Origin of the sequence: Agarivorans sp. OAG1 (genome assembly GCF_037076485.1) — a bacterium.
Lineage (GTDB): Bacteria > Pseudomonadota > Gammaproteobacteria > Enterobacterales > Celerinatantimonadaceae > Agarivorans > Agarivorans albus.
The window spans coordinates 1,519,170-1,634,512 of the sequence record NZ_AP028990.1 but is presented as its reverse complement, the minus strand read 5'-3'; the positions used below and the strand labels follow the sequence as shown (position 1 = coordinate 1,634,512).

Sequence of the window (115,343 nt, the reverse complement as noted above, 5' to 3'; positions counted from 1 at the left end):
ACGCCAACAATTACTTGACTACTACGAGCAAAACATCTGCCAAGGCACCGACTTTTTCCCCGGTATTAAACAAGCTTTACAATGGCTTAACCAACACCAGATTCCTTGGGGGGTAATTACCAATAAGCCCGAGGGCTTAAGTAAGCAGTTACTTCGCTTCTTCCCTGAGTTTGAACAGTCGGGCGTATTGGTTGGCGGTGATACACTGCCACTGCGCAAGCCCGACCCGGCACCCATGCTTTTGGCTTGCCAAATCATAAAGGTTAAGCCTGAGAACTGCTTATATGTGGGCGATGCTGAGCGCGATATTCAGGCGGGTAACAATACCAATATGACTACCCTACTGGCCCTGTGGGGTTATCTCTCTGAAGAAGACGAAGTTGAGCAATGGGCTGCAAATATTCACTGCCAAAAAAGTGAACAGCTCGAACAAACAATAATCGACTGGCTGGGCGATTTGTAAGCAAGTTCAAGTTTTATAAAAATAAATTTTTTGAGTAAAATTTTACGAAAAAAAACTTGCATTAATGCAAGCTTAGTCAGCTTATATAGATAGCTAGTTAGTAACTACTAACATAGCCGAGTTATTTGCAAGTTATACACAATATCTTCAACTTTGCCAAGACTTGCGAAAAAGCCAAAACCTCATTATCTTGTATCCATAAAATTTGAAAACACTATATCTAGTGGCTAAGGAAAAATAGCAGTACTAGATCAGCAGTAGCGAAATTAGGATAACAGGGCCTCCCCTTCATGAATAAAGATCTTCTGATAACCAAACGCAGCGGTAAACAAGAAGCGATCAACTTAGACAAGATTCACCGAGTGATAACTTGGGCCGCTAAAGGCCTTAAAAATGTCTCGGTATCGCAGGTAGAACTTAAGTCTCATATCCAGTTCTACGATGGCATGGCCACTAAAGATATTCATGAAACCATTATTAAGGCTGCGGCAGATTTAATTTCTCAAGAAACGCCAGATTACCAATTTTTGGCCGCTCGCTTAGCAGTATTCCATTTACGCAAAAAAGCCTATGGTCAATTTGAACCACCTAAGCTTTACGACCACGTAGTAAAACAGTGTGAAGCTGGCCGCTACGACATGCATTTGCTTAAAGACTACAGCCCTGAAGAATTTGCCCAAATGGACGACTTTATCGACCATTGGCGAGACATGGACTTCTCATACGGCGCAGTAAAACAACTTGAAGGTAAATACCTAGTACAAAACCGCGTAACTGGTGAGATTTTCGAGAGTGCCCAGTTCTTGTATATTTTGGTAGCAGCATGTTTATTTGCTCACTACGACAAGTCGGTTCGCCTTGATTACATTCGTCGCTTCTATGATGCGACGTCTAAATTTAAGATTTCTTTACCTACACCAATCATGTCGGGCGTACGTACCCCAACCCGCCAATTTAGCTCTTGTGTATTGATTGAGTGTGGCGACAGCTTAGAATCAATTAATGCCACCGCTTCTTCAATCGTAACTTACGTTTCACAACGTGCGGGCATTGGTATTAATGCTGGCCGTATTCGCGCCCTAGGCAGTGAAATTCGCGGTGGTGAAGCCTTCCATACTGGTTGTATTCCGTTTTATAAGTATTTCCAAACAGCAGTTAAATGTTGCTCGCAAGGCGGCGTTCGCGGTGGTGCAGCCACAATTTTCTACCCGTTTTGGCACCTAGAAGTAGAATCACTTTTAGTACTTAAAAACAACCGTGGTGTAGACGATAACCGAGTTCGTCACATGGACTACGGTGTGCAGCTTAACAAACTGATGTACCAACGCTTGGTAAAAGGTGAAAACATCACCCTATTCTCGCCAAGTGATGCTCCTGGGCTTTACGATGCCTTCTTTGAAGACCAAGACAAGTTTGAAAGCTTGTATGTAAAATACGAGCAAGACCCAAGCATCCGTAAAGAGCAAATTAAGGCTGTAGACTTGTTCTCGTTGCTAATGCAAGAGCGCGCCTCAACGGGTCGGATCTACATTCAAAACGTAGACCACTGTAATACTCACAGCCCATTTGACCCAGCACAAGCACCGGTTCGCCAATCTAACCTTTGCTTAGAAATTGCCTTACCAACTAAGCCGCTACAACACGTACATGATGAAAATGGCGAAATTGCCCTTTGTACGCTTTCAGCCTTTAACTTAGGCGCTATTGAAGACTTAAATGAATTAGAAGAGCTGTCTGACCTTGCTGTTCGTGCTCTAGATAGCCTGCTAGATTATCAAGACTATCCAATCAAAGCCGCTAAGAAGGGCTCTGATGGCCGTCGTACCTTAGGGATAGGTGTTATCAACTACGCCTACTACCTAGCTAAAAATGGCACTAAGTACAGCGATGGCAGTGCCAACAACCTGACTCACCGCACCTTTGAAGCGATTCAATACTGGTTGCTTAAGGCATCTATGCGCTTAGCCAAAGAGCAAGGCGCTTGCCCTATGTTTAACGAGACGACCTACTCGAAAGGTGTATTGCCTATCGATACCTATAAGCAATCGTTAGACAAGCTTAGCGATGAGCCTTTGCATTACGACTGGGAAGAGCTTCGCGAAGAGATTACAACCCACGGTTTACGTAACTCAACGCTGTCTGCCTTAATGCCGTCAGAGACTTCTAGTCAAATTTCAAATGCAACTAACGGTATTGAGCCACCTCGCGGTTTTATTAGCGTAAAAGCCAGTAAAGACGGTATTTTGAAACAAGTTGTGCCAGAGTTTGAAGCACTTAAAGACAACTACGAATTGCTATGGGACATTCCTAGTAACGAAGGTTACTTGCAGCTAGTTGGCCTAATGCAGAAGTTTGTTGACCAAAGTATCTCGGCCAACACTAACTACGACCCAAGCCGTTATGAAGGTAACCGCGTTCCAATGAAAGCATTGATTGCTGACTTGCTAACCGCCTACAAATATGGGGTTAAAACGCTGTACTACCATAACACCCGCGACGGTGCTAGCGACCAACAAGACGACCTGAAGCCAGAGCCAGAAGATGATGATTGCGCTGGCGGAGCATGTAAGATTTAAGCCAAGTTTACGCGCTAAAGCGCATTAAGAAATTTTTAGGAAAAATGTAGATGAGCTACTCAATTTTTACTCAAAATGCCAACGATGCTACCAAAGAACCAATGTTCTTTGGTCAGCCTGTAAACGTGGCCCGTTATGACCAACAGCGTCATGAGATTTTTGAAAAACTAATCGAAAAACAACTGTCTTTCTTCTGGCGACCTGAGGAAGTAGACGTAAGCCGTGACCGTATTGACTACAACAAACTGCCGGCTCACGAACAGCATATTTTTATTAGTAACCTAAAGTACCAAACACTGCTTGATAGTATTCAAGGCCGCTCGCCTAACGTGGCGTTGTTACCACTAGTTAGTTTGCCAGAGTTAGAAACCTGGATTGAAACTTGGGCCTTTAGTGAAACCATTCACTCTCGCTCATACACCCACATTATTCGTAATGTAATGGGCAATCCTGGTGAAGTATTTGATGACATCATGGAAAATGAAGAGATCATCAAGCGCGCTAACGACATTGCCGGCTACTACGACGATCTGATTCAAGCCACCTCTATTTACCACCTGCATGGTGAAGGAGAGCATGAGGTTGATGGTGTTGTTCATAACATCACTGTGCGAGAGCTTAAGAAAAAACTATATCTTTGCTTAATGTCGGTAAACGTGCTTGAAGCGATTCGTTTCTACGTAAGCTTTGCCTGTTCATTTGCCTTTGCAGAGCGCGAGTTAATGGAAGGTAACGCCAAAATCATTAAGCTAATTGCCCGTGATGAAGCACTGCATTTAACCGGTACTCAGCACATGATTAACCTAATGCGCGAAGGCAAAGACGATCCAGAAATGGCTGAAATTGCTGCCGAGTGTGAAGTAGACGCATGGCGCATGTTTACCGATGCCGCAGAGCAAGAAAAAGAATGGGCAAAATACCTCTTCAAAGATGGTTCGATGATTGGGTTAAATGAAGACATTCTTTGCCAATACGTTGAATACATTACCAATACCCGCATGCAAGCAGTTGGTTTGTTACCTTGCTTTGAAGATCGCAGCAATCCTATCCCTTGGATTAACTCTTGGTTGGTATCAGACAACGTACAAGTGGCACCACAAGAAGCGGAGATCAGCTCTTACTTAGTAGGGCAAATTGACTCTAGTATTGATATCGACGACTTCGAGGACTTTGAGCTGTAATGTCTCAGAAAGAAGGCCGCGTTATTGCGGGCGGAATAGAAGTGGTGGTTGATAGCCACCACAAAAGCATCTTAGAAGCGTATGAACAAGCTGGCTTTACGCCGGAGTATCATTGCCGCGAAGGTGTATGCGGCGCCTGCAGAACCACACTAGTAAAAGGCGAAGTGGAATATAGCCACACGCCTTTAGCTAACATTCCTAAGGGGCAAATTCTTAGCTGTTGTAGCAAGCCCAAAGGCACTGTTGAGCTGGCCGAACAACCTCCTTTCAAGCGCCAAATCGCCTAACACCTTTTTATTAAACCATTAGTGCTAATTCTGCAGCCACTCATCTTAAGGCCGCTAGCCACACATGGCTAATCGTCAAACCGTACCGTTAAAATGAGAATCAACACAAACACAACAAAAAGATAAAACGGATACAGAGGACTTATCGGCGTAAAATAATATTCTTTGACTAAGGATTTGTTTAGTAACTCTTTACCATCAAAAAGAATATTAACAACAAATTTGTTACTTCGAGAGCTATATTGAATCGGTATATATTCAATACATATCTGCGAATCAATATGCTCACTAAAATCAGGGATATATGGCTGTATAAAAGGGCGATCCACATTAAATTCAAACCTACCTTTGTCATTATCAACAATAAGATACCAAGCAGAAATTGCTTTCCCCGTACTGTGCCCTTCACCAGTGTTAATATATGACGTCACAGTTCCACAAATTTCACTAGTATCCTCAAATGAGTAATCACTTCTAAAAAAGCCACTATTCTTTGGCAGTATTCCCAAAAGAAGCATACAAACCAATACCAAAAGAGCCTTTCTTTGCCAATTTTGATGAGGTAGTCCCAAACGCATAATAAACCCAATCGCTATAAGCCATTTTAGATCAGAGATTTTAAGTGGAATGCTATACTAGAGCACCGAGCAAAACGTTCAATAGCCCAATTGAGTGAAACTCTACTTTACTGATAAGCAACTAAGATTCAGGCTGTTTTCAAAATCCGTCAGTAAATGCGTTTGCATTCCCCCAGGTATGACTAATTGTCCGAGGTGTACTCAAACAAACATTATCGCTTTCGTTAATACTTGTCCCTGCGGTCCGCTTTTGGTGGACTATACTTTCAATAATCTCTTTAGTTTTTCGGCAAGTAACAGATAACTTAACTATCTGTGTTTTTCTTTGTCTTGTGAGGCCAACATGATCATTCGGCGTCAACCCTTAATAGCAATTAGTAGCAGCTTGTTGCTGCTTACCGCTGTGTTGATTGGCTGGAAGGTATTGAATCCGCCTGCGATTGGTGAAAACGCGATATGTCGCGCAGCTATCGCAACTCACTTTATGCAGCGCCAACTAGGACAAATTCAAGCACTACCCGACTACCCGCATCAATACGTAAGTGCCAGCCATTTAGGAGATGTCCCTAAATCTGTGGGCTGCCAAATTAGCGGCCAGCTCATCAGCATTAGTGAGCAACAACATGCGATAGCCAATTTGTACTTTGAACAAAAACGTAATCAAATTGCGATTATTGTGCCGCGACCAGCAGCACCTAGCCGAGTTAGGTTATTTACCCGCGAGCAGCTCACCTTTCACAAAGTACGTTTAGCTAAGCACGATTTAGCCACTGGCATTCATGAGATGTATGGCGAAGGTTTTGATACCAACCAAATTATTCAGCAAACTGTGGCGTTGCTTAAAGCCAACCATATTTGCGGCCAGTTGGAGCGCCAACAAAACTTAAGGTTATCACCGGTACCAGTGAACGATAGCTACATGAAGCAAGCGAGTATACTTACGCCTTATCTGATAAATATGGTGCAACGCTCGCCGCTTAATGTTGAAGAAATGCTTAAAACCAAACAACAAATTGCTGGCTTAGAACAGGGCTTCCAACAAAATACTCAAAGCTTGGTACAGTGGTTACAACAAACCGAAAGCAATACACCAATAGATAAACGCCTATTAGATTATCATTTGCGCGACTTACGCCGTGCCAATCCACGCTTATATTTGCCAAGTAACTGCTTGCAGGCTTACATTCACTCAGCGGAGCTAACCCAAACCTTATAAGTGTTAACAAATGTGTCTTAGCGCATGTTGTATTCGAGCATATTCGTTATACACTAGGGCTAATACTTTTGAGAGAGGATACATGCACGATGGTAACTGATAGTGAAGGTTACATTCAGTTAATTGGATTTTTAACAGATAACCTAGCGCTGTTTGAGCATACTCAAGCTCAGCAAAATCCCTTAACTATTTGCGACTATGTCTCTGAGCAACTATCAGAAAGCGTGATGTTGGTTTGTCGTCAACATGAGCATTTAGACAGTGAACACCGCTTTACCGTGATTCGCGAGATAGACGCAATCGTTAACGACTTAGAACAAGTTCTCTCTGGCGTGTGGATGTCTAGTCCTACCCAACAGCAACAGCAATTCATTGATGAGTTTGTTGGCTTAATCAAAAACATGTTTGATAACCAACTAATCGCAGTCGACCCTATTTAGTCATCGATTATTTATCACCGATAGCTTTAATACCATCGAGATGACTAAAGCAATGCTCCCGGGCAATATCTAAAAACGCTTCGATATAGGCGCTGTCTTGATGGCTTTCATGACGCGCCGCATACAAGTTTTGCCACAGTTTCCCATCCCCTAGCTCTCGCGTCACAATGTAGCCTTTGTTTACATATTCAGTTAATGCCCAATTTGGCAATACAGCTACCCCGCGGCCACTGGCTACCAGCTGCATCATCATAATGGTCATATCCACTTTACGCACCGCTAAGGGTTCAACGCCGGCTGGGTCTAAAAACAGATTAAACAGATCTAAACGATGAGTATCTACTGGATAAGAAATGAGCACTTGATTGGCAAAATCTTCTGCCTCTATTACCGGCTTGTCTACCAAAGGATGATTAGGGCTTAAAGCAAGGGTCGGCTGATAAGAGAACAGTGGCGAAAATACAATGCCTTCACTGGGCTGAGGGTCTGAAGTAATAACTAAATCCAGTTGCCCTTGGGCGAGCTCTGGTAAGGGTTCAAAACTAAAGCCGCTGCTAAAATCTAACTCAACATCTGGCCACAAACCTCGGTAATTATCGATCGCAGGCATCAACCAGTTAAAGCAACTATGGCACTCAATGGCTAGGTGCAAACGCCCCGCTTGACCACCAACTAAACGGGCCAGTTCGCGCTCGGTATGTTGAACTTGCTCTAGCACACTATCTGCTAACTCTAACACCCGTAAGCCTGCCATAGTAAAACGCAAAGGCTTGGTTTTACGCACAAACAGCTTCGCACCAATGCGCGATTCTAACTCTTTGAGCTGATGCGAAAGAGCCGATTGGGTTAAGCATAAACGCTGCGCAGCTACCACCAAAGAGCCGGTTTCTCTTAAGGCTTGTAAGGTTTTTAAGTGTTTGAGTTCTAACATAGTCTCGCAGTAGTCAATTATGTTGCGCCGTCAGTTTATCACCATCTAACGCGGTTCTGCGCTTTCATAATAAAAAATCCTGAAAAAGCGCAATTAGCTTGCCTAAACACTTGCATGCTACCGCAAAAAATAAGTTAATACGTTTATTGTAAAGGGACCCATAATCATCATGTATCAAATAGAGAAGTCACATAAGCTAGACAACGTATGTTACGACATTCGTGGTCCAGTGCTGAAACAAGCAAAACGCCTCGAAGAAGACGGCCACCGCGTTATCAAATTAAATATTGGCAACACTGCCGAATTTAATTTTGAAGCCCCTGAAGAAATTCTGGTAGATGTTATTCATAACCTACCTACCGCCCAAGGCTACTGTGACTCAAAAGGTTTATTCTCTGCCCGCAAAGCGGTGATGCATCATTATCAATTGCAAGGCTTACGCACTACTACCCTAGAAGATATCTATTTAGGTAACGGTGTGAGTGAGCTAATCGTAATGGCCATGCAAGCGCTACTTAATAATGGCGATGAAATGTTAGTGCCAGCTCCCGACTACCCATTGTGGACAGCCGCTGTAACACTATCTGGCGGTAACCCAGTACATTACGAATGTGATGAACAAGCAGGCTGGTTCCCAGACATTGAAGATATTCGCAGCAAAATTACTCCTCGCACCAAAGGCTTAGTGGTAATTAACCCTAACAACCCTACTGGTGCAGTATATAGTAAAGAGTTGCTTCTAGAGTTAGTGGAATTAGCGCGTCAGCATAATCTGATTTTATTTGCCGACGAGATCTATTCGAAAGTCATTTATGATGAAGCCCTGCACGTACCTCTATCTACTTTGTCAGACGACGTATTAACCCTCACCTTTAACGGTTTATCTAAGGCTTATCGAGTCTGTGGTTTCCGCTCGGGTTGGATGCTGGTGAGCGGCCCTAAACATCGCGCTAAAGATTACATAGATGGTTTAGACATGTTGGCCTCAATGCGCTTGTGTGCCAATGTGCCAGTTCAGCATGCCATTCAAACCGCCTTAGGTGGTTACCAAAGTATTAATGAGTTAATCGTACCAGGCGGTCGCTTGTATGAGCAGCGCAACTTAGCTTGGCAACTACTCAATGATATTCCCGGTGTAAGTTGTGTAAAACCGCAAGGCGCAATGTACTTGTTCCCTAAGCTTGATGTGAAAAAATTCAACATTAAAGACGACCAACAATTCGCCTTAGACTTACTGCAACAAGAGAAAATTTTGGTGGTGCAAGGTACTGGCTTCAACTGGACCAAACCAGATCACTTCCGCATTGTATTTTTGCCTCGCGAAGAAGAATTACGTGAAGCGATTGGCCGCATCGCCACTTTCTTAGATGGTTATCGCCAAGCCGACTAATGGCAACTCACTTGCAAAAACTCAACAAGGGTGCGTTAAGCACCCTTTTTTATTGTGTTTAATTCAGCCAGATGCATTAGCTTAAGGTCATGTTATTTTTAGAAAATCTGTTGTAGTGTAGAGCTTGTACCAATCACATTAAGTAAGTGATCAGAAATAACGCAGGAAAAATACTCGAGAATAAGGCAGAACTTTTCGATAAGTAGCTATTCTACGATCAAAAATTCTAACGCAGTTATCGAGCATTTTAACCAGATAGAATGAACGGTTACTTAGTACGATTGGTATTAAGCAACTTGGGAGCGTGCAATGAGTGAACTAAGCCAACAAGCTGGAACAGCAAGATACGCCGAAGAGCAAAATCAACGACGTAACGATCATCGCAGCGTTTGGCAGCGAGACAGAGCGCGAATTTTGCATTCTGCAGCCTTTCGTCGCCTGCAAAACAAAACCCAAGTCCTCAGCATAGGCAACAACGATTTCTACCGTACTCGCCTCACCCACTCACTTGAAGTGGCACAAATTGGTACTGGTATTGTTGGCCACATTAGCGCTAACAATCAGCCACAAAATTGCGTATTGCCCGAGCTTAATCTTATCGAGAGCCTTTGCTTAGCTCACGACATAGGTCATCCGCCCTTTGGCCACGGCGGTGAAGTAGCGCTCAACTACATGATGCGTGACGACGGCGGTTTTGAGGGAAATGCACAAACTTTTCGTATTCTCACCAAGCTTGAACCGTATACTCGCGCAAATGGTATGAACCTTACCCGGCGAACCCTGTTAGGCATAATGAAGTACCCCTGCCTGCTCAGCCAATTGCAACGAAACCCGCTACCACCAGTAGCTAAGAGCTTTCGTCAGTTAAAAGTAGCGGACTGGGCGCCAGCTAAAGGTATTTATGATGATGACAAGCACCTTTACAACTGGGTGCTTGAAAGCTTAAGCCAAGCTGATAGAGCTACCTTTGTTGACAGTCGCAGCCTAGGCGACGCACATCACCGTAAAAGTAACTACAAATCCCTAGATTGCTCGATAATGGAGCTGGCTGATGACATTGCTTATGGCGTGCATGATTTAGAAGACGCTATAGTGATGGGCATAGTTAGCCGACACGACTGGCAAGAACAGGTAGCCTCAGCCATTGCAGATATAAAAGATTGCTGGCTAGCAGATGAAATAGGCGGGCTGTCGGTTAAGTTATTTAGCCGGCATCACTACGATCAAAAAGATGCTATTGGCAGCCTTGTGAACGGCTTTATCACCGCTATAAGCTTACAAGCGCAAACAAAATTTGAGGAACCTCAGCTGGACTATCAGGCTAAAATGGATCCTCCCATGGCGCAAGCCCTAGATGTATTAAAACGCTTTGTATTGCACTATGTGATTCAAACACCTGAGATAGAAATGGTTCGCTTTAAAGGCCAGCAAGTAGTTATGGAGTTATTTCAAGCTTTTGCCAGCGATCCAGAGCGTTTACTGCCCATCAATACTCGCAGCCGTTGGTTGCAAGCAGGTGAAGACAACGAAAGCCAAGCCAGAGTGATTGCAGACTACATCGCGGGTATGACAGACGACTATGCAAACCGTTTATTTCAAACACTTTTTTAGCAATAAACCACACAAGTTGAAATAGCACTATCGGTCCTAGTATATCTAGCATGTAACTAGTAACACTTGCAGCAGAAGATCGCTTATTTTGCAAAAAATACAGCGATTTTTTGTTAGTTTTTCTAGCTAGACAACAACTTTAATAAACCGTTTACAAAGCCGTTTATTAGCTTGATTTCCATCAAGCTCTTTTCTGGATAACACACTAAATTTAAAGGAGAGAAAACAACAAGAGGTATCGTTATGATTAAAGTAGCCGACATCATGACCACTAACCCGCATACTGCTTTTGAGCAGACCACGCTTGAAGAAGCTATTAGCCTATGTAACGAACACAAAATTCGCCATCTCCCTATAGTGGATAGTCAGCAACACCTTATTGGTTTAGTGAGTGAGCGAACCTTGCTAGCTGCACAAGAATCAAACCTTAGCAAAACTTCGGAAGCTCAGCGCCGCGCACATGAACAACAAATTATGCTCAAACACATTATGTTGACCAAGTTGCATACCGTAGATGCAGCGGCAGGGGTTGGACAAGCCGCTAAGCACATCGAACGGCATCGCATTGGCTGCCTGCCAGTGGTAGAAGGTAAGAAGCTGATCGGAATAATTACCGATACTGACTTTGTAGGTGTTGCAATATCATTGCTAGAAATGCTGGCAGAACAAGAGCCTTTAAGCCCTGACGCATAAGGTAATATTACAACAGTATTTCAGTATTAGCGTGACACACAGCTAAGTAAATTAGAAAAAACCTGTATATTTTAGTAAAAAATTTACAAAAACAGGTTGTTTTGTGAGCTTTGTCACGCTAAGATTAATCCATAAATTGCTTGGCGCTCTCATCCTATGGCGTCGCATTCAGCCGATACTGAATTTGTCGATTTATGGGGCCACTAATCGCCCCTGCTATTGTGCTCTTAGCGATAGCACGTATTAGTCATTCCTTATGTTTTTTGTCCAGCCTTGAGCTGGATTTTTTTTGTCTGCAATTCTTCCCACAGTCAATTTCACTTCACTTTTTTAACTAAAGCCAAACTAAGCCCACCGCAGCAGTGGTAAGCTATAGATTGCTACTATTCTCATCTATCAAGCTTGTTAAGGATTTAAAGCTATGATACTTCGCTTCACCCCGCTGTTACTCTCCTTGTTAGCAACTATCGCCCAAGCTTTCGATCAGGGAGAAACCATAAACATACCAATGACCGAACAAGGTCTGCTGTGGAATAAGCAAATACAATTAGAAGCAACTTTATATAAACCCGCAGGCGAAGGCCCTTTTCCATTGGTCATTTTTAACCATGGTTCAACTGGTCCCGGCGTAATACCCGACACACTAACCATTAAGCCATGGGGATTTGGCGCTTACTTAAACAAACACAACATTGCTTTGCTAATACCAATGCGACGAGGCAGAGGCGCATCACAAGGCCGGTATAAAGAATCTTACAATTGCAGTGTAAACAGCGTTGAATCCGGTATTAACTACGCGTCCCAAAGCCTAGATGCCACCATGCAATACCTGCAGCAACAAACTTGGCTAGACCAAGAAAAAATTGTCATTAGTGGGCATTCCCGAGGAGGATTGTTGTCGGTAGTTTACGCAGCTAAACACCCTCAGAAGTTTAAAGGCGTAGTTAATTTTTCCGGCGGTTGGATGGGTGGCCAATGCCAAATCAAAACCCCACTTGCCAGTAATCAAGGCCTGTTTAGCCAGGCTGCGAACAACAACCCCTTGCCACACCTATTTATGTATGGCCGAAACGATCCTTATTACTCAGATAGTGAAATTGAAAGCTATGCTCAAGCTTTTGAGGAAGCCGGCGGGCAGATCGATTTTCAGGTTTATTCTCTGGGCTCATCAGCAAACGGCCACGCGCTATTTTATGAACATAGTGACTTCTGGATCGAAGGTTTTAAGCAATACATGCAGCAACTGGATTTAATGTAGCTAAAGCTGCCTAAGTGCCGCTGCCTAATATATGCTTAGTGAATGAACTATTTAGCTCACTTTCAGATTGCACAGCATACTAACACGTCTATTGTGGGCGCTTTTCTGGGCGACTTTGTAAAAGGACAAAATTGGCAAAGTTACCACAGCGAGGTACAACTTGGCGTAAAGCTACACCGAAAAATAGATAGCTTTACCGATCAGCAAGTCAATCAACTGGGTTTAGCTCACTGTTTTCAAACCAGTTTAAGACGCTACTCTGGTATAGCCCTAGACGTGTATTTCGACTATTTGCTGAGTTTGCACTGGCAACGTTTTTCTACCAACTCACGTTCTGAGTTTATAAGCCAGTGTTATGCAGAACTCCAGCATTTCCCACTAACAGACAAAGCCAAACATACCGCCAGCCATATGCGTGAATATGATTGGTTAGAACAATACCAGCATCAAGACAGTGTTGCCGGCACCTTACGCGCTATTAGCCGGCGACTGCGCCGCCCGGCAAAGCTAGAGCTGTTGTACGAGGATATTCTTTGTCACTCTGCAGAACTTGATGCAGCATTTTTAGCGCTTTACCCTAAGGTGCTTCTTCACGCTCAAGAATTTGTGAGCAACTATCAGACTAATTAAATAGAAAAAGAGCAGCCCTTAGGCTGCTCAAATAGGTGTTACATAGCGTTTTTATTATTAGTGTCTAAATAGTAAATCTTAGCTAAATTGCTCTTCTTCGGTAGAACCGGTTAACGCGGTTACTGAAGATTGACCACCTTGAATCACGTTGGTTACTTGGTCAAAGTAGCCCGTACCCACTTCTTGTTGGTGAGCTACGAAAGTGTAGCCTCGGTCAGCAGCTTGGAACTCTTTCTCTTGAACCATGTTCACGTAGTGCTTCATGCCCTCGCCCTGCGCATAGTTATGGGCAAGATCAAACATGTTGTACCACATGTTATGAATACCGGCTAAGGTGATGAACTGGTACTTATAACCCATGTCGCTAAGCTCTTGCTGGAACTTAGCAATGGTTTCATCATCTAGATTCTTACGCCAGTTAAATGATGGTGAACAGTTGTAAGCTAACAGCTGACCTGGGTGCTTAGCATGAATAGCTTCGGCAAATTTACGAGCTTCTTCCAAGCAAGGTGTTGCAGTTTCACACCAGATTAAATCGGCGTACTCTGCATAAGCTAGGCCTCGGCTAATCGCTTGGTCGATACCCGCACGTACTTTGTAGAAGCCTTCAGCTGTGCGTTCACCTTCTACGAACTCGGCATCGTAAGGGTCTACATCTGAGGTTAGCAAGTCTGCAGCGTTAGCATCTGTACGAGCAATCACCAAAGTAGGGACACCGGCAACGTCAGCCGCAAAGCGTGCTGCAACCAGTTTTTGCACCGCTTCTTGGGTTGGAACCAATACTTTTCCGCCCATGTGGCCACATTTTTTAACTGAAGCAAGTTGATCTTCAAAGTGAACACCAGCAGCACCCGCTTTGATCATGTTCTTCATTAGCTCAAAGGCGTTTAACACCCCGCCAAAACCCGCTTCTGCGTCGGCAACAATTGGCAAGAAGTAGTCTAAACCACCATTGGCAGGAGACAGACCATTGGCCCATTGAATTTGGTCGGCACGTTGGAAAGAGTTGTTAATGCGCTCAACCACTTTAGGCACAGAGTCTACCGGGTATAGCGATTGATCAGGGTACATACTAGAGGCAGAGTTATTATCGGCGGCAACCTGCCAACCTGATAAGTAGATAGCTTCGATGCCCGCTTTAGCTTGTTGAACGGCTTGGCCACCGGTTAAAGCGCCTAAACAGTTAACATAACCTTTTTTGGCTTGGCCGTTTACTAAGGTCCATAGCTTCTCGGCGCCACGTCGAGCAATGGTGTTTTCAGGGATAATAGAACCACGCAGTTTCACTACTTCTTCAGCAGTGTAAGGACGCTTAACGCCTTTCCAGCGAGGGTTCTCTGCCCAGTCTTTTTCTAATGCTTGAATTTGCTGTTCTCTTGTTAATGTCATGTTCAATCCCTCTTAGACTCTATTCCTCGATACAAGTAGCTTGTATCACTCATTCACGTAGTTTTTTGGTACCGCTATTTGTGCGGTTACTCTTTAATTAATGCCAAGCAACACAGGCTTGGAAAATACAACTCGATACTTTTAACTTTTGCTTTTTTTGTCTAAAAGTACCGAGCTAAGTTTGGAGCGCCGTATCAGCATAATTGTTGCTTTTGACTGTGGCTTTTGCTCCTTATCTAGCCTTGTTATTAAGCTCGTTGGCCACTGCTTATTAACCTGGTCGGCTTTATTTAGCTAAGTGTTCACCTGTTTGTAAATTGCCACTGTATCTAACGTAAATTGCGACCCAAACATGTAGCTTTTACGTAGTTGTAATTACAGTTACAAAAATAAAACAGCCTCAATGATAAACACCAAACCTTGTCTTAAACCGGAAAAATAATTAAACAACCGTTTAAAAACCTCCCCAAGACCCTGTTTTTTATAACACCCAGAAAAACAAAAGCAAAGCTTTATTTAAAGTATTAACTCTATTTCATTAACAAATAGTCAACCTTCCGTTTACTACCTTTGTCGAAAAAAGAAATTTAATTACGTAACATAATAACAAGTTGACGAACAAGTAACCCAAAACCCCGACTTAATTGACGCTTACGTAAAGGTAAATTAGTTGACTGGGTCTCATAGAAGGACAATTAGACGAAAGTTACATTATATTTAATAAGCACTTACAGGCTGTTTTAAACAACAGTTTAAAATCGTATTAACGGTGTTGATTTCGCCAACTAAGCAACTAAAGATACATAAGCGGGAAAAGTTGTTATTAAACAGAAATGGATTTTTGAAGAGATCAGACCAGAGAAATGAAAAAAATTTAAATATTTTTCTCTAAAAACTAAAAAAGCTGGCCAATCGCCAGCTTTTTTATCACTTAAACCTTAGCCTTAAAGCAGCTTTTCCACTTCATCTCCGGCTAAATGGCGAATATCTTTACCTCTTACGAAGTAGATAATGTACTCAGCAATGTTTTGACAACGGTCACCTACTCGCTCAATAGCACGTGCAGCGTTTAAGGCATCTAGCACTTGAGGAATAGAACGAGGGTCTTCCATCATATAAGTCATCAACTCACGAATAAGGCGCTCGTATTCTTTATCCACCTTTTTGTCTTCTTGGTGAACACTCCACGCCATTTCTACATCCATACGTGCGAAGCCATCTAACACGTCATGCAGCATTTTGGCGGTGTGCTGGCCCAAGTGCTCTAAGCTACTTAGAGACGCCTTAAGCGGTTTATCCATGTTTCGCTCAACCATACGGGCAATGCTTTCTGCTGCATCACCAATACGCTCTAAATCAGCAATGGTTTTAATAATCGCCATTACAATACGTAAGTCACTAGCTGCAGGTTGGCGCTTAGCAATAATGCGAGTGCACTCTTCATCAATAGCAACTTCAAAAGAGTTTACTTTGCTGTCGGTGCTAATTACCTTGCTCACTAACTCTGCGTCAGGTCGGCTTAACAGGCTAAGGGCGTCAATCAGTTGCTGTTCAACTAAGCCACCCATTGCCATAATTTGATTGCGCACATGATCCAGTTCAGCATTAAACTGACCAGATATGTGTTTGTTCATGTTTAACTTATCCATATCTTTTCCTCAGCGACGGTTTGGTTAACCGTAACGGCCTGTAATGTAATCTTCGGTTTGCTTCTTCGCTGGTGTTGTAAACAAGGTATTGGTATCAGCATATTCCACCATGTCGCCCATATACATAAAGGCTGTTTGGTCTGATACTCGCGCAGCTTGTTGCATGTTGTGAGTTACAATCACCACGGTGTAACGACTCTTAAGGTCGTTAATCAACTCTTCAATCGTCAATGTAGAAATTGGGTCAAGTGCTGATGTAGGTTCATCCAATAATAGCACTTCAGGCTCAATCGCAATGGCGCGGGCAATTACCAAACGCTGTTGCTGACCACCAGATAAACCAAAAGCATTCTCGTGTAAGCGGTCTTTTACCTCTTCCCACAAGGCTGCACCACGTAGTGAGCGTTCTACTGCTTCATCTAATACGCGACGATCTTTAATACCTTGCAGGCGTAAACCATATACTACATTTTCGTAAATAGACTTTGGGAATGGGTTTGGACGCTGAAACACCATACCAACGTTACGACGTAGCGCGGCTACGTCTACGCTTTTATCGTAAATGTTCTGCCCGTGTAGCAAGATCTCTCCGCTAATTTTACAAATATCAACCAAGTCATTCATACGGTTAATACAGCGCAATAAGGTTGATTTACCGCAGCCCGATGGGCCAATAAAGGCGGTAACTTGCCCTTTAGGGATCTTCATCGACACATCGAACAAAGCTTGTTTGTTGCCGTAGTAAAGATCCAGGTTCTTTACTTCCAATGCAGTTTGCTCTGCAGTTAAGTTAGCCAAATCTAATTTAGTATCTCGACTATTTTCTGTATTCAAAGAAATCATTTTTTTTCCTACAAATTGCCGTTAGCTTATTGGTCTAACGTTTTAAACTTTTCGCGTAAACGGTTACGGATTTGGATGGCTGCTAAGTTTAAGCCAATAATAACCGTTACCAATAAAAATGCCGTGGCGTACACCAAAGGTCGAGCTGCTTCTACGTTCGGGCTTTGGAAACCCACATCATAAATGTGGAAGCCTAAGTGCATGAACTTGCGCTCTAGGTGAATGAACGGGAAGTTGCCATCAAGCGGTAATGTTGGTGCTAGTTTCACTACACCAACTAGCATCAATGGTGCAACTTCACCGGCTGCACGGGCTACCGCCAAAATAAGGCCAGTCATAATCGCCGGGCTCGCCATAGGAATAACAATACGCCACAGCGTTTCTGCTTTAGTAGCACCTAAAGCTAGTGAGCCTTGACGCACCGCACTAGGAATACGCGACAAACCTTCTTCGGTAGATACAATCACCACTGGTAAGGTAAGAATAGCCAAGGTTAGGGCTGCCCAAATTACACCAGGTGAGCCAAAAGTTGGCGTAGGTAGTGACTCTTGATAGAACAAGGAGTCAATACTGCCACCTAGCATGTATACAAAGAAACCTAAGCCAAATACACCGTAAACAATAGAAGGTACACCAGCTAAGTTAATTACCGCGATTCGTATTAAGCGAGTAAAACTGTTATTGCCGGCATACTCGTGCAAGTAAATCGCAGCTACAACCCCTAGAGGCGTAACAATAACGGCCATCAACATCACCATGAATACCGTACCAAAGATAGCTGGGAATACCCCGCCTTCGGTATTAGCTTCACGTGGCTCAGACACAATAAATTTAACCGCTTGATGCCCCCAATGTGCTAGTTTTTGGAACCAGTTCATCTCATTTGGGAAGAACACATCCAATACATTATCCATTGGAATTGTCACCAACTCACCGCGCATATCACGGATAATCAGTTGGTCACGGCGTGCATCATCACGGTAAGCAAATAGTTGCTTCTCAAGTACCAAGTAGTCTTGGTGCAATTGCTCGGCGTCGGCTTCAATACCAGCTAAGCGTTCAGGCGTTAGCTCATCTGCCAGCTCATACTTACGCTGCTTTAAACGTAAACGCTCTAGGCTGTAGTTAATGCCACCAATATCATGACGCTGCAGCGAGTCGGCTTGATCAATAATGCCATTAGAGCGTTCTAACAACTCAAACAGCTTTTCGTGATCAGCATCATCAGCAGCATTAATGGTGGTGTCACCTTTAACAATACCTTCAACGTAACCGTAAAAGTTACCATTGGTGCGACGCTCAACTACCGCAATGCCTTCAGGCTGCTTTTTCGATAAGATTTCATTCTCGGTTAACCAACGAAAATCTAAGTTTACGTATTCACGGTTACCGGTCTTAATCAAAAAGCGCTCTACAAAGTCGCCATCTAAGCCTTCTAAATTTGCACCAGAGGCTTTTAAGCGCTCAATAGGCACAAGCTCGGTGTCATACAACTCGCCAATCACAGTTTGAGTTTCACCAAACTGTTTAACTTCCATTTCAAGTACAGGACTTGGCCAGAAATAGACCAGACCGCGTGCGGCAATTAACAGCAGCAATCCAATCACTGCTACTAAGCTTATGCTTACCGCACCCGCTGTCATCCAAATCCACGGGTTACCTGATTTAAACCACTTATTCATCGGTTAGTTCCCATATCCCTATTTACAGCGAGCTGTATTTGTCGCGCAGACGTTGGCGCACAAATTCAGCAATGGTGTTAAATGCAAAGGTAAATACAAACAATACAAAGGCTGCTAAGAACAGCACTCGGTAGTGAGAGCTTCCCACTTCAGACTCTGGCATCTCTACCGCAATGTTTGCCGACAAAGTACGCATGCCTTGGAAGATACTCCAATCCATTACTGGCGTATTACCGGTAGCCATAAGTACAATCATGGTTTCACCTACTGCGCGACCAAGGCCCATCATTACTGCCGAGAAAATACCCGGGCTAGCAGTTAAAATCACCACTTTAGTAAGGGTTTGCCAAGGCGTGGCACCCAATGCTAAAGAGCCATTACTCAAATGCTTTGGCACCGAGAAAATCGCATCTTCTGCAATAGAGAAAATCGTAGGAATAACCGCAAAGCCCATGGCTAAACCCACCACCATAGAGTTACGTTGGTCGAAGTTAATGCCTAGCTCGTTGGTTAGGTATAAACGTGCATCGCCGTCGAACATCCATTGCTCAAGCGCTGGACTAATTTGGATACAGCCCCAGCCAATAAACAAAACAACTGGAATAAGTACGATTGCATCCCAACCTTCAGGCAGCAATTGGCGTACTTTCTTCGGCATTTTTGACCAAGCAAAAGCAGTGAGCAAAAAGCCTACCGGTAGCAACAACATAATGGCAATTACGCCAGGTAAGTTGTCTTCAATTAATGGCGCTAACCATAAACCCGCCAAAAAGCCCAAAATTACCGTGGGTAAAGCTTCCATAATTTCTACGGTAGGCTTAACCACTTTGCGCAGTGGCGCTGACATAAAGTAAGCAGTGTAGATAGCCCCAGCTAAAGCAATAGGCGCTGCAAACAACATCGCGTAAAAAGCGGCTTTAATGGTACCAAAAGAAATTGGCACTAAGCTGAGCTTAGGCTCAAAGTCATCACTGGCTGAAGTTGATTGCCAGACATATTGCGGCTCAGGGTAACCTTCGTACCAAATTTTGCTCCACAAGGCACGCCACGTTACTTCTGGGTGCTCGTTGTCTACGTGATAAAACTCAAGACCGTTTTCAGTCTCAGTAAGTAGACCACTGGCTCGCGGAGAGAAGGCTAAGCTAAAGGCTTTAGCATCGGTCATTTCGCGAACTAAACGGCCACCGCCGGTTGTGTGGAATAAGGTAATAGAACCATCTTCCCCACTTACAGCAAAGCCCTTACGGAAGTACTCAACGCCAATTTCGTTTACTTTAGCGCCTGCATCAAATTCACGAATTTGCGTAAGCTTACGTACCCCATCTTTTGCAACATCAAACCACTGGCTTACTTTGCCATTGTCGTTTGCAACAATTAATGAACTAGCACCGGTTAGTAAGGCAATATCAGTGACATTGCTGTCGGTGCTATTAATAAAGTCCACTGAATTTAAGCGCACATTATCAATATCGGAGATATTGTAGTTAGCCAGCTGATTGCCGTTACGAATGTATAAACGGCGTAAGTCTGGCGTTACCAAAATTTGATCGATGTTGCTTGGCAAGCTAGGGATGTCGGCCGTTTCGGGCAGCCATTCCAAAGACTCACTAAACATGTCTTCTTCGGCTTCGTAACGAACCAACAAGCCTCGGCCATCGGCGGTAACTGCTGCCACCACTGCCGACTCTTCTTGACGCTCAAAAGCCAACTGCTCAATGGCTTGGCCTTGTGGGTCAATAACTAGCGCTTGCTCACCCATCGGGTAAGCAATGCTTGGCGTAATTAAACGCTTGTCGTTAGGGTAACTAATACCAAATTTAGGTGAAACTATGTAAGCCAAGCCATCACTGGTACCGTAAGCCACCAAACCTTGGTTTGGCACTGTGCGGTCTGACGCAGTAATGTCTGCTTCAACTTGATAGTCTTGAAACTCGCGCTGGCTATCGATTAGGTTAAAAAAGCTTAACTGCCCGTCTTCATTAAAGCGGTAGGCAATTTCGTTTTGCTCTTCAACACCAATAGCCACTGTGGCACTGCTATCTTGTAACGGAATCGTTTTAGATTTTTCTAAACTCGCGCCGTAGAAGATAGGTGCAACTACATATAATAAATAGAAGAAAATTAAGATCAGTGCTAATAGAACAACAATCCCGCCAGCACTTACGCTGTAGCGGGTTAGTCGGTCCTTAATTAGCCGCTGAGCACTACTATTAAATGACACTGACTGCGTCATATATCCCTCACAATTTAATAGGTCTGGCGAAAGTATATGGCAGTTTTATGACAGTATTGTTACAGGGTGAAATACTAAAAAAAAAGTCACAATTGAGTGGGATAAAAAACGTTCACCAACTATGATTAACAAGTGTATGTTACATTTGTATGTACCTAATATTACAAAGAAATTATATTGCATGCTTGGCTGGCTTTTTACCCAAGCGCAGCTTTTAGTAGCTTCCTAATTACTTAAAAGCTATGCATACTTTAAACCCTCGGAAACATCGCTAATAGTTTGCTGTCATAAAACTATTGTGCGCTAGGCTATGGAGCAACAAGATGAAACAACTCGTGGTAAGTGTAATTGGCAAAGACCGACCTGGTATCGTTGATCAATTATCCTCATTAGTCGTTGAACACCAAGGTAACTGGCTAGCCAGCAGCCTAACCGAACTTGCTGGTCAATTTGCCGGAATATTGCACTTAGAAGTTGATGAACAGCACCTCGACGCACTTAGTCATGATCTACTTAACCAAGAAAACCTTTTGGTGAATATTGCAGAGGGCGATAGCAGTAATAGTGAAGAACAACAGCAAGTAGCAATAACCGTTACCGCGAATGACCGTGTGGGCATTGTGCAAGAGGTGACTCAAGCGCTAAATACACTGGGCGTAAGCTTAAGCGAGATTAATACTCACGTTGCCAGTGCTCCCAACTGGGGAGGCCTAATATTTACCGCTAATCTCACAGTGCCATGCGCCGACGATGAACAACTGGGAGCAATTCAAGAGTCTTTAGAGTCACTAGCCGATGACCTGATGGTAGATATTGAACAAGACTAATCCCTTTTTAAGAAGTAAGAACTAAAGGTGAACAATGAGCGACAGTCTATATATAGAAAAAGAGTTAAGTTGGCTTTCGTTTAACCAACGGGTCTTGCAAGAAGCCCAAGACCATTCAGTACCAATTATCGAACGTGTTCGATTTCTAGGTATTTTTTCCAACAACCAAGATGAGTTTTATAAAGTAAGGGTTGCCGCCTTAAAGCGCCGTATCATCCTTAACGAACTTAAATCTAAAGATGATGGTTCAATCCAGCTACTCAATGACGTGCAGGCCAAGCTGGCAGAATTACAGCAAGATTTTGACGATACCTATCGCGAAATCATTCTCACTCTTGCTCGTCGAAACATCTTCTTAATTAATGAAGACCAGCTTAGCGACAACCACCAAAACTGGGTAAGAAAATACTTTAAAGACAAGGTACTGCGTCATATTACACCGATCGTATTGACCAAACGTACCGACTTGGTTCGCTTTTTAAAAGACGAATATACCTACCTCGCGGTTGAAGTGAAAAAGGCAGATAAAGAAAGCCACCTATTGATTGAGATCCCAACCGACAGCCTACCGCGTTTTGTGGTACTGCCGCCCGATGGCTCAAAAACCCGTAAAACCTTAATCATTTTGGATAACATCATCCGCTTCTGTTTAGATGATTTGTTACGAGGGTTTTACGAATACGATTCTGTTGCGGCTTACTCAATCAAAATGACTCGAGATGCCGAGTACGATCTTACAGACGAAGTAGACCAAGGCCTGCTAGAAAAAATGTCTGAGGGTATTAAGCAGCGTTTAACCGCCGAACCAGTGCGCTTTGTTTACGATAGAGAAATGCCCAACAGCATGGTGAAGCGTTTAAGTAAAATGCTGCACATTTCTAAACTTGACCACAGCGTAAGTGGTAGCCGCTACCATAACTTTAAAGACTTCATTGGTTTCCCCAATGTGGGCAGAAAGTACTTAGAAAACCCTAAGCTGCCTGCTCTGAACTGCCGTGACTTCGACAGCTTTGATACGGTATTTAATGCCATTAGCGCGCGAGATATTCTACTCTACTACCCGTATCATAAATTCCGTTATATTTCTGAGTTTGTACGCCAAGCGTCTTTTGATCCCAAAGTCACCAGCATCAAAATCAATATCTACCGCGTGGCGAAAAAGTCTCACTTAATGAACTCACTAATTGATGCCGCTAACAACGGCAAGCGAGTTACCGTGGTTATTGAACTACGCGCTCGCTTTGACGAGGGGGCTAATATTGGCTGGGCACAAATGCTCACCGATGCTGGTGTAAAAGTTGTCTTTGGTGTTCCTTCGCTAAAAGTACATTCAAAGTTATTACTGGTAACCCGCAAAGAAGACGACCAACGGGTGTATTACAGCCATATTGGTACCGGAAACTTTCACGAAAAAACGGCCAAAATTTACACCGACTTTGCACTGTTCACCAAAAACCAAGAAATTGGCCAAGAGGTGGAAAACGTATTTCGCTTTATCCAACAGCCCTATCGTCGTTTTAAGTTCCAGCACCTTATTGTATCGCCCAACGATACACGCCGACGCTTGTTTAGCTTAATAGATTACGAAATCAATCAAGCTAACGCCGGCAACCCTGCGGCAATCACGATTAAAGTGAACAACTTAGTCGACAAAGGCGTGGTCACTCGCTTGTATGCGGCCAGTAAAGCTGGGGTTAAAATCCGCATGATTATTCGGGGTATGTGTTCATTAGTACCTGGGCTTGAAGGCAACAATGACAACATAAAAATCATCAGTATTGTTGACCGCTTCCTTGAACATCCGCGAGTATTCCACTTCCATCATAGCGGTGAAGATCAGGTTTATATTGCCTCTTTTGACTGGATGACCCGTAACATTGAAGAGCGTGTTGAAGTTGGCGTGCCAATCTACAACGATGAGCTAAAACAGCGGGTGATTGACCTGTTAGACCTACAGTTTGCTGACACCACCAAAGCGCGCATTATCGATGCCAAGCAGCAAAACCAATATGTGCAACGTGGTAACCGCCGTAAGATCCGCTCCCAAGTTTGGACTCACGATTACTTAAAGGCGATTGAATCTAAACCTCGCCGTAAAGTTGTTGAAGAAGACAATACATAAGCTTCTCACTAAACAAAAGGCCGCTAATTAGCGGCCTTTTTTATTTAGGAGGATCATGCAAGCTTAGCGAGTTGGTTCTAATTCGTGGCTCAATTGGGCTAAATACGCCTTCATAAACTGGCTGCGTTGCTCCGCTTCACGTTTAGCCGCGCCGGTATGCACTGTATCCGCAATGTTTAGCAACTTTGTAAAAAAATGGTCAATGGTATATTGGCTGTCATCTGGCGGCCGTGCCTCACACATTGGGTCTACATCACAATAAAGTGTACGTTGCAGGCTAGCACCTACTTGAATACAGCGACTAATACCTATGGCGCCTAGCGCGTCTATACGATCTGCATCTTGGACAATCTTTGCTTCAAGGCTCGTCGGCTTAATACCTGCGCTGTAACTATGGGCTTCTATTGCATGATGGATTTCACTTAAGTAATGAGTTGGGTAAGCAATTGACTTAAGAAAACCAATTGCCTTATTTGCCGCTAAACTAGAAGCCTGCCTGCGCCGAGGGTGATTTTTAGGCAGTGATACACAATCGTGTAACCAAGCGGCAGGAACCACTACTTCAAGCTTGCCCTCCTCTTGTTTACACAAGTAGGTAGCCAATTTAACGACTCGCTCAATATGGTCGATATCGTGGGCAGTATCACTGGTCTGCAGCCCCTTTAAAAACTGTCTGCAATGAGTCTCTAATTGCTTAATCATAAAGCTCAAAATAAGAGGTTAGTTAATGAGCGTAAACTACCCAAAAGCCCATTTCGAGTCAAAAGCTACTAGATCAATTCATCTCGGTTCCATCATAACTAAAGCAAGTAAAAGTCCGCTCAACTTTACGTGATTAAAGCAAGAAAAAGTGTTTACACAAATAATTATATCATTCATTATTTAATGATAATCGATAAATAAATATCTTTTATCAGGAAAACTGCCTATATGGAGAAGCAAGGGTATGCAATCACTTGAAGCAATTAGTATCGTTGGTAAACGGATGCGACTAATGCTATGGGGCTTAGTTGCCTTAATTTTAATTTGTTTGGTGGGCTTCCCTAGTGAACTGGGCTTAGATATTGAACCAATGAAACACAGCCCTTGGGTATTTAGTTTTCACACGGTTATGGAAATGCTGTTTGGTTATCCCGAACTTATCTTTGAGAACGGTCAAATCATCGACAATGACCTGCATTTTGCTCCCCCTGAACCACTGTCACTCACTATGCGCCTTGTTGCAGTGGCTATATTTTTCACCACTAGCCTCATTATGGCTTGTTTGATTTGGCAAATTGACCGTTTGTTCTTAGCCTACAGCAAAGGCAAGGTTTTCACTCAAGAAACCACTCGCAGTTTTCAATATATTGGCTGGGCATTAGTTGCGCTGTTTACAGTAAACAGTATTGCGAGCTATCTCATCGAGCAATTAGTATTTCCTATGGAAATGCCGATTGGCTTGCCTTTCCCACCACCTCCAGAAGATTTATTTGGCTTTATGCCACCGCCGCCTCCAGAACACCTATTTGGCCTTATTCCACCGCCTCATGAATGGGTAAGCTTGGAGTATATACAGTTAGACTTCCCATTACTTCTAGCAGGCTTGTTTATGATTATGGTCGCCCACGTGATGAAGTTGGGCATGCAAATTCAAGCCGATGTTGACGCAACCATTTAGCAGGAGCGAGCAATGACGATAGTGATTAATCTAGACGTAATGCTAGCCAAAAGAAAAATGCGTTTGAACGATCTGTCAGACGCTGTGGGCATATCCGTTCAAAACTTATCGATTTTGAAAACAGGCCGCGCCAAAGCCATTAGGTTTTCAACACTAAGCGCAATTTGTCAGGTTTTAGAATGCCAACCTGGCGATTTACTCGAGTATCAGCCGGAGCAAGATGCTCGCTAATTCGATAAGACCAAACAGCAGAATTCAATAATGTCACAAGGAACTAAACATGAACTACCGACTTAAACAAAACCTAAGACTGTTCGCACCTGTTCTTGCTTTTGCATTCTATTTTTCGGGTTTGCACGCAGAAGAAGTTCGCAATCTAGAAAACTTAAGCGACCCGTTTGTAGTAGTAGATTATGATGCTTCGATCGCTAACTTACCGAGCGATAAACAAGCTCTTGCAAGAGACTGGCGAAAGCAAATGCTCGCGTTAGAACAGCAATTAGAAAACGCTGAAAACAGCGATAAACTCAAAGTAAACGTCACCTTCAATACACTTTATCAGCAGTTAGATCAGCTATTCGCTGACAACCAAACTGATTTGATAAAGGTAAATGTCCTAGCAAACTTAAGTAACGAAGAACAATTACAAGCTTTGGAGCTATGGCGAGATATCCAACTTAAAGAGATAGATCTGCTAAGTCACAATTATAGTGAAACCGAAGAACAAGAATTGTACAAAAAATACGCGAAGCTAGACGCAATTTTGGCTTCTATTGATTAGTTAAACTATTATATTGCAATTGAAGGAATGTTCGATTAAACATCTTCTATTAGCCTCTAGCCAGCGTGAAATATAGCGATTGCTAAGATACCCAAGCAATCGCTTATAAAGCTGCATGTCATTGTCCAAGCCCTCTTTTCACAAAGTTTTTACACTTTCTCACATGTCAATTTCGTTATCTCACAAGGCATTGAATTTCTTCGCTTAGTTTGACCAATTCTTGAGTTTTTACTATTCGATTTGACCTAAAAATCATATCAACCCAATACTAAGGCGTAACAAAAAATACACATTAGAATCACGTTGATAAACGTGCTCTTTAACGAGTGGTATGGTCACGCTACAGGAAACCATGTGTGACTAGTTCGTTGGTAACTTTAACGGAATAGGGACACCTAAATGAAAACTCCAATGTTAGCGCTAACATTAACCCTTAGCTCTTTACTCTTAGCCGCTCCAAGCACGGTAAGTGCGGCAAGCATAGGCAAAACCATCTGCGATCCAGCAGCAGATTCCGGCAACGGGTATGGCTCTGGTTACTACGGCGGCCACTTTTATTCATGGTTTGAATTAAGCCAAAACAACATTAAAACCTGTGATGTAAAAATTGGTTTTTATAACGATGCCGGCCGCCACTATCGCGCTGAATGGAATATGGCAAAATCTTGGGGTGAAGATGCCATTGGCGGACTTGGCTGGGATAAAGGGGCGAGATATCGCAAGATTGGTTACAACGTTGGCGAGCTAACCAGTAACTCCAATATTCAAAAAGCCTTAGTAGCCCTATATGGTTGGTCATGTAGTGGCAGTACCTCGCAAGAATACTATGTTGTAGATACTTGGAAGGGGCCTGGGCAATTTGTACCTTGGGATGAGAACGCTGGCGCGCCGGCAAAAAGTAAAGGCACCGTTTACGCCAATAACGCCACTTACGATGTATACCTTGTAGACCGAAACGGCGCACAATATTGTGGCAGTGGAGAAAACCGAAGCTTCAAACAGTTTTGGAGCGTACGCCGTTCACCCACTGCCCACGGAAACAACCAAGAGCTAAATTTTGGCCCACATGCCAACCGCTGGGATAATTCCGATCTAGGCTTTAAAACAGATGGATTAGCCAATGGTTACCAAATCTTAGCCATTGAAGTGTTTGGCGATGCAAACATCAATCACAAAGGAGCTGTAGACCTATCGCTTTGGTTGCGATAGTGCCTAACTAAACCTAATACGAAGCTAAGTGTTGTGTAACGCTTAGCTTCGAAACACATGGCAGGAAGCAATTATGAAGACTTATGGATGGGTACTCTCTTTAGCTGGCACCTTTATCGCGGGCTACCTCGTTGCTGTTATCTACCATCCAAAGCCTAGCACTGGGGCTTTCTATCATGAAAACTCACAAACAGATTTAGCAACACTGAAAAACCCTGTAAATAGCAGTGCTAAAAATACAGATTTATTATTTAGAAATAGTAACTTAGAAGATAATTTCGCCAATCAGCCTGTTAGCAAACCAGCGCAGGTTCACGTTAAACACACTCCAGATAACATAGAGCTAAGCAACAAAGAACATAATGAAGCTAAACCAAATAAAGCAGCGCAGTTTGATGCACTAAAGCACGCTATACAAAATAATCCTGCAAGCTTAGCGAACTCAATTGAGCAACTAGCAGCGCTTAACGTAGACAACCCTGACTTTGATTTACTACTCTCAGCTATTCAAAGCAGCACTAACTCAGACAGTAAGCAAGCCTTGTTGGGCTTAGCAGAGCAGTACGCCTTGCTAAGTGATGCCCAGTCTCAGCAGAAGTTTCTTTCGCTGCTAAGCAGCGCTTCAGACATTCAGTCTCCGCTGCTGGTACAAGGCTTGGTAGACCTAGCAACACTAGAACAAACCGATACCAATACACGTTTAGAAGCCTTAAGTTTGTTAAAGCCTTATCAAATCTCAGATCCAGAACGACAAGTAATTAAGAGTGAATTGGAACAGCAAGTATTAACATCCAATGCTGATGAAGCAGAAATGTTGCTATCTCAGCTGATGCGCTTTAGCCGCAATCAACAGCGCACTGTTATTGCTAGCGATATGCTTTATAACAGTTCACAACCAGTCCAACTTGCAGTGCTAAACAACATTAATAGCGGCAGCATTCCTGCAGCGAATGACTTGAAAACCAAGCTATTAGATATGGCAAGCGATCAACAAGATTCCTTGTGGTTTGAAGCACAACAAACCCTACTCACCTCTTTTGATTTAAGCCAACAAGAATACGCACGTCTTAGCGCTAACTAACTTAGCTTAAGCTTGGCGCGTTACTTTAATCAACATCGCGGTTTCTGGATCCATAATGGGTAATTGTAAGCCTAAGTTCATTAAACTCTCACCGCTAAGCAGACATGTTTTCTCAAGCCAGTTAGGAAACTTTTTCATAATGTGTTTAAAGTCTGGTTTATCCAATACTTCAACTTTATAAAGGGCTTGAGGCTGTAAGTTGATTAGCTTTAGTCTGCCCGACAAAGTGTAAGCTGGCATAGACAACTGCACCGCCCAGTAAACGCCTTCGCCTTTATCTTGGTCTAACACGCCATAAGCTTGCCAGCTATTATCACTAGCACTTAACTGATGGAAAGTGCCGGAATGCAGTAAGGGCCTCAGTGATTTATGTAAGGCAATATAGTGCGCAAACTGCTCTCGCTCTTTGGCATCAACTGCTACTGGGTCTAGCTCTACGCCCATATGGCCAACCAATGCGGTTAACCCCCTAAAGCCAATGCTATGTTGTCGATAGGTGGTGTGGCTATGGGCAGGGCCAATGTGTGAGCCCATCACTTCTGGTGGGAAAAAGTACAACATCGCTGGCTGCATAATTTGCCGCTCTAGCGCGTCATTGCTATCCGAAAGCCAGAATCGATGACTGCGTTTTAGTACTTCATAGTCAATGCGACCGCCGCCCGAAGAGCAGCTTTCGATTTCCAGCTCGGGGTGGCGTTTAGCCAGTTCGTCCACCAAAGCATAAAAGGCTTGAGTTTGACCATGCACCGCCGCTTCACCTAGGTGGCTTGGTTGAACTAGCTCGCGGTTCATGTCCCACTTAATATAGGCAATAGCATACTCACTTAACAGGCTATCTAAGCGCTCAAGCAAATAGGCAAACACCTGGGGATTTTGTAAATCGAGTACATATTGATAACGACCCGTTTTTTGTTGATAACCGGCCTGCCCCAATACCCATTCAGGGTGTTTACGGTACAAATTTGAGTCGGGGTTAACCATCTCTGGTTCAAACCATAAACCAAACTCCATGCCTAATGCATGCAAATGGTTTATCACTTCTTCTAAGCCTTGCGGATACTTTTGGTTATCTAAAAACCAATCTCCCAAACCTGCTTTATCGTGCTCTCGACCAATAAACCAGCCATCATCAATAATAAAGCGCTCTACACCAATATCTGCCGCTAAGCTGGCCATTTGCTTAATGTAAGCGGGATCGTGGTCAAAATAGATCCCTTCCCAGGTGTTAAGGTGCACCGGTCTCGCTTTATCTGCTTCAGGAAAGCGAAGAATGTGACTACGCACATAATGGTGAAAGTTAGCGCTCATCGAGTTTAAGCCAGTGCTGGCATAAGTCGCCATCAACTCTGGAGTTTGGTAACTTTCGCCTTTAGCCAAGCGAACTTCACCACTAAGCAATAACTCTTCGGCTTGTAACCAACGTCGCCCATCGGTTTTTACACCGCTTTGAATACGGTGATTACCACTCCAAGCGAAATGAAAGCCAAACACTTCTCCCACTTGGTGAGAAAAACCTTTGCTGCCGATAATCGCTCCCGGAAAATACTGGTGTGAAGTACGCCCACGACGGTTTTCTTGACTAATTATTCCCCGCTCCAAGGGCTGACGGTGTTGCTGAAACTCTTTAGTCCAGCGGCCATGTAATGATAACAGTTCATCACAATAGGCTGGCAAAGGCAGGGTCAGCGCCAAGCGCTGCAAATTATAATCTTGTTCGCCAAGGTTAGTTACCTTACTTTGCAAGGTAAGCACATCACTCACATCATCAATGCTTACGCTCAAGCTAAGCGCTAATTCTGCACGGCTATCAACGGCTTCTACAGTTAACTTGCTATGACCTTCAAGGGTGGCGTTAGTGGTAAAGCTTGGGCACCAATCTTTACCGGCGCGGTTTCCCTCAAGGCCAGGGCTAGAGAACCACCCTTCACTGGCCTCTGGGCAAAGGGTTAACGGCACGTCTTCATCTAAGCTTGCTTCAGGCACCGGTCGGCTAATGGCATCCAGCAAGGCTTCATCGATTGGGCCATTAAGCTTTGCGCCCCAATAAATGATTTCTGGTAGGCTGTTGGTTTGCTTTAACAGCAAGCTACTGCTTCGCCCGAATAAATGAAACAAGCTCATAGCAACTATCCTTGTGCGGTAAAATCAATGTGGTAGCTAAAGTAGTTCTCTAGTACCTGATGTTTAGGGTGTACCGAAGGACTCCAAGAGTCATCTCCCCCTACTCCTTGGTGGGCAACATCTAAATGTATAAACACACTGCCACTGTCTTTAAGCTGATAATTATGTGTTGCGTCGCTTAAGTCTTGCTGGCTAAAACGACTCGCTGTCATTTGCAAACTCGGTTGGCAGTGCAGCTCTAGATTCAACTGCTGTTCATGCTTAATAGACAACTGCCTGACCTCTCCCCTCCCGCCATTTTCACTAGGGAAAATATAGGGGGTATGCAAGTTATCGACAGTTTCACTATAGCGGCTGACGGTAGCAGCGGCTAAACGGTCTCGGTAATTTTCATGTGGACCCAAACCAAACCACGACAGCTCACTAAATTGTTTGTCTAGGCTTAAGCTCAGCCCAACCCTTGGCAGAGGCGGCAAGTAAGCAGCGGCGTTCACCTCACAATCAAAAGCCACCTTGTCGGCACTAATCACATAACGGTGTAACACCTTAAAAGCGGTTTTCTGCTGATGGCGATACTCGCTACTGCATTCCACAAGCCAGCATCCGTTGCTAAGTTGAGAGAAATTAAAATCTAAAGCTTCACGTTTTAATTGATGAAGACCAGCACTTTGCCAACGGGCAATCCACGAGTTGGGATCCATTTGGCTAGCTTCACTTACTCCAATATCATTATCGAGCGGAGCACGGTAAAAATTATCAACCGGTGCGGCGGTAAACAACTGCTTTTCATTTACTGTCCAAGCTAGCCATTGCGCGCTAACACAATCAAATTCAAGCAGCTGCTTTGAGCTCTCAAAGCGTATTCTGCGATCTTGCTGAGTGCATTTAACTTCAGCTTTATTTAATGGTTTAGGGCTATTTAAACCGCCAAAGACTAACTTAAATTGTTGTTTTGCCAAACTATGGCCAGCCAGTGCCCAAGCAGTAGCCTGTTTCAATTTAATGTTTATAGTTAGCCAAAACTCACCACTAGTTTGAGTCGCTAAATCTTGCATGGCTGCCTTTGGCAAACACATTACTTGCTGCTCACCAGCTTGCAAACTTAAGCTAAATTCTCCTTGGCTAAATAGCTCGCCATTGCGCTCTATTCGCCACTCCCCTGCGGTGTTACGACTGTCATTTACTAAGTGTTCATTGCTGATTAACACCTCGCCTTTGGCTAGGTTTTCTGCACTTATCTGCCAGTATTGCTGTAAATACTTAATTTCATGCAAACTAGGGTGTGGGCTGCGATCTGGGAAAATCAAGCCGTTAATACAAAACTGGCGATCATTAGGTTGGTCGCCAAAATCGCCCCCATAGGCCCAGTAAGTTTCTCCAGAATCGCTTTGCTTGGTAATACCTTGGTCAACCCAGTCCCAAATAAAACCGCCCTGCAAGCGAGGATGCAAACGAAATGCGCGCCAGTACTCTTCAATACTTCCCAGGCTGTTGCCCATTGCATGGGCATACTCACACAAAATAAGCGGACGCTGTTCGTTAGGATCGGCAATATGTGCGGTAATCGCTCGCTTGGGGATCCCCTCTCCTGCGGTATCCCAATCTACCCGGGCATACATTGGGCACAAAATATCAGTAGCGTGAGTATCGGCCCCACCCCCTTCGTATTGAATCGGGCGGCTTGGATCAGCTTGTTTCAACCAGCCATACATAGCATCGTGATTGCTACCGTAACCAGACTCATTACCTAAAGACCAAATAATGATAGACGGATGGTTTTTGTCACGCGCTACCATGCGGGTTACTCGCTGCATATACGCATGCATCCACTGCGGATCGTCCGACAAACGTTTCATCGGAAACATGCCATGGGTTTCTAGGTTAGTTTCATCAACTAACAATAATCCGTATTCATCACAGAGCTCATACCACCGAGGGTGATTAGGATAATGCGCGGTGCGAACAGCATTAAAGTTGTTTTGCTTAAGCAACTTTATGTCTTGCATCATGCTGGCTTCGGTCATTACGTGGCCAAGCTCTGGGTCATGTTCGTGGCGGTTTACCCCACGAATTAACACCGGTTTGCCGTTGAGCTTTAATAAACCATCGCTAATTTCTACGCAGCGAAAGCCCACCGAACTTTGTTCCACTTCCAGTAAGTTTCCTTTAGCATCCAATAAACTTAAGACCGCTCGGTACAAATTAGGCTGTTCGTCACTCCACAGCTTAGGTTCAACAACAGTGCAGCTTAAAAAGATACGATCGGCAAAGCCGCCTTTTTCATCCACCGACAAATTGTTGGTGGACTCTCGCACTGGATTAGCGAATACCGCGCCATCACCGTCATAGAGCTGCAACTCAATTTGGTAGCCGTCTAACTGCGCTAAACTAGCCCCAGCCAGTTGAATCTCTACTTGCAACTGCGCATCTCGATAACAAGCATCTAGTTGGGTATTGATGCTAAAGTCTGCAATATGAACTTGCGGCTTAGCGTAAATGCTCACGTCACGAAAAATGCCGCTTAACCACCACATGTCTTGATCTTCTAGGTAGCTTCCGTCACTCCAGCGATAAACAATCACACACAGTTGGTTGGTCCCCTCTTGTAAAAAAGGCCCAATATCAAATTCGCTGGCTAAACGGCTATCTTGTCCGTAACCCACTTGTTGGCCATTTATAACTACGTGAAAAGCAGAGTTAACCCCTTCAAAACGCAAACGCACTTGTTTATTAGCCCAAGCAGCTTGGTAGTTAAACTCTGTACGATAAACCCCCGTAGGGTTATCACTAGGCACATAGGGAGGATTTACTTCGAATGGGTAAATTACATTGGTATAAATGGCTTTATCAAAGCCCTGTAACTGCCAATTACCAGGCACAGCTATACTTTTCCAACTACCCTTGCTGCCAGCAATTAGCGCATCACTCAATTGCTCAGGCTGTTTTAGCAAACAAAAATTCCACTGCCCATTTAAACTGAGCTGATGCTCTGCCTGTTGCAGATTTAAGGCTGCATCTAAGCTGCTATATGAGGCTAAAGGTACATGTGAGGGTAAGCGATTACGCTCAGTAACAGAGGGATTTTCCCAGTCTTTTTGGGCTAACAGTGTGGCGCTTACTCGCGTCATTCTTATCTCCATAAACCAAGTAGTACAATGTAGGCGCTTGTTATCTAACTGCTAAGCTCTAACAGGCGGATATACCAGTTACAGTGATAACAAGTTTATTGGCTGATTTTAGTTGGCCTACCTCAGCAAAAATGAGAGCGTACTCACGAAAGCAGGAAAACGTTTACACAAAAGTAAATGAAATGTAACTACTAGCGAGTAGTTACATTTGGTTTACTAGAAAAACAAAGCGTAAAGCGCTTAGGAAATTTGGGGATTTTTGCGTGCTAGTCGCGCACTAATCACCCCAAGAACAGCCAGTATGAATATGCCAAAGGTACTTGGTTCATTGATACGCGTAATAGAAGGATCGGAAGGGTCTCGCGCCCAAACGTTTAAGTGCGATATAGCCTGGGCGCTATTCGCATTCGGATTAAGAAAATCGCCGGTGTTTAAACTACCAGATAGCTTATACGGGGTATTAAAGTTTAAACTTGAAGCGGGGTAGTCACTTAGCTCCTGAGCAAAAATATCGATAAAGTCGAAGTCGTAAAGTATAAAACCATTACCCGCTTTTATAGAGAACACAAGATGGTCGAAAGTCGCCTCACCTAACAACTGAGATACTTGGTCGATAATACTTGGATCGGTTTCTATAACCCAATCTACTGCCTTGCACTCGCCGTTATCATCATCCACACAAGTAAACGTCATGTTTAGCAGAGCGTCGATATCAAGGAATAATCCACCACTAGCAATTGGCCCTGCCTGATCATAGTTCACTGCTAATTGGTCATTCTGCCCTATCGCGCCACCTACACTAGCCAAGTGAATCCAGCCGGGGTCATCGGCAATGCCTGCAGGAAAGTCATCCAAATTTTGCAGCTCTTCTGGTTCAATAAAAAACAAAGAATCATCAGGCCCATACTTAGTATTGAGCAAACCATCGTCTTTTTGACCAATATTCACCTGAGGGTCGTTCGCGTTGCCGTCATCATTTCCATCAAACACCAAACAAGCACTGGCAGAATAAGACGGATTGGCACCTCCCAACAATTCACTTGCCTCTCCTGATTCCATAATAGAATTTAAGGTAGCACGAGAGGGGTCACACACTCCGCCCACCACGAAGCTTGTTACTGGTGTAGCCCAAAGGCTGAAGGAGGATAGAATGGCAAAGAAGCCGGCCACAATAGGCAAAGTTTTCATAAAACTAACGCTCTTTCTGGTATAGCCGATACTGATAACGATACCAATAAAGTCCCATTATTAGTGATATCTAAGTAAAAGCATAAACTAAGCCACCAGTTATAAGTAACCTCATTTCAATAACTTGAATTGTCTAATAGAAAATCAAATTATCAGCATGTAAAAAACTTGGACAGTTGTAACAACTATTTTACACTGATAATTTTATCTAATAATCAGTTACTTACTAATAAGATTTAGATAGAGCGAACACACTTCAATTGCTACACTGCGGCAAAGAATTGCAATAGGAAAAACAATGATCACCGTATACTACCTACAACAAACTCAACTTGAGCAACTCAACGCTAAGCCCCTTCCAGAACATGTAAGAATTGAAGAAGTAAAAACCAATCAGGCTGAGCTAAGTCGCCAGTTTTATAGCGAAGTAGGAAAACACTGGCAATGGAACGATAAGCTTGTGTGGACAGATCAACAGTGGGCCGACTATACCCAGCCAGCAAACCTACGAACCTTTGGCGCCTATTCAGGTGAGCAATTTGTTGGTTACTTTGAACTAAATAAACACCAAGATAACAGCGTAGAAATCATCTACTTTGGTCTAGATAAAGCATTCTTTGGCCAAGGCTTAGGCGGCGGTTTACTCAGCCAGTGCATTAAAACAGCATGGCAATGGCAAGCAACACGTGTATGGGTACACACCTGTGATTTAGACCACCCAGCAGCACTTGCTAACTATAAAGCTCGAGGTATGGCGCTTTATAAAACCGAGCTTGAAGAATAAAAATGGCGTTCATCTTAAATCGATGAACGCCAACTAATAAGCTTGGTTAAACTAGAGCTGTAGGTAGCTTAAATCTAGCTGCTCACCGTCTACTGGTGGGCACCAGTAATATGCGGTGCTTAATGGGCGGCTAAACTCAAACAAGCCATCTTCAATACCATCTTCACAACCCAGCATACGTTTTAGCTGCGCCTCAAAAGGGTAAAAGCTGTTAGCAAAACACACAAAGTTTAAACCACAATCTTGCTGCTCTATCCAAGGTAAGCTGCGGCGTAACATAAAGGCTTCTGGAGTAAAGCTCTCTTGAGCCGTACGACGCACGTGAGCTGAAGGTGGCGACTCAGGAAACTCCACATTATCACTTTTGCGGCGACCGATAATATCGTCTTGATGTTTGCTAGGCAGGCTATTGAAATGTTTAAGTTGATGTTGCCACTTTTGCACCGCTAGCATGGTTGAACCAGCAATGCCCTTCTCGCCAGTTAAGGCTACCACTTGCTCAGCGTTGTCTTCTGGATTTTCAGTGCCATCTACGTAACCCGATAGATCTCGTCCCTCTCGGTGACAAAAGCCATCTACTTGTTCGTTTAAACTAAAGCTTGGCACTAAAACATCTAACCACTCTTGCACACGCAGCATCACTTCACCAGGATCGCTGCCACTTGCTCGCAGCCATAAATCATCTTGGTTAGCTGGACTGGTGCGTTTTGGCCCTTGAATACTCTCGGCACTCTTTACACCTTCTACTACAGTGTTATTCATAGCGAGCAATGGCTGGCCAAAACCAATCACCGTATCTTCTGCTCGGTAAAGCGCTTGAATTTGACTTAAACAATCAGCTAGGGCCTCACGGTTAACGAGGCTAAAGCGCAAAAAACTAGCATGATGCTGTTGAGACTTAAGAATAAGAGGTTGAACTAACGACATAAAAATTTCTCATTTAACAATCACTGCCTAGCAGTATAAGTAATTTTGTCGGGAAGTAATTTGATACGGGGTAAAAAAATTTTTAAAACGAAAAATGCCTGATGCTTTTAAGCTATCAGGCATTTTAGAACATTTGACTCATAGTGTATTCTCGCTCAGTTGACTGTCACTCTCTCGGCATTGCGAAAGGCTAAGTGCTAAGCCCACATGTTCAAATGTGAGGATTAACGGTGTAGGTTGTTAGAATCTGTTGCTTTGTAATCCGCAGCTTTAGTGAAATAGTAAGTTGTATATAAAGAACCAAAGTAATCAAACATAGTGTTTCTCCTAGAAACTAAAAAGTGTGAACCAGCTCACGGAAAGAATAATAATGTGACACACATCACATTGCAAGCTTGTTTTAGAGTTTTTGCTAAAATAATTTGCTCAGGAAACGAACAAGACGGGAAGCGCGGGGAAAAGAATAAAAAATGCCTGAAGGAGCGAGCTCGTTTCAGGCACTGGGGTTAACTTGATTCATTACAATTATCTCTGCTGTCGTTTATCTTGCTCTAAGCACCCGAAACGAACATAAGTTGATAATGCTGAACCAATGATCGGATGAAGAACCATATATCCACCTTTAACGAGTCTTAACGGTGAATATCTTTGCGAGTTTCGCAATAAAAGTTGTAATCATCAGCTTTAGTAAAATAATACGACGAGTAAAGTGCGCCAAAGTAATCAAACATAATCTTTCTCCTAAGTATTTAATATCATTAGTGTCTCAAATCAAACGTGATCCAAGTCACATCTATAATTTAGTGTGACACGAATCACATTTCAAGTGACAATTTCATTAAAACCGAAGTTCACCTAGATATGTTGCTGAAAGGATTTTCACCGTTGCTCAATCACTATAAATCACTAAATAAACTCTATTCTCAAAATTTACCACCAAAGCTAAAGCGTCGCCGATTAGCGACAAAATCTATATTATTCAGCAAGATAGCGAGAAATTGCCGACTCTAGCTGTTGCTGTTCTTGGCAATTACCACAATATTGTTCCAATCGTGCTAAGTTTTGCTCTGCTCGCGCTAACTCTTGCAGACTCAAGTACAGCTCTCCCGAATACTCTAAAGCGCCAAGATGAGAAGGTTTGATAGACAAGGCTTGTTGATAAGCATATAAAGCGTTCTGGTAGTGGCCTTGCTTACGCAAGCTAAAGCCTAGTAGGTTCCAAGCGTCGGCTGAACGGCGACCCTTTTTACTTTGCAGGTAGTCACTGAGCCATTCGCTAGCTTGAAGATAGTTTTGCTCATTAAGCATGGCTTCAGCAGCACTAAGCGGCTTACTGCTCTTTTGAGATTCATATCGACCACTTCCAGCAGCATTCACTTGTGAAGCCAAAAACAGACCAAGCAGCAAAGTAACAAGTTTCATGGTTATTTCCTTATTTGTACCCATCGTACTAAATAACTGGTCATTCGATCTGATTAGAAAACTCGATAACTGCGTTAGAATTTTTGATTGTAAAGTAACTACTTATCGAAAAATCCTGTCTTATTCTCGAGTATTTTTCCTGCGCTATTTCTGATCGCTTACTTAGTGTGATTGGTATTAGAGATGTATCTAGAGTACGGCGGCAAGGCTTGAGAAGCTCAATAGAGTTGCATGAAGGTTGCGCTGATGGCGAGTTTTTGTGGAGACTTAAAAAGCAAAAAACCCCGCCGCAGCGAGGTTTTATTATTAGCTACTCTCAGATTATAAAGAGATACCTAATTTTTCTAGGTCAGCCATAACTACTTTTGAAGGTAGTGGTACGTAACCGTCTTTAGCAACAATGGTTTGACCTGTTTTAGACAGAATCATTTTTAGGAACTCACGCTCCATTGGTGCTAATGGCTTGTTAGGGTGCTTGTTAACGTAAACGTATAAGAAGCGAGATAGTGGGTACTTACCAGTAGCGGCGTTGTCTAAAGTAGCTTCAATGTAGTCGTTACCTTTCTTGGCAAGAGCAACAGCTTTAACACCAGACGTTTTGTAACCGATACCTGAGTAACCGATAGCGTTCAAAGAAGAAGATACAGACTGAACAACTGAAGCAGAACCAGGCTGTTCGTTTACAGTGTTCTTGAAGTCACCCTTACAAAGTGCTTTTTTCTTGAAGTAACCGTAAGTACCAGATACTGAGTTACGGCCGAACAATTGAATGTCTTTATCAGCCCAAGAACCTTCTAGGCCAACTTGGCTCCAACGGTCAGCAACAGCGTTCTCACCACACTTAAGAGTAGAAGAGAAGATAGCGTCAACTTGAGCAAGGTTTAAACCTTCGATTGGGTTGTCTTTATGAACAAATACAGCCAATGCGTCGATAGCTACGCGAACTGGAGTTGGCTTGTAACCGAAGCGCTTTTCGAAAGCTTCTACTTCTTTGCTCTTCATTTGACGGCTCATTGGGCCGAACTGAGAAGTACCTTCAGTTAGAGCTGGAGGAGCAGTAGAAGAACCAGCAGCTTGAATTTGTACATTTACGTTAGGGTATTCACGCTTAAACTCTTCAGCCCACAAAGTCATCATGTTGGCTAAAGTATCAGAACCTACAGATGAAAGGTTACCTGAAACACCAGTTGTTTTCTTGTATTCAGGAAGAGTGGCATCCAGGCCAGCTGCAAGTACGGTAGTTGTTACCAATGAGGCAGAAATAGCTACTGCACTAAGCAATTTTTTAAATGTCATCTTTATCTCCATAAATGACGCGTTGAGTTATTTTCGTCATGTAGTATTGGTGAATTCGATGACAATTATATTTCTGCAGTGTGACAGTTATATGTCAGTCTATTATTTTCGTAAAAAAACTGTCTTTTTTGCCAAGCAATGAAAATAACTAATTGAATTAGCAGACAATTAACCACAGAAAATAATAGTGTTTTTTGATAAAGCAGCGGGAAAAGCTCGGTAGATAGTCTACCGAGCTTTTAATTTTAAGGGTTATAACCTTGGTGAGTATTACTCAAAGCATAAAAAGTGGCTTGCACGTAGTCGTCAACATCGCCAGATTTATTTTGATTGTATACCCCAGCTTTAAAGTACATATATTGGTCTGGGTCGTCGTAAGCGCTGTCGCTCATATCGTAGCTTGCAGAAACGTCAGCTTTACCCTCACGAATAATGGTAACGCTTAGGGTATTAGCGACAACCTTAATCCGATAGCTAAATTTCTCATCTAGCGCGATACCATCGGAGGGATTGCTCGCGGTATTACTTCTGCTACCTATCATCTCCACCCAATCATCATCAGATTGATTTCGCGACTCGTGAGCAAAATAGATAGCCCCTTTATCGTTGTTAGGCAACTTACGGTAATAAAGGCGGATCGGCTCATCATCATTAGCATGAATTTGACCAATGATTACTCGACCAATTTGATAATCTTCCCCGGTAGTTGTGACATGGTTTACCGCCAATGTGGCAAACAGTTCACCGTTCACTCCTCCCGCATTATTTTGCGCGCTGCTAGGCGCACTAGAAAATACCCAGTTGTTTTTATTTACACCTTGGGTACTTATGCTGGTATCACCACGTCGTAGCATTTCACGTAACTCGGTACGAACATAAGTAGTATTTGCGGAGGTTTTATAACCATAGATTGGGGTTTTGAATACCATGCCACCATCGGCTCCGGTATAAAAATACTCGCTGTTCTCATAACCGTTGTTTAGCTCAGACTCTTTAATCGAGTCTGCAGTGCCAGAGTTATCGGTATCAGTAGGTATGCTCAAATACCAATCTTGTAAGTCAAAGTTGCCTGATGGTGGTAAAGATGGGTTAAGGTCTTCAACCGGCTCGGTAATAACTTCGTCGTTGCAGCCTTCTGCAGTCACTTCAATGACACTGTTCCAATTACTCTCTGAGTTGCCGTTGCCGGTTAAGCGCAAGTATTGAACATTTTCAATTAATTCATCTGTTAGCGTAATCACTTCGGCACTACCGGTAGCTTTGTCAGACATTCCGCCTGTCACTACATCCTGCCACTGCAGATTATCGGTAGAAATTGCTAAATCATAATAGGCAAACCGACTGGTATTGTTCAGCCAATAAAGGTTAATACTCGTAACAATTGAAGGACTACTTAGGCTGTAAGTTATTTGCTTGCCAATCCCTTCCGACGACCAACGCGATTCGCTGTCATAGTTACCGTCGATAGAGTTCTCTGGCCCATAGCCTACTTTATGGTTTCCATCATCACTGGCTTGGCTAATACTGAGCACTTTAGGGCTAAAGCAACTTGGGTCTATTGGGTCTGTGGGTGGCTCAGGAGTTGTTGGCTCTTCGGGCGTACTTGGCTCATTGCCAGGATCAGCCACTCCAGCGGTTTCAGAAGAACCGCCACACCCCGCCAAAGATAACAGCAACACCAAGCCAAGGGGCTTTCCAATCAACTTCATATTAAGTATTGTCCATAACAACTTTAAATGTATTACAATACTATATTTACAAGATAAGATTGGCAATCTACTCGCTAAAGCAATTATCCAGCTTGTGAACCAGCTAAAAAAAGCGAGCATTTCTGCTCGCTTTTCGATTAAACACTCACCCACCCACTAAGAGGTAAAAGCAGCTGCTACTCCTCTTCTCTGTCGCCCTCTAAATCTAAGGCTAAGGTATAGGCGATGTAATACTTGTAAACGTTGGAGACATAACGCACTGTTTCTCTACCAATAATACGCCCTGCTGCTATTTCCACATTGCCAAACCATAGATTGGGATCTAAATTCATTTCTTTAGTGAGTCGGCGCATTTTGTTCATTTTAGTGGGCCCAGCATTGTAGGCCGCCCAAATGAGGGCCATCCGCTCACTGTCTTCAATACCTTCTTCGTTAATGTAATGTGTCCGCAACCAGGCCAAGTATTTAATTCCAGCCGCGATATTTTGTTCAGGATCGCTTAAATCGCTGTAGCCCATTTGTTTAGCAGTAGAAGGTAGTAACTGCATAATACCGCGCGCCCCGCGATGGCTAACCTTGGTATTATCTAAGCCCGACTCCTGATAACCCTGGGCAACAATCGCTAGGTAATCAAAGTCATATTCATTGGCATATTTTTTAAAGAAAGGCACATAACGGTTAAAACGCATTCGATCTTCAGAATTGGCTAAGCGATTGATCCACGCAGTATGGTCGAAATAGCGATTAAGCAAAGTATTGCCTAGTAGACTTCCTTGTTTAACTTGCTTATTTACAAACTCTTGTAAGTTTTCTTGTAGCTTAGGATTAGTTTTACGCACCGCCCAGCCTAAGCTTTGGTTACGACTAGTCGTTAGTTGCTCATTAATCTGAATATCTTTAAACACCTTTTCCCACAAGTGTGCTTTGTAATCATCAATGATGGTGTAAGGCATCACTCCTGCGTTTACCAGCTCCAAAATATCTTCAGACAACAAGTTACCATCGGCTTCTATTACTTTAATCGGTTTAACGCCGCGCATTTTTAAGGTGAAATTGAGGGCTTTTAAGTGCTCGGCATAACTGCTGCCATCCATCACGTAAACCTTTTTACCCGACAGTTCTTCCCAGCTAGTTACCTTAGGTGCATCTTTATTACTCACTAATACTTCGCTCACCCCTTCTGCATTACCTAAGGCGAAACGCAGTTGTTTCTTACGCTCCGGGGTTGCGGTTAAAAAGGCGGCAACCACATCTCCTCTGCCCGCTTCTAAAGCGGGAATAAGCTGGTCAAAATGCACTGGCACGATCTTAACTTTGGTTTTTTCTACATCACGCCTAATGCCTTGATTGAGAAACTTCTCGTACAAATGCAGCAACTCGATTTGAATGCCAAGCGGCCGACCATCTGCCAAATGAAAATCTGACTTCCCGTAAGTCACCAAGGCACGAATAATTTTGCGCTCTTTAATTTCTGGTAGGTCACCAACAAAAGGTTCGCGGATATAAAAGGGAAATTGCAGTAAATCGCTACTCTCTGGAAGCTCCACCTCGTCTTCCACCGCTGCACTAGGCAAGGCCAATAAGACGAGCCAAGCCATGCTCAGCATTAAGATAAAACTGCGTAAAAGACCCTGTAATTTCAAAGGAATACCATTACAAATCAAACTTATACTTCAGTATAAGCTCAATTGTTCAAAAAGTATCAGCAGAATTGAAAGCTGTGAAGCCAAACGTTTTGCTGACTTCACCAAGTGAATTATTGCTGGATAAACAGCTTACGAGGAATGATAAAACTAAAGGTACTGCCCTTGCTCACGCTGCTCTTAATTTTAAGTTGGCTATCATGATGTTGCAGTGCATGTTTAACAATAGATAAACCAAGGCCAGCACCACCAGTGTCGCGAGAACGCGCTTTATCTACGCGATAGAAACGCTCGGTAAGACGTTGTAGGTGTTTACGTTCAATACCCGGGCCTGAGTCTTTAACCAAAAACAACGCGCCCTGCGGAATCAGCGATAAACTCACATGGATCTCGCCGGGTTGCCCGCAGTACTTAATGGCATTACTCACTAGGTTGCCGCAAGCACTACGCAACTGTTCACGATCACCTTTAATTTCTATATCAGGGGCGATGTCAAAACTAAAACTTAACTGTTTACCTTTTGCTAAACCGGCTACTTCGGCCTCTAGATTACCCACCATGCTCGAGAAGTTAATGGTCTCTTGATTATCTTCCACTGAGGCTGATTCAATTTTGGCCAGAGTAAGCAGCTGATTAACCAAGTTCTCCATGCGGCTACTTTGGTCCAACATGGTATTACGTGCTTTGCCCCAAATCATTGGGTCAACTTCATCTTGGTCGAGCATTTCTAAATAACCGCGCATTACCGTTAAAGGTGTGCGCAGTTCATGGCTAACATTAGATACAAAACGTTTGCGCATCTTTTCCAGTTTACGTAGCTGGCTCACATCACGAATCACCAACAGCAACTGTTGTTGGCTATAAGGCATGGCACGAAACTCTAACCACACGTTACTTTGCACAGGGCTAACTATTTCAAGAGGTTGATCGAATCGGGCTTTACGCAGGTAATTTACAAACTTGGGGGTACGAACAAGGTTGGTTAGGTGCTGCCCAGCATCGGCTGGCCACTTTAAACCAAGCATGCCTTGCGCCAACTGATTACACCACAAAATGGCGCCATCTTGGTTAATCACTATAATAGCATCGGGTAAAGCTTCGGCGCCCAAACGAAAGTACTTCATCAATTGGGCTAGCTCTCGCTCGCGGCCTAAACGGCGTTTAAGCATGTTATAAATGCCGTGGAACACCGGCTCCCAGCTGCCAGAACCATGCGGAGGGGACAACTTTCGTTGGTTATATAACCAATCAAGCAATTTATGTTGTTGGGTGTACATCCATACAATATGTATGACCGCTGCCAACAAACACATTTCTAGGGTATAACCGGTAAACATACCCAGAACAAATAAAGGCGAGTACACCAAGGCCACTCGCCACAATACTCGTTGCCAAGAGAAAGGCACAAACATCCGTATTTACTTCACCCTAGTTGAAAAACGGTAACCGGAACCTCGTACAGTTTGAATTAAACGGTCATATCCTTGAAGGCCAATCGCTTTACGTAAGCGACGAATATGCACATCCACTGTTCGGTCTTCCACATACACGTTAGTACCCCAAACGTTGTTGAGCAACTGCTCACGACTATAAACACGCTCAGGGTGAGTCATAAAGAAGTGCAGTAGCTTAAACTCTGTTGGCCCCATATCCAAGGGTTCATTTTCAACGCTAACGCGGTGAGAAACCGGATCAAGGCGTAAGCCTTGTACTTCAATGGTTTCTTCTAATGAAGTAGGTGATATACGGCGAATTACCGCTTTAACACGTGCCATTAACTCTTTAGGCGAGAAAGGCTTAGTTAAGTAATCATCTGCACCGGCTTCTAAACCTTGAACCTTGTCTTCTTCTTCGCCTTTTGCGGTCAACATAATAACCGGAATTTGACGAGTAAGATCGTGGCGACGCATGTGCTTAATAATTGAAATCCCACTGCCACCAGGCAACATCCAATCTAACAGAGCTAACTCTGGGTAAGGTTCTGTTAGTTTAGCTAAAGCTTGGTCATAGTCGGCGGCTTCAATCGGCTCATAACCATGCTGCTCTAATACAAAACATAGCATTTCGCGGATTGGAGCTTCATCTTCTACAACGAGTATCTTCCTGGGCATCTCATTCATCTCAATCTAAGAAACTGTGGCAATTATGCGACGTATTAATGACAGATTTATGACAAGCCTCAGTGTAAATCAAAGGCTTAAGTAAATATAGCACTTGCCATTTTGGTGCAAAGCAAGAGTATATTGTTCAGCCTGCACCACTTAGGTTCAAAGCTTCCATCTCTAGAAGCTAAACCAATGAATATTAAACCCTTAACAAACTATTGATAAATATGAGATTTACTAAGTCTTTATAAAAGTTTTTTGCCTTTGTGGCATTGCTCGTGCTTCGTCTTGTAGAAACTCATTCAGTTAAATTTAGGGGCAGCATGCAGTATTTCGCTAAGCAACTATCATCAACAGAGCTATACACCACCGCCAGTAGCTTACTGGTATTTACGGATTTAGATGGCACCTTGTTAGATCATGATAGTTATAGTTTTGAGGCTGCCGTACCCAGTTTAAACCAGTTAAAGCTTCTAAAAGTGCCGGTTATCTTTAATACCAGTAAAACCTTTATGGAAGTATTAGAGCTGCAGAAAAAGATGGCCTTACAGCAACCTTTTGCCATCGAAAACGGCTCAGCCGTTTGTATTCCAGCCGACAGCCCTATTCAACATGAGCAGCTCAGCCCTATTAATGTTGGCAAACAGCATTGGAAAATTAAGACCTTTGGCCCTAGCTACCCCGACATTTGCCAATACCTTAGTGTTTTGCGCCAACAGCACCATTTTCGCTTCCAAGGGTTTAACGACATGAACCTAAGCGAAGTACAGCTTAATACCGGTTTAGCAAAATACGATGCGCAATTGGCCAAGCAAAGAATGGCCTCAGAGCCACTACTTTGGAATGACAGCGATGCGCAACTAAAGGTGTTTACCGAGAAGCTTGCCGAACACAATTTAGCGGTAATAAAAGGGGGTCGCTTTTATCATGTAAAAGCCAAGTTTGATAAAGCCGACGCCATGCACTGGTTTAACAAAATATATAAAGACCATTTTCAGCGCAACTTTACCAACATAGCCCTAGGTGATAGCGATAACGACCTAAGTATGCTGGAACAAGCTGACATTCCAGTAGTGATTCCTCGCAAACACTCGCAAGCACTGGTAATTAACCACCCAAATTCTTGCCAAGCACCCCACCCCGGGCCGCATGGCTGGCATCAATCGATGCAACAAATTTTACATTCCTTACTTAATGGAGCATAACCATGGCTGATTTTTATCAAAACGGTATTGTGACTACCTTACATAACTTAACTGATCGTCCACTCGAAGAGTTAGAACAGGAGCTCATAGCGTTTTCAAAAGTTAGACCTATGAGTTTGGTTCTACCTTCGCTATTTTCGGAGCTAGAGCGCCCGGCATTGGCAACCATTGTTGAAGAGTTAGCTAAGGTGCCTTACCTAAGCGAAATCATCATTGGTTTAGATTGTGCCACCGAAGAGCAATTTGCCTACGCAAAAGAATACTTCTCGGGCTTACCGCAGCACGTGCGCATATTGTGGAACGACGGCCCTCGTCTGCGCGCCTTAGACGCCCAACTCGCCGAGCACAACTTAGCCCCTAAAGAACCCGGTAAAGGCAGAAACGTTTGGTATTGTTTTGGTTACGCGCTTGCGTCTGGAAAAAGCAAAGCAGTAGGTCTGCACGACTGTGACATTATTACCTACGACCGAAGCATGTTAGCTCGCCTAATGTACCCGGTAGCCAACCCTCTATTTAACTACGAGTTCTGTAAAGGTTTTTACGCTCGTCATGCCGACGGAAAACTAAATGGCCGAGTGGCTCGCTTACTAGTAACACCACTATTAAAAGCCTTGAAGAAAATTGAAGGTTACGACGATTACTTAGAATACCTAGATAGCTTCCGTTACTCTTTAGCGGGTGAGTTTTCAATGCAGTCAGACGTATTAAATGACTTGCGCATTCCATCAGACTGGGGTTTAGAGATAGGCGTATTGTCTGAAATTTACCGCAATCACTCCACTAACCGAATTTGTCAGGTAGACATTGCGGATGTTTACGACCATAAACACCAAGACTTAAGCCTAGACAACTTAGACGCTGGCTTAGCTAAAATGGCAACAGATATCAGTAAAGCAGTGATCCGTAAACTAGCGACCCAAGGACATACATTTAGCCCCGGCAAACTACGTACACTAAAAGCAACTTACTACCGTATGGCCTTAGATTTCATTGAAAACTACCATGCAGACGCATTAATCAATGGTTTAACCCTAGATCGCCACTCTGAAGAAGATGCAGTAGAACTGTTTTCTAAAGCGGTAATGCAAGCAGGTGAAACCTTCTTAGAAAATCCTTCTGCCACACCATTCATACCAAGTTGGAACCGAGTACAAAGTGCAGCGCCAGACTTTTTAGAACGTTTGTACGAAGCTGTTGAAGCTGATAACTGCTAGATTTTCAGATTAACTCTCACTAAAAAGCTTGTTCTTTGAACAAGCTTTTTTATTGCCCCACATTCGTAAAAAGTCAATTTAACATCCTATCCCTTCTTACAATCGCTACAGATAAGCACAACGGAAGTAATGAATATGAATCGTAAACGAATGGCAGCAATGATCGTTTTTTTAGCCACCGTACTAGCGCTAGATTTTGAGATTATGGCTGAAGAATTACTAGACTCACGCAGTAACCAAAGCTCGCAATTTGATCAGTAAAGTATAACGCCGCAGGGCAATAACAAGAGGGTTAGCAACTTGAGTAAACATCAAATCACCACTGATAGAACAACCATTGTAAATACCCTAACTAAGTTAAGCCCTGGCGCAATGGTCGACATTCAATTGTCGGCAAACAAGCAACTACGAATTAAAGCCAAATTGGTGGGTTATCAAGAAGGCGCTTACTTTGCCTTTTCTTTGCCTCAACATATTTATGCCCAGCAGCAAGACCATATGTTTGAAGGTAAAAGCTGTGTGATAAGAATGATCGTTGAGGGTGATGCAGGCCTGTGTGTCGCCTTTAAAACCAAGCTCATCACCATAAACAAAAAGCCACAAATTATGCTATTTGTTGAATACCCAGAGCAGATCGAGTTTATTCAGCTTCGCCATAAAAGCCGCATTAATACTCACCTACCAGTAGTAATTAGTGAGCAGCAAGCAGCCAGCGTTTCGGCTGAGGAAGCATCCAGCAATATGTTGGAAGGCGTAGTACTAGATTTGTCGGAGGGTGGCTGTCGCATAGAATTAGCAGCGCCATCTCAAAGCTTAAGTATGGTGTTTGTACAAATAATCTTACGTTTCCCACTCAACCCAGAAAAGCCAATAGTGTTAAACGGCACCATTAAAAGCCAGCAGCAAACCAGCGACAAATTGAGAGTGGGCATTCAATTTGATGCCAACAAACAGCTCAAAGCAGTATTCAACAAGCTTAATATGTTTAACCACCCTAGTTTGGCGGCCTAAAAAGCAGCATTGAACAGAGCTGCTACTTAGCCTTTTTTATCGTGAAGCAATTTATCTATTTGATAGATAACTTCTAATTGCTCTGAATTTCTCGACAATAGGGCATCCCACATTTTTAACATAGAAGCTTTTGCCGGAGGCTTAACGCCAGCCTCTCTCTCTGCTGCAGTAAGCGGCAATAGTTGCACCACGCTAATATCCATGGCTTTTGCAATAGCACACATGTCTAACATGGTTAGTTGGCTGGTGCCTTCGCGATCTAATTTTGCGTAAACCGAGCTGGTAGGTAAATTCGCTTTATTTGCTAAGGTTTTTTTAGACCAAGCCAAGTTGGCCATTAAAAACTCTAAACGCTCTATTTGCATCCCACGTATTTGCGCATCCTTAAGCCCAAAAAACTCATACCCTTCGCTGTCTAAATCTGGCATTCCAAAATCCGTAATTTAGTTCTCTCAGCCTTCCAATATATAGAAAGTCCCTTTGTTAAGCTAACACCAAGCTACAAAACCAAAGCGCAGTAATGCTATCAATTATGAGGATAACAAAATGAGTGGACCAACAAAGTGTGGATTCAAACAAGGTTATTTATTCGCTTTTCATCCAGAACTAAAAGCTTCACTAATCATTAAACTACTATTTGCAGTAAGTGCATTACTATTGCTTAGCGCCTGTGAACCTAAAGGAGGCGTAGATTTGCGCAGTAAATGCAGTAGCAACTGCGATAGAAACGGCAATAACGGCCACATTCCCGCTCCACCAAAGGGAGCTACGTTAACCACTGCTGGAATCTATCGTGACCAAGCGAATGACCATGTAGCCACCATCGACCAAAATGGCAGAGTGTTGTTTTGGGATGACTACTCCCAAGACCGTGAACTTGAACAACGAGCGTTAGTACAACGAGTGGTGAGTCTTGAAACAGCTTACCTAGAAAACAAATCCTGCATGCTAGCTTATAACGGCAGCTTATCAGATCATCACTATAGCTTTAGCCAAGTAGACAACAGCTTGCAATTTTCAAGTTCTTGCGGAGATGCAAGGTTCTACCGAAAAGCACTGTCACCGAGTCCTAAAACTAGCACTCAAATGTTCTCTGACTCACCACAAATGCTGTTTCACATTTCCGGTGAAAGCCTAGAATTAAGCCAAACATTTGTTAGCAATATAGAAGGTGAAAAAGCCGAATTATCAGCCAATGGTTTCCTAAGCCTCCCTGCTCCCAATAACCATTGTGTTCAAGAGTTCTTAATAGATCATCTAGCACTTATTTTACTGAGTAGCCCAAATTGCCAAGATACAGGTTTCGAATCAGGTATTTATAGCTATTAGTCGCTCATTTCTTCATAAGGCCAAGCCATAAAAACGCGCTTTAACAAGGCAGAGACGCACCACGTTGAGACATGGGCACCACCAAAGATCACAAAGTAAGTACACAAAACAACCAAAGCGAACAACAAATAAACAAAGGCATCAAAAATAAGCCCCATTTTAATGCAAGGCATTAATTTTGCTTAAAAAAGGCAAAAAATAATATAAATGGACTTAGACTCTATGCAATTAACACAACAAGAAAAACACTGGTTACCTATTTTTGGTAACAGCGGAAAGCTAGCTATGCGTAAAGCGAGCTGGTTAAACCGAAAACGAAAGCCACAACTAAAACAAACCTTTGAAAGCATCTCGAGTACACGAGTAAAACTATTACAAGGCTGGGCTAATACCCAATGGGACTTTCTTCAAGATGCTATGTTTTATCTCGCCACCAAACCCTTAGAACAACAACCGGAAGTTCTGTCTCAGCTGCTTAGTCGCAATAGTGACTTCTCTGAACTATTTATTGTTGATTCTCAAGGCAAGGTTAGCGCCAGCAGCTATAAGCCACATACCGGACAAATAACTGCCAGTAAACAAGCCCTAGAGCAAGGCCTTAGCCAGCAATTTTTGCACGGCCCTTATCAAGATCCACGCACCTTGGCCCCTGGCCCGTCTAGCTCAAAATTTCATGACCAAGTCACCTTAATGTTCTACCAGCCTTTGGAGGTTAACGGTGACGTGGTGGGCTGCTTATGTGGCCGAGTGCCTAACGACGTATTAGGTGATTTAATTCAGCGCGAAGCTGGTCACATATATAGTGAGTCGGGTGACAATTACATCTTCATGGTGGATGCCAATTTTGACCCGAGCATTAAGCCTGGTACCGCATTGTCTCGTTCACGCTTTGAAGACAATACCTTTTCTCATGGAGAAAACTTAAAATCTGGAGTGAGCACCGACTGGGGCACAGTAAAAGTAACCAAACATACCGAGTTTGAAATTAGATTTACTGATCCAGCCACAAATGAGCTACACCCGGGCGTGAGAGAAACCATCAAAAATGGCAGTAATCTGTTTATCGATTACCCCGGTTATTCGGATTACCGACACATTCCGGTCATTGGTAAAGGCATTACCTTTCAGCTGCGCGGTTCGCTTGATCGTTGGGGAATGATGTGTGAAGCCGACCTTGAAGAAGTATATCGCCATCGTTCACTAAGCCATAAGTTAAGCAACAAATACTTAATAAGCTCACTGTTTAGCCTTGTACCTCCTCTAGTGATAGCTCAACAATTCGCCCTTAGCATTAATCAACTAGCTGGGCTACTGGTGTTATTTTCTGCCCTTAGCTTCTTTGGTTTTAAACAAATCGTAGCCAAACCCTTGGCGAGACGTTTAGAAAACATGAGTGGGGTGATTCAAACCATTGCCGAAGGTGATGGCGACTTAAAACGTCGCTTAGATGCTAGTAAGTTTAAGCCCGACGAAACAGGCGATTTAGGCCGTTGGATTAACAGCTTTATTGATAACCTTGAAGGCGTAGTCGGCGGTATTATTTATGCCTCTAACGAGGTTAAACAAGTAAGCAGCTCTATGCTGCGTCGCTGTGGAGTGGTTGATAATTGTACTCAACAAACCTCTAATTCCATCGACTCGCTGCTTAACTTAGCGCAACACCAACAAACCGACATTGTTAAAGCCACCCAGTCTGCCGAGAACCTGCAGCAAGTAATGACCGACATGGTTGAAAATGCCGAAACTGAATACCAGCATGCCGTAGAAAATACTCAAGAAATCAAGCGCATTGTTGAGGCTTCAGCCAAAAGCGTTAACCAAGTTAACGATGAAATGAAGCAAATCGAAGACATTGTGAAGCTAATTACCGAGATCACCGAGCAAACCAACTTACTAGCGCTAAATGCCGCCATTGAAGCTGCACGCGCTGGTGAACATGGTCGTGGCTTTTCGGTCGTGGCCGACGAGGTAAGAAATCTTGCCACGCGAACCTCCGAGGCTGCCAAGCACATCGGCAACACCATGGGTAAACTGCGTGTTAAAACCGAAACGGCTGTCGATTACATGGAGCAAGGTGTTAAAAACGTAGATCAAAGCTCTGCCCTGCTAGACTCAGGCAGCCGCAGCGACGAGCTACAACAAGCCGTTGAAAGTATGTTCACCACCATTAACATGATTGCTGGCAACAGTGAACGTCATAGCGAAACTGCCGAGCAGGCTCAAGTGACGACCTCATCCTTAGAACTATCATCACAGCAACTAACTCGCCGAACCACGCTAGTGAAAAACTCAATTATTCGCCTGCATCAACTGGTTGAGCGCTTTGAAGTAACCAAAGCCGCATAAGCAACCATCATCCCTAAACTAAAAAACCAGCGCTTGGCGCTGGTTTTTACTTTCTTGGTTTAGCCATTCACAAAGCTACCGAAGCAAACTGCTAATGCATAGTACGCTTATGGCACTAACCACAGCACCTGATAAGGTTTGAGCTTATACTCAGCCAGTATCACTTTTTCATCACTGAGTAAGTCTTCACATTCAGCTTGATAAGCCTGAGGTAACTGCGCGTAGTGCTCTACTTGTTGTGGGTATTTGGTCAAATTAAACACGGCCAACAAGCCATTGCGCTTGGCGCCGTCATCTGCAGTTCTTGGGGCATCGCCTCGCTGTAATACAAACAGAGCGTCACCACAGTCATAAACCCGCTGGGCAGCTTCAGGATGAAAAGCTGCGATGGTTTTGCGTAAGGCCAGTAAATCGCGATAGCGCTGAAAAACCAGCGCTTGCGAGCTATGCTCTTGTGCCAATAGCTTCTCAAAATCTTGACGATCCCAGCGATGACGGTTGATTGAACGAGTGCGGCCTGTTTGCTCAACCAACGATTGGTCATTTTCAGTGGCGGTTAAGCTATGAATGTAAATGCCGGGAATGCCTTGCAAGCTCAATAGCAATTTTTGGCTACATAAAAAGCGCTCGACTTGCCATTGATCAGACCCGGTACGTGTTCCTTGTAAAGCGTCAAATAAGGAGATGTTTAGCTCGTAAGGGTTTTGAGTACCATCTCCGTTAGACTTCATGCTTACAAAGCCACCAAAATTGTGTACCGACTCAGCTAAGTCTGCAATTTCGTGTTTGGGAATAATCTGTTCAACCGCCCTCACCCCTATACCATCGTGTGACGCAACAAAGTTGAAGTAGTTACAACCTTTTGGCAAAGCCACTAAATCCCTCGCCCACGCAGTTAGGTAATGGCCGTTGCCTCGGTTTAGAGCGTGCAACAACAAAGGAGGTAGCGCAAACTGGTAGACCATGTGGGCTTCGTCACCTTCACCAAAATAGCTAATGTTTTCTTGGTGGGGCACGTTCGTTTCGGTGATTAACACCATATTAGGGTCCAGCTGCTCCATCACCCAGCGCAGCAATTTAACAATGGCGTGGGTTTGAGGCAGGTGAATACAGTTAGTGCCGAGAATCTTCCATACAAAAGCCACGGCATCTAAACGAATAAAACGGGCGCCATGCTTTAGATAGAACAAGAAAATATCCACAAAGGCTAACAGCACTTTAGGGTTAGCAAAATTTAAATCTATTTGATCATCACTAAAGGTGGCCCAAACATGTTTTAAGCCTTGACGGGTATAAACATCAACAATTAGCGGGCTAGTTCGTGGGCGGGTTACAGCACTGTAATCAAGCGTAGGATCCGATTCAACAAAGTAGTCCTGCCCCTCACCCGAGCCATTTACAAAATCATTAAACCATAAGCTTTGGCGTGAGCAGTGGTTCATTACTAAATCAAACATCAACTCAAAATCTTGATTTAGCTTGGCTACATCGGTCCAATCACCAAGGCTGTAGTTAACTTGATAGTAGTCGATCACCGAAAAACCATCATCAGAGCTAAAGGGGAAAAAGGGTAGAATATGCACCGAACTCACTAAGCCCGATAAGTACTCGCGTAAAAACTGATGCAAACTTTGTATAGGCATTAACTCATTGCTTAATACACTGTCACCATAGGTTATTAATATCACGTCTTGTTCAGACCAAGCTCGATAGCGAGGAAAGCCGGCTTTGCTTTGTTCAATCTTTTGGATGATGTCTTGGCTTAAATTGGGGTCTAAGGATGTTCCATATACTTGCTTAAGTAATAACTCGAGTTCTTCCATAAAGGCTCCCACCATGGCTTGCTTAGCGTTCTATTAATAAAGTATTTCCAATAACTATGCCAAGGCTAGCTAACCGGGTCGCTCGAGCACATTTAAAATTAAGCAATTGTTTTATATGAATAAATTGTGAAATAAATACCACCTACTTTTTATAGCTAAGAATAGACAGCCTAAATAGCGCAATAGTAATGTGCCATTTTAACGCAGCATTTAGCTTGGCCCTCTTGATTTGCACCACCAAGGTGCAGATCCAATCATGCTCAAACTCAGTTAAATCAAAAATAAACTGATTATTTATAAACAAAACAATAATTTAGCTACTTTGTATCTATTCACGGCATCGCTCTTGCTCTAGTAATTACAGATACTAACCAACCAACATTCAACAAGATTGTACGGTTACAAGGAGTTCCAATGACCATGATTAAGAAATGTTTATTTCCCGTTGCAGGCTATGGCACCCGCTTTTTACCCGCTACCAAGTCTATGCCTAAAGAAATGTTGCCCATAGTAAACAAGCCTTTGGTTCAATACGGTGTAGAAGAAGCGGTAGCTGCAGACATGAGCGACATGGCCTTTATTACTGGCCGGGGTAAACGCGCAATTGCCGACCACTTTGATATTAGTTATGAACTGGAAAACGAAATTGCTGGCACCAGCAAAGAAGAATACTTAAAAGAAATTCGTCACTTGGTCGATCACGTAGACTGTACCTTTACTCGCCAGAAGAAAATGATGGGCCTTGGCCACGCAGTATTATGTGGTGAAACCTTAATTGGCCAAGAACCCTTTGGCGTTGTGCTAGCCGATGACTTGTGTTTTGGTGATGATGGTGGCGTACTGGCGCAAATGACCAAGCTTTACGAGCAATTCCGCTGCTCGATTATTGCAGTGATGGAAGTACCGCGAGAAGAAGCGCACAAATACGGGGTTATTGAAGGCGAAGCGCTGCGTGATGACTTATTCCGCGTAACCTCAATGGTAGAAAAGCCAGCCAAAGGTGAAGAACCATCAAACCTTGCTGTAATTGGCCGTTACATCTTAACGCCAGATATTTTCAGCCTTATTCGCGATACCAAGCCGGGGAAAAATGGCGAAATTCAACTTACCGACGCACTCCTTACCCAGGCCCAAAACGGCTGCGTAATGGCCTACAAATTTAAAGGTAAACGATTTGACTGCGGTAGTGTTGAAGGTTTTGTTGAAGCTACCAACTACTGCTTCGAGAACCTTTACGGCAAGTAAATAACTCACTCACTGCGTCAGTTAAGCGACTGGCGCAGTATTTTCTACAAACATCGGCTGCGGATTAAAACCCATATGTACTAAGGGGTAACCGGTGTAACGCTCTGGCCGCTTCCACAATACTTCGAAACGATGCCTTAAATAAAAGCTAAAGGCTTCGGCATTATCGGCAAATAAATGTAACTCTAATCGCGAACGTAAGCTCTTGGCCAACTCTAATAACTGCGAACCAATTCCCCTGCGCTGCCAGCACGGCGCAACAAACAGAGCAATAAGTTTGCTTTCTACCAAGGCTAAAAATCCACATACTTGGCCTTCTACTTCAGCCACCCACACTTCCGCTTTATATTGATACAAGCGCTGCAAAGCATCTTGGCGCTCCCACCAATACTTACTAGGTAAAAAATCGTGGGCACGTAAACTGGCAGACAGCCAAATCTCGCCTATATCTTCGTAATCGTTCTGCTCTGCTGTTCGCAGGGTTAAACCTGCAGCATTAGTAAAAGAGTTCAATGAGTAAAACCATTACTGTTCATCCAGACCAACAGTATGGTAACTAACAAAAGATCTCGGTGTGAATTAGATCGAATTTTGTACGCTTTAAAACGATGAAGATCACAGCCTACTAACAAAAATGGCGCATTAACTAATCAAAAATTCTTAGCAAGACAATTACAGCAGACTAAAGCTCTAGCGTAACAATATTCGTAAATCTCTGTGCAACTGGGATGATAGTCAATAAATATCAATCACTTATTAAAAATCTAACCATTAAACCTAGAATATTTTTGTTTAAGAACCGAGGTTTTCTGGTATCGACTTCGATGAATAATGAGAGCAAATAATCAGCAACTCGGAGTTATTGCGCTCGTTTAAAACTGCACACGCCTGTCGCACTTTGCGAGACTTGGCACTCGGTCACTAAGATCTGTTTTAGCTCGACACGAGCTCTTCGGAGCCGCGCTTTGGTCGCCGCTAAACTCAAGCCATTCTCTTTGGAGTATTGAGCTTGCGTCATGCCATTTAAATCGCAGAACTCAATAACATGCCGATGACGGCTGGAGAGTTTAGGTAAAACTCGAGGCAAGCAGCTTTGCAGCTGTTCCATTACCGGCAAGATCTTATCTACCGTTTCTAAGTCATCAATGTCTTCAATTTCAATCTTGCGGCGCCAATGATCAATAAACTGATTTTTAGTCATTTTAAACAGCCAAGATTTGCCATCTTTTAGTGAGCAAAAGCGCTCACTATTACGCATTGCTTTAAGAAAAACCTCTTGCATTATATCTTCTGTTTCATGCTGACTTTGTGTCTGCTTTAACAACCAGTTATAAAGCAGAGATTCAGATTGTTGCCACGCTTTCATTAAGCATTTCATTATCAAACCTTAGAGGAAAATTACGCAAGCAGACGCTTAAAGCGATGTTTTTGGAACTGAGTACTAGCCCAGCATCTGCTGAACCTGCTCAATTGTAGGAACAGAGCCTGCGTGTTGGATAATACCATCCACTGCCACCGCCGGAGTAGTCATTACTCCTGCCTTCATGATATCTTCAAATCCCGTCACCTTCTCAACCTCTATTCGTAACCCAATCTCTTGAGCGACTTGAGTAATTCGTTCCGCAGTAACTACACAGTTTTTACAACCTGAGCCATACACTTGAACTGTCTTCATTTATTTCACCATTTTGTTGTTAGTAATATGCATTGAATAGCCATCCCACTATTGAGATAGCAACAAATAAATAGCCGGTAATCCAAGCCAATAAGCGGTATTGCATCACTTGTTTGAGCATCATGTATTCAGGCAAACTCACCGCGACAGCCCCCATGCAAAATGCCAAAGTCGTTCCTAATGGCATACCTTTGTCTATCAACGAGGCCATGATGGGCACTACTCCAGAAGCATTGGTATAAATAGGAATTGCACTGAGTGTTGCCAACGGCACTGTCCACCACTGCCCATCGGACAAGTTTTGCTCAAACCACTGAGCGGGTACAAAGCCGTGAATAAATGCGCCAATGCCCACACCTACAATTACCCACTTCCAAATGCGTTTTACAATTGTGCTTGTTTCATTCACTGCATATTGATGGCGCTGCTGATAGCTCAATGCAACATAGCTATTTTGGGTATTGGCTGAACAACCGCTTTCATCTTGTAAATAAGCTTTAGCCAGAAACGGCTGAAGCCAACGATGGGCTTTCAATATGTCTAACAATAGGCCAGCCAAAACACCCAAACTTAATCCTATAACGATATACATGACCGTAAATCTGAGCCCAAGAATGCTTCCTAGCATGATGACTACAACCTCATTGATTAAAGGAGAAGTGATCAAAAAAGCTACGGTGATGCCAATAGGAATTCGCGCAGACACAAATCCCATAAAAAGCGGAATAGAACTACAAGAACAAAAAGGTGTAATAGCGCCAAACATGGCTCCGAGAACGTAACCAACTCCCCGATTTTTGCCCTGTAGGTAATCTCGAGCTTTCTCGGTACTCAGTGCAGCGCGGATAAAGGAGATGAAATAAATTAACACCACTAGTAGGCTCAAAATTTTTGTGGTGTCTTCAATGAAGAAATGCAGACCGATAGCTAGCGAAGAGTCAGGTTCAAAGCCCATAAGTGAAAAGACTAAGTAATCCGCCAATCGTGTGAAAACTTCAAACATTCCTCTCCCCTAACAAAATAATGTACCTCTATTAACGACACGAGTGAGTCAGCAAAAGGATACTTATTATTGTTAAGAAAGAGCTGTAAGGCCCCGAGGGAGGGAAAAACCTTATATCTCATACGAGCAAGCAACTGGGCTTTTATTTAGATTATCTTTATCGGTTTACCGGGATATTGCGACCAAATACAGTTGGCCGCTACCAACAATGAATAAAGCTCTCAATGCTTCTAAATATCTAATTAAAAAACACCATTTGAATTGGCGATATCACCGCCGCTAATAAGGGAATATACCCGCATGGAAAAATCGAGTGCTTGAATTGAATCCCAATGTTCAACGATTCGGCCCTCTTCGATGCGCCAAGTATCAATTATATTCATTCCTTTTTGGTCGTTTCCCCTGTCTTCCTTTTCTAAGGTGGCATGAGAGTGAAAAATCACATAATCGCCATCAACGTAAATATGTTTAACATCGTATGTGTAGTCTGGGTAATCTTCGACAAACTCTTCTAAGAAGCTGACCAGACCGGTTACTTTGTCAGGTAAGTTTCTGTTGTGCTGCACATAGGCACTATCGTTGTAGTGCTGCATAACGTAGTCAAAATTATGGTTATTCATAAGGTTTTGCACAAAATCGCTTATTAACTCTGCATTGGCTAACTCTTGTTCTATCCAACTGGCTTTCTTAAGTGAGGGTAAATCGATGATCAAAGTGTCTTTTGACTGGGCAAGTGCCATTGTGCTCACGAACAAAAGAATAAACGAGCTAAGTACTTTAAACATGGTTGACTCCAATAGTTGTTGCGCTAAATAAGTATACATTGATAACCATGGTAATTATTAGTAACCTACAAAACAAGAAGGCACTAAATGCTTAGTTAGGCAGTTTTTGGTAACCAGTACCTAGGTTGTGTAAATGGAAGGAGTGATTAAAGTGGTAGAAAAAGCAAAATCAACAAGACGCATTTTTTACAACGATGCGAACTGCCCGGTGCGTAATGTTGTGGCACAAATCGGTGATAAATGGTCTCTGCTTATTCTCTTTGCCTTAGTCGATGGAGCTGATCGATTCAATGCGCTTAAATCAAGAGTAGAAGGTATTTCTCAACGAATGTTAACCCAAACTCTGCGAGATCTAGAGCGAGAAGGTTACGTGAATAGAACGGTATACCCTGAAGTACCAGTAAGAGTTGAATATGCGCTTACAACAATGGGTAAGGATCTGGTTAAGCCCTTATACAAATTGGTATCTTGGGCTGACGAGCATCAAGAAGAAATTAATCGCGCCAGAAAAGAATATGATGAAAACCGATAGTGTTTCAAACCACTATTAGCCGCTAAACCGGCCAGCGCTAAGCACGCTGGCAAGCTTAAACTCTATCAATGAATAAGGGCTAGTTAACTTGGTATCTCAATAACACTTGATTATCGAGAACCACGTTTGTTGACCAAATAAAGCTCGCTCCCGCGCCGCTGAACTTGTCGATAAAGTTCATATACGCTTTTTTGTTGTTTACTCCAATTTCACCTTCTGAATACAAACTCGCCTTTGGCCACGCACTCGCGTCAAACTCTTTAGCCATCCAGTTGCTTGGCGTTTCCCAATGCACAGCAAAAGCATCTTGCCCATCATCAGTGCCTTGCGTTGTGCAGCTATCCGACAAGCGCTTGCCTGCAACTTCATTTAAGCAGCTAAGATCATATATTGGCGATGTGTAATAGGTTTGAGCTTGCCAGTCTGCATTGGTGACAGTTCCATCGCTAAAGCTAGCAATAAAGCCACCATCACCAGGGTGGAACGCTTTACCTCGATTATTCTCGGAGCCTAGCCCTAGGTTCTCTTCCCAATCAATCACTTTAACGGCAATGGTGTAGGGTTTACTGACCTTAAATTTCACGATACTGGAGTTAAATGGAGTGAAAGGCACTGTATCAACGGCGATCAGCGTGCCATTAATATAGAGTTCAAAGTAGTTGTCAGCAAAAATATAACCGGTTACTTCTTCTCCTTCGGGATCAACCACTACCACTGGAACAGAGTCTTGATCTACTTCAGCGATGCTTTTAGGAGTAATGTTGGCACACTCTTCATAAAGGTCGACAGCCTTAGTGGCAGTAGCATAGTTATTGCTCGCCGGGACCGTCCAAGATTTGCCCGTCGAATCAGTCACTTCACCTATACCAGCAACTCGACTCCGACCGTTTTTGCACTCAAAAATATTAGCTTCTATGGTTTTTGCAAAGCCTTGAGTAATACTACCCGAGCCTATGTAATTGCTAGCGTCTTTAGCAATGGCGAAGGACGATATAAAGAACAACGTAGTGAGTAGAGTTGCTGATGAAAACCTTGTATCTCGTTGAGCTCTGTTGTTCATGTTTCCTGCCACGGTAGTGCATTGTGTTCATAAGCTTAGCCGCGAAATGATTACTACACAAAGGGATAAAAACTAAAGGTAGAATAAGAACAGAGAAACAACTTAATCAATAAATTATTATTACAATCCAAAGTAACAGCTTGTTTGATGGTGTAGAACCAAAGCCTCAAATAGATTGAGTACAGTCGATACCTCGCCTATTCACAAGGTATCGACATGGAAAACTTAAGGCAAGACGGTTATTGAAGTGATATCGCAAAAGCTTTCATATTGGCGAGTTTGTGCTTTTATTTTCACCTTATCATCACTACCTGCTAACTGTTCTAGCAATGCAGTATACTCATTATATTTAGGGTGTTCACTCAATAGATAAAGACCACCTTGACTTGCAGGGCAACTATTAATGCTTGGGGCTGGTAATACCGCCACCAGCAAACCTTGCTTTACTTCTTCTACACCAGCTATTCGCATTTGAGAGGGCAAATTAGCCAGCTCAGCCTGCGCTAGCGATGCCCATAATAGTGAGGCAACCACCATAACTTTTTTTATCATTTCACTCTCTCACAGTAAGGGGCTTGAATAATCTTGTTGAACCTTAGTTTACGCTTCGTCAGCCCATAAAAGCTAAGCATTAACTGCGATTTTGCTAATGGCTTCACAGCAAGCTCATTAAATAACAAATTTGTTCGCGAACTTCATTCAACACAAACACACTCAATCATTCTTTAACTATGTGGTTAGCATCAAAGCCCTCAAAAAAAACCGAAATCCCCACTGACAAGATAAGCAGTTTTGGTAGAATAGCGCCCCAAATTTATTAAAGAGCTATTCCGTTATGTGGTTTAAAAATCTAATGTTGTTTCGCATTACCAAAGAGCTAGAGCTCGAGCCAGAGAAGCTAGACGCTACTTTAGGCGAGCTAAGCTTTACCCCTTGCGGAAGCCAAGACTTAAGCAAATTTGGCTGGGTGACCCCCATGGGTAAATTTGGCCAAAGCTTAACTCACGTTATCGGTAACGAATATCTAGTCTGCGCTAAAAAAGAAGAGAAGATGCTACCTGCATCGGTTATTCGCGACACCTTAGCCGACAAAATTGAGCTTATCGAACAAGAGCAACAGCGCCCGTTAAAGAAAGCCGAGAAAGACGCTCTTAAAGAAGAAATCGTGATGACTCTTCTACCTCGTGCTTTCTCACGCACCAGCCTAACCTACGCTTGGGTTAGCCCAGATAACAACTTAATTGCGGTTGATGCTGGCAGTGCTAAAAAAGCAGAAGAAGTGATTTCTTTATTACGTAAATCTTTAGGCAGCCTGCCTGTTACACCCATTAAATTGGCTAATCAGGCTGACGTCACCATGACCGACTGGTTAAACGAAAAAGCCATTCCAGCCAACTTTGAGTTAGGTGAAGAAGCTGAGCTACGCAGCGCCTTAGAAGGTGGCGGTATTATTCGTTGTAAAGAACAAGATTTGTTTAGCGACGAAATCAAAGTGCACTTAGATGCCGATAAGTTTGTGACCAAGCTAGAGCTTACCTGGGCTGACTCAATTCGCTTTTTAATTAGCGAAGACATGAGCATTAAAGGGGTTAAGTTCACCGATACCATCACCGAACAAAATGAAGATATTGATAAAAGTGATGTAGCAGCACGCTTTGATGCCGACTTTGCCCTAGCCAGTGGCGAGCTCACTAAGATGATTCCCGATTTAATCGCAGCCTTAGGCGGCGAATTAACCAGCTAAGTCCTCACAGTTACTTACCTATTTCACCAACCATTAACATAGTTTCAGATACTTGCTAAAGGTTGGTGATTTTTTAAGCAAAACCATTGCAAGCCCCGCTCGCTACGCGTAAAATGCGCGCCCTTATTGTGCTGCTCGCAGCCTTCCTCAATGATTCGACTAAGACCCGGAGCTTTGATGTTTACACCTGAACTACTGTCACCTGCTGGCACCCTAAAAAACATGCGTTATGCCTTTGCCTATGGCGCCGACGCGGTATACGCGGGCCAACCCCGTTACTCGTTGCGTGTACGTAATAACGAGTTTAACCATGAGAATCTTGCACTAGCGATTAACGAAGCGCATACACAAGACAAAAAACTCTACGTGGTAAGCAATATTGCCCCGCATAACGCTAAATTAAAAACCTACCTACGCGATATTGAGCCAGTGATTGCCATGAAGCCAGACGCCTTGATTATGTCTGATCCAGGCATGATTATGATGGTGCGCGAAGCCTTCCCCGATCAAACTATTCATTTATCGGTTCAAGCCAACGCAATCAACTGGGCTACGGTTAAATTTTGGCAGCAACAAGGTGTAGAGCGAGTGATTTTGTCACGCGAACTATCGCTAGACGAAATCGAAGAAATTCGTATGCAAGTGCCAGAAATGGAACTTGAAGTGTTTGTACATGGCGCATTATGCATGGCTTACTCTGGCCGCTGTTTGCTGTCGGGCTACATTAATAAGCGCGATCCAAACCAAGGAACTTGCACTAACTCGTGCCGCTGGAAGTACAACGCGCACGAAGCCAAAGAAAACGAAGTGGGTGATATTATCGCTGCCCAACCGCAAGTGGTTGAACCTACCTTGGGTGCAGGCGCGCCAAGCGACCAAGTATTCTTATTGCAAGAGCAAGGCCGCCCGAACGAGTATATGCCAGCCTTTGAAGATGAGCACGGCACTTACATCATGAACTCAAAAGACTTACGTGCTATTCAACACGTAGAGCGCTTAACTAAAATGGGTGTGCACTCACTTAAGATTGAAGGCCGTACTAAGTCTTTCTACTACTGTGCGCGTACAGCCCAAGTGTATCGCCAAGCAATTAACGATGCAGTAGCTGGCAAACCCTTTGACCCAAGCCTAATGGGTACTTTGGAAAACCTAGCGCACCGCGGTTATACCGAAGGCTTCTTACGCCGCCATACTCACGATGAGTACCAAAACTACGACTATGGTTATTCGGTAAGCGATACCCAACAATTTGTGGGTGAAGTCGCTGGCCGAAACGCAGCAGGCCTTGCCGAAATCACCGTTAAAAACAAATTTGTACTGGGTGATACGCTAGAACTAATGACACCGCAAGGTAACCTTAACTTCAAATTAGAGCACCTAGAGAACAAAAAAGGTGAGCTAATCGACGATGCTAAAGGCAGCGGCCATACGGTATTTTTACCGGTGCCAGAAAACGTAGATTTAGAGCACGCACTTATAATGCGCAATCTTCAAACTGGCCAAGATACCCGCAACCCGCATCAAGCTGCAGAAGTTAAGGCTTAAACATGGCCTTGCTAATCAGCAAAAAATGCATCAACTGCGATATGTGCGAGCCAGAGTGCCCCAACCAGGCTATCTCTTACGACGGCATTATCACAGTGATTGATCCAGAGCGCTGCACCGAATGCAAAGGCCATTACGATCGCCCTACTTGCATAGATGTCTGCCCGATTGACTGCATTGCCGTAGACCCAGCCCATAAAGAAAGCGAAGAGCAACTTTACGATAAGTTTGTAGCCTTGCACGGCGACATGCTAATTGCCAAAGGCTCTGCTTAGCGCTTTAAAGCTAAAAGCTAAAACTAACAAGCCGCAGCCACAAACTGCGGCTTTTGTTTATCAACTACACATGGCAGACAATAGACTCACTTCCACGTTTCTAACCCTTTACGTATTAAAAAGCTGAACTAACCTACCTATCCGCCCATGATTTTTCTATTTTGGCTGGGCAAAAACACTGTGATGATATACAGGAACCTGTGGTTCCTACTTTCTACAAGTGATTGCATACTTTCATGCTGATGTTTTTGTTATTTTTCAAGCTAGGTGGCTGATGTAGTGTAGGAAAGGTGATAGCCTTGGTTTTATCAAATGTATGATAAGAGGAAAAATTCCGTGTTTAAACAAGGAAATTTTCCTTTTAATAACCTGTTAGGTGTCCTATGAATAACCTCGAAGTTCTTGAGTATATTTTGTCTTTGGACGCGAACTTCAGCTCTGTTTGGAATAGCGACGACAACTACAACCGAGAAGATGACGGCAGCGCAACGATTTGCGGTGTCCTCACAGAGTTTGGTCAATATTTACAAGATCATACGCAGCTTGATTCGCTAACATACCTAAAGGAATTTTTTGAGTTCCTTGAAGTTCATTCTGATGACAACACTGAGTTGGGTGGCGCTATTCGCGTTTGTTTTCTCGAAGGGCTAGCATTTACACCGGCTGGTAAAAGCCTTGAGCACTACATGGGCAAACGCTGTCGTCACTATATGTCAGGCGGCACTTTCCAGTGGAGCACCTAACAAACCAACCCACGCGGACGGCTTTTCGCAGGCTTTCGTCGCTCCGCTCCTTAGCTTAGCCTGCTCAATCCACCCATGGTTGGGGCGTTAGGCCCTGTGCGCATACTTGGCAACAGTTAAAACTCAAGGAGATTAAATGATTGGATCAATTTGGAATAAATGGGATTTACACATTCACTCTCCATATACTCATCAAGCTAATGAATATGGGGCTTCTACTATAGATGAGTTTGTTGGCAAAATAATCTCTTCTGAACTTAGCCTAACCGGGATTACCAATTACTTTTTCTTTAAAGATAATGAATTAGATGAAATCAGAGAAAAGTTTCAAGAGAAAGGCGTTGAACATACAGTCTTAGGAAACCTCGAGTTTCGTATTGATCAACAAAATAAAGACGGTGAGTGGATAAACGTCCATTGTATATTTTCGGAAAATATTAACACTCAGCAGATAAACAGCATTTTATCCACACTTCCCATCTCCAATACAACTTCTGACGGCAAGCATATCTATTGCTCCCAACAGTCTTTTGCTGACTCCCAAACCAAAACATCTGAAGCGATTGTAAAATTTGATTCATTGATAGCTCATCTAAATAACAACTTAAAATTCGGAGTCGATTTTTTAATAGCAGCTTGCCCAAATGGCTATGGTGGCTTTAGACCTGATATGACGGAAGGGAGATCACTAGCTGTTGCACTAGAAATAGAGAAACGGTGCCAAATTATCTTAGGCCGACCTCAAGACAGGAACTTTTTCCTTCAAGAGAATAGATACCCATTAGCTAAGCAAAAGCCGGTTTTTCATGCTTCAGATGCTCACAAGTTGGAAGATATCGGAACAATGTACTCTTGGGTTAAGGCTAAACCAACCTTTGAAGGCTTAAGGCAATCTATTATTGAACCAGACCTGAGAGTTCAGCAAACTGACGACTTTGTCGAAAACACATACATAAAGCCGTGGTTTAAATCAGTTGAGTTAGGTGGAAAGGTATTTGCTGGAGAGGATATTAACTTTTTTAGTCAAACTATCCCATTAAATCCAAACCTTGTCACAATAGTGGGCGGGAGAGGCACAGGTAAAAGTCTTTTTCTAGATGCGATGCATTCAAGATTCAATCATCAATCTGAGCACTCAAATGCACGAAGTGTAAGTGGAGAAAGTCTTTGCGTTGAACTAGATCAAGGTGATGGAACAGTATTAAAGTTCGACTCATCGGCAAATACCTACTCCTATTTGCATGTTTCTCAAGGAGATGTTCAACACTTTAGCCAAAAGCCTGATGATCTAAGTGGCGAAATTAAAAGAATGTTAGGAATTCATGGTGTGGAATTTGATTCTGTTACCAGTTCTGAAATATCAAATAATCTGAGTAAATATCGCACGTTCGTTGAATATTGGGAAGATGTTGATTCTCAAAATCAGCGTATTAATACGCAAAAATATCAACAAAGCGTTATCGATAATAATACTCAGTTAATTGGGACACTTACCAACCCACAAAATAAGCTGTTAATTGAACAATATCAAAAAAACTCAAAGAGTATTAACGAAAAAAATAACTTCATTGATGAAGCAAGAAGCACCGTAGCTCTTTTGAATCGGCACGCAATAGAAATTAATCAGAAAATCACACTCTTAAATGCCAATCCTTGCTCAACCAATCAGGCACCATTAATTAATGAGTCTTTGGTTAAAACTCCCATTAATCAAAATATTGATATATGCAATAAGGAAATAGAAGCACTAACTGAATCAAATAGTGAAATAGCGATCCAGTTTAGACAGCAAGGCATCAATCAAGATATATCATCCTTGCTAAGCAAAGTGACTGAATATCAAAAATCTATTGATCAGGCGTCATCAAAATTAGATGAGATAAACCAAAAGACGATGGATTATCAAGCATTCGTTAAAGAGCGTGGTGAGCTTGCATTAAAGTACAAAGAGTACATTAATTGCCAAAAAGACAATATAGATCAGGCTTTTCATAAACTTAAGATAAAACAGCCCGACTGGAATGATGAACAAAATGAATTAGTTCAGGAAATTCTTTCAGACATACACATTAATGGCCGTGTCATATTTAATGTAAATCATTTCTACAGTGGAATTGAAGAATGCCTAAATCGTGGCAAATTCAGAAACACAAGTGAAAAATCTACTCTTGAACGGTTGCAAGAAACATTTTGCGTAAGATCTATTGATGATTTTTTCAAGCTTCTTTCCGGCGAAAAAATAATCAACTGTGATGGAGTTCCAACAAGTATTGAGGAATTCTTTTGGAAGCCTGAGTTCTTTAATAAAGGAGGACGATTTGAGTTATTAAATTACCTCTACTCACCTTCAAATATTAGAAGATACCTTTATGCAAATGCAGATTTCCAGTACAAAGGTAAAACAGTCAAAAAATTATCTGTTGGTCAACGGGGTACATTCTACGTTTGTTTAAAATTAGCAACAGATCCGTTTGGCAGTCCATTTGTATTTGATCAGCCAGAGGACGACTTAGACAATGAATTTATTATGTCACAGCTGGTTCCCCTGTTTAGGAAAATTAAGAAATATCGACAAGTTATCATAGTTACTCACAATGCAAATTTGGTAGTAAATACCGACGCAGAACAAATCATTATTGCTGATAACCAAGGTGAGAGCATCCGCTATACTTCAGGTTCTGTTGAAGACGGTAATGTCAAAGAAAACATAGGGATAAGAGCAGAGGTTTGTAATATTTTGGAAGGTGGGAGTTATGCTTTCGAGAAGAGAGAGCGTAAATATGGTATTCAAGAATTGGCCTAACAAGTCACTGAACTCGGAAATTTTACTCGCTTCGCTCACAAAACTCCGGTGAGCTTGGCGTTTCTGCCAGGTAAAATCATGTCGAAATCAATAGAAGTTCGAACAGCCACATCAAGCGATGCCAATGATACGGCTGCTATTTATCTTGAGTCTCGTAAACAACTGGTTGCTTTTGCGCCAGTGGTCCACTCTGACGAAGAAGTACATTCTTGGATTAAGGAACAGCTGATACCCAGTGGTAGAGTGCTTGTGGCTGAAGTAGACGGTAATTTAGTTGGTATGTGTTCCCTATCAGAAGCGGAGGAAGTTGACTGGATTGACAACTTGTATCTCAAGCCTTCTGAAGTTAGAAAAGGGATCGGCACGGCTCTTTTACGAGAAGCATTAGCTCGAGTTGGTAGACCATGCAGACTATATACTTTTCAGGAAAATCGAGCAGCGAGACAGTTTTATGAAAAGCAAGGGTTTGAAGCGATTGAATTTAGTGATGGCTCGACGAACGAAGAGAACGTTCCCGATGTTTTATATGAACTTGTTTAGGACGGTACACATCAAATAAAAAGGGCTCCACTAGGAGCCCTTAGTTACTTATAGCTTGCGCTTATACATCGAAGCGATCGGCATTCATTACTTTAGTCCAAGCGGCAATAAAGTCTTTGGCGAACCTTTCTTTATTGTCGTCTTGAGCATAGAACTCTGCATAAGAACGCAGTACTGAGTTAGAACCGAACACCAAATCAACCCGTGTTGCTGTCCACTTAACTTCTCCACTAACACGCTCACAAATGTCGTAAGAGTTTCTGCCCGTTGGCTTCCAGGTGTTAGCCATATCGGTAAGGTTTACGAAGAAATCATTGCTTAATGTGCCAACCTTGTCGGTAAACACTCCCGCTTCAGAACCCGCATAATTGGTGCCTAAGACTCGCAAACCACCAATTAGCACGGTCATTTCTGGCGCACTTAAGCCCATTAACTGAGCGCGGTCGAGCAGTAACTCTTCTGCGGTAACCACATAGTGCTTCGGCAAGTAGTTACGAAAACCGTCTGCTTGTGGCTCTAATACTTCAAAAGACTCCACATCGGTCATCTCTTGGCTAGCATCACCTCGGCCAGCCGTAAACGGTACAGCCAAATTTAAACCCGCTGCTTTAACGGCTTGTTCAACACCCACATTACCAGCAAGTACTATTACATCGGCAAGGCTTGCACCTGTATCTGCAGCAATCGCTTCCAATACGCTTAATACTTTAGCCAGTTTCTCAGGCTCGTTAGCCTGCCAATCCTTTTGCGGAGCTAGGCGGATCCGCGCCCCATTGGCTCCACCACGTTTATCAGAGCCACGATAAGTACGGGCGCTATCCCATGCGGTAGCCACCAATTCAGCTACGCTTAGGTCGCTATCAGCAATGCGTTGTTTTACTGCATCTACATCATAAGATGTTGAACCTGCAGGAATAGGATCTTGCCAAATAAGGTCTTCGGCTGGAATATCTGGTCCGACATAAACAGACTTAGGCCCCATGTCGCGATGGGTTAATTTGAACCAAGCTCGTGCAAAGGTTTTAGAGAAGTATTCTGGATCATTCTTAAAGCGCTCAGAAATCTTGCGATACTCTGGGTCTACTTTAAGCGCCATATCCGCGTCGGTCATTACTGGGTTATAACGAACACTTGGATCTTCAACATCGGTAGGTTTGTCTTGCTCTTTAATATCTACAGGTTCCCATTGAACCGCTCCTGCAGGGCTTTTTGATAACTGCCATTCATAACCAAACAGCAACTCAAAATAGCCATTATCCCATTGGGTTGGATGGGTAGTCCAAGCACCTTCAATACCGCTAGTAACGGTATCTCTGCCGATGCCACGCTTGCTATGGTTATTCCAGCCTAAGCCTTGTTCTTCAATGCCCGCGCCTTCTGGCTCTGCACCCAACAAAGAAGCATCGCCGTTACCGTGACACTTACCTACGGTATGACCACCAGCAGTTAAGGCAACAGTTTCTTCGTCGTTCATCGCCATACGTGCAAAGGTAGTACGCATATCTTGAGCGGTTTTAAGTGGGTCTGGCTTACCATCTACGCCTTCTGGGTTTACGTAGATCAACCCCATCATTACTGCAGCCAATGGGTTTTCCAAATCACGTTCACCGGAGTAACGAGACCCTTCTCCGCCACTTTCTGCTAGCCATTCTTTTTCAGCACCCCAATAAATGTCTTTTTCTGGGTGCCAAACATCTTCGCGTCCAAAAGCAAAACCAAAGGTTTCTAAGCCCATTGATTCATAAGCCATATTACCCGCTAGCAGCATTAAGTCGGCCCAGCTAAGCTTGTTGCCGTATTTCTTCTTGATTGGCCATAATAGGCGACGTGCCTTATCTAAATTGGCATTATCTGGCCAAGAATTTAACGGTGCAAAACGCTGGCTACCACTAGCACCGCCCCCGCGGCCATCTGCAACACGATAGGTACCGGCTGAGTGCCAAGCCATACGAATCATCAAACCACCATAATGCCCCCAATCTGCTGGCCACCAGTCTTGGCTGTCGGTCATTAGTGCTTTTAAGTCTTTCTTTAAAGCTTCTACATCAAGGGTTTTGAGCGCTTCGCGATAACTAAACGCCTCACCAAAAGGGTTGGTTTTAGTATCATGCTGATGAAGAATATCTAGGTTCAGTGACTTGGGCCACCAATTCATATTTGCCGCTTGTGGTGTAGTTGCTCCACCATGCATTACTGGGCACTTTCCACCAGAACTATCGTTGCTCATATTCATTCCTTAATTATCGCGTTTACATTGTTTTTGTATCGGCTTTACAAAAAGCCGTAGACTAATTTTCGACTCAAGATAAAGCGTATAACCTTATCGTTGAGCTAGCCAATTTGTATAAACTATCGCAGCAATAAGCGACAGTAACCATAAAAAAAATATGGTTATTTGACGTTTTAACCCAAAACAATTACGAAGAACTAAGAACTTTACAAAACTTTACTTTGTGGTGAGCAATTAGAGCGCAGAAACAACAACTTTAGACCAAAACTTAAGCAACCGGGGCAGTTTAGAATATGCCTAAACTAGCCAACACGCTGGGTAAGCTTAGCGCTAGAAACTAGGTGAGTGACTGGAAGTTAGGCTGAAACAACAGGGCTATCAGGCTTAAACTTACAGCTAATAGTAAATCAAGCAACGTAGCTATGCTGCTTAATCGGGAATAAGGTATTCACTGAGCTAGTGTAGACATCAAGCTTTAAGGCTCGATTAAGTTCAGGCAAACAACGGCACAATAAGTGGACAAAGCATTGCACTAAAAGTAGCACTGAGCACTAAAGCTAAGGCACCATAAGCACCTTGCTGATGCCCCTCTTCAGCAATACGAGCAGTCCCCAAAGCATGACAGGCGGTGCCCATGGCAATGCCTTGTGCTTTGCTCGAGTGCACACCACATAATTTAAGTACCGGTATCCCAACCACCGCACCAACTAAGCCAGTTATCAGTACAGCAATAGCCGTTAATGCGGGCTCACCTGCCACTTGTTCACTAATTAGCACCGCAATAGGCGTAGTAACTGATTTAGGTGCTAAAGACGCCGCAATTTCAGGCGATGCCCCAACCACCAGCGCCAAGCCAACTGTAGTAGCAATAGCCACAACTGCCGCAACAACAATAGTAATAGCGATACGTGGTAGTTCTGCTTTTATATCGTATAACTGCTTATATAAAGGAACACCTAAGGCAACCACAGCTGGTTCTAGTAGCTTACTTAGCCAACCACTATATTGATTGTAATCGTCAAAAGAGATGTCAAAAGCCAACAAACTAACCACCAATATGCTCAAGGTAATTAGAACGGGATTAAGCCAGGTAACCGAAAGACGTTGTTGCAGATGTTTTGCAGCAATGAACAATCCAATGGTTAGCGGCAGGTAAAGAAAATTCACCATTATTTTGCCTCCCCATCTGCAGCTTGTGGCTGAGTAGCCTTAAGCTCGTGCTTGTGCTCCCAGTGTTGGTAAGCTTTGCCAACCACTACCAGTAAAATCAGAGTCGCCAAAGCACAAGTAAGCAACATTGCAGGCAAAGCCTGTAATAAAGTTTCAATATGCTCTACTAAGCCAATACTAATAGGTACAAACAAAAGCGACATCCAGCGAACAAATTGATTAGCAGTTCGCTCTACCCAAGCCAGTTTAATCCAGCGAAACTGTAAGGCTATAGTTAACAGCAGCATACCCACAATGCTTGCAGGGAGAAGGTTTCCGCTAACTTCGCTTAACCAACGACCAGCCCACAACGCAGCGTAAATCACCGCTAATCCAGAGGCCATTTCTAGAACAACTGATTTCTGAAACTTTCTCATAACTCTTGTCGACTTTTGTTATTCAATGACGCTATTATGTAATAAAATTACAAAACAAGCTATCGTTAGCTAACATTGTTTTAGGAGACGCTATGAAGATTAGTTTTTTCAGCGCTAAGCGCTACGACCGCGAACATTTTGATGCCCAAAATACATCTTCAGCTTTTAGCATCGAGTATTTCGATACCGCCCTCTCGGCAAAAACTGCCCGCTTAGCTCATGGCGCTGATGCGGTATGTGCCTTTGTAAATGACGACTTGTCTGCCGCAACTTTGGAAGCCTTAGCCGAACACGGGATCCAACTTATACTGTTGCGCTGTGCTGGCTTTAACAATGTTGATCTAGCCAAAGCAGAGCAACTAGGCATTACTGTTTCACGCGTACCGGCTTACTCGCCGGAAGCTGTGGCCGAACACGCCATCGCGTTGATGATGACCTTAAACCGCCGTATTCACAAAGCTTACCAACGCACCCGCGATGCCAACTTCTCGTTAGAAGGTTTAACCGGCATGAACATTTTTGGTAAAACCGCTGGAGTAATAGGCACCGGGAAAATCGGCTTAGCCACCGCCCGCATACTCAAGGGTTTTGGTTGCCGAGTCATTGCTTTTGACCCTTACCCAAATGACGCAGCTAAAGAGCTAGGCATAGAGTACGTAAGCATGGCAGAGCTACTGGCGCAATCAAATATTATAACCTTGCACTGCCCGCTTACCCCTGAGAATACTTACTTAATTGGTAAATCGGCCTTTAGTCAGATGAAAAAAGGCACTTTGCTGATTAATACCAGTCGCGGCAAACTGGTAGATTCCACGGCCTGTATTGAAGCACTAAAAGACGGGACATTAGGCGGCTTAGCTTTGGATGTGTATGAACATGAAAAAGAATTGTTCTTTGAAGATTTATCCGCCGAAGTTATTTTGGATGACGTGTTCCGCCGCTTGTCAGCTTGTCACAACGTTATCTTTACTGGTCATCAGGCCTTTTTAACCCAAGAAGCCTTGCAGAGCATTGCCGACACCACCTTGCTAAACGCCAAAGCATTTGGCCAAGGGCAACGTAACGGCAACGAAGTAACCGCTGAAGTGGTAGACAACAGCTAATCTAGATTTTGGTGAAATACCAAAACAAACCATAAACTAAAGGCAGCATAAAGATGCTGCCTTTTTAGACTTAGAGTGAAATAGCTAAATCTTAACCTGCCGTACGCTCACTTTTACGTTTTCCGCTATATATACACATGGCCGAGTTGTAGTCGTTGTAAGCCACCGCATAGTTAAAATCGCAATAGTAAGCCGGCTCTTTAGTAGCAATAGCGTCACCCGCCTTACATTGCCCGTCTAAACCTTCTACAAGGGAGCCACCGCGTGCTCCCATGCACGCCTGCCCGGTAGGCGTAGCTTGAGAATTGCATCCGCTTATTGCCAAAATACTAATGATTAATAGTACTGCTTGTTTCATTAAAATCCCTATTTATCAAATAAAAGCAAAGCCACTTTAGCAACAAAAAAGAGCTACAAATAGGAGCTAAATCAATAAGTTAATTTAGTGATTAAAGGGTGTTCAATTCTCTTATTAATGTCCTGACAACAAACACTGCTCCCTTAGCCAACTATGAGCAGGATCATTTGTACGCGAGGGGTGCCAATACATTTTCACCACGATTTGCTTAGGTAAAAAATCAGCGTCAAGAGATTGCAGGCCAAAATGGTGGCAATGCTGCGAGGCTAAACGTTCGGGTAAAATCCCCATGCAATCACTTTGGGCAATTAGCGGCAGCATATCCATAATACCACTAGCCTGCCAAGCTACTCTCCTTTCAGATAGGCCCACTATCCCCATATCTCCCAAGTAACCAAGTTTTTGTTCTGGTTGGGAGTGAATCACATGTTGTTCACGCAAGTATTTTTTAAGATTAATCTCGTTAGCACCAACCCTTGGGTGTTGGGCTCGACATACCACAACCAGCTTGTCTTGCATCACAATTTGCGAGCGCAAATTGGGGTAGCGATTTGATTCAGCTTCAATCAGCAGGTCACATTGATGAGTGCGTAACAGGCTGACCATATCTTGCCCAAACAAAGGTTCGGTCTTTACCGAGGCCAAAGGAGCTTGCTCAAATAACCGTTTTGATAACTGCGGAAATAGGGTAAAGCTAAATACACTTAAAGCAGCAATAGTAAACTGACGTTGGCAATTCGCCGGATTAAAATGGCGTTGCTCTGGCAACATGTGAGCAATGCTTTCTACCGAATTGGCTAAAGCTGGGTATATGTCCATGGCATAGGGTGTGGGCTCTACTCCGTGGCTACCGCGAGTAAATAAATTGTCTTTAAAAATATCACGCAAGCGAATCACACTTTGACTTACCGCCGATTGGCTAATGCCCAAACGTTTTGCAGCTTTACTGTAATTTCGCTCTTCCACTATTGCCACAAAAGTAGGAATTAAGCTGTAATCTGAATGCTTCATAAATTAATCAACTCAGTTTTTAACCGCCAGATATCAGATAACTTATATCACATATCAGCAAAGCGATAATGCTTTGGCGTAGCCTAGTTGCAATTTTAATGTAATCAAGGCCTCGCTTCGATATGAAAAAAACAAGCATTGCTTTATCTGTACTTCTTGCCTCAGGCTTAGCTAATCTAGCGCTAGCTGGCGACAACCATAGCCACCGTTTTGAAGGCATAGACCTTACCATCCCTACTCTTTCACACGATTACTACCTCGGTGAGAACTCAGGCGCTACCCACTATTGGCATGGTGAAAACCAAGACATGAAGTGGACTCCTACCGGTGGCAACGACGCTTATGATGCTAAGTCAGACAAAGTTCACCCACAGCTAACTGCGCACTCGCAGAAAATGAACAAGGGTGTATTTGCTTATAAAGAAAAATACTTCCAAGTTTACGGTTACGGCTTAACCTCTCCAATGATCGTTGATGGCAATAATGGCCTAATTATTCTTGATCCCGTTGAGTCAGTAGACAAAATGCGAGATGTAATGGCTGATTTCCGCAAAGTAACCGGTAATAACAAGCCTGTTGCAGCGGTAATGTACTCGCATTGGCACCCTGACCACTACGCTGGCGTGCGTGGCATTGAGGGCGCTGAAGATGCCTTAATTATTGCTCACGATACGTTTATGACAAACGTTGTTAAAGGCTCTATGGGCGGCACTGGACCAGCACTTGGTTTTCGAGTTGATTACTCTTTAGGTACCCTGCTTAGTGTTGAAGAAGATGGCCGTATTAATGGTGGTTTAGGCCCAGATTTTGAAATTCGCGAGCACAGTTTAATTGCCCCAAATACGCTGGTTGAAGGCCTCAACGGTGTATTAGAAATGGACATTGCAGGAGTTAAAGTTGAGTTCAAGCACGTTCCTTCTGAAGCGTCTGATGAAATCACCGCCTACTTCCCAGAGGCTAACTTATTATTTGGTTCTGAAGTTATCCAAGGTGAAAGCTTCCCTAACTTGCATACCATTCGTGGCACTAAGTACCGCGACCCTAGTATTTGGTTCCCTGGTGTAGACGTTCTTCGTGAGTACCAAGCAGAAGCGATGATGCTATCTCATGGTCGCCCTGTGGTAGGTGCTAAACATGTAGATAACACCCTAACTGCATACCGTGATGCGATTCAGTTCACTTACGACCAATCGATTAAAGCGATTAACAATGGTTCTACCCAAGAAGATCTTATTCGCGAAATTAAGTTACCTAAGCACCTAGAAAGCCACCCATGGTTGGGTGATTTCTATGGCTCTATTCGCCACGCGGCTAAGCAGATTTTTGTTGGTGAAATGGGTTGGTTTGATGGAGACCCAACAACACTAAACGCGACTTATTCCGTAGAAGCTTCAAAACGCTACGTAGAAATGGTGGGCGGTAAGGGCAAAATGATGACTTATGCCACAATGGCCTGCGATACAGGTGATTACCAATGGTGTGCAGAGCTTACCACTCACATTATTCGTGTTGATTTTAACGATATGCAGCCACGCTTACTAAAAGCGAAAGCTTTACGTGAATTAGGCTACCGCGAAACCAACAACAACTGGCGAAACTGGTACTTAACCTCTGCAAAAGAGCTTGATGGCACCATTGATTACTCTAAAAAAATTAATCTACAAGCACCTGACTTAATGGCTGAGTTTGAACCATCGCAATTGGTTAACGCCCTACGCTTTAGCCTAAATGCTGAGCGCAGTGCAGACCAGCATTTTACTATTGCATTTAACTTTACGGATACCAATGAAGCACATGCCTTAGAGGTTCGCCGCTCGGTTGCACAATTCCACAAAAATTTTAGTGGTGAAACTAAAGCAACGGTTAACCTAACTAAAGCGGTATTCCTTGGTTTGCTGGTCAACAAGATTGACTTTGCAACAGCTGTAAAAGAAGGATTCATCACTCTAGATGGAGACGCAGCAACCGTCCCTGCATTCTTTGGCTTGTTAGACAAACCAGCAGAAAATCCAAAAATCACTTTGCGTTAATCGCTAAGCTGAACATATAAAGAGCGCTTTTGGCGCTCTTTATTCCTTTAAGTTACCTATAAAGGCTGAATATGAAAAAGCATTTGCTAACCGTACTACTGGCTTGTCTCCCAACAACTAGCTACGCGTGCAGTCACGATATGTTGTTTTCAGCACCTCATCTTCATAATCACGATGAAGTTGTAAAAGCTTTAAATGCATCCAAGGGGAAAAAGCCCAAGCCATTTGATTTAAACGCTCTATCTTCTAAATCCAAACGCTCTGCGTTTCAAGCCGGTAAGCTGCGCACACTTCCCGGTTATAAGGTGCCAAAAACCAAGATTTAGCGCCATAACAAGAGTTTACCCCCTTAGTGGGAAATAGCGCACCGCATTGCTTAAACTCACCTATTCTGGTACAAAGCCCCACCAAAATAAAATTTTCAATCTTTTAATCTAAGAATGGCACCTATACTTCGTTTATTCTCTATATCGCTTGTTATTTGGACTATATTATTAGGCCAAGCAACAAGCTTTATCTCGCTCGCGGAAGCGCTACACGAAGCTGGTCATCATTCGCATTATTCCAGCACCGATATAGAGCAACACCAAAATGGTGAATGCCAATCACAATCGCTGCTGCATCAATGTGCGGTAGCCGCTGTAACAACACTTTCTACTACTAGCTTTGTTCCCGCTGCAACTACCTATGTAGCGCCGCCATTTAGTGCTTTTCATTCTTTATTTAGGCAACAGCAAACCATTCGCGCCCCGCCTACATTATTAAACAAAACAACCACCTCTTTAACCTAGAGCCTCAATCAAATACTTAAATAAACCAAACTGCCAACTACACTTCACTAAATGTAGCTTTGGCTGTTTGCTAGTGAACAGAAAAGATAAATGAACAAATCTGAAACATTAAGCCCTAAGCTGACCAAAACAAATAGACTGGCATCTATCGACATACTGCGTGGCTTAGTCATGCTGCTGATGCTGCTCGACCATGTGCGCGAGCGTTTTTACTATCAGCATCGCATTACCGATCCCATCACCATTGAAGATACCGACACAGAGTTGTTTTTTACCCGTATTTTGGCCCATTTTTGCGCTCCCATATTTGTATTTTTAACCGGGGTTTCGGCCTGGCTTTACGCTAATCCAAACAACAAAGCACCACGCTCTGCTGCAGAATTTCTGCTAAAGCGTGGGTTATTTTTGGTGCTACTTGAAGTAACGCTGGTTAACTTCTCTTGGTTTGGCAATTACAACGCACTCTACCTTCAAGTTATTTGGGCGATAGGCATTAGCATGATTGCTTTAGCGCTGTTATCTGCACTTCCGCGATTTTGGATTGCGACACTCGGTTTAACCATTGTTTTTGGACACAATGCCCTAACCGCAATTGAATTTTCTCCTAATGAGTGGGGCTACAGTTTATGGACCATTTTGCATGACCGAGGCCCGCTTTACAGCAGCGATACCTTCAGTGTTTTTGCTTCATACCCAGTATTGCCTTGGATTGGCATTATTTTGCTAGGGTTCGCCTTAGGCCCAATATTCAGTGCTAAGGTCGAATCGAAAAAGCGCAAACAAGTGCTATTTGGCTTTTCTGCCGCTGCGTTATCACTACTTGTTCTGCTACGAGGGTTTAACATTTATGGAGAAACCTTACCTTGGCAAGCAAGTGCCAACGGTATTGAAACCATAATGTCGTTTTTAAACTTCACCAAATACCCACCGTCTTTGCACTTTATTCTGCTTACTGTAGGTATTGCCTTGGCCTTGCTTGCTTTGTTTGATACCTGGCAAAACAAGCTTAGCGATTGCCTCAAAACTTATGGCTCGGCACCGATGTTCTTTTACCTATTGCACTTATACCTGCTACTCATTGGTTATAAGTTGGTTATGTGGACCGTTGGTCCCAATGTAGACGGTTTGTTTGGCTTCGCCGCACTTTGGCAAGTATGGTTATTAACTGCGATATTAGCTGTTGTGTTGTACCTGCCTACTCGCACGTTCTCACGCTATAAGCACAGTAGCAACAAAGCTTGGATAAAGTACTTTTAACTCTTCTGCTCCCATAAACAATAAAGCCGACTTTTAGTCGGCTTTATACCCAATGCAGCTCCTTTTTGATTAAAACATACTATTGCCATTAGCACTGCCTTCTGGCACTTCTTGTATGCTGTCCCAATGCTCTACAATTTTGCCATTCTCATCAAAACGGAAAAAATCCATGGTGACGTATTGATCATTTCCCGGCCAAATTTGGTGAGTATGTAATGCCACCATGTCGCCCTCGGCGATACAGCGTAAGAACTTAATTTGTTTGTTGGGATAGTCGCGCTGCATTTCATCAAAGTAGTCTATAAAGCCTTGCAAGCCATTTTTAACCAAAGGGTTATGCTGAATGTATTCGTCACCAACAAACATCTCTACGGCTTTGGCTGGCTCACCCAAATAAGCCATTTGATAAAATGCCACGGCGTTAGCTTTATTCTGCTTTAACTGGCTGCCCATATTTTCTCCCAAGCAATCAAGTGATGTTATCTCAATAGTAGAACAAACCAGCCAGCATTAGCTTAACGCTTGGCTTGGATAAGACACTTCTAACACCAAACACTCTTGCTCACACTTAAATGGGCCATGCATCTCGCCCGGGGGACGGCTAGCGTAGTGCCCTGCTTCTAACCACAGGTCAAAAGCCGCGTCATACAAACGGCCAGAGATAATGTAGATCTCCTCTGGATAAGTATGCGATTTAGCGCCAAAGGCGTCGGTATTTGCTCCAGCTTTAAAGCGAGTTAAGCGCGTATAATCACCGGTGCTATTATCTATGGCTAGAGTAAGCTGATGTAACTGTCCATCACTGCCCTCTATCTCTTCCCATTGGTTAGCACTGTTTGTAGCTAATACATTCCAGTATTGCGCGGTGGTTTTCATTAGCATCCTTAACATTTAAGTACTTAATGAACATAAACTAAAAGATAGCGAGCTAATACAATTTCGCAATCAACATTTAGTGAATAACAGCCACCAAAACCAAATGTTTGATTGAAGGTTTATCAAGGGTGTAGCTAGGGTCTGTTGATCTTTGCTGATGGTTTTTGCAGCAATTTATTAGCCATTTAGGCAAGGCAGTGATTGAGCAGTTAAGTGGGCTTAATAATCACTCGCTAACGCTGAACAAATGGCTAAGAAATGCTGCCCGAAGGGTTCGGGTAAGCGAACTTTACTCTTTGTTAAGCACTTCTTGCTTAGCCCACTAGGCTTCTAAGTGCTCGCCGCGATTAAAGCCCGCTTATCTCGAACAAAATTTCAACACCAAAGATCAACAGACCTTAACAACTAATCCTCAAATACAGCCAATAAAAAAGCCTCTTTAAGAGGCTTTTTATATCGTGCAACTACTGATAGCTAATCTCACCTTTATCATCATAATCGGCGGCATTAACTGGGCTTTGCTGCTCTAAGTAAGCCTTAAGCACTTCGGCATCTACAAAGCCAGTGTCCACAAAGCCACTATGGTCTGTGATTTTAGGATAACCATCACCGCCAGTAGCATTAAAGTTTGGAACAGTGAAACGGTAGATGCTGGCTTCATCTAAAGGTTTGCCTGCAATCACTACATCGCTCACCTCGCCATTAATTACTTTCATGCTAATGCCAGCAAATTGCGCGTAAGCACCGGTATCCACAGGCATAGCCGCAACTACCGATAAGTACTCCATCACTTCTGCACCATTCATATCAACATAGGTAATAGTGTTAGAAAAAGGCTGTACGGTAAGCACGTCTTTATAGCTGATATCACCTGCCTCAATCGAGGCTCGAACACCGCCAGAGTTCATTACTGCAAAATCAGCATTTACGCGTTCTTTATGGGCAGACGCAATTAATCGGCCTAAATTGGTTTGGCCAAAGCGTACTTTATCACGGTCACCCACTAAGCGGCCGCTTAGTTCAGCAATCTTAACATTAAGCTGCGCTTGGCCTTGTTCTTGGTAAGGAGTTAACAAAGCCAGTACTTCGGGGTTGTGGGCAATTTCCTCTTGCACAAACACCCGCTGTTTTTTGCCGTCGACTTTGATTTTTTTCTTTAAGTTAACTGGGATGAGTTTGTAGCTGTCTAAGGTAAATTCGCCGTTTTTAAACGTGTAATCGGCGCGCCCTACATATTTACCCCATTCATAGGCTTGGACGATCCAAGTGCCATTTTGTTGATCGGGTTTACATTCATCACCCGGCTTAAAAGTTTGGGTGTACATGTTAGGGCCTTCCATGCACACTGGCTCTTGCGAGTGGCCACCTACAATTAAATCTAATTCACCTTCGTTAAGTGAGCGCGCTAAACTTACATCTCCTGGCGCATTAACGCCATGTTTAGCATTGGCATAGTGGCCCATATGAGTAACCGCAAACACTAAGTCGGGTTGGTGTTGCTGGTTAATCTCGGCAATCACTTTTTTAGCTTCTACTTTAGGATCTTCAAAGGCTAAATCCGCAACAGTGTCTGGCAGTACCAATTTATAGGTGTCTTCGGTAGTGAAACCTATCACCGCCACTTTCACGCCTTGCAAGTCAAACATTTGATAGGCTTGAAACTTACGTTCTCCAGTGGATTTTGAATAAATGTTGGCGGATAAGAAAGGAAAATTGGCCCACTGTTGCTGCTTGGCTAATACCTCTAGGCTGTTATCAAACTCGTGATTACCTATCGCCATGGCATCATATCCCAGCATATTCATGCCTTTGAAGTCTGGTTCGGCGTCTAATAAGTCAGACTCAGGCACGCCGGTGTTAATGTCACCTCCGGATAACAACAACACACTGCCCCCTTCGGCGGCCACTTCCTCTCGAATACTATCAATTAAGGTCTTACGCGCTGCTAAGCCATACTCACCATATTTGTTGTGCCAAAAGCGGCCATGATGATCGTTAGTATGTAATACGGTGATTTTATAGCTTTGATCGACTTGCCAAGTTTGCTCGGGGCTAGAGCTACAGGCTGCGAGTAAGCCAGCCAACACAGAGGGAATAAATACGCGATAAATGAAAGGCTTCATCTTTCTTCCTTGATTCGATGGTTAGTAGGCTAATCATAGTTCAATAACAATCACTTACAAGCATAACAACCAGCATAAAAATGCCTAATTAGTGGCCTTGTTTTGCATCTTAGCCAAAGGTGTTGATAACAAACATTTAAAAGATGAGAAACGCAAACTTGGCTTAGATCAAACAAACGCAAATGATAATGATTTACATTAAGGTTAAATAGTTATTTGAGTACAGCATGTCTACCATTGATCTCGCACCACCACAGCAACTTCCCGAAGCATTAACCGGCCAAGCAAGCCCTTCTCCATTACAATTTGCCTTCACCAAAAAAACTGGCGCTCATGCAAACCATGGTAAGCGTGAGTCTTTAAATGGCGAGCAAGCACACCAGATGCTAAGCAAGCAATTAAGCCAAAGCAAAGCGAGTCAGTTACCTCGCGCTATTTACATTCACATCCCGTTTTGCCGAGTTCGTTGCACCTTTTGTAACTTCTTCCAATACGCCAGCAATCAACAGATGATAGATGATTATTTTACGCTGTTGGAACAAGAGCTGATTGCTAAATCTCGCTACCCTTGGACACAAGCGAGAAGCTTTGATGCAGTCTATGTAGGTGGTGGAACACCCACTGATTTAAGCCCAGAGCAGCTTAACCAGCTTGGGCAGCTTATTCATCGTTATTTTCCCTTAAGCGACAGTTGTGAAGTAACCCTAGAGGGCAGATTAAATCGCTTTGACGATAACAAGTTTGAGGCCGCACTTGCCGGTGGTTTCAATCGTTTTTCTTTTGGTGTACAAAGCTTCAACTCCAAAGTTCGCCGTGCTGCTAAACGCCTTGATAAGCGAGACTACATTGTAGAGCGTTTAAGCCAATTAACAGCCAGTAATCGCGCAACCATTGCGATAGACCTTATCTATGGCCTCCCCCACCAAACACCAGAGAACTGGCAACAAGACTTACAAGATGTATTAGATACAGGCGTGCATGGTGTAGATTTATATCAACTGCTTACCTTTGGTGGCAGCGGCTTACAACGCAATATTGATGCGGGCCGTGAAGCTGTTCCATTGAGCACCAGCGACAAAGCATTAATGTACCAACAAGGGCATCAGTTCTTCGCCCAAAACGCTTTCCGACAGCTTAGTTATTGCCATTGGGCAAATGGAGAACAAGAGCAGAGCCGCTACAACTCCTTAGCCAAACAGGGAGCCGAAATTTTGCCGATTGGCGCAGGAGCTGGTGGCAACATCAACGGTTACGCCTTAATGCAAACTCGAGATATAGATACTTGGCGCGCAGGCATAACAGACAATAACTGGGCTTTTGAGCAGCTAAGTTTGCCGGCTAACAATGCCCAGCTAAAAGCAGCAATCACTAGTGCTTGTGATCAGGGGCTGATTGATGCAGATAAACTCCCCCATGGAAGAACGCTTTTTGAACATTGCCAACCCTTGTTTAAAGCTTGGCAAACAAATGGTTTAGTCAGTTTAACTGCCCAACAAGCCGCATTAACCATGGCGGGGCAGTTTTGGTCGGTGAATTTAGCCAATGCCATGACCCAGTATTTGCAGATGTACCCTTTATCTAACGGCCAGTAAACTATTAATTTGTTAGTAGCTTGTTATTAACCATTTAAGCTGCCAAGCTGTTTGTTCTAACATTTTACGAGTAGCAATATGTTTGGCACGGTAAGGACACTGTGGGCGTTAATGGTAGTATTTGGACACTTGTTTTGGCTTAGCGACTTCGGTCGCTTTGCAGTGTTTGGCTTCTACATTCTTAGTGGATATTTGATGACCTATGTAATGCAGCAGCGTTACGGTTATCAAGCTTCAGGCAAGAAGCGATTTGCCCTTAATCGATTTTTACGCCTTTATCCGGGGTATTGGTTTTCTTGCCTGTTAAGTTTGCTTTTGCTGCTGGCCTTTAATCGCTACTTTCCTCTAGCGGGCTTTTCAACCATTGCGATACCGAGCAATGCCGCTAGTTTGTTGGGTAACTTCACCATGGTTTACCCAAGTTGGCTACCCCACTCTATTACGCCACGTTTATCCCCAGCGGCATGGGCACTTACCGTAGAAATATTCTTCTATTGCGCCATTTGCTTGGGCATATCTAAAACATTACAACGCAGCCTTATTTGGTTAGCCTTATCTGTGCTGTATGTTGTTGCTAGCTACATTGGCGACCTATACTGGCATGCCCGTTATTTTTCCATTCCTGCAGGGTCACTGCCATTTTCCATTGGGGCCGTTATCTATTTTGTCGTACAGCAAAATAAAGTGCCGATTAGCTGGCAAGTTATACTAAAAAAACCAGCATTAATACTGCTGGTTATGGTCACTATTTCTGGTTTTACCGCATGGCAAATTAATCAAGGTTTGCACTTAATTACCGCGGAGATACTGTTTTATACAAATATGCTAATTAGTGCGATGCTAGTTTTGAGTTTAGCCTTGGGGCATAGCCTACATAACAAAATATCTGCTGGCTTCGATAAGTTTATTGGCGACTTTTCTTACCCTATTTACCTACTTCATTACCAAGCGAGCATCATCGCAAGTTTGCTGCTGTTAGGCGAAGCAAGTAAATTTAAACAACACTTCAGTTCAGCGGCCTTGCTGCTGGTAGGCCTAATAGTGGTAGTGCTTTCGCTATTAGTTATCAAATGTATCGACCTACCCGTTGAGCGCTTACGCAAGTCAATTCGCGATAAAGCCAGCGGTCAATATAAAGCCGCTAGCTAAACCACTTGATAGCCTTGTTTAGGCATTTTGCTGGCAATTAGAGCGAGGCTTAACACCACCACAAACGTGGCTGCGTTAGCGGGCGCTTGCAAGTTAAAATCAACACTAATGTGTATTAGCATGGCGGTAATGGCCATAAAGCAGCCTAAGGCCGTTCCTTTCATTAAGGGGTCATTACGTTTTCGCAAGGTACGTAAGCAGCGGTAGGCTACCCATAAAACCGCTGCTCCTAAAAGCAAAGTAACAGGCAAGCCTGACTCAATTGCGAACTGTAAATAGTCGTTATGAGTATGGTCGAAAAAAGCACTTATGGGCTGAGGTAAATAGGCTTGAAATACCGAATAAAAGCTGCCGGCACCGCTGCCCCAAACAGGGAAATCTTTGAGCATATTCAGCGCCCAATCAAAGATATAAATACGCCCTTCGTCTACCAATACCGTAGAGCTCAAACGCTCTCTTACCTTACTTAAGCCAAACAGTGAACTCACAATCAACATGTCGATAATAAGAATACTCACCATTAATATGGTAAGGCTTTTGGGTCGCTGCTTATAAAGCAGTAACGCCAATATACCGCCAATAACAGTAGTTGCAAAAAACGCACTATTGCCCATGCGTGAACGCGACATAACCAAGCCAATAACCATAATAATCATGCACATGCGCACCAACATCTTGGGGCTTAGGGCAGCTTCTAGCAAACCAGAGAGACGAGCCTGCCAAGTCTCTGCGCCGGTTAGTTTTAAGTCGGCGACAATCAGTGCTAAGCCCATCATTAAGCTAAGTAACAAGTAATTAGCAAAGTGGTTTTTATAGATGTAAGAGCCTGTCGCCACCGGGCCTATATCGGTACCAAACACAGGGCTTTGCTCAACATTCGTCAATAACAGCATCGCACCATAAAAGGCCTGAAAAGTACCACTTACCACAATGGCAATTAACACTGCACGAATACGTTCTGGGCGGTTCACCAGCAGCAAGGTATTCACTGCCAGCAACATATAGCTCACACCTTTCAATAAGCTAATTTTACTTTGCTCCGGATCTAACGAAAGCGGTGCGAAGCCGTTGACAGCTTCACCAGATAAACTGGCGACGGCGCGCAACTCAGCATTTTGCGGTGCAAGCCAAGCCAGTAAACCGGCAGGTAACGGCACTAACTGCAGCAAAGTAAAAAATTGAAATATTGCCAACGCTGCTAATAACCACCAGCCAGGACGCAGATACTGCCAAGGGATTTTTGCTCTAAAACAGTACACCAAGCCAATACTTTGTAAGGCAATGATCAATTCCATTATTGACCATGCCCAAGGGCGATTACTGCCTAAAGGGATGGGTAACCAAACTAGTAAAAAGATAAAGCTGGCAAAGATTATCGCTTCTAATCTTCCCGTCGATACTCGCATAGTCGGCGCTTCCTTGTCATCTCTGGGCAAAGCCCGGAAAAATCTAGTGATTAAATTGCTGCTTGTTAGTGTTTGCCTAGCATTTGCGCTGGGTTATCCCATAGCAAACGTTTTGCGTGCTGCTCACTGCTTAGTAGGCTTATCTGTTCAAAGGCTTCACGTAAATCGGGGGTACGCTTTTCCAAGTCATGGGCATCACTAGCCACAATATGAATTGAATCTGCCTTAAGTAAACTCTCTGCTATGTTCTGTGCTTGTTGGCGAAAGTGCCCTAAAAAAGAACCAGCAGTCACCTGAAACAAACACCCTAATTTGAGTAATTGAGAGAGCTGGTAAGGATTCTTCCAAATACCATGGTTACGCTCTGGATGAGCAATCATGACTTGAATATTGTTGCTGTGTAGCCAGCGCACTAAACTGGTTGTTCCCTGAGGGACACTGCCATGTGGTAACTCAAGTAACAACAAAGACTTATGTTTATACTCACCAATAAAAGGAAGCAAACCTTTTTGAGCCCACAGCATCACCTCTGGGCATAAATGCACCTCAGCTGCACTGCGAAGCTCGATGTCTAGTTCGCGCTGAGTGATAGCATGTTTAAGCGTGTTATAAGCAGCTTCAATGGTGGCTGGATTATTGTTGTAAATTCCTGGGTGCATGTGTGGCGTAGCCACCATCACTTTGGTTCCGCTGGCTATTGCCATCTCTACCATTGCAATGGCTTGCTTTAGATTCTGTGCGCCATCATCAATCCCCGGCAATATATGACAATGCAAATCAATGAACATTTTCTTCTCCTGCTACTTGCCATACATGTGGTCGCCGCAAGCGCCAAACTAGAGCGCCAGCGCAAATTAACCCTGCATAATTAAAGCCCAAGTCGCCCCAGGAAAACTGTCGATGAGCAGAAAACAACTGCAGCCCTTCATCAACCGCAAACACTAAGCACAACATTACAAATACCAATGGCAACTTAACTAGCTTTAAGCGGTACAACTTGTCACTTACTGCCATCATTACCAAGGTGCTAACAATAAATGCAGCACTAAAGTGCACCACGCTATCACCACCTAACAAAATTTCTAACTCAACAAAAAATACACGATTGTTGCCTAGGCTCTTTAAGCTACTCGCAAGCAGAAGCAACAGCGCAACGATGCAGCAAGCAATACGCCAATATCGCTGTTTAGGTATTGGCACAAGCGACATAATCTATCCCTGCTAACAAATACAAAGCACAGGCGCGTTGTTTAAATTGCGGTTGCTTCATTGCTTGGCTTAAGCCTTTATGCATAAAGGTGTGCTGTTCAATTTTTAGTAAGGCTTTAGCCACCGTTGTACGCTGCTCAATACTTAGCTCGGGCCACAAGCTTAAACCAATCTCTACATAGGCAAATAAAGTAACGGGGGCGTTCTCGCCCACCTTTGCGGCCAACTCCAAATACGCCATCGCCTCTTGGCTACTGGCTTGGCGATAAAGGGCGTTTTTAGCTAAATCAACATAGGTGTTTGGCCAAGTTGGCCTAAGTTCAGCGGAACGTAAATAGAACTGCTGAGCTTTAAGCAAGTTCTGCTTTTTTAACAGGGACTTATTCGCAGTATCGGGGCTAATAACTAAGCTGTAAAAGTTACTCCACTCTACTTGTTTGGCAGCCAATACCTGATAATGAGGGTGATTGGCCTGCCAAGCGAGCATGTCACGAGTGACGTGTTCGGCTACCTCTAAATTAGTTTGTGTGAGTTGCTGATTAAGATCTTTCTGCCAACGTTGATGCCAAGCGCCAACCGCATAGCTGTTTGCATTGGCTAATCCATATTGCACTGCAACAACGGCCACCCATAGAGCGGTGCCTAATAGCCCAAATAAAAACAACTTATGCTTAACTTGGCTCATCAATGATGCCCTCCCGCACATTTATACATAGGCTAATCGGCCGCTGCATATAGATCGGTTAATTGGGTATTTAAACGTTTAGCCTCGAAGCGGCTTACAAATACTTCACGACACTGCTGAGACATCTCGCTAAGCGTTGTTCTATCGAGTTGGCCAATAACTTTGGCAAGTGCATTGCTGTTACTGTTTTCAAACACATATCCGGTGCTTCCCTCTGCAACTAGACTTGGCAAAGCACCAGCATCACTCACGACAACCGGCAAACCTTGGCGGAACGCTTCTATCACCACCAAACCAAAACCTTCCCAGCGCGAAGGCACAACTAGCGCATCAACACTGGCATACAGCTCACGAAGTTGCTCTTGGCTACACCAACCATGTTGAATCACTCGACAATCGGAAACATTAAGCTGTTGTTTCGACACAACACTCGCGCCAGCAATGTGCAACTCTACTTCGCTATCTACTTGGCGAATGGCTTCGATTAGCAAATCTACGCCTTTTTGTTTGTCTAAACGCCCTACAAACAATAGCTTTAACATGCCTTGGTTTTCGCTTCGCTGTATGTCTTGCTCCAAATCATCTAAAGCATTCTCAAACACCACCATTTTATGCTCAGGAATCTTTTGCTGGCGGGCACTTTCAAAATCATGATGAGAAATATTAATCACCGAGCTGACTCGGTAAGCCAATACCTTTTCGATTTGTGAGAACACCTTCGCTTTAATGCCGCTGTAACCATCAAAGCACCAGCCATGGGAACAATACACCACCTTCCGCTGACTACGCTTAGTTATTAAACCTGGTATGCGACAAACCACACCCGCAAAAGTACTGTGGATATGAATCACGTCGGGGTCAAAATCGATAACAGCTTGCTTAAACAACTTAGCTAAACTTGCACACGAACCTAGGCTGCGGCTTGGCCGATCAAAGCAGCGATAATAGGCCTTTAAGGGCGCGTCTTCCGCTACGTGTTGCTGCGGTGCTAGCACCAAAATATTGTCGGTGCCGTAGCACTCTGCTTGGTAAGGGATAATAGTGTTTAAGTAAGTTTCTACGCCGCCTACCAAGGTTTCGGTTACATGTAATATCTTCATGATAACTGGCTCTCCGCTTGATACTGCTCTAAGCGTTGCAGCATATCTCTAAACTCTACATCCCAAGCATTTACTACCTTGTGACGAGCTTGAATAACTTGTTGCTGCAGCTCGGGCATATCGGCTAATTGAATAGTTTCGCTGTGTTGTTGCATGCCTTCGCGGCTAAAATCAAACAACATTGAAGCAGGTAGCTTGACCGCTTCAACAAAGGCGCTCACTTTGCTGTCCCAGCTCATTACGGTAAACGGTACCGAAAAAGAAAAAGCACTAATTGCCGAGTGAAGCCTAGTAGCAAATACACATTGCGCCTGGCTAACTACTTTAACCAAATCATCGACTTGCTCTACGCTTACCACCTTTGCATCGGGCAAGCTACTGGCAATGTCTTGCATATATTGCTGGTCTTCTTGGGCACCATTGGTATACAGCACTGGTAACAAACCAGCAGCCTTAACCTTAGCCACACACTGGCTGATCCATTGCTGGTAGTCTTGCTCGTTAAAACTCACATCATTGTCAGAATTAACCATTAATACCACCGGATTCACAATGTTAATGGCGGCATATGCTTGTTTACTAAGTTCAGTGTGTGGCGCTTCACTGTAACTAAGGTTCAGATTCACAGCGGGGTCTATGCTCACCACCACCTTGTCGGCAATCTGCGCGCCAAACAAGTAAGCGATATTGTCTTTACTGGCAGCATCGCGTACCGAAATATACAAACACTGCTTAGCCGCAAACAATCGCTTGAACAGCCAACGCCCTGGACCAGACATCCGCTTAGCCACCCCAACATACACTACCGCGTAGTCGGTATTAGCGAAGTAGCAAAACAGTGATAGAAAATAAAGCTTAAGCGGGAAGTTAAGATAAACATCGCTAATGAGGTTACCGCCGCCCATCAACACCACATCAGCGGCCTTCACTTTACTCATCCAATTACGGTAGTTCTTAACAGCCACCAGCATACTATTGAGAGGGATAAATAGCTGGCGTACCCATTCAAAACGGCTCTTCAAGATCTTGTCTTTAATTGCATTTTGCTGAGCACTACGCTCAAAGTTATGCCTTCCGGCAATATCTAAGGCCTCACTGGAGATATCATAATTTTCTAGCTTCCATGCCAGCGAATTATGAATTAATGCATCACCAAAATTATCACTATAAGGAACTGCAGCAATAAGGTAATGGGTGTCCTTTTTAGTCATCTAAGACTCCTTGTCGAGAACTACCAAAAATAAGTGAATAAGCGGGGAGTAAATAAATAGCTGCCGATAAAATATGCCTAAAGTAACTTCCCTGATCGGGCTCAAATAGCAGCAGTACAAACATATGAGAGCAAAACAAGGTAAGTAACAAGTCTCCCTGTTTACGCTTAATCATTTTTCCGCAAATCATCAACACGCCCACGCTAAACAACAGCAGTAACAGTTGATTAAGCCCTTGGGCAAAAATCAGCGGCAAGCTCAGCTGCAACAAGGCCCAGCCAAAATTAATAATAAAGGGCAAGCCACGTGCTACATCCACTAAATTGTCGAAAGCAGTTACGTTAAAACTACCCTCTAATTTGGCGTAGTTATTGGAAATATCTCGCTGGCCTTGAGACATTTGATAAAAGGCATCAGGTAACAAAAAGGCTAAGCAAACAAAAAAGGCAAGAAAATACCAAGCAGGTTTAAAGCTTGCGAGCTTAAATGCTGTTCGATTAAGGCTATTGCGCATAGGAAAGCCTTTATCACTAAAATACTGCATGACATAGCCAGCGAGAAATACCCCTAGAATAAGAAAATAGTAGGAACGAACCTGCAGCGCGTAACTCACGTAAAGTACCACAACGCTAAAAATAAAGGCTTTACGGCTAAAATAAGTGGAGTAAAACACCAGCAGACAAAGCGCCATTACTATGGTTTCTTTGGCTGGCCAAATAACATTGAGCAGCATACTAGGCAGGGTAAATAAGCTCACTACCAGTAAATCTTTAAGTGTTACTACATACTTTGAAATAACCAGAAGCCACAAAAAACCAATGGTAGCTGTGCTCAGCACTGCGCTTTCACGTCCTAAAAAATAGAGTAATTCACGGGTAGCTAGGAAGGAGCCGTCTAGTTCAAAAAATACAAAGCGCCCTTCTATCTTCATTGCATCGTAGCCCCATTTCCAGGGCAAAAAGTCTTTACCAACGGTCATCAGCAATAACAGCATCAGCGACCAAAACAGTAGGTAGCAAACACCGAGTTTAGTGCGTTTAAACTCGACCATAGTGTCCACCTAAAGACTGACTATCGGCATAAATTAGAGAGACTAGCCAAGTAACTAGGTAACACGCTGCTAAACCAAGAGCGCCAGTTGATAAAGACAAAGCAAGGCCGGAGCAAAGCACACATACCAACACTGTTAGCACACAGTTGGTATATACCTGCTTGTCTGCCGAGAATTTCACGAAGATGTGGTAAACCGGACCAAAATACAAACGAACACAGGCGGCTAAAGCAAACAGTGACCAAATTACCAAGGTGTTGGAATCTAAATCTGCAACAACATACACCCCAATAACGGCCAGTGAAGAAACAATCAAGCCAGCCACGCTTAAGGGCACGCCGTCTTTACGGACTTTGAGATAGCTTTGTTTGATATCGTTTGAGGCTAAAATCTCCGGTACTTGCACGCTGTTGCGAATCGCCAAGATAAATACAAACAACTGGAAGATCCGCCCCCCCCATGCAATAACGCCGGTATCGTATTCGCTAAGGGTATAACCACTAATTAAGATGATGCCCCAAAACAATACGTATTCACTCAAAGTAAAAGCTAAAAACTTAGAGTCTTGCTTTAAACTTTGGCTAAGTTTTATGCCTTCGCTTTCATCTGATAGCTTAAAACCCTGCAGCAGCTTTTTATTACCAAACAGGCTAAATAAACAAAAGTAAGCAAGTAAACATGCGCTTAAAACCACAAATACATCATTAGTGTTGCCCGACAAGGCCAGCAACAAGAAAATCAGCGAGCTGAAGACAAAAAACACACCCGCTTCAAATAAATAAGATCGGTAAAACTCTTTGATCACTCGGTGAGATAGAGACACCATTTGAATAATCGCAAAGCCAACAATATACAAAAAACAAAATACGATTATCTCGATGCGACTAAAGCTTAAGGGCACTACCACAATGGCTAGGCTTAAACTTAAAATAAGTGACAAGCGACACTTTTCAAACAATACGCGCGCCGCTTTATCAGTTTCGCCTTGGCTTGATAAGTCGAAATAACGGCCAAAAAATGAATACTCAGATCCGTAACGGCCAATCACCAAAATTAAGTTGGCAATTGAAATAGCAAAGGATACCTGACCAAAACTGTCCATGCCATAAAGCCAAGTGATTACCGACGAAAACAAAATTAAACCGGTCGCACTAAAAGCTCGCAGCAAAGTAATGCTGCCAAAGCGCTTAACTAAAGACTCTATGCGCTTTAGCCCACTCATGCGCTTACTCCGTATTCACGGTAGTAACCATAACGTGTTTCGTTTTTGGCGTTTACTCGGTTCAAGATAACCCCATCAACCACTACTTTGTGATTGATCATCTGCTGCAAGGTATGTTCAATTTGATTCACCTTGGTGCGCCCAGCATTTACCACCACAATGCTTGATTTGGTGATTTGACCAATAATCAAGGCATCACTTACCGCCGCAATTGGCGGAGTATCGATAATAATTTTGTCGTAATGCTCGCTGAGCTCTTCGATAAGTGCTTTAAATTTTGACCCCGCCAATAGCTCTTGAGGGTTAGCGGTTTGCATTCCCGCGGGCAATAAATCAAGGCCGGAGCGCTCGTGATGAACCACACAATCATCTAACTCTGCATCCATCACTAACAAGTTACTTAAGCCTGGGTGAGCACGGTTAAGATTAAAGCGTTCACCCATCGAGGGTTTACGTAAATCACCATCAATCAACAGGGTTTTTTCCATACCAGCCATCGCGATAGCTAAGTTTAAGGCAGTAGTGGTTTTACCTTCATTAGGTACCGAAGAGGTCACCGACAAAAGCTTACGCTGTTGGCTCATCATGTTCAGCATTACTGAGGTACGAATACTGCGTACCGCTTCACTAAAGTTGAGCTGTTTCTCATCAAAAAACTGCTCTAGCGGTAAATTATCTTTATTAAAGCGAGAGCGTTTAACCAAAGGAATAACCCCAAGCGGAGTAAGACGAAGCTTGTCTTCAATGCCGCTGGCGCTTTCAATGGTGTTGTTAAGTGATTGACTAAGCAGCGCCAGCACTATGGCAACAGCCAAACCAAAAGCCGCAGCCAGCACTATGATGATGCCTTTCTTTGGTTTAGCGGGAAATAATGGCGTAACAGCCCTGTCGGCAAAGCGCGCTACTGCAGCTTGAAAGTCACTAGTGGCATTGGTTTCTTTTTGGCGAGTAACAAACAAATCATAGAGGTTTTGGTTACTGTCAACTTCACGTTTCAAGGCATCGTAAGTTGCCCGCTTAAGGGCAATATCTTGAAACTCGGCCTTTTTGTTTTCCATCTCGGTGCGGATCGCATTTTCTTGAGCACGAGCACTACGCAACTCCTTTTCAACACCGGAAGCGAGCACTCTAAGCAGCACTTCAGAGCGTTCTTTCACCGAAGCCAACTGAGCTTGAGCACGGATCATCTTGTCGTGTTTAGGGCCATAGCGTTTGCTAAGCTCAGAAACCAATCGCTCTGCTTCAATTTGTGCCAAACGCACATCACGTAACTGTGGATGGTTAGAGATTGCCGTTACCGAAGAGAGCTCTGAGATAGCGGTATTTTTATTATCTTGCAGTAAGTAGTAAATAGACTCCGAAGCGGTGCGGCGATCTTGTGCATCGGCTAAACGGCGGCTTAAGTTGCCCAGCTCTGAGCTAGCTAAACTGTCAATACCGCTTACATCTACTAGCTGCTCACGCTGCAAAAAGTCACTCAAACGGCTCTGTGATTCTATCACCGCTGCTTGTAATACGCCTATCCGGTCAGCCAACCAGTTGGTGGCTTCTTGATTAGCAATAATGCGACTTTCACGGTTAGAGTTGATGTAAGTTTCCCCTACCGCGTTGGCAATTTTGGCGGCTAGTTTAGGATCCCTAGAGTCAAAACTAATATTTACTAACTGGGTCTTTTTAACCGGATTAATGTGTAGATTGCGCTGGAAGGTTTTCATTACCTTTTGGCGCGCAATTTCTTGCTGCTGCTCTAAATCTGGAAGTTCTTCTTCAGGCATAAAGCTTTGTATAAGAGGCACCGAGCGCAACAAACTTTTAAGGCCAGCGGCATTAAAGCCCTTACCATCGTTTGCGCCGTTAAACTCAGGGTTGTCATAGAGCTGAAATTCGTCAATCACTCGTTGAGCAATGCTTCGCGATTTAAGTAATTCGAACTGCGTGAGGTAATACTCCTGCTTAGAGGTGTCAATGCCAATCACATCATCAATCGACACCGCTTTACGCTGCTCAGCTTCAATCAGTAATACTGCGGTTGCCTGATAGGTTGGCTTAATCGCAAAAACCAACAATATGGCCAGCAAAACACTGATAAATGTAAAACCCAAAATCATCAGCCATCGCGACTTCAAAATCGACAAATATTGCATGATGTTAATGAACTCATCATCTGCATTATTGCCGTTGCGCATTAGAGCTGCATTATTCACTGTTGTTGTCATTAACTAAACACTTCCCTGTTAGCAAACTTACGGAGTATTACTGTTGGCACCCTTGCCGTAAAAGAAGCTAGGCCTTAAAAGAAACTGGCCTTAACCACAATAATGTCTCCCGGAGCGATGCGGTGCTTTAACGCTGCTTTCACTAAGTCATTAGTGCCATTTCCGGGAGTAATATTGATATTTGTTTTCGACGCTCGCTCTGTAAAACCACCCGCTAGAGCTATCGCTTTTTCAACCGTGAGACCGGGTTGGTAAGCGTAACCACCAGGGTGTTCTACCTCACCGTTAATAAAGATTTGTCGGTAGCCAATAATGTTTACCGCTACCTTAGGGTTAATCAGGTAATCACCGCGCAAACCCTGCTCAATGTTATCTCTAAGTTGCTGGGCAGTAAGGTTATTAACTGGAATTCGCCCCAAGTAGGGATAGTCGATTTTGCCACTATTGGTCACTAGCAACTCCATCGACAAATCACTCTCGCCGTATACCACTATTTGGATGCGGTCACCTGCGCCTAAGCGGTAGCTTTGCTCTAGGTCATTGGCCAGAGAAGCAGCGCTAAATCCGCCCCACATCAACACCGTTATTAGCAAATACCAGGCGTGTTTGGTGTTACACAATCTAGCCAAGAGAGAACCATCCCTATTCATCACAACTCCTTGAACAGCTTTACTTAGTAGGCAGTTTTACCTACAAATCCTTTAAAGATAGTGAGGAATACAATTTTGATATCCATCCAAAGCGTCCACACACGAATGTACTCAAGATCGTATTGCACCCGCTTTTCCATTTTTTCTAAGGTGTCAGTTTCACCACGGTAACCATTGATCTGCGCCCAGCCGGTAATACCAGGCTTCACTTTATGACGCAGCATGTAACGGTTAACGATTTGACGATATTCTTCGTTGTGAGATACCGCATGAGGACGCGGCCCAACAATAGACATGCTGCCCATCAACACATTGAAGAATTGAGGTAACTCATCTAAAGAAGTTCGGCGAATAAAAGCACCAAACTTAGTGACTCGGGGATCGTTTTTAGTTGCTTGCTTCACTACAGCACCATTATCTTGGGTGCTCATTGAGCGAAACTTCCAAACACGGATTTTCTTTCCGTCTAGGCCATAGCGATCTTGCTTAAACAAGATGGGGCCAGGAGATGAGCGCTTAACGCCAATAGCCACCGCCAATAAAATCGGGCTAATCAACATGATGATAATCGACGCCAATACAATATCTTGAATGCGTTTCACCAACATACTGCCGCCACGGAATGGACTATCAAATACACTTACGGTTTGAATATCACCCAGCGAACTCCAACGTGAATGCAGTAAGTTATAGGTGAAGAAATCTGGCACGATAAAAGTGGTTGTGGTGGTATCTGAAAGTTGCTGTAAATAACCAGTAATGCGGTCTTTGGCATGCATAGGCAATGCAATATACACATGGTCGACTTCACCGCGTTTAGCCATTTCCAGCGCAGTATCAACCTTAGCTACAGGCCCTGTATAGCCACTACTTTCTAAACGTGAAACATCCCTATCATCAAAAAAGCCAACAAATTGAATACCTAGCTCTTCAGAGTTTTCGAAGGTTTCCTTGAGTTGCACACCGTTTTGCGACACCCCGATAATGGCTGCGCGGCGAGTGTTATAACCAAAGCGACGCATTACCGCTAAACTCTCACGAAATACTAGGCGCCAAGCTATCAGCAGCATTGGCGTGGCCACTACCCATGAACCCACCACCACTCGCGAGTAGGTAGCCGAGATTTTTAGGAAGTAATTAACCGCGAACAACAAGGCAATGCTGATAATCCAAACCCATAGGTTAACCATGGCTTGTTCCTTAAGAGAAGAAACCCGCCACGAACGGTATAAGTTGAAGGATTCCGCTACGACCAAGTAGATGGCTGAGAGGCCAACACCCATTAGCTGAAAGGCCAAATCGAAGGAACCATTTTTAAGCCAAGACAAGCCAGCTAAAACGGCAATAATGATAAATACATCTGAAATTCGGTAAACAACAGCGAGTTCAAATTCGTTAGAACGAACTACGCCATTTTGTTTCTGCATATCCATTGCACACCCCTAGTATCAAGCTTATAAAATTCCATGTATTGCTTGTATATCTCTGTATCTTACGGGTGGTTACTAAACCAAAATTTGGCGTTTACCGCTCTTAATTTTGATTCTTCATAAACAAAAAACTAACCTGACAAATATCACAAAATTTAATTGGTAATATAAATTAAAGGTGATACAAGCCTCAAAACAAGAAAAAACATTACTCATTTATAAGTAGCTGAATAGGGTTTGTCAACACAAAACAATCAACAAACTCAACTATTTTTTCGCTGAAAAGTTAACAGATTTTTTAGCAAAAACTGAGCTTAAGTAGAACCAATTTCATTTGTATTACGCTGGCGTTTCAATAAAAAGATCTAAGATGAGAAACAGAAGAATAACGGGGACAACTTAAGAAATTGATATTTTAGTTATTAATATCAGCAACTTAAGTATTGAGTATTGTCTAGGATATAAAACGAAAAAAGCCACGCTAAGCGTGGCTTTAAAAATGGCGGAGGAGGAGAGATTTGAACTCTCGAAGGGCTATTAACCCTTGCCGGTTTTCAAGACCGGTGCATTCGACCACTCTGCCACCCCTCCGCAGGGGTGTTGCTGCGATTAAAAAAACCATGCAGTGCATGGCTAAGTTAATATGGCGGAGGAGGAGAGATTTGAACTCTCGAAGGGCTATTAACCCTTGCCGGTTTTCAAGACCGGTGCATTCGACCACTCTGCCACCCCTCCGCAGCGGTGTGAATATTACGTTTATGATTTTCGAATGTAAAGACCCATTAAGTTTAACCGCTCGCAAATCAGACAATTATCCACAACTTTTTTAAGGCAAGATGATAAATTGTCCAAATCTATAAGATTTGAGGAAAGTGATTACGTACTAGTAGCCCTTTTTACAGCGAAAAAAACAATAACTTTACTCACCTAAGAAAGGATATCTCACACCTATTTGAGAGCGAATCTCATCCATAATCTGCATGGTTTCAATACTCTCTTGCCAGCTCATCACTTCACTTTGTAATTTACCAGCAGCAACACAACTCATTACTTCTTCTATTTGATACTCAAAGCCCGATGCTCGAAATGGAAAGTCTTCAACTATATCTGGCTCACCATGCACACTCAGACAAGCTTGAGTCCCAACCCAGAACATACTCGGCACGCGGATATGCCCATTTGAACCAAAAATGGTGAAGCTGTTTTCTGTATTAGCCAAAAAGTTACAGGTAAATTGGCTAGCGCAATGGCCATAATTCATAACAACACTGCTGCGCTCGTCTACACCGGTGCTACCAACAAGGCCATCAGCTACAATTTTATTAGGTTTGCTTTGGGTAACAAACTGAGACATAGATACGTTATACACTCCCATGTCTAATAGGCTGCCACCTGCTAACTCACGGTTAAGCAAACGATCATCTTCATCACGAGGGATATTAAAACCAAAACTGGAACTGATAAGTTTAATCTCACCAATTTTTTGCTGCTCAAGCCAAGACTTAACCTGTTGCCATGCAGGCTGAAAGCGCGTCCATAATGCTTCCATTAAGAACACATTATTAGCCTTTGCTAAGGCGACTAGTTCTTTAGTTTGCGCCGCGTTTACAGTGAGCGGTTTTTCACACAATACTGGCTTGCCTGCTTCAAGGCACATTTTAATACTGTCGAAATGAAACCGATGAGGGTTGGCAATATAGATAGCATCAACCTTGGGATCGTTTGCTAACTGTTGATAATCATCTAGCGCTAATTGGCCATCAAACTCATCAACAAAGTCCTGCGCACGTTGCAGATTAGAACTAGCAACAGCATATAAAGTAGCTTGAGGAATAACCGCTAAGGCTTCAGCAAAGTTACGCGCAATACGACCAGGAGCAATGACTCCCCAATTAAACTGTTCTGTCATTTTTATTCTCTAAGGCGTTATCAATTGATTCATAGTAACCAGATTGAAAAGACATTCTAGTGAGATATTCAGAGACGATTCACTTCCATTTCAAACTGTGACCTGGCTCTAAACCTCGTTGATAACAATGAAATTATTCATAATGTGCACCCAAAAAATCACAAAGCTAACTCACTTGCTCGCTTACCGCTATGCCCAATATAAAACACCGCTGCCAACAAGCTAACTAAGGCCGCTACCTGCCAAGCCATGGGCACGGGGCTTAACAATACAAGTGCTATTGCCGCCAGGGCTGCCCGCTCCCAATGCTTAAGCTGGCGTTTTTGCCAACCCTGCATAACCAAAGTAAAAGCATATAAACCCGGTAAAGCAAAAATAAACACCTGAAAAGCAGCCAGCCAGTCTCCTTGAGCAAGCGGCGTATAAGCAAACAATATCGGAATAATGTAAAGGCCTTTGGCAATCTTCCATGAGGTAAAGCCCGTTGCCATTGGAGGAGATTTGGCAATCGCTGCAGCGGTAAAGGTACACAAACAAACTGGCGGGGTAACGTTACTGTCTTGAGAGAGCCAGAAAATGACTAAATGGGCCGCTAATAGCAACATAGATAACTGATTTTCATCAAGTAGCATTGGCCGCAGTAAGGCCATCATTTCATCAGGCATATCGTTTATTAATGCTTGGGCTTGGGCAACACTCATCGCACCTTGCTCTGGACTAACCCCAACCAACATTAGAATAGCTTGCACATCTGCACTCAGAGCACCAGAGCTTAAAGCGTTCACTAGCTCTACATTCGCCATTAATTGTAATAACGCTGGAGCAGACAAAGTAGCCAACACAATATAAGAAGCGGTTACTGGCAGCCCCATGCCTAGCACTAAAGATGCTACAGCAACCAGCAGCAGCGCCACGAGCAAACTCCCACCAGACCATTCGGTAATCATCAAGGAAAAAGTATTGCCGATACCAGCAGTGGCAATCACATTAACAATCAAACCTACTGAACATAACAGTACTGCGGTTACCACCATATTGCGCGAACCGAGCGCGAAGGCATCAGCAATTGCCGTTAGCCCCATTTTGTTTGGGGTAAACCATGAGCTCACAATCACCGCGATAATTGCAATAACAGCTGCGTAAGTGGGTGTGTAGCCCATTACCAGCAATACAATCAACAAGGTAACCGGCACAATAAACGACAAGCCCTCACGCATCACCATCGGTAGCAAAGGAGGAGCTTGTTCCATAGTTCGGGTTAATCCCGCTTTGTAAGATTCAGTTCTCACATAAAAAACCAGCGATGCAAAATACAGAATAGCCGGAAGAATACTCACCATTACAATGGTGCTATAAGGAATTTGCGTATAACTAGCCATGACAAAAGCCCCTGCCCCCATTATTGGCGGCACAATTTGCCCACCAGTAGAAGCCGACGCTTCTACTGCGGCTGCAAATCGCGGGCTAAAGCCTGCGTTTTTCATCAAGGGAATAGTCACAACGCCAGTAGACGCAGTGTTGGCAACAGCGCTTCCAGAAATAGTGCCAGTAAGTCCAGATGCAATAATGGCCACTATTCCTGGCCCGCCAACCAAGCGGCTAGCAATGCTTTTAGACAAATGAATAACAAAATCACCCGCGCCAGAGCGCAGCAAAAAAGCGCCGAACAGGATAAACATGAAGACAAAACTTGCAGAAATTCGTGCGATATTGCCAAAAATAGCATCATCGCCATAAATGCTTCTAAACAGCAGCGTCTCTAAGCTCAGCCCCTTAAACTGAAAGACCCCCGGAACAAAATTCCCCCACCAGGCGAGATAAGAGATGGCCGTTACAATTAAAATAGGAATCACCCAGCCAGTGGCTCGACGGGTCATATCAATTGCCCCCAAAATCACCAACGAACCACATAACCAGTCTAAGGGGACTAAGCGCACACCTCGTTCATAAATGAGGTCTTCCGCGAACAATAGATATATCGCCGAGAAGGCAATAGCCAGCACCCACAACTTGTCCAGAATGGCCAAATGGCGCTGCGAACTTAATGGTTTTAATAAGCCACACAACAAAATAAAACCAGCAAAATGAAGAATGTTTTGCTGTAACACGGCAATATCCGCAAAAATATTGAAGTAGACATGCGCCAAACTAATAATAATGCCTAAAACGTATATTAGAGGTACAGCACGAGTATCTTCAATTTCTTGGCGAATACTGTCAGGTACGGCATTCCATTGCATAGTGATGAATCCTGAGGAGAATAAAGGAGACCTAGACCCAAAGGCCTAGGTAAAAAAACTATTGCGCAACTAAGTTATCGGGAATGTTTAAACCTGCTTCACGGTAGTAACGTGCAGCACCGGGATGCAATGGAGCAGGTAAACCCGCTAATGCCTTATCTAAGGCCATTGCATTGGTCGCTTTATGAATAGCTTGTAAAAAGCCTAAGTTTTCATAAATGGTTTTGGTAAGTAAATAGACAAACTCCTCGTCTACATCTGCATGTACTGCCAAAAAGTTAGGCTGCGCCATGGTGTTCCAATCTTTATCAAGATTTGGATAAGTGCCCGCAGGGATAACATAACGCGTCCACAGACCTAAACCACCATTAGCTTTTTCCATTTGCTCATCGGTTACATCTAATGGGCTCACATCCTTTGCTGCTGCGGCAAACAGTTTGGTTACTGCCCCCGTTGGTGCGCCGGCTGGAGTATTAATAGCTTCTACTTGCCCATTTTGTAGCGCTTCTGCAGATGGACCATAACCAGCAGAAAACAGCTCCATTTGTTTATCAATATCTACGCCTAAGTTACCTAGCAAAAAGCGGTTAGAACCAATGGTGCCAGAGTTCTTTTTACCTAAAGCGACTTTTTTACCCGCTAAGGCCATTAAGTCACTTAGATCACCATTTTTAGCATGCTCATTTTTAACCACAAACTGCTCTACGTTTTGCCACAACATGGTGATTGAACGTAAATGAGTTTGCTTGCCTTCTTTCTCTAAGGGGCCACTGCCATTCACCGCATAAGAACCATATAAACCTTGAAGAATGGCAAATTGAGCTTCTTTATCACGTAGCAACTTAATATTTTCGCCCGAACCAGCTGAGTTTATCGCCGAGACACTCACCTTGTGTTTTGGCTGAATTTTCACCTTAGTTAACGTTGCCAGCGCAACACCAACCGGATAGTAAGTACCGCCAGTACTGGCGGTAGCCAAAAGGTAGTTTGTCCCCGTGTCGGCCTGTACTGAAAAAGATAAAGCACTAGTGATTAGCGCAACCTTGCATAACCAATGACGCATGATGTTACTCTCCTTAGTAAACAGCCCTGCTAGCGCTAGAGCCAAACAAATAGCTAATTAGTCAATCATAATGATTTTATTGAATTTTCATCCTAGACACAGTTGCAAGCATTAACAAGTTATTAACAAGCCTAGTAAGACTAAAGTTGCAGCCTTAAGGCTTAATAGAAGTATTTTTGATAGAGCTGTTGAAAAGCTTCGGTTTCTCTTACCTGCGCAAGTGCATGTTGAAACCTGGTTAATTGTTGCTGGCTAATTGAGCGATTGAAAGCAAAGCAGTAATCATTTTCGAACAGAGTATATAAAGGCTTAAAGCTAGACTGATGCCCTTCCAAGCTTTGTTCAGTTAACGCCATCAAATCTACTCTTCGCAGCGCTAACAACTTAAAAGCTTGCTCAACACTCTTCACCGGCACCAGCTCAGCGGAAAAATCAGATTTAGTTAAAAATCCGTCAATGGCTTGGCCCTTCATAATCGCAATTTTCAAGTTTTCAGCATCCTTTAAAGAGCTGATCTCAAGCTTGCTATCACTTAAACCATAAAACTTTCCGCGACTCACGTTGATCGGGCACGCCCATTCAAACTTATTTTTGCGCGGCTCAGTTTTAATTGTTGAAAATAAAACGGTATAGGCTTGTTGTTGCAAGGTGGCGTAACCACGCGTCCAGGGTACAATTTTCACCTTTGGCGCAGGACTATTTAGCTGGGCAAATATAAGTGCCAGTAATTCAACAGAAAAGCCAGCCGCCTGTCCGTCTTCAACATAGTTATAAGGGAAAAATTCTTCACTGTAATAGTCTAATTGCTCTAGCGTGCGAGCGCTTAGTTGACTACAACAAAGCAGGCTAACGGTGAATACAACAAGTTTAAAACCTAGCAAATAAGGTCCTCCTCTTGAGATAAGGATTGAGTAAGTATCACGGCTTTCATTCACATTAAAGCGTCAACTATGGCGCTCACCAGCAACTACAAGTACACTTCTCTCTCACTTAATCGATAGAGTATTAACTTTTGCGTTTTTATCGACTGTGCTGCGCGGCGCTTATGGCTAGCTGCAGCTTTTCACTGTTTGCCAGCAATTGGTCTGAGTCGTCTTCACTACCAGCGAGTAAACGGTCGATTAAACAAGTAATTAACACTTACCATAACGATAGTCTAAAGCGACTATTGCCGCTATTTGTAGCTGCAAAAGTGGATTACCCACCACAAAAAATCACCTTATTGGCCAGCAAGCGCTCGCGCAGATTAGAGTTATGGGCCGATTCTGGGGAAGGATATAAGTACATTCATACCTATTGGATACGCCACGCAAGTGGAACCGCGGGCCCCAAATTACGTGAAGGTGATTTACAGGTTCCAGAAGGTATCTATGAAATTGAAGGCTTAAACCCTAACAGCAAATTCCATTTATCGATGAAGCTGAACTATCCCAATAGCTTTGATTTAGCCATGGCCAAAAAAGAGCAACGTCATCAACCCGGTTCCAATATATTTATTCACGGTAAAACATCCTCGGTTGGCTGTTTAGCTATGGGAGATCAAGCTATAGAAGATTTGTTTGTATTGGTTGAGCGCATTGGTCCGGGCAACAGCCAGGTTGTTATTGCCCCGCATGACCCAAGGCTATTACCGCTGTTCCCGGTACCAGATCATCTTCCAGAGTGGACCGCCGAGCTATATCAACAAATTCAACAACAATTTGAACAATTTAAGTAATGCGTTAGGCTAGAGGAAAGTAATAACAACCAAGTGGGAGAAGCTGTAAATGCCAATCGTGCATATTCGCTCCTTAGCCTTACCCAACGCCATTGATATGCCTAGCCTACTAGATAAGCTGGCCAATACTTTTGCCCAACAAGCCAAAATTCAACTAGAGCATATAAGCATCGAATGGAATTACATTCAGCCGGGCCACTATTTTGTAAACCAACAAGTTCATCACCAGCAACAAGCTAATCAGCCGCCACTCATGGTTGAGCTGTTTATCCCCGATGTACATAGCGATAAGCGCCAACAACAACTTGTTAGTGTTTTAGCTAAGGTAATCCATCAACATAGCCATATTGCCTTAGATAACATTTTTGTCTCTCTGAGGGTGGCTCAATCTGGCAGCATTTTTGATAATGGACGCATTGTTACTTGGCCTAAGAAAGGTTAAGCAGCGTGATGTTGGCCATACTCGCGCGGTAAGCGAATAGTAAAACCCAAACCTTGAGGTTCAGCATTAAAGGTTTCTACGCTACCTAGCAAGTGTTGATGAACCAAGTTGTATACTTGATTTAGGCCTAAACCCACATTTCCAGAACTACGGCCAGTAGTATAAAAAGGGTTAAAAATAAGGTTTATATCTTCGTTAGATACGCCACTGCCATTATCTTGATAGTTAATTTCTACCATTTCTTGGTTAGCATCAATATCCACCTTCACATGTGGATAAGCATGACTAACAAAACCATGTTGAATGGAGTTATCAATAAGGCAAGACAACACCAGCTCTAGCGCCCGTTGATTCACCAGCATACTTGGATTACTGCCAGAAACACTTAGTTGAACATGTAAATCGGTAAAGGGCTGCAAGAACATCTGCAACTGCTGCTCAAGCCAGGTTTTCAAGTTAAGTCGTTGCAGGCTAGAGTCAATATCACTGCCCGCTAAGGCTTTAAAGGTGTTCACTAGGGCCGCTGAGCGCTGTAAGCTACTCTCAAGTAATTTCCCTCCTTCAATACCTTGATCCAGCATAGCTTCCAGCTCTGAACGTGCTAAGGAGCCATCTTTAAGTTGCTGCCCTATGCTCTGATAGTTGCTGATTAACTGAGATGCTGCCGTAATGCCCACACCTAAAGGCGTGTTAAGTTCATGGGCCATGCCCGCAACTAAGCCGCCTAATGCGGCCATTTTTTCTTTTTCAACAAGCTCTAGCTGGGTATCGTTTAGTTTCGCTAAAGTATGCTGCAAAGTATGATTAGCCTGCTCTAACTCTTGAGTTCGCTCTGCTACCCGTTGCTCTAACTGCTCCTGATCGCTGATAACTTTTGCCGCCATGCTTTTAAGCAAGCCCCCAACCTGATTAAACTCATCATAGGCCAGCGAGGGAACCTTAGTATCGTAGCGCCCCTTAGAGTAATTGCTTACCAAGTGGCTTAAATGCTCTAAGGGCTCAATAATTCTGCGCGTCATCGCTAAAGCAATAACGGCCACCAATACAAACACAACCAACAACACAATCACCACATTTGATTGGCGTTCCACCAACAGCCCCCAAAGCGAGCGACTTTGTGCACTCAATGATAGTGAGAGAGGCTCGGCCATTTGGCTTAAATCCAAATCTACATCTATGTAAAATCGTCTTTTAGGTGGCTCTCCCTTAGAGCCTTTAAACAGTAAGCGCTGTGAATGAAATAGCTCTAAGGAGCCTTGCTGAGAAATTCGTGAAGCCGCTTCACGCCAAATCGACTGCATAGGAACAAACACAACTAAAGCGCCCACTTGCTGGCTATCTTGAATAGCGTTTAGATTTTTTTGCAACAGTGGCTGCATAAATAGCAGACCCGAATCGCTATCGATATCATCAATACCAGTCACCAGCTGAGCGAACTCGGAATCTTGATAAACTTCGATTAATGCTTCTTTGCTGCCTTCTTTGACTTGTTGATTTAAGCGTTGAATCGCTGCGTAATGCACCTGTAAGTCCAGTATCTCAGCCTGCAAAGGCGCGCCTTCAATAATTTGTCCTTCTAAGTCGACAATGTAAATCGCGGAAGCCCAGCTGTTTTGCTGAAGTACCTCACTAATAAGTTGGTTAGAGTGGAAGCCAAAAATGGCAGAGGTTGGTGTAAGTACTACATCGTTAACTTGGGCTAGGCTTTGTAAATCAAGTAGCAACTGCCTTACTTGGTACTGAATATTTTGCGCGATATTGTTGGCTTTTAGGTACAAAGTTTGCGTAACAGCTTGTTGATCTTGCTCTGAAATTTGCTTAAGAAGAAAAGAACCAATGAGTATACTGGGCAATAAAGCCCCTAACAGAATACTAAGCGCTAATGTTGTTCTCAGCTGATTGGCTTTAATCATCATTGCTTTTGAGTCTGCCTATAATCTCTTTCAGCAAATTGCTGCATATACTCTCTAGCTTTAGCGGCATCCAGCACGCCTTTACTAAATAACTCAAAGCCTTTACGCAAGCCAAGCCAAGCACTGGCTTGCGCTGCCTCTGCCGACATAGGAACCGCTTGCTCTAACTGCGCCAACATCGCAGCCTGATTGGGGTTTGATTGCTGTTTTATTTGATTAATTAAGTCAGCGTTTACTGGGAGGAATCGAGCCTCTTGGTATAACCGTTTTTGTACTTTTTCACTTTGTAAAAACTCACTCAATTCTTTCAGCGCAGCGGCTTTGTTAGAACTCAAGCTTTTATCAGGAAAAACCAATACCAGACTAGAAGAAAGTGGCTTAAAAGCGCTATTGCCAATGTTCGGGATTAAAGCAATGCCTAAATCATCTCCTAAGTGGTGCTCAAAGTCGGCCACTGCCCACTCGCCATTAATGGCGTACGCAACCTTACCTTCAATAAAATCTTTGTAACCACAGTCGTAGGTACATTCAGCACTCACTAAACTGCGTTTAGCTAAGCTCTTATAAAAATTAAGCGCGTCTTCCATAGGGGGCTCATCAAGCGTTACTTGCTTTCCACGCGTCATTCGGCCACCAAAAGTATTGTAGAACCCAGCGAACCAATACATCTCGGAGTAATTCCAACCGATGGTAGCAATGCCTTGTTCATCTAGATGTTTTTTCTGCTCTAACAACTCTTGCCAAGAATTGGCGGGCTTCTCAACCAAACTGCGATTATAAAAAAGCATCAGGTGGTTACCCTGCAAAATCGGGATCCCGTGCAATTGCTCATCAATAGTGGCTGTAAGTAACAGGGTGTCAGGTGTATTGGCTTCGATAAATTCGCGAGGAACAGCCGACAGCTTAGCTTGCTCTGCAATGCCAATAATATCGGAAGGAGCAAAAGCAACATCGGCAGCAGTGCCCTGCAAGACCGATTTAATCAGTGCCGGTTTTAAGCTTTCAGAAGTGATCTGATAAAGACTAACTTGATGCTGGCTTTGCGCTGAAAACTCATCCAGCAGCTCTTGAAAAATAGCTTTGCCTTGCTCTCTGTAATAAAGAAAGCTCAATTGCTCGGCGCTAGCGCTTCCCCACACTATTGCTAGCAACAGCAGCACAACTCGCATGCAACCCCCTTCTTCATCCACCCTGTTTTCAGTGTAGTTCAAAAGAACTAAGTTGCGCTGAAAACGCGTTTAGTATTCGGGAGATAGCATGCATTTAAGCCATTGAATTTTTAAAAATAAGGTCTACGCTACACGATATTCAGATACCATCGCCGCACCGTGCTTTAGCGGCTCGCTCATCCAGCTTGGTAGATCATCAATATCAAGGTTATCCAAGAGGTTTTTTAACTCTAAACCCAGCTCTGTATCACCTTCAATTTTTAAGCGGCGCTGAAAAAACAGCGTATCGGGATCTTCTTGACGCCCCATCATCAGCACAAAGTCATTGAGTTCGCCAGAGAAACTCACATCAACTTGCGGTGCGGTGGCTTGCACTTTTAAACGCTCTTCATCAAAAGTGATATACCAGCTTGCGGCTAAATCACTCACGTTAAGCTTTAACCAACGCTGTTCTAAAAAGTCTAAATCACCTTCTTCTATCGCTTCAGCAAAACTTAATGCCAGTGCTTTTTCCATGGCTTTGCCTTGCAGCGCAAAGGGACACATTTTAACTGGCAAACTTAACAAACGTGGCATCTCTTTGACTAAAGATTGTTTTAAGCGAGTAAGCACTAAAGACCTCATAAAATTAACAAACAAAGCTGATAAGTGGCTCAGTTTACGCAGTTTTCCCTAGTGCAAAGCTGCGCTGAGTCAATATCCCATCTAACTAAGCCCAGTAGAATGACAAAAAATCTCGCGTTGAGGGAAATATGGAATTACTTTGCCCTGCTGGCTCCTTGCCTGCAGTTAAGGCGGCGGTGGATCATGGTGCCGATGCTATCTATATTGGCTTTAAAGATGCCACTAATGCCCGTCATTTTGCTGGTCTCAATTTTGATGGGAAAAAGCTCGATAAAGCAGTAGATTATTTAAAGCAACACCAACGTCAGCTACACATTGCAATCAATACCTTTGCTCACCCAGAGCAGCATCAATTGTGGTACTCGGCCATTGATAGAGCGGTAGAAATTGGTGCCGATGTGGTTATTTTGGCTGATATTGCTTTGTTAGAGTACGCCAAAAATACCTACCCCAATTTAACCGTTCATTTATCGGTTCAGGCTTCTGCCACCAATGCTTCGGCAATCGCATTTTATCAGCGAAACTTTAATGTTAAGCGAGTAGTATTACCGCGCGTTCTCTCTATTCATCAAGTTAAACAATTATCACGCGCTTGCCCAGATATGGAACTAGAAGTATTTGCCTTTGGTAGCCTATGTGTAATGGCTGAGGGGCGCTGCTACTTATCGTCTTATCTCACCGGCGAATCCCCCAACACGGTAGGTGCTTGTTCGCCCGCCTCATTTGTTCGCTGGCAAGAAACAGAACAAGGCTTAGAATCTCGCTTAAACGATATACTTATCGACCGCTATGGGCCAAATGAAACAGCCGGTTACCCGACCCTATGTAAAGGCCGCTTTGATGTTGATGGGCAGCGCTATCACGCGCTCGAAGAACCTACTAGTTTAAATACCCTTGAATTACTGCCCGAGTTATTTGCCGCCAATATTTCTGCGGTAAAAATTGAAGGTCGCCAACGCAGCCCAGCCTACGTGGCTCAAGTCACCCAAGTATGGCGTGAAGCAATCGATAGCTACCAAGCGCAACCTGAACAGTACGCCGCTAAACAACAATGGATGAGCCAACTCGCTAAATTGTCTGAAGGTAGCCAAACTACATTGGGTGCTTATCACAAAGCTTGGCAATAACTATAGGTAGATTATGAAGTACTCACTTGGGCCAATCTTATATTATTGGCCAAACCAACAAATTGAAGAGTTTTACCATTTAGCCAAAGCCAGCAGTGCCGACATTGTCTATTTGGGCGAAACGGTGTGCAGTAAGCGCCGCAATATGAAAGCGCAAGATTGGATAGACCTAGGACAACAATTGTCTCAAGCAGGCAAGCAAGTGGTTATTTCCACTATGGCTTTGCTAGAGGCACCCTCAGAGATCCGCAACTTAAAGAAACTCATCGACAATGGTGATTTTACCATTGAAGCCAACGACTTTAGTGCGGTAGAAGAAGCCCATAAAGCGAAGCTGCCTTTTGTGTGCGGCCCTGCAATTAACATATATAACGCTTATGCCCTTAAAGTATTGCTCGACCAAGGCATGCAACGCTGGGTAATGCCAGTAGAGCTGTCTCGCGATTGGCTGCAAAAGCTGAGTAATGAATGTTTAGAGATGGGCATAAGAGAGCGCTTTGAAATAGAAGTATTTGCTTATGGCCACCTACCACTCGCCTACTCTGCTCGCTGCTTTACTGCGCAATCAGAAGGTAAGAGTAAGGACAACTGCGAAACCTGTTGTATTAACTACCCAACAGGGCGAGTGGTAAATAGCCAAGAAGGTCAGCCATTATTTGTACTAAATGGTATTCAAACGCTTTCTGGTGAATGCTACGACTTAATTAATGACCAACAAAGCATGAAAGGGCTGGTTGATATAGTAAGAATCAGCCCTTTAGGTGAAGAAAGTATTGAACACTTAGAAGCATTTCGCTTGAGAAGTAACACTAACGAGCATTTTCCAACGCCCGATAGTGTGAATGGATATTGGCATCAAATTGCGGGCATTCGCCAGCAAGATTAACTCAACTTGCGAGAGCCAGTTAAATTTGGCTCTCGTAACGATTTAATTCAAACAGAGCCAAACGGTGCTCAACAAAGTCATACACGTTATTGGCCAATGAAAGCTTAAAGTAACTGCTGGCTAATTGTGGGTCACCAGCACGCTGAGCTAACTTCGCCATATAGAAATACGCTTCACATAGTCGCTCGGCCAAGGCGCGGTTATCCCCTTGCACATCCATAGTGGTGCCTAGGAAAGTTTGCTGGTCAATCTCGCCAGCGTATAAACGCACAATCTGCCAACCCCAATCTTCATTGCGGTAGGTTTTTAAAGCTTCAACCAGTTCATTTTGGGCTTCGGGCTCCCCCGCCTCTAGCTGAATAAGATAGCGCCATAGCACTCGGTATGGGTCGTTAGGCGCTTGGTCGGCATAATGATTTACATCGGCCATAGCAAGCTGAGGTTTGTTGGCGTAATTAAGCGCTATACCGCGGTAGAAATAAGCAAAGCTATAATCAGGCGCCAGTTCTACGGCGGAGTCAAAGGCTTCAAAAGCGCTATCGAATTCTTCCGCTAGGGTAAAATACACACCCAAAAAGTTGTAGGCTTCAACAAAATCTGGCTTTAACTGAATTGCTCGATTAAAGTCAAAACGCGCTAAGGCGCGCAGGCCTACTCGGTCAAAAACAATACCGCGCTCATAATACAATTGGGCCATTTGCTCTTGATTGTACTCACCAGAGTTAAGCATTTGCCCAAGGCGAGCCAAAGCGACTTCGGATTGATAATTAACTTGCAAAGGTTTTGCCAACACCACGGTTTGCGGAGCTTGACTCGAAGTGCTAGCACAAGCGCTAAGGTAACCAAACGTTACTAACATGCACCCTGTGCGCAAGGCTTTTATTAACATATCACTTCCATTTTTCTTCTAGCTTGAGCCAAAGCAAGGCTCACTTTGGCTCATCATTGTTATTAACCCTAACAAGAGTGCTGGCTTAGGGAAACCTAAACTTAGCATTATCGATAAAATTCTTATTTTGAGTGGGTATCTAGCTCAGCAAAGGACTTAACCAAATCATCCAAGGCTTTAATTTGGGTTAGGAATGGTTCTAACTTAGATAAAGGCAAGGCACTTGGACCATCACACTGCGCGTTTTCTGGATCTGGATGAGCTTCCAAGAACAGACCAGCAAGGCCAGTTGCCATGCCAGCTTTTGCTAACTCACCAACTTGCTCACGGCGGCCACCCGATGCAGCACCCAATGGATCACGGCATTGCAGAGCATGAGTAACATCAAAAATAACCGGTGAACCCTTGCTGACTTTTTTCATGGTGCCAAAACCTAAGGTATCTACCACAAGGTTATCGTAACCAAAGTTACTACCACGCTCACATAAGATGATTTTTTCGTTGCCACATTCAGCAAACTTATCAACGATATTGCCCATTTGCGAAGGGCTTAAAAACTGAGGTTTCTTAACGTTAACTACCGCACCGGTTTTTGCCATTGCTTCCACTAAGTCAGTTTGGCGCGCCAAAAATGCAGGTAGTTGAATAACATCGGCAACTTCAGCCACGGGTGCAGCTTGCGCAACTTCATGCACATCGGTGATAACAGGAATAGAGAATTGTTGTTTAATCTCTTCTAATAAACGCAGGCCTTGCTCCAAGCCTGGACCACGATAAGAATGAATAGAAGAGCGATTGGCTTTATCAAAAGACGCTTTAAAAACGTAGGGAATGCCTAGCTTGTTGGTCACTTCTACAAAGTGCTCGGCAATGTGCATTGCCAAGTCACGAGATTCCAATACATTCATACCAGCGAACAAAGTAAATGGCGCATCGTTAGCCACATTTATTTTGCCGATATTAACGATTTTTTGCTGCATGCTATTCCTCTTAATGCAAAATTGCGGGTTGCGAATCCATCGAGTGGATCTGCACCTTTAGTATCTTCGATAAGGGGTCATCGGGACACTGTTCAATAAAATATTCAAAGTCGTTAATTGCAACGTTGTTGCAATCTAACTGTTGATAAATAAAACCACGGTCGCGCATTTCATGCGGGTCGCCAGGCTTTAAGCGTAGTAATACTTGAGAAACCCGCAACGCTATTTCAAAGTCATCTTCACGTAAACAAGCACTTTTAAGCTCTGCTAACCAACGCTCGGTCATTTGTGCTGAAGAAATAGGTTCTAAGTCATCTTGCGATAAACGAGCCAGATTACCTTTGTGACCTCGATGAATAACTTCTAGCTGCGCTAAGCTGCACTCTTCACCATTACAGGCATCAAAATAAACAAAGCGCTGCGACATTTTAAAAGCGAGAATAGTTTGGGCGGGAAACTCAATAGCGTGGCATTCAATATCCAATTTACGGGCAAAGTAATGCAATAACATCGCAAGGCTGGTTGCATTGCCGCAGCGTCGACTAAGCGACTCACCAATCAACAAATTTTGACTATGATAGTAAGCTTGCCAATCACTGGTAAAGCCTAAGTCAACATAAAACAGTTTTTTAAGCTGTTCAAAGCGCAACTCAACCTTCTCTTCTAGAGGGTTAAGTTTGAGCCAATCTAACCATAGTCGATGCAAGGTTTTACGCACCAGCACCATAGGCTGCCCAGAGATTTCTTCTTCAATACCTAAAATTCGAAAAATCACTCAAGCTTTTCCTTTACAATCTTGTACTAACAACACACCACGTGTATTGCCTTATTCTTTAATACGGCCACCGGTAACGCGATCCATACCGCCATAGTCTTGCTCGGTAAACACCTCATCAAACCCTTTGGCAGTGAGCTGCTGCTGCACTGCATTCTTTTGGTCAAAACCGTGCTCTAGCAATAACCAACCACCGGCTTTTAAATAGCTTGGCGCCTGACTCACAATATGTTCGATATCAGCTAAACCATGCTGCTCTGCGGTTAATGCTGAGCTTGGCTCAAAGCGCACATCGCCCTGCGACAAATGTGGATCAGCCGGGTCGATATAAGGCGGATTACTCACCACTAAATCAAACTTCTGCCCTGCAAAAGGACTAAACCAAGATCCTTGTTTAACCTGAACCCGCGATAAACCTAACTCACTAGCATTGTACTTAGCCAAGTTTACTGCATCTTCATGTAGGTCGCTGGCAAATACTTCCGCTTTTGGTAGTTCGCTAGCTAAGGCCAGCGCTATTGCTCCAGTGCCGGTTCCTAGGTCAACTATATGGGTATCGGCGTGGTTAAGCACTTTCTTTAGTGCTTGCTCAACTAAAACTTCGGTATCTGGGCGCGGGATCAAAGTTGCAGGTGACACTTTTAACGATAAAGACCAAAACTCTCGCTCACCAATAACGTAAGCCACGGGTTCACCGGCCACGCGTTTAGTCACTAGCGTTTGGTAAAGCTGCCATTGCTCGGCACTTAAGGCCCTTTCGGGCCAAGTGAGCAAATAGGTTTGGTTGCATTGCAATACATGTTGCAGAATAACCTTGGCATCAACCTTAGGGGATTCTCCACCTGCAAGTTGCTGCTTAGCCCAATGCTGAGCCTCAACAATGCTGGGCAACTTAGCCTTCACCTTCTGCTAAGGCAGCAAGTTGGTCGGCTTGGTACTCTTGCAAGATTGGGTCGAGCAAGGCCAGTAACTCACCTTCAAGGATGTCGTTTAAGCGGTACAAGGTTAAGTTGATGCGGTGGTCGCTCACGCGCCCTTGCGGATAGTTATAGGTACGAATACGCTCACTACGGTCACCACTGGCTACTAACTCGCGGCGCATACCGGTTTCTTCTGCGCGGCGTTTTTCGTCTTCTGCAGCTTGTAAACGAGATGACAATACCGACATCGCTTTAGCGCGGTTTTTATGCTGTGAACGTTCTTCCTGACATTCCACTACTACGCCACTTGGAATGTGGGTAATACGAATTGCAGAGTCAGTTTTGTTTACGTGCTGACCACCCGCGCCCGATGCACGGAAAGTATCAACCCGTAGATCACCGGGATTAATCTCAATTTGTTCAGCTTCTGGAATTTCTGGCATGATTACCACGGTACAAGCCGAGGTATGAATACGCCCTTGCGATTCAGTTTCAGGTACGCGTTGTACGCGGTGACCACCTGACTCAAACTTCATCAAACGGTATACGTCTTCACCGTCAATCTTAGCAATAAGCTCTTTGTAACCACCCTGCTCACTCTCGTTACACGACATAATAGTCATGCGCCAGCCTTGGCTCTCAGAGAACTTGCTGTACATTCTAAATAGGTTACCAGCAAAAATGGCAGCTTCATCGCCACCTGCACCGGCACGAATTTCTAAGAAAACACTACGCGAATCGTTAGGGTCGCGAGGTAACAACAATAGCTGAAGCTCTTCCGACAAGGTCTCCATGCTTTGCTTAGCTTCGTCAATTTCCATCTCAGCCATTTCACGCATTTCAGGATCGTCGTCCTGTAGCATTTCATTTGCTGACTCTAAATTCTCTTGAGCTTGTTGGTAAGCAGTAAAACAATTTACCACTTCTTCAAGCTGAGAGTATTCTTTGGTTAATCCGCGAAACTTGTCTTGGTCAGAAATAATGTCTGGCTCGCCCAGCAAAACCTGAACTTCTTGATAACGCTCTTGCAAGGTTTCAAGTTTGGATAAAATTGACGCTTTCATGCTTTCTCTCTGTTAAACGCAATACCTCGCTTGCTAATGTTAGCAACGAAGTATCGACCACAATCGGGTTATTTTCTTAGGCCAATGGCCTCTCGTATTACCGCAAGCTCTTCAAGCCGACCATCACGGCCTGCTTTATTAATGGCTTCGGTAGGAGCGTGAATAAGTTTGTTGGTTAGCTGAAACGCAGTTTCGCGGATCACCGTTGAGGGATCTTTACCATTTGCCAAAGACTCAAGGGCCTTTTCAACAGCAGCGTCGCGAACGCGTTCGCTATGACTACGATAATCTCGAATGGTGGTAACCGACTCTAACGAGCGTAACCAGCCCATAAAGTCTTCACTTTGCGTTTCTACTATAAACTCAGCTTGCTCAGCAGCTTCTCGGCGTGACGCAATGTTTTGTTCAACAATACCTTGCAAGTCATCCACCGTATAAAGGTAAGCATCGCGCAGCTCACCCACTTGTTCTTCAATATCTCTTGGAACAGCTATATCCACCAAAAACATCGGTTGAAAGCGACGTTTCTTAAGTGCTGTTTCAACCATGCCTTTACCAATAATCGGTAACGGGCTAGCGGTGGAGCTAATCACAATATCGGATTCGGCTAAGTGATTAGGTATTTCGTTTAGGGTTATCACTTCGGCGCCAAACCGGTCGGCCAAAGTTTTAGCCCGTGAGACCGTGCGGTTAGCCACCATTAGTTTGTTTACGCCTTGGTCTATAAGGTGTTTAGCAACCAGTTCTATGGTTTCACCCGCTCCCACTAACAATACTTTTGAGCCACTTAAATCATCAAAAATCTGTTTGGCTAAACTTACCGCGGCAAAAGCAACAGACACCGCATTCACCCCAATATCGGTATCTGTTCTTACTTGCTTAGCAACAGAAAAAGCGCGTTGGAAAAAACGCTCCAATACGCTACCTACAGACCCCGCTTCACGAGATTCGGTATAGGCTTGTTTTATTTGCCCCAGAATTTGCGGCTCGCCTAAAATCAACGAATCCAAACCACTTGCCACCCTCATTAAATGAGCCACCGCTTGCTGCTGTTGGTATTTATAAAGGCAAGGTAATACTTCTTGCTGATTTAAGCCCTTATAGCTAATCAACCATTGCACAACATCATCGCAACTTACTTCACCTAAGTTGCAATAAAGCTCGGTACGATTACAGGTTGATACGATCACCATCTCCACACCAAGCTGAGTACCAGCATGGCTTAAAGCTTGGTTAACCTGTTCTGGACTAAACGCGACTTTTTCACGCAGGCCAACGGGAGCCGATTTGTGATTGATTCCTAAGACTTGCAGAGTCATCGTAGTGGGGCTTTGTTGCGCCTTTTCCTAATGGGGTAAAAAAGCAAATTGTACGGGAATATAGGGCTAAATAAAAGAAACTCGCACGT

104 protein-coding genes and 2 tRNA genes (1 of these 106 only partly in view) are annotated in these 115,343 nt (G+C 43.6%); 44 read left to right on the top strand and 62 right to left on the bottom strand.

From position 1 onward, the window contains the following. The 4 genes from OAG1_RS07655 to yfaE form a co-directional block, all read left to right on the top strand. Positions 1–463, top strand: the 3' portion of a protein-coding gene (locus OAG1_RS07655) for an HAD-IA family hydrolase (protein ID WP_338625411.1). Its footprint begins 212 nt before the window's first position; the window shows 463 of its 675 coding nt (coding positions 213–675); its start codon lies off the left edge, out of view; the stop codon is at positions 461–463. Positions 464–753: 290 nt separating this feature from the next. After that, positions 754–3,039, top strand: coding sequence for a class 1a ribonucleoside-diphosphate reductase subunit alpha (gene nrdA / locus OAG1_RS07650; RefSeq protein WP_338625409.1), 2,286 nt, complete (start codon positions 754–756; stop codon positions 3,037–3,039). Positions 3,040–3,089: 50 nt separating this feature from the next. Further along, positions 3,090–4,220 (top strand): class Ia ribonucleoside-diphosphate reductase subunit beta, encoded by a 1,131-nt coding sequence (nrdB, locus tag OAG1_RS07645; protein WP_220720956.1) that lies wholly within the window; start codon positions 3,090–3,092, stop codon positions 4,218–4,220. Next, complete coding sequence (yfaE, locus tag OAG1_RS07640; RefSeq protein ID WP_152781350.1) at positions 4,220–4,507, top strand: class I ribonucleotide reductase maintenance protein YfaE; 288 nt, start codon at positions 4,220–4,222, stop codon at positions 4,505–4,507. The genes nrdB and yfaE overlap by 1 nt, the downstream gene beginning before the upstream one ends. 68 nt (positions 4,508–4,575) lie before the next feature. Here yfaE and OAG1_RS07635 read toward each other — a convergent pair whose 3' ends face one another. Further along, on the bottom strand, positions 4,576–5,085 hold the full coding sequence (locus tag OAG1_RS07635; RefSeq protein WP_338625404.1) for a hypothetical protein: 510 nt from the start codon (positions 5,083–5,085) through the stop codon (positions 4,576–4,578). Between the two features lie 343 nt (positions 5,086–5,428). On the opposite strand from OAG1_RS07635, the gene OAG1_RS07630 reads away from it, so the two are divergent. Then, positions 5,429–6,301 carry a hypothetical protein gene (locus OAG1_RS07630; protein WP_016401729.1) on the top strand — a complete coding sequence of 291 codons (873 nt, stop codon included), beginning with the start codon at positions 5,429–5,431 and terminating at the stop codon, positions 6,299–6,301. Positions 6,302–6,390: 89 nt separating this feature from the next. After that, positions 6,391–6,741 (top strand): DUF3802 family protein, encoded by a 351-nt coding sequence (locus tag OAG1_RS07625; RefSeq protein ID WP_016401730.1) that lies wholly within the window; start codon positions 6,391–6,393, stop codon positions 6,739–6,741. Between the two features lie 7 nt (positions 6,742–6,748). On the opposite strand, the gene OAG1_RS07620 is transcribed toward OAG1_RS07625, so the two are convergent. Beyond that, entirely contained in the window at positions 6,749–7,672 is a 924-nt protein-coding gene (locus OAG1_RS07620) for a LysR substrate-binding domain-containing protein (protein ID WP_016401731.1), read from the bottom strand. A 169-nt stretch (positions 7,673–7,841) separates the two neighbouring features. On the opposite strand from OAG1_RS07620, the gene OAG1_RS07615 reads away from it, so the two are divergent. From OAG1_RS07615 to OAG1_RS07595, 5 genes are all read left to right on the top strand, one after another. Further along, on the top strand, positions 7,842–9,062 hold the full coding sequence (locus OAG1_RS07615; RefSeq protein WP_016401732.1) for a pyridoxal phosphate-dependent aminotransferase: 1,221 nt from the start codon (positions 7,842–7,844) through the stop codon (positions 9,060–9,062). 309 nt (positions 9,063–9,371) lie between these two features. Then, positions 9,372–10,673 carry an anti-phage deoxyguanosine triphosphatase gene (locus OAG1_RS07610; protein WP_338625398.1) on the top strand — a complete coding sequence of 434 codons (1,302 nt, stop codon included), beginning with the start codon at positions 9,372–9,374 and terminating at the stop codon, positions 10,671–10,673. A 243-nt stretch (positions 10,674–10,916) separates the two neighbouring features. Beyond that, positions 10,917–11,366, top strand: a complete 450-nt coding sequence (locus tag OAG1_RS07605; RefSeq protein WP_016401734.1) for a CBS domain-containing protein — start codon at positions 10,917–10,919, stop codon at positions 11,364–11,366. 421 nt (positions 11,367–11,787) lie between these two features. Next, on the top strand, positions 11,788–12,624 hold the full coding sequence (locus OAG1_RS07600; protein ID WP_338625395.1) for an alpha/beta fold hydrolase: 837 nt from the start codon (positions 11,788–11,790) through the stop codon (positions 12,622–12,624). Positions 12,625–12,666: 42 nt separating this feature from the next. Next, on the top strand, positions 12,667–13,254 hold the full coding sequence (locus OAG1_RS07595; RefSeq protein ID WP_338625393.1) for an ACP phosphodiesterase: 588 nt from the start codon (positions 12,667–12,669) through the stop codon (positions 13,252–13,254). A gap of 78 nt (positions 13,255–13,332) precedes the next feature. On the opposite strand, the gene aceA is transcribed toward OAG1_RS07595, so the two are convergent. From aceA to OAG1_RS07570, 5 genes are all read right to left on the bottom strand, one after another. After that, entirely contained in the window at positions 13,333–14,643 is a 1,311-nt protein-coding gene (gene aceA, locus OAG1_RS07590; protein ID WP_016401737.1) for an isocitrate lyase, read from the bottom strand. Positions 14,644–15,587: 944 nt separating this feature from the next. Beyond that, positions 15,588–16,292: a phosphate signaling complex protein PhoU gene (gene phoU, locus OAG1_RS07585; RefSeq protein ID WP_016401739.1), complete on the bottom strand. Its 705-nt coding sequence runs from the start codon at positions 16,290–16,292 to the stop codon at positions 15,588–15,590. A gap of 24 nt (positions 16,293–16,316) precedes the next feature. Beyond that, the gene (gene pstB, locus OAG1_RS07580) at positions 16,317–17,135 is read right to left on the bottom strand and encodes a phosphate ABC transporter ATP-binding protein PstB (RefSeq protein WP_016401740.1); all 819 of its coding nucleotides are present in this window, start codon (positions 17,133–17,135) and stop codon (positions 16,317–16,319) included. Between the two features lie 26 nt (positions 17,136–17,161). Beyond that, positions 17,162–18,817 (bottom strand): phosphate ABC transporter permease PstA, encoded by a 1,656-nt coding sequence (pstA, locus tag OAG1_RS07575; protein ID WP_338625389.1) that lies wholly within the window; start codon positions 18,815–18,817, stop codon positions 17,162–17,164. A 22-nt stretch (positions 18,818–18,839) separates the two neighbouring features. Then, positions 18,840–21,050, bottom strand: coding sequence for an ABC transporter permease subunit (locus tag OAG1_RS07570; protein ID WP_040307150.1), 2,211 nt, complete (start codon positions 21,048–21,050; stop codon positions 18,840–18,842). A gap of 323 nt (positions 21,051–21,373) precedes the next feature. On the opposite strand from OAG1_RS07570, the gene OAG1_RS07565 reads away from it, so the two are divergent. Then, complete coding sequence (locus OAG1_RS07565; protein ID WP_338625387.1) at positions 21,374–21,877, top strand: ACT domain-containing protein; 504 nt, start codon at positions 21,374–21,376, stop codon at positions 21,875–21,877. A 34-nt stretch (positions 21,878–21,911) separates the two neighbouring features. Continuing rightward, on the top strand, positions 21,912–23,999 hold the full coding sequence (gene ppk1 / locus OAG1_RS07560; protein WP_338625384.1) for a polyphosphate kinase 1: 2,088 nt from the start codon (positions 21,912–21,914) through the stop codon (positions 23,997–23,999). A gap of 63 nt (positions 24,000–24,062) precedes the next feature. On the opposite strand, the gene OAG1_RS07555 is transcribed toward ppk1, so the two are convergent. Then, complete coding sequence (locus OAG1_RS07555) at positions 24,063–24,701, bottom strand: HD domain-containing protein (protein ID WP_338625382.1); 639 nt, start codon at positions 24,699–24,701, stop codon at positions 24,063–24,065. Positions 24,702–24,945: 244 nt separating this feature from the next. Here OAG1_RS07555 and OAG1_RS07550 point away from each other — a divergent pair, with 244 nt between their 5' ends. From OAG1_RS07550 to OAG1_RS07530, 5 genes are all read left to right on the top strand, one after another. Then, positions 24,946–25,659 (top strand): DUF2975 domain-containing protein, encoded by a 714-nt coding sequence (locus OAG1_RS07550; protein ID WP_152781371.1) that lies wholly within the window; start codon positions 24,946–24,948, stop codon positions 25,657–25,659. A 12-nt stretch (positions 25,660–25,671) separates the two neighbouring features. Next, positions 25,672–25,890 carry a helix-turn-helix transcriptional regulator gene (locus OAG1_RS07545; RefSeq protein ID WP_016401747.1) on the top strand — a complete coding sequence of 73 codons (219 nt, stop codon included), beginning with the start codon at positions 25,672–25,674 and terminating at the stop codon, positions 25,888–25,890. Between the two features lie 49 nt (positions 25,891–25,939). Then, a complete protein-coding gene (locus OAG1_RS07540; protein WP_338625376.1) occupies positions 25,940–26,440 on the top strand; it encodes a hypothetical protein in 501 nt (166 codons plus the stop codon). A 399-nt stretch (positions 26,441–26,839) separates the two neighbouring features. Continuing rightward, positions 26,840–27,649 carry a glycoside hydrolase family 11 protein gene (locus OAG1_RS07535; RefSeq protein ID WP_338625374.1) on the top strand — a complete coding sequence of 270 codons (810 nt, stop codon included), beginning with the start codon at positions 26,840–26,842 and terminating at the stop codon, positions 27,647–27,649. Between the two features lie 73 nt (positions 27,650–27,722). Beyond that, positions 27,723–28,730, top strand: a complete 1,008-nt coding sequence (locus tag OAG1_RS07530; protein ID WP_338625372.1) for a hypothetical protein — start codon at positions 27,723–27,725, stop codon at positions 28,728–28,730. A 6-nt stretch (positions 28,731–28,736) separates the two neighbouring features. On the opposite strand, the gene OAG1_RS07525 is transcribed toward OAG1_RS07530, so the two are convergent. From OAG1_RS07525 to OAG1_RS07515, 3 genes are all read right to left on the bottom strand, one after another. After that, positions 28,737–30,851: an alpha-galactosidase gene (locus tag OAG1_RS07525; protein WP_338625370.1), complete on the bottom strand. Its 2,115-nt coding sequence runs from the start codon at positions 30,849–30,851 to the stop codon at positions 28,737–28,739. A gap of 5 nt (positions 30,852–30,856) precedes the next feature. Then, positions 30,857–33,979 (bottom strand): beta-galactosidase, encoded by a 3,123-nt coding sequence (locus OAG1_RS07520; RefSeq protein WP_338625368.1) that lies wholly within the window; start codon positions 33,977–33,979, stop codon positions 30,857–30,859. Between the two features lie 240 nt (positions 33,980–34,219). After that, positions 34,220–35,167, bottom strand: a complete 948-nt coding sequence (locus tag OAG1_RS07515) for a hypothetical protein (protein WP_338625366.1) — start codon at positions 35,165–35,167, stop codon at positions 34,220–34,222. Positions 35,168–35,465: 298 nt separating this feature from the next. Here OAG1_RS07515 and OAG1_RS07510 point away from each other — a divergent pair, with 298 nt between their 5' ends. Next, positions 35,466–35,951 carry a GNAT family N-acetyltransferase gene (locus OAG1_RS07510; protein ID WP_338625364.1) on the top strand — a complete coding sequence of 162 codons (486 nt, stop codon included), beginning with the start codon at positions 35,466–35,468 and terminating at the stop codon, positions 35,949–35,951. Positions 35,952–36,002: 51 nt separating this feature from the next. Here OAG1_RS07510 and OAG1_RS07505 read toward each other — a convergent pair whose 3' ends face one another. The 7 genes from OAG1_RS07505 to phoB all read right to left on the bottom strand — a co-directional run bounded on the left by OAG1_RS07505 (position 36,003) and on the right by phoB (position 45,059). Then, complete coding sequence (locus OAG1_RS07505; protein ID WP_338625362.1) at positions 36,003–36,878, bottom strand: Dyp-type peroxidase; 876 nt, start codon at positions 36,876–36,878, stop codon at positions 36,003–36,005. A 975-nt stretch (positions 36,879–37,853) separates the two neighbouring features. Next, positions 37,854–38,300: a tetratricopeptide repeat protein gene (locus tag OAG1_RS07500; RefSeq protein WP_338625360.1), complete on the bottom strand. Its 447-nt coding sequence runs from the start codon at positions 38,298–38,300 to the stop codon at positions 37,854–37,856. A gap of 321 nt (positions 38,301–38,621) precedes the next feature. Continuing rightward, positions 38,622–39,596 (bottom strand): phosphate ABC transporter substrate-binding protein PstS family protein, encoded by a 975-nt coding sequence (locus OAG1_RS07495; protein ID WP_016401758.1) that lies wholly within the window; start codon positions 39,594–39,596, stop codon positions 38,622–38,624. A 245-nt stretch (positions 39,597–39,841) separates the two neighbouring features. Further along, positions 39,842–41,305, bottom strand: a complete 1,464-nt coding sequence (locus OAG1_RS07490) for a polysaccharide lyase family 7 protein (RefSeq protein ID WP_152781387.1) — start codon at positions 41,303–41,305, stop codon at positions 39,842–39,844. A gap of 176 nt (positions 41,306–41,481) precedes the next feature. Continuing rightward, the gene (locus OAG1_RS07485) at positions 41,482–42,903 is read right to left on the bottom strand and encodes a transporter substrate-binding domain-containing protein (RefSeq protein WP_338625357.1); all 1,422 of its coding nucleotides are present in this window, start codon (positions 42,901–42,903) and stop codon (positions 41,482–41,484) included. Between the two features lie 158 nt (positions 42,904–43,061). After that, entirely contained in the window at positions 43,062–44,360 is a 1,299-nt protein-coding gene (phoR, locus tag OAG1_RS07480; protein ID WP_338625355.1) for a phosphate regulon sensor histidine kinase PhoR, read from the bottom strand. 6 nt (positions 44,361–44,366) lie between these two features. Then, on the bottom strand, positions 44,367–45,059 hold the full coding sequence (gene phoB / locus OAG1_RS07475) for a phosphate regulon transcriptional regulator PhoB (RefSeq protein ID WP_040307168.1): 693 nt from the start codon (positions 45,057–45,059) through the stop codon (positions 44,367–44,369). A gap of 317 nt (positions 45,060–45,376) precedes the next feature. Between phoB and OAG1_RS07470 the strand changes: the two genes are divergently transcribed. The 4 genes from OAG1_RS07470 to OAG1_RS07455 all read left to right on the top strand — a co-directional run bounded on the left by OAG1_RS07470 (position 45,377) and on the right by OAG1_RS07455 (position 48,483). Continuing rightward, a complete protein-coding gene (locus OAG1_RS07470) occupies positions 45,377–46,258 on the top strand; it encodes an HAD-IIB family hydrolase (RefSeq protein WP_016401763.1) in 882 nt (293 codons plus the stop codon). A 2-nt stretch (positions 46,259–46,260) separates the two neighbouring features. Then, complete coding sequence (locus OAG1_RS07465; protein WP_016401764.1) at positions 46,261–47,472, top strand: glycosyl transferase; 1,212 nt, start codon at positions 46,261–46,263, stop codon at positions 47,470–47,472. A 135-nt stretch (positions 47,473–47,607) separates the two neighbouring features. Next, a complete protein-coding gene (locus OAG1_RS07460) occupies positions 47,608–47,733 on the top strand; it encodes a hypothetical protein (RefSeq protein WP_338625350.1) in 126 nt (41 codons plus the stop codon). A 39-nt stretch (positions 47,734–47,772) separates the two neighbouring features. Beyond that, positions 47,773–48,483: a PilZ domain-containing protein gene (locus OAG1_RS07455; RefSeq protein WP_338625348.1), complete on the top strand. Its 711-nt coding sequence runs from the start codon at positions 47,773–47,775 to the stop codon at positions 48,481–48,483. A gap of 26 nt (positions 48,484–48,509) precedes the next feature. Here the strand turns inward: OAG1_RS07455 and OAG1_RS07450 are convergent, their stop codons facing one another. Beyond that, entirely contained in the window at positions 48,510–48,911 is a 402-nt protein-coding gene (locus OAG1_RS07450) for an XRE family transcriptional regulator (RefSeq protein WP_338625346.1), read from the bottom strand. Positions 48,912–49,029: 118 nt separating this feature from the next. Here OAG1_RS07450 and OAG1_RS07445 point away from each other — a divergent pair, with 118 nt between their 5' ends. Further along, entirely contained in the window at positions 49,030–49,812 is a 783-nt protein-coding gene (locus OAG1_RS07445) for a hypothetical protein (protein WP_338625344.1), read from the top strand. On the opposite strand, the gene OAG1_RS07440 is transcribed toward OAG1_RS07445, so the two are convergent. Beyond that, on the bottom strand, positions 49,809–49,985 hold the full coding sequence (locus OAG1_RS07440) for a hypothetical protein (protein WP_338625342.1): 177 nt from the start codon (positions 49,983–49,985) through the stop codon (positions 49,809–49,811). The genes OAG1_RS07445 and OAG1_RS07440 overlap by 4 nt on opposite strands. 49 nt (positions 49,986–50,034) lie before the next feature. Between OAG1_RS07440 and OAG1_RS07435 the strand changes: the two genes are divergently transcribed. Beyond that, positions 50,035–52,158 (top strand): methyl-accepting chemotaxis protein, encoded by a 2,124-nt coding sequence (locus OAG1_RS07435; RefSeq protein WP_338625340.1) that lies wholly within the window; start codon positions 50,035–50,037, stop codon positions 52,156–52,158. 107 nt (positions 52,159–52,265) lie between these two features. Here the strand turns inward: OAG1_RS07435 and OAG1_RS07430 are convergent, their stop codons facing one another. Beyond that, a complete protein-coding gene (locus OAG1_RS07430; RefSeq protein ID WP_338625337.1) occupies positions 52,266–53,981 on the bottom strand; it encodes a sugar phosphorylase in 1,716 nt (571 codons plus the stop codon). Positions 53,982–54,401: 420 nt separating this feature from the next. Here OAG1_RS07430 and galU point away from each other — a divergent pair, with 420 nt between their 5' ends. Next, positions 54,402–55,226 carry a UTP--glucose-1-phosphate uridylyltransferase GalU gene (galU, locus tag OAG1_RS07425; RefSeq protein ID WP_040307170.1) on the top strand — a complete coding sequence of 275 codons (825 nt, stop codon included), beginning with the start codon at positions 54,402–54,404 and terminating at the stop codon, positions 55,224–55,226. A 21-nt stretch (positions 55,227–55,247) separates the two neighbouring features. On the opposite strand, the gene OAG1_RS07420 is transcribed toward galU, so the two are convergent. The 5 genes from OAG1_RS07420 to OAG1_RS07400 all read right to left on the bottom strand — a co-directional run bounded on the left by OAG1_RS07420 (position 55,248) and on the right by OAG1_RS07400 (position 58,689). Then, a complete protein-coding gene (locus OAG1_RS07420; protein WP_016401775.1) occupies positions 55,248–55,739 on the bottom strand; it encodes a GNAT family N-acetyltransferase in 492 nt (163 codons plus the stop codon). 346 nt (positions 55,740–56,085) lie between these two features. Beyond that, positions 56,086–56,604, bottom strand: coding sequence for a sigma-70 family RNA polymerase sigma factor (locus OAG1_RS07415; protein ID WP_338625335.1), 519 nt, complete (start codon positions 56,602–56,604; stop codon positions 56,086–56,088). Between the two features lie 63 nt (positions 56,605–56,667). Next, positions 56,668–56,901, bottom strand: a complete 234-nt coding sequence (locus OAG1_RS07410) for a thioredoxin family protein (RefSeq protein WP_338625333.1) — start codon at positions 56,899–56,901, stop codon at positions 56,668–56,670. Positions 56,902–56,920: 19 nt separating this feature from the next. After that, positions 56,921–57,904: a permease gene (locus OAG1_RS07405; protein WP_338625331.1), complete on the bottom strand. Its 984-nt coding sequence runs from the start codon at positions 57,902–57,904 to the stop codon at positions 56,921–56,923. Positions 57,905–58,146: 242 nt separating this feature from the next. After that, positions 58,147–58,689, bottom strand: coding sequence for a nuclear transport factor 2 family protein (locus OAG1_RS07400; RefSeq protein ID WP_338625329.1), 543 nt, complete (start codon positions 58,687–58,689; stop codon positions 58,147–58,149). Positions 58,690–58,822: 133 nt separating this feature from the next. On the opposite strand from OAG1_RS07400, the gene OAG1_RS07395 reads away from it, so the two are divergent. Next, positions 58,823–59,221: a helix-turn-helix domain-containing protein gene (locus OAG1_RS07395; protein ID WP_338625327.1), complete on the top strand. Its 399-nt coding sequence runs from the start codon at positions 58,823–58,825 to the stop codon at positions 59,219–59,221. Positions 59,222–59,300: 79 nt separating this feature from the next. Here OAG1_RS07395 and OAG1_RS07390 read toward each other — a convergent pair whose 3' ends face one another. Next, the gene (locus OAG1_RS07390) at positions 59,301–60,281 is read right to left on the bottom strand and encodes a hypothetical protein (RefSeq protein ID WP_338625325.1); all 981 of its coding nucleotides are present in this window, start codon (positions 60,279–60,281) and stop codon (positions 59,301–59,303) included. Positions 60,282–60,506: 225 nt separating this feature from the next. Then, the gene (locus tag OAG1_RS07385; RefSeq protein ID WP_338625323.1) at positions 60,507–60,833 is read right to left on the bottom strand and encodes a hypothetical protein; all 327 of its coding nucleotides are present in this window, start codon (positions 60,831–60,833) and stop codon (positions 60,507–60,509) included. A gap of 283 nt (positions 60,834–61,116) precedes the next feature. On the opposite strand from OAG1_RS07385, the gene rdgC reads away from it, so the two are divergent. The 6 genes from rdgC (at position 61,117) to OAG1_RS07355 (ending at position 67,931) form a co-directional block, all read left to right on the top strand. Next, positions 61,117–62,025 carry a recombination-associated protein RdgC gene (rdgC, locus tag OAG1_RS07380; RefSeq protein ID WP_016401780.1) on the top strand — a complete coding sequence of 303 codons (909 nt, stop codon included), beginning with the start codon at positions 61,117–61,119 and terminating at the stop codon, positions 62,023–62,025. 177 nt (positions 62,026–62,202) lie between these two features. Next, positions 62,203–63,570 (top strand): tRNA 5-hydroxyuridine modification protein YegQ, encoded by a 1,368-nt coding sequence (yegQ, locus tag OAG1_RS07375; protein ID WP_338625318.1) that lies wholly within the window; start codon positions 62,203–62,205, stop codon positions 63,568–63,570. A gap of 2 nt (positions 63,571–63,572) precedes the next feature. After that, positions 63,573–63,845 carry a YfhL family 4Fe-4S dicluster ferredoxin gene (locus tag OAG1_RS07370; RefSeq protein WP_152781432.1) on the top strand — a complete coding sequence of 91 codons (273 nt, stop codon included), beginning with the start codon at positions 63,573–63,575 and terminating at the stop codon, positions 63,843–63,845. 383 nt (positions 63,846–64,228) lie between these two features. Continuing rightward, positions 64,229–64,588, top strand: a complete 360-nt coding sequence (locus tag OAG1_RS07365; protein ID WP_338625314.1) for a hypothetical protein — start codon at positions 64,229–64,231, stop codon at positions 64,586–64,588. A 136-nt stretch (positions 64,589–64,724) separates the two neighbouring features. Further along, positions 64,725–67,391, top strand: coding sequence for a TrlF family AAA-like ATPase (locus tag OAG1_RS07360; protein WP_338625312.1), 2,667 nt, complete (start codon positions 64,725–64,727; stop codon positions 67,389–67,391). 78 nt (positions 67,392–67,469) lie between these two features. Further along, positions 67,470–67,931, top strand: a complete 462-nt coding sequence (locus OAG1_RS07355) for a GNAT family N-acetyltransferase (protein ID WP_338625310.1) — start codon at positions 67,470–67,472, stop codon at positions 67,929–67,931. Positions 67,932–67,992: 61 nt separating this feature from the next. On the opposite strand, the gene katG is transcribed toward OAG1_RS07355, so the two are convergent. From katG to OAG1_RS07340, 3 genes are all read right to left on the bottom strand, one after another. Next, complete coding sequence (gene katG / locus OAG1_RS07350) at positions 67,993–70,164, bottom strand: catalase/peroxidase HPI (protein WP_338625308.1); 2,172 nt, start codon at positions 70,162–70,164, stop codon at positions 67,993–67,995. A 489-nt stretch (positions 70,165–70,653) separates the two neighbouring features. Continuing rightward, positions 70,654–71,331 (bottom strand): LrgB family protein, encoded by a 678-nt coding sequence (locus tag OAG1_RS07345; RefSeq protein ID WP_338625306.1) that lies wholly within the window; start codon positions 71,329–71,331, stop codon positions 70,654–70,656. Then, positions 71,331–71,747 carry a CidA/LrgA family protein gene (locus OAG1_RS07340; RefSeq protein ID WP_338625304.1) on the bottom strand — a complete coding sequence of 139 codons (417 nt, stop codon included), beginning with the start codon at positions 71,745–71,747 and terminating at the stop codon, positions 71,331–71,333. The genes OAG1_RS07345 and OAG1_RS07340 overlap by 1 nt, the downstream gene beginning before the upstream one ends. Before the next feature lie 92 nt (positions 71,748–71,839). On the opposite strand from OAG1_RS07340, the gene OAG1_RS07335 reads away from it, so the two are divergent. After that, complete coding sequence (locus tag OAG1_RS07335) at positions 71,840–72,850, top strand: 2-hydroxyacid dehydrogenase (protein WP_338625302.1); 1,011 nt, start codon at positions 71,840–71,842, stop codon at positions 72,848–72,850. Between the two features lie 91 nt (positions 72,851–72,941). Here OAG1_RS07335 and OAG1_RS07330 read toward each other — a convergent pair whose 3' ends face one another. Both OAG1_RS07330 and OAG1_RS07325 read right to left on the bottom strand, forming a co-directional pair. Further along, positions 72,942–73,208: a hypothetical protein gene (locus OAG1_RS07330; protein WP_338625300.1), complete on the bottom strand. Its 267-nt coding sequence runs from the start codon at positions 73,206–73,208 to the stop codon at positions 72,942–72,944. A 114-nt stretch (positions 73,209–73,322) separates the two neighbouring features. Next, complete coding sequence (locus OAG1_RS07325) at positions 73,323–74,219, bottom strand: LysR family transcriptional regulator (protein WP_338625298.1); 897 nt, start codon at positions 74,217–74,219, stop codon at positions 73,323–73,325. A gap of 122 nt (positions 74,220–74,341) precedes the next feature. On the opposite strand from OAG1_RS07325, the gene OAG1_RS07320 reads away from it, so the two are divergent. The 4 genes from OAG1_RS07320 to OAG1_RS07305 all read left to right on the top strand — a co-directional run bounded on the left by OAG1_RS07320 (position 74,342) and on the right by OAG1_RS07305 (position 78,297). Next, the gene (locus OAG1_RS07320; protein ID WP_338625296.1) at positions 74,342–76,249 is read left to right on the top strand and encodes an alkyl sulfatase dimerization domain-containing protein; all 1,908 of its coding nucleotides are present in this window, start codon (positions 74,342–74,344) and stop codon (positions 76,247–76,249) included. Positions 76,250–76,320: 71 nt separating this feature from the next. Continuing rightward, positions 76,321–76,575 (top strand): hypothetical protein, encoded by a 255-nt coding sequence (locus OAG1_RS07315; RefSeq protein WP_338625294.1) that lies wholly within the window; start codon positions 76,321–76,323, stop codon positions 76,573–76,575. Positions 76,576–76,689: 114 nt separating this feature from the next. Beyond that, the gene (locus OAG1_RS07310; protein WP_338625292.1) at positions 76,690–77,040 is read left to right on the top strand and encodes a hypothetical protein; all 351 of its coding nucleotides are present in this window, start codon (positions 76,690–76,692) and stop codon (positions 77,038–77,040) included. Between the two features lie 90 nt (positions 77,041–77,130). Next, positions 77,131–78,297, top strand: a complete 1,167-nt coding sequence (locus tag OAG1_RS07305; protein ID WP_338625290.1) for a heparan-alpha-glucosaminide N-acetyltransferase domain-containing protein — start codon at positions 77,131–77,133, stop codon at positions 78,295–78,297. Positions 78,298–78,366: 69 nt separating this feature from the next. On the opposite strand, the gene OAG1_RS07300 is transcribed toward OAG1_RS07305, so the two are convergent. The 3 genes from OAG1_RS07300 to ushA form a co-directional block, all read right to left on the bottom strand. Continuing rightward, a complete protein-coding gene (locus OAG1_RS07300; protein ID WP_152781452.1) occupies positions 78,367–78,750 on the bottom strand; it encodes an ester cyclase in 384 nt (127 codons plus the stop codon). A gap of 57 nt (positions 78,751–78,807) precedes the next feature. Continuing rightward, positions 78,808–79,173: a cupin domain-containing protein gene (locus OAG1_RS07295; protein WP_338625286.1), complete on the bottom strand. Its 366-nt coding sequence runs from the start codon at positions 79,171–79,173 to the stop codon at positions 78,808–78,810. A gap of 464 nt (positions 79,174–79,637) precedes the next feature. Continuing rightward, positions 79,638–81,296, bottom strand: coding sequence for a bifunctional UDP-sugar hydrolase/5'-nucleotidase UshA (gene ushA, locus OAG1_RS07290; protein ID WP_338625284.1), 1,659 nt, complete (start codon positions 81,294–81,296; stop codon positions 79,638–79,640). 227 nt (positions 81,297–81,523) lie between these two features. Between ushA and hutW the strand changes: the two genes are divergently transcribed. Next, positions 81,524–82,888 carry a heme anaerobic degradation radical SAM methyltransferase ChuW/HutW gene (gene hutW / locus OAG1_RS07285; protein ID WP_338625281.1) on the top strand — a complete coding sequence of 455 codons (1,365 nt, stop codon included), beginning with the start codon at positions 81,524–81,526 and terminating at the stop codon, positions 82,886–82,888. Between the two features lie 78 nt (positions 82,889–82,966). Next, complete coding sequence (locus OAG1_RS07280) at positions 82,967–84,037, top strand: acyltransferase (RefSeq protein WP_338625279.1); 1,071 nt, start codon at positions 82,967–82,969, stop codon at positions 84,035–84,037. Here the strand turns inward: OAG1_RS07280 and OAG1_RS07275 are convergent. The 17 genes from OAG1_RS07275 to OAG1_RS07195 form a co-directional block, all read right to left on the bottom strand. Then, positions 84,034–85,443, bottom strand: coding sequence for an O-antigen ligase family protein (locus OAG1_RS07275; protein WP_338625277.1), 1,410 nt, complete (start codon positions 85,441–85,443; stop codon positions 84,034–84,036). The genes OAG1_RS07280 and OAG1_RS07275 overlap by 4 nt on opposite strands. Positions 85,444–85,508: 65 nt before the next feature. Then, entirely contained in the window at positions 85,509–86,231 is a 723-nt protein-coding gene (locus OAG1_RS07270) for a CpsB/CapC family capsule biosynthesis tyrosine phosphatase (protein WP_152781464.1), read from the bottom strand. Next, entirely contained in the window at positions 86,221–86,652 is a 432-nt protein-coding gene (locus OAG1_RS07265; RefSeq protein WP_338625272.1) for a VanZ family protein, read from the bottom strand. The genes OAG1_RS07270 and OAG1_RS07265 overlap by 11 nt, the downstream gene beginning before the upstream one ends. Further along, the gene (locus tag OAG1_RS07260) at positions 86,630–87,337 is read right to left on the bottom strand and encodes a hypothetical protein (RefSeq protein WP_338625270.1); all 708 of its coding nucleotides are present in this window, start codon (positions 87,335–87,337) and stop codon (positions 86,630–86,632) included. Before OAG1_RS07260 ends, OAG1_RS07265 begins: the two co-directional genes overlap by 23 nt. Positions 87,338–87,369: 32 nt before the next feature. Then, the gene (locus tag OAG1_RS07255) at positions 87,370–88,437 is read right to left on the bottom strand and encodes a glycosyltransferase family 4 protein (protein WP_338625268.1); all 1,068 of its coding nucleotides are present in this window, start codon (positions 88,435–88,437) and stop codon (positions 87,370–87,372) included. Then, the gene (locus OAG1_RS07250; protein WP_338625266.1) at positions 88,434–89,648 is read right to left on the bottom strand and encodes a polysaccharide pyruvyl transferase family protein; all 1,215 of its coding nucleotides are present in this window, start codon (positions 89,646–89,648) and stop codon (positions 88,434–88,436) included. Before OAG1_RS07250 ends, OAG1_RS07255 begins: the two co-directional genes overlap by 4 nt. Continuing rightward, positions 89,641–90,699, bottom strand: a complete 1,059-nt coding sequence (locus OAG1_RS07245; protein WP_016402153.1) for a hypothetical protein — start codon at positions 90,697–90,699, stop codon at positions 89,641–89,643. The genes OAG1_RS07250 and OAG1_RS07245 overlap by 8 nt, the downstream gene beginning before the upstream one ends. Next, positions 90,686–91,921, bottom strand: coding sequence for a hypothetical protein (locus OAG1_RS07240; protein ID WP_338625263.1), 1,236 nt, complete (start codon positions 91,919–91,921; stop codon positions 90,686–90,688). The genes OAG1_RS07245 and OAG1_RS07240 overlap by 14 nt, the downstream gene beginning before the upstream one ends. Beyond that, positions 91,918–94,137 (bottom strand): polysaccharide biosynthesis tyrosine autokinase, encoded by a 2,220-nt coding sequence (locus tag OAG1_RS07235; protein WP_338625261.1) that lies wholly within the window; start codon positions 94,135–94,137, stop codon positions 91,918–91,920. Before OAG1_RS07235 ends, OAG1_RS07240 begins: the two co-directional genes overlap by 4 nt. A 74-nt stretch (positions 94,138–94,211) precedes the next feature. Next, complete coding sequence (locus OAG1_RS07230; RefSeq protein WP_338625259.1) at positions 94,212–94,787, bottom strand: polysaccharide biosynthesis/export family protein; 576 nt, start codon at positions 94,785–94,787, stop codon at positions 94,212–94,214. Positions 94,788–94,810: 23 nt separating this feature from the next. Then, positions 94,811–96,220 carry an undecaprenyl-phosphate glucose phosphotransferase gene (locus OAG1_RS07225; RefSeq protein WP_016402157.1) on the bottom strand — a complete coding sequence of 470 codons (1,410 nt, stop codon included), beginning with the start codon at positions 96,218–96,220 and terminating at the stop codon, positions 94,811–94,813. 497 nt (positions 96,221–96,717) lie between these two features. Beyond that, positions 96,718–96,808: transfer RNA gene (locus tag OAG1_RS07220), tRNA-Ser, on the bottom strand. A 53-nt stretch (positions 96,809–96,861) separates the two neighbouring features. Then, positions 96,862–96,952, bottom strand: a tRNA-Ser gene (locus OAG1_RS07215). Positions 96,953–97,136: 184 nt separating this feature from the next. Continuing rightward, positions 97,137–98,126 (bottom strand): Gfo/Idh/MocA family oxidoreductase, encoded by a 990-nt coding sequence (locus OAG1_RS07210; RefSeq protein WP_338625256.1) that lies wholly within the window; start codon positions 98,124–98,126, stop codon positions 97,137–97,139. 158 nt (positions 98,127–98,284) lie between these two features. After that, positions 98,285–100,366 carry a TRAP transporter fused permease subunit gene (locus OAG1_RS07205; RefSeq protein WP_338625254.1) on the bottom strand — a complete coding sequence of 694 codons (2,082 nt, stop codon included), beginning with the start codon at positions 100,364–100,366 and terminating at the stop codon, positions 98,285–98,287. Positions 100,367–100,424: 58 nt separating this feature from the next. Beyond that, positions 100,425–101,429, bottom strand: a complete 1,005-nt coding sequence (locus OAG1_RS07200; RefSeq protein ID WP_338625252.1) for a TAXI family TRAP transporter solute-binding subunit — start codon at positions 101,427–101,429, stop codon at positions 100,425–100,427. A gap of 161 nt (positions 101,430–101,590) precedes the next feature. Continuing rightward, positions 101,591–102,310: a transporter substrate-binding domain-containing protein gene (locus tag OAG1_RS07195; RefSeq protein ID WP_338625250.1), complete on the bottom strand. Its 720-nt coding sequence runs from the start codon at positions 102,308–102,310 to the stop codon at positions 101,591–101,593. 164 nt (positions 102,311–102,474) lie between these two features. Here OAG1_RS07195 and OAG1_RS07190 point away from each other — a divergent pair, with 164 nt between their 5' ends. Next, positions 102,475–103,146: a L,D-transpeptidase family protein gene (locus OAG1_RS07190; RefSeq protein ID WP_338625248.1), complete on the top strand. Its 672-nt coding sequence runs from the start codon at positions 102,475–102,477 to the stop codon at positions 103,144–103,146. Between the two features lie 49 nt (positions 103,147–103,195). Further along, positions 103,196–103,588 (top strand): hypothetical protein, encoded by a 393-nt coding sequence (locus OAG1_RS07185; RefSeq protein WP_338625246.1) that lies wholly within the window; start codon positions 103,196–103,198, stop codon positions 103,586–103,588. On the opposite strand, the gene OAG1_RS07180 is transcribed toward OAG1_RS07185, so the two are convergent. The 3 genes from OAG1_RS07180 to OAG1_RS07170 all read right to left on the bottom strand — a co-directional run bounded on the left by OAG1_RS07180 (position 103,585) and on the right by OAG1_RS07170 (position 107,282). Next, on the bottom strand, positions 103,585–105,441 hold the full coding sequence (locus OAG1_RS07180) for an ATP-binding protein (RefSeq protein ID WP_338625244.1): 1,857 nt from the start codon (positions 105,439–105,441) through the stop codon (positions 103,585–103,587). The genes OAG1_RS07185 and OAG1_RS07180 overlap by 4 nt on opposite strands. Positions 105,442–105,500: 59 nt before the next feature. Further along, entirely contained in the window at positions 105,501–106,670 is a 1,170-nt protein-coding gene (locus OAG1_RS07175; protein WP_338625242.1) for an extracellular solute-binding protein, read from the bottom strand. Positions 106,671–106,793: 123 nt separating this feature from the next. Then, the gene (locus tag OAG1_RS07170; protein WP_338625240.1) at positions 106,794–107,282 is read right to left on the bottom strand and encodes an SCP2 sterol-binding domain-containing protein; all 489 of its coding nucleotides are present in this window, start codon (positions 107,280–107,282) and stop codon (positions 106,794–106,796) included. Positions 107,283–107,422: 140 nt separating this feature from the next. On the opposite strand from OAG1_RS07170, the gene OAG1_RS07165 reads away from it, so the two are divergent. Together OAG1_RS07165 and OAG1_RS07160 are read left to right on the top strand one after the other, a co-directional pair. Next, complete coding sequence (locus OAG1_RS07165; RefSeq protein WP_152781495.1) at positions 107,423–108,421, top strand: peptidase U32 family protein; 999 nt, start codon at positions 107,423–107,425, stop codon at positions 108,419–108,421. A 13-nt stretch (positions 108,422–108,434) separates the two neighbouring features. Next, positions 108,435–109,307, top strand: coding sequence for a U32 family peptidase (locus tag OAG1_RS07160; RefSeq protein WP_016402172.1), 873 nt, complete (start codon positions 108,435–108,437; stop codon positions 109,305–109,307). A 19-nt stretch (positions 109,308–109,326) separates the two neighbouring features. Here the strand turns inward: OAG1_RS07160 and nlpI are convergent, their stop codons facing one another. The 6 genes from nlpI to hemA form a co-directional block, all read right to left on the bottom strand. Beyond that, positions 109,327–110,196: a lipoprotein NlpI gene (gene nlpI / locus OAG1_RS07155; protein WP_016402173.1), complete on the bottom strand. Its 870-nt coding sequence runs from the start codon at positions 110,194–110,196 to the stop codon at positions 109,327–109,329. 122 nt (positions 110,197–110,318) lie between these two features. Then, complete coding sequence (gene kdsA / locus OAG1_RS07150; RefSeq protein WP_338625235.1) at positions 110,319–111,176, bottom strand: 3-deoxy-8-phosphooctulonate synthase; 858 nt, start codon at positions 111,174–111,176, stop codon at positions 110,319–110,321. 10 nt (positions 111,177–111,186) lie between these two features. Beyond that, positions 111,187–111,951: a tetratricopeptide repeat protein gene (locus OAG1_RS07145; protein ID WP_016402175.1), complete on the bottom strand. Its 765-nt coding sequence runs from the start codon at positions 111,949–111,951 to the stop codon at positions 111,187–111,189. 51 nt (positions 111,952–112,002) lie between these two features. Continuing rightward, on the bottom strand, positions 112,003–112,854 hold the full coding sequence (gene prmC, locus OAG1_RS07140; RefSeq protein WP_338625232.1) for a peptide chain release factor N(5)-glutamine methyltransferase: 852 nt from the start codon (positions 112,852–112,854) through the stop codon (positions 112,003–112,005). After that, positions 112,844–113,935: a peptide chain release factor 1 gene (gene prfA / locus OAG1_RS07135; RefSeq protein WP_016402177.1), complete on the bottom strand. Its 1,092-nt coding sequence runs from the start codon at positions 113,933–113,935 to the stop codon at positions 112,844–112,846. The genes prmC and prfA overlap by 11 nt, the downstream gene beginning before the upstream one ends. A gap of 68 nt (positions 113,936–114,003) precedes the next feature. Then, complete coding sequence (gene hemA / locus OAG1_RS07130; protein ID WP_338625229.1) at positions 114,004–115,254, bottom strand: glutamyl-tRNA reductase; 1,251 nt, start codon at positions 115,252–115,254, stop codon at positions 114,004–114,006. Between the last annotated feature and the right edge of the window lie 89 nt (positions 115,255–115,343).

Coding starts and splice junctions, on each gene's coding strand:
- OAG1_RS07520 (WP_338625368.1), bottom strand. CDS start 33,979: ATGACGCGAGTAAGCGCCACACTGTTAGCCCAAAAAGACTGGGAAAAT.
- OAG1_RS07205 (WP_338625254.1), bottom strand. CDS start 100,366: ATGCAATGGAATGCCGTACCTGACAGTATTCGCCAAGAAATTGAAGAT.
- OAG1_RS07270 (WP_152781464.1), bottom strand. CDS start 86,231: ATGTTCATTGATTTGCATTGTCATATATTGCCGGGGATTGATGATGGC.
- OAG1_RS07275 (WP_338625277.1), bottom strand. CDS start 85,443: ATGCGAGTATCGACGGGAAGATTAGAAGCGATAATCTTTGCCAGCTTT.
- galU (WP_040307170.1), top strand. CDS start 54,402: ATGATTAAGAAATGTTTATTTCCCGTTGCAGGCTATGGCACCCGCTTT.
- OAG1_RS07415 (WP_338625335.1), bottom strand. CDS start 56,604: ATGAAATGCTTAATGAAAGCGTGGCAACAATCTGAATCTCTGCTTTAT.
- OAG1_RS07185 (WP_338625246.1), top strand. CDS start 103,196: ATGCCAATCGTGCATATTCGCTCCTTAGCCTTACCCAACGCCATTGAT.
- OAG1_RS07335 (WP_338625302.1), top strand. CDS start 71,840: ATGAAGATTAGTTTTTTCAGCGCTAAGCGCTACGACCGCGAACATTTT.
- ushA (WP_338625284.1), bottom strand. CDS start 81,296: ATGAAGCCTTTCATTTATCGCGTATTTATTCCCTCTGTGTTGGCTGGC.
- OAG1_RS07550 (WP_152781371.1), top strand. CDS start 24,946: ATGCAATCACTTGAAGCAATTAGTATCGTTGGTAAACGGATGCGACTA.
- OAG1_RS07300 (WP_152781452.1), bottom strand. CDS start 78,750: ATGGGCAGCCAGTTAAAGCAGAATAAAGCTAACGCCGTGGCATTTTAT.
- OAG1_RS07500 (WP_338625360.1), bottom strand. CDS start 38,300: ATGAAACTTGTTACTTTGCTGCTTGGTCTGTTTTTGGCTTCACAAGTG.
- kdsA (WP_338625235.1), bottom strand. CDS start 111,176: ATGCAGCAAAAAATCGTTAATATCGGCAAAATAAATGTGGCTAACGAT.
- OAG1_RS07165 (WP_152781495.1), top strand. CDS start 107,423: ATGGAATTACTTTGCCCTGCTGGCTCCTTGCCTGCAGTTAAGGCGGCG.
- OAG1_RS07535 (WP_338625374.1), top strand. CDS start 26,840: ATGAAAACTCCAATGTTAGCGCTAACATTAACCCTTAGCTCTTTACTC.
- OAG1_RS07240 (WP_338625263.1), bottom strand. CDS start 91,921: ATGAGTGGGCTAAAGCGCATAGAGTCTTTAGTTAAGCGCTTTGGCAGC.
- OAG1_RS07370 (WP_152781432.1), top strand. CDS start 63,573: ATGGCCTTGCTAATCAGCAAAAAATGCATCAACTGCGATATGTGCGAG.
- OAG1_RS07250 (WP_338625266.1), bottom strand. CDS start 89,648: ATGACTAAAAAGGACACCCATTACCTTATTGCTGCAGTTCCTTATAGT.
- OAG1_RS07565 (WP_338625387.1), top strand. CDS start 21,374: ATGAAACAACTCGTGGTAAGTGTAATTGGCAAAGACCGACCTGGTATC.
- OAG1_RS07490 (WP_152781387.1), bottom strand. CDS start 41,305: ATGAAGTTGATTGGAAAGCCCCTTGGCTTGGTGTTGCTGTTATCTTTG.
- OAG1_RS07355 (WP_338625310.1), top strand. CDS start 67,470: ATGTCGAAATCAATAGAAGTTCGAACAGCCACATCAAGCGATGCCAAT.
- OAG1_RS07360 (WP_338625312.1), top strand. CDS start 64,725: ATGATTGGATCAATTTGGAATAAATGGGATTTACACATTCACTCTCCA.
- OAG1_RS07630 (WP_016401729.1), top strand. CDS start 5,429: ATGATCATTCGGCGTCAACCCTTAATAGCAATTAGTAGCAGCTTGTTG.
- OAG1_RS07610 (WP_338625398.1), top strand. CDS start 9,372: ATGAGTGAACTAAGCCAACAAGCTGGAACAGCAAGATACGCCGAAGAG.
- OAG1_RS07625 (WP_016401730.1), top strand. CDS start 6,391: ATGGTAACTGATAGTGAAGGTTACATTCAGTTAATTGGATTTTTAACA.
- OAG1_RS07200 (WP_338625252.1), bottom strand. CDS start 101,429: ATGCGTCATTGGTTATGCAAGGTTGCGCTAATCACTAGTGCTTTATCT.
- pstA (WP_338625389.1), bottom strand. CDS start 18,817: ATGAATAAGTGGTTTAAATCAGGTAACCCGTGGATTTGGATGACAGCG.
- OAG1_RS07510 (WP_338625364.1), top strand. CDS start 35,466: ATGATCACCGTATACTACCTACAACAAACTCAACTTGAGCAACTCAAC.
- OAG1_RS07405 (WP_338625331.1), bottom strand. CDS start 57,904: ATGTTTGAAGTTTTCACACGATTGGCGGATTACTTAGTCTTTTCACTT.
- OAG1_RS07245 (WP_016402153.1), bottom strand. CDS start 90,699: ATGGTCGAGTTTAAACGCACTAAACTCGGTGTTTGCTACCTACTGTTT.
- OAG1_RS07190 (WP_338625248.1), top strand. CDS start 102,475: ATGGCTAGCTGCAGCTTTTCACTGTTTGCCAGCAATTGGTCTGAGTCG.
- OAG1_RS07265 (WP_338625272.1), bottom strand. CDS start 86,652: ATGTCGCTTGTGCCAATACCTAAACAGCGATATTGGCGTATTGCTTGC.
- rdgC (WP_016401780.1), top strand. CDS start 61,117: ATGTGGTTTAAAAATCTAATGTTGTTTCGCATTACCAAAGAGCTAGAG.
- OAG1_RS07295 (WP_338625286.1), bottom strand. CDS start 79,173: ATGAAAACCACCGCGCAATACTGGAATGTATTAGCTACAAACAGTGCT.
- OAG1_RS07600 (WP_338625395.1), top strand. CDS start 11,788: ATGATACTTCGCTTCACCCCGCTGTTACTCTCCTTGTTAGCAACTATC.
- pstB (WP_016401740.1), bottom strand. CDS start 17,135: ATGATTTCTTTGAATACAGAAAATAGTCGAGATACTAAATTAGATTTG.
- OAG1_RS07460 (WP_338625350.1), top strand. CDS start 47,608: ATGAATCGTAAACGAATGGCAGCAATGATCGTTTTTTTAGCCACCGTA.
- OAG1_RS07315 (WP_338625294.1), top strand. CDS start 76,321: ATGAAAAAGCATTTGCTAACCGTACTACTGGCTTGTCTCCCAACAACT.
- OAG1_RS07305 (WP_338625290.1), top strand. CDS start 77,131: ATGAACAAATCTGAAACATTAAGCCCTAAGCTGACCAAAACAAATAGA.
- OAG1_RS07525 (WP_338625370.1), bottom strand. CDS start 30,851: ATGAGCTTGTTTCATTTATTCGGGCGAAGCAGTAGCTTGCTGTTAAAG.
- OAG1_RS07530 (WP_338625372.1), top strand. CDS start 27,723: ATGAAGACTTATGGATGGGTACTCTCTTTAGCTGGCACCTTTATCGCG.
- OAG1_RS07255 (WP_338625268.1), bottom strand. CDS start 88,437: ATGAAGATATTACATGTAACCGAAACCTTGGTAGGCGGCGTAGAAACT.
- OAG1_RS07450 (WP_338625346.1), bottom strand. CDS start 48,911: ATGCCAGATTTAGACAGCGAAGGGTATGAGTTTTTTGGGCTTAAGGAT.
- nrdA (WP_338625409.1), top strand. CDS start 754: ATGAATAAAGATCTTCTGATAACCAAACGCAGCGGTAAACAAGAAGCG.
- OAG1_RS07635 (WP_338625404.1), bottom strand. CDS start 5,085: ATGCGTTTGGGACTACCTCATCAAAATTGGCAAAGAAAGGCTCTTTTG.
- OAG1_RS07210 (WP_338625256.1), bottom strand. CDS start 98,126: ATGACAGAACAGTTTAATTGGGGAGTCATTGCTCCTGGTCGTATTGCG.
- OAG1_RS07570 (WP_040307150.1), bottom strand. CDS start 21,050: ATGACGCAGTCAGTGTCATTTAATAGTAGTGCTCAGCGGCTAATTAAG.
- OAG1_RS07540 (WP_338625376.1), top strand. CDS start 25,940: ATGAACTACCGACTTAAACAAAACCTAAGACTGTTCGCACCTGTTCTT.
- OAG1_RS07400 (WP_338625329.1), bottom strand. CDS start 58,689: ATGTTTAAAGTACTTAGCTCGTTTATTCTTTTGTTCGTGAGCACAATG.
- OAG1_RS07230 (WP_338625259.1), bottom strand. CDS start 94,787: ATGAATAGGGATGGTTCTCTCTTGGCTAGATTGTGTAACACCAAACAC.
- yfaE (WP_152781350.1), top strand. CDS start 4,220: ATGTCTCAGAAAGAAGGCCGCGTTATTGCGGGCGGAATAGAAGTGGTG.
- phoR (WP_338625355.1), bottom strand. CDS start 44,360: ATGTTTGTGCCTTTCTCTTGGCAACGAGTATTGTGGCGAGTGGCCTTG.
- OAG1_RS07340 (WP_338625304.1), bottom strand. CDS start 71,747: ATGAGAAAGTTTCAGAAATCAGTTGTTCTAGAAATGGCCTCTGGATTA.
- OAG1_RS07390 (WP_338625325.1), bottom strand. CDS start 60,281: ATGAACAACAGAGCTCAACGAGATACAAGGTTTTCATCAGCAACTCTA.
- OAG1_RS07555 (WP_338625382.1), bottom strand. CDS start 24,701: ATGATTAAGCAATTAGAGACTCATTGCAGACAGTTTTTAAAGGGGCTG.
- phoB (WP_040307168.1), bottom strand. CDS start 45,059: ATGCCCAGGAAGATACTCGTTGTAGAAGATGAAGCTCCAATCCGCGAA.
- prfA (WP_016402177.1), bottom strand. CDS start 113,935: ATGAAAGCGTCAATTTTATCCAAACTTGAAACCTTGCAAGAGCGTTAT.
- OAG1_RS07320 (WP_338625296.1), top strand. CDS start 74,342: ATGAAAAAAACAAGCATTGCTTTATCTGTACTTCTTGCCTCAGGCTTA.
- OAG1_RS07325 (WP_338625298.1), bottom strand. CDS start 74,219: ATGAAGCATTCAGATTACAGCTTAATTCCTACTTTTGTGGCAATAGTG.
- hutW (WP_338625281.1), top strand. CDS start 81,524: ATGTCTACCATTGATCTCGCACCACCACAGCAACTTCCCGAAGCATTA.
- OAG1_RS07615 (WP_016401732.1), top strand. CDS start 7,842: ATGTATCAAATAGAGAAGTCACATAAGCTAGACAACGTATGTTACGAC.
- OAG1_RS07410 (WP_338625333.1), bottom strand. CDS start 56,901: ATGAAGACAGTTCAAGTGTATGGCTCAGGTTGTAAAAACTGTGTAGTT.
- OAG1_RS07595 (WP_338625393.1), top strand. CDS start 12,667: ATGAACTATTTAGCTCACTTTCAGATTGCACAGCATACTAACACGTCT.
- OAG1_RS07515 (WP_338625366.1), bottom strand. CDS start 35,167: ATGAAAACTTTGCCTATTGTGGCCGGCTTCTTTGCCATTCTATCCTCC.
- OAG1_RS07365 (WP_338625314.1), top strand. CDS start 64,229: ATGAATAACCTCGAAGTTCTTGAGTATATTTTGTCTTTGGACGCGAAC.
- OAG1_RS07385 (WP_338625323.1), bottom strand. CDS start 60,833: ATGATAAAAAAAGTTATGGTGGTTGCCTCACTATTATGGGCATCGCTA.
- OAG1_RS07235 (WP_338625261.1), bottom strand. CDS start 94,137: ATGACAACAACAGTGAATAATGCAGCTCTAATGCGCAACGGCAATAAT.
- OAG1_RS07160 (WP_016402172.1), top strand. CDS start 108,435: ATGAAGTACTCACTTGGGCCAATCTTATATTATTGGCCAAACCAACAA.
- OAG1_RS07310 (WP_338625292.1), top strand. CDS start 76,690: ATGGCACCTATACTTCGTTTATTCTCTATATCGCTTGTTATTTGGACT.
- OAG1_RS07280 (WP_338625279.1), top strand. CDS start 82,967: ATGTTTGGCACGGTAAGGACACTGTGGGCGTTAATGGTAGTATTTGGA.
- OAG1_RS07605 (WP_016401734.1), top strand. CDS start 10,917: ATGATTAAAGTAGCCGACATCATGACCACTAACCCGCATACTGCTTTT.
- aceA (WP_016401737.1), bottom strand. CDS start 14,643: ATGACATTAACAAGAGAACAGCAAATTCAAGCATTAGAAAAAGACTGG.
- OAG1_RS07330 (WP_338625300.1), bottom strand. CDS start 73,208: ATGAAACAAGCAGTACTATTAATCATTAGTATTTTGGCAATAAGCGGA.
- nlpI (WP_016402173.1), bottom strand. CDS start 110,196: ATGTTAATAAAAGCCTTGCGCACAGGGTGCATGTTAGTAACGTTTGGT.
- OAG1_RS07620 (WP_016401731.1), bottom strand. CDS start 7,672: ATGTTAGAACTCAAACACTTAAAAACCTTACAAGCCTTAAGAGAAACC.
- OAG1_RS07445 (WP_338625344.1), top strand. CDS start 49,030: ATGAGTGGACCAACAAAGTGTGGATTCAAACAAGGTTATTTATTCGCT.
- OAG1_RS07175 (WP_338625242.1), bottom strand. CDS start 106,670: ATGCGAGTTGTGCTGCTGTTGCTAGCAATAGTGTGGGGAAGCGCTAGC.
- OAG1_RS07465 (WP_016401764.1), top strand. CDS start 46,261: ATGGCTGATTTTTATCAAAACGGTATTGTGACTACCTTACATAACTTA.
- hemA (WP_338625229.1), bottom strand. CDS start 115,254: ATGACTCTGCAAGTCTTAGGAATCAATCACAAATCGGCTCCCGTTGGC.
- OAG1_RS07545 (WP_016401747.1), top strand. CDS start 25,672: ATGACGATAGTGATTAATCTAGACGTAATGCTAGCCAAAAGAAAAATG.
- nrdB (WP_220720956.1), top strand. CDS start 3,090: ATGAGCTACTCAATTTTTACTCAAAATGCCAACGATGCTACCAAAGAA.
- OAG1_RS07395 (WP_338625327.1), top strand. CDS start 58,823: ATGGAAGGAGTGATTAAAGTGGTAGAAAAAGCAAAATCAACAAGACGC.
- OAG1_RS07505 (WP_338625362.1), bottom strand. CDS start 36,878: ATGTCGTTAGTTCAACCTCTTATTCTTAAGTCTCAACAGCATCATGCT.
- OAG1_RS07470 (WP_016401763.1), top strand. CDS start 45,377: ATGCAGTATTTCGCTAAGCAACTATCATCAACAGAGCTATACACCACC.
- OAG1_RS07485 (WP_338625357.1), bottom strand. CDS start 42,903: ATGGCTTGGCTCGTCTTATTGGCCTTGCCTAGTGCAGCGGTGGAAGAC.
- OAG1_RS07440 (WP_338625342.1), bottom strand. CDS start 49,985: ATGCCTTGCATTAAAATGGGGCTTATTTTTGATGCCTTTGTTTATTTG.
- OAG1_RS07345 (WP_338625306.1), bottom strand. CDS start 71,331: ATGGTGAATTTTCTTTACCTGCCGCTAACCATTGGATTGTTCATTGCT.
- OAG1_RS07225 (WP_016402157.1), bottom strand. CDS start 96,220: ATGGATATGCAGAAACAAAATGGCGTAGTTCGTTCTAACGAATTTGAA.
- katG (WP_338625308.1), bottom strand. CDS start 70,164: ATGAATATGAGCAACGATAGTTCTGGTGGAAAGTGCCCAGTAATGCAT.
- phoU (WP_016401739.1), bottom strand. CDS start 16,292: ATGGATAAGTTAAACATGAACAAACACATATCTGGTCAGTTTAATGCT.
- OAG1_RS07435 (WP_338625340.1), top strand. CDS start 50,035: ATGCAATTAACACAACAAGAAAAACACTGGTTACCTATTTTTGGTAAC.
- yegQ (WP_338625318.1), top strand. CDS start 62,203: ATGTTTACACCTGAACTACTGTCACCTGCTGGCACCCTAAAAAACATG.
- ppk1 (WP_338625384.1), top strand. CDS start 21,912: ATGAGCGACAGTCTATATATAGAAAAAGAGTTAAGTTGGCTTTCGTTT.
- OAG1_RS07495 (WP_016401758.1), bottom strand. CDS start 39,596: ATGACATTTAAAAAATTGCTTAGTGCAGTAGCTATTTCTGCCTCATTG.
- OAG1_RS07260 (WP_338625270.1), bottom strand. CDS start 87,337: ATGAGCCAAGTTAAGCATAAGTTGTTTTTATTTGGGCTATTAGGCACC.
- OAG1_RS07430 (WP_338625337.1), bottom strand. CDS start 53,981: ATGGAAGAACTCGAGTTATTACTTAAGCAAGTATATGGAACATCCTTA.